Below are 115,343 nucleotides of genomic sequence, written 5' to 3'. Positions count from 1 at the left end.
TCGGATTAGGATTGGAACGTACCGTGGCATGGATTAGTGGAGCAGAACACGTTCGTGAAAGTATCCCATTCCCAAGACTTTTAAATCGTTTATACCCATAAGCAATAGTGCAAGATAAATTCCATTATATAAAAGTCAAAGCGCTCGTTTCGTACGGGCGCTTTCCTTAGTATTTCCATTATTGTTCAATGTGAAATGAGTATGACCTAAAGCTGAATAGCAAACGATAATTACAACACATCATGCGTATTTGATATAGAAAGGAGTCTTTAATATGAATAAAAAATATCAACGACTCCATATGTGGATAGAACAAGGAAATGTGTCAATTCCTAAACTGTTTTTTCAGCATTATAAAGCATTAAAGATCACAGATGATGAAGCTCTTCTGTTATTGCATTTATTAGCCTTTCATGCTGAGCAAAATGATTTTCCTACACCCAATGATCTTGTGAAAAGAATTTATTTTAGTGAAAACGAAATAAGCTTGAAATTACAAAGGCTTATGCAAAAAGGTTTTTTAGAAATCACCCAAGGAATTGATGGAAATGGGATTGTTTTTGAGAAATACTCCGTCTATCCATTATGGGAAAGAATCCTTGATACAATTGAAGCTTCCTCGTTACAGCAGGAATTGGAAGTAGAAAAAAATGAAGAAGGCGAAATCTTTACTATTTTTGAACAAGAATTCGGCCGCCTTTTATCACCGATGGAAATTGAAACGATTTCAATGTGGATTGATACAGACCATCATTCCCCTGCAATTATTAAGGCAGCATTAAAAGAAGCAGTGCTTGCAGGTAAAATTTCGTTGCGCTATATCGATCGAATTTTATTTGAATGGAAAAAGAAAAATATAACATCAGTAAAACAGGTCGAAAAACATACCGAGCAATTCCATAGCAAAACAACTGCTGTTGTGCCAAAAGCGAACACCATGCAAGAAAACACGAATAAAGTTTCCTTTTATAACTGGTTAGAGGAAAGAGAATAGGGGGTTAACGATGCTTACGAAAAAACAGTGGGAGCATTGTTTGGAAGTAATGGGTGATATGTTCCCGGATGCACATTGTGAGCTTGTTCACGATAACCCGTTTGAGTTAACAATCGCAACACTTTTATCAGCACAATGTACCGATGTCCTTGTTAATAAAGTTACAAAAACTTTATTTCAAAAATATAAAACACCAGAGGATTATTTGGCTGTCCCATTAGAGGAATTACAAAACGATATTCGATCAATTGGTCTTTATCGAAATAAAGCTAAAAATATACAACTCTTGTGTTCAAAATTATTAACCGAGTTTAATGGCGAAATTCCGCAAAGCCGGGAACAGCTTGTAACTCTACCAGGTGTTGGTCGTAAAACAGCAAATGTTGTTTTATCCGTTGCTTTTGATATCCCAGCTCTTGCAGTAGATACCCATGTAGAACGCGTTTCCAAACGTTTAGGCTTGTGTCGTCTAAAGGACACGGTTTTGGAAGTGGAAGAAACAATCATGAAAAAGACACCAAAAGAGAATTGGTCGAAAACTCATCACCAGCTTATCTTCTTTGGACGCTATCATTGTAAAGCTCAAAATCCGCAATGTCATATTTGTCCTCTTCTTGACGATTGCAGAGAAGGGCAGAAGCGTCTGAAAAAAGGGTTGGTGAAGCAATGATAAAGGTTAAACGAGAGTCCATTGAAAAAGAAGTAGTAGAACCTTATTTCGAACAATGGAATGAATTAAGCAGTCATATTCATAAGGCACACGATCTTCGTAATGGTGAGGCAAAATCATTAATGGATAAAGGGATTCTACTTTTCGAAAATTGTATTGTAAATTGCTCGGAAACAACTTCACAATCTATCAATGAAAGTGAAGAATACGAGGTCCTCCCTATAAACGGGATGGAGCGTTTGCAATTTATTAAAACGAGGCCAGGTCAATACGCTTGCTTTAGACAACTGGACGAACTATTTAAAGAATTAAAGAAGCGGCTAGCCCGATTACGTATAAGCGCATAAACTTAATTGGAGTTATAGCAGGGCCCAAAAGCGATAATGTATTGCTGTTGGGTCTTTTTTATTATGGCAAGGTTTGTGGATTAGTTGGCAGTTGAGGACACTTTTGGGTGGGGGGAGGGTGCCTTGCATAGGAATTGCTCTTTAAGTGGATGGAGCACTTTAAGCAGGCGATTTTCATTGGAAAAATCTTAATGGAGGAGATGTAGAACTTTTGAATTTTGTTTTTCATAGGTGAGTAAAGCAATTTTGAATTGAGAGTTTTAATTGGAGGAGTTCCTCATGAAGGAGGTTTTTGGTAGATAATTGATTTGAGATGCACTTCTTTAGGTTGCTCAAGTATTAATGTAACAATCCAATCAAGAATCACTAGCGAACTGTCGCAAAGCAAGTACTAATGTGACAATTCAAACAAAATTCACTAGTGAAGTGTCGCAAAACAAGTACTAATGAGACAAATCAAACAAAAAATACTAGCGAACTGTCGCAAAGCAAGTACTAATGTGACAATTCAAACAAGATTCACTAGTGAAGTGTCGCAAAACAAGTACTAATGAGACAAATCAAACAAAAAACACTAGCAAAGTGTCGCAAAGCAAGTACTAATGAGACAAATCAAACAAAAAACACTAGCAAAGTGTCGCAAAGCAAGTACTAATGAGACAAATCAAACAAAAAACACACTAGCAAAGTGTTGCAAAGCAAGTACTAATGTGACAATTCAAACAAGATTCACGAGTGAAGTGTCGCAAAATAAGTACTAATGAGACAAATCAAACAAAAAATACCTGCGAAGTGTCGCAAAGCAAGTACTAATGGGACAATGCAAACAAAAATCACTAGCGAATTGTCCAAAAACAAGTAGTAATCTGACAAACCGATCAAGAATCACAAGCGTAGTGTGCCAAAGCAAGCACTAAATTAGAATCGTTTGCTGTTGTGTTCTAAAAGAAGTCTGAATAAAACAGTTCGAGCAGCTTTCACCTCTGAAATATCACACTGAAAATCAGTAACAAAAATTTAATAAATTTATAATTGTTCTCACACTCAAACAAGTACTATCTCACCAAAACATAAAAAAGAGCGATGAAAAATTTAATTTTTCATCGCTCTCGTCATTCTATTAGCAGGACAGTTTAGAAATGCTCTCCGTACTAATATTATTGTTCTGTTTCAGTTGGATCGGTTGGTTCAGCAGGAGTTTCTACTTCACCTTCTTCTCCAGGTCCAAACCAATCTTCAAAATCTTGATTTTCGCCGGTATCCCCGGTGTCATTGCCGTTGTCGTTTTCGTCGTTATTGCCATTCTCGTTACCGTTGTTCTCGTTACCATTATTGCCATTTCCATTGTTTTCATTTCCATTGTTTCCATTGCCATTCCCGTTATCTTCATTGCCTTCGCCATTTTCAGGATCTTCAGGATTTTCAGGAGAGTCAATTTCTGGCTCTTCGATCTCGTCTTCGATATAAATAGAGACGGTTGCAGGCTCGCTTCGAACATCATCTGAAACCGCAACTACTGTAAACGTATAATTACGTCCAGGTTCAATGTTCGAAATTGATGCTTGAGAGTTTGGCGTAGTTGAGATGACAACTGGTTCTTCGTTATCAACAGCCATCGATAATTCAAAATTGATGTCAACATCATCTTCTTCGCTAGGGGTATATTCCCAAGATAAATCGACAAGTCCTCCATCGACACTGTAATTTGCTTGTAAGTTCGTTGGCGCATTTAATTCTTTTTGCTCATAGGTTTCAGATACTTGGGTTGGTTCTGTCCCTTTTACAAATAATTCTGTTTGTCGCAAATGATTAGGTGTATATTCACTAGCCAATCGCAGGGGACTTGTGTTGACTTCAATTGTAGCTTCGACAACTGAATTTGGTCTATCAAAGTCAGCTGTTTCCACATCTGCAGAAATCTCTGACATAATCGCACTAAATAAATGTTGCGGTAAACGTCGTTCATCCCAAGTTGTGATTGGTTCACCACGAGTTGAATATCCACTCCAAATTGCTATGGAGTAATTGGTAGTATATCCTGCAAACCAAGAATCCGGAACACTGCTTGCCGGTAAATCAAACTTGTCAAATTCATCTGCAGCATAGTTAGTTGTCCCCGTTTTACCAGCGATATCCAGACCGGAAACGGCCGCGGCTGTTCCTGAAGCGCCTGGTTTTGAACTGACAACATCACGCAAAATATCCGTAACCATATATGCTGTAGAGTCTTCCATTGCTACTTCCGGCTTACTGCTATATGACTTTTTAGAACCATCTCGATATTCCACTTCTTTTATAGCAGTAGGTTCCGTATAGATCCCCTTATTTCCAAACGCTGCATAAGCAGCAGACATTTCAATCGGGCTCATCGTGATGTCCCCGCCACCAATTGCATCTGATTCAAATACACTTTCTGTCTCAATTCCAAGCTTATTAATAAATTTCTCTGCTTCACTAATACCAACTTCCTGCAGTGTTTTAACAGCAGGTACGTTACGCGATGTATAAAGTGCTTCACGTACTGTCATATCGCCTAGATATTTATTATCCCAGTTTGTAATGACTTGTTTTGAATTTGAATAGGTCATTTCAACATCTGAAATTGTTTCACCTGTTGACCATTTTAGATTTTCGAATGCTGGGCCGTAGTCAAGTAGCGGTTTAATCGTAGATCCAGGAGAACGAGTTGTTAAATCATGGGCAAAGTTAAAGCCTCGGTCTGCACCATAATTCCTGCCTCCCCCAATTGCTACAATCTCGCCCGTTTTCGTATCCACAACAGAAACACCTGATTGAATCTCTTCGGTTGGGAAATTTTCCGGGTTGTTCATAATCGATTCAACAGCTGTTTGGGCACTTGGATCAAGAGTAGTATATACTTTGATACCTTCTGCAAGAGCTTCCCCATCACCTTTTTCTTCAAGCTCGCTTAATACAACATCCAAGAAGGCATCATATTTAGTACCGGCAACTGTTTGACGGTCTTCTTCCGCAAGAAGGCGGGAAGTGACATCAATTTCTTTTGCAGCAGCAGCTTCTTCTTCCGTAATCTTCCCATGCTGAACCATTAAGTCAAGAACTAAGTCTCTGCGTTGTTGAGCGCGTTCAGGATTTTTATATGGATTGTATCTATTGGGACTTTGTGGAATCCCGGCTAACAATGCCATTTCGTCAAGTTCCAACTCACTGGGTTCTTTCCCAAAGAAGTATTCTGAAGCGGTACCGAATCCATAAATTCGACCTGACATGAGAATTTTATTGAAATACATTTCGAATATTTCTTCTTTTTCATAATGTCTCTCAAGTTGAATGGCAAGCCATGCTTCTTGTGCTTTCCGTTTTAGCTTTTTATCGTTGCTTAAAAAAGAGTTTTTCACTACCTGTTGGGTAATTGTACTTGCACCTTGCGAGCCGAAGCCTTGTGTAATGTTTGCTACAACGGCACTTCCTAAACGCCAAATATCAATACCAAAATGGTCAAAGAAGCGAACATCCTCTGTTGCCAGTATTGCATCTACCATTTCTTCAGGTATGTCTTCATAGTTCACATATTTTCGACTTTCAACGCCAATTGAAGCAAAAATTTCGCCATTTTTATCATAGAATTCAGATGACACCGGGTCTTTTAATAGTTCTTCATCCAGTTCAGGTGCTGAGCTTGCATAAACAGCAAACAGACCTGCACCTCCTATTAATCCAACTACGCCAATAATGACTAGCGTTAGAAGTATTCGTTTTACCCAGGAGCCAACTGGTTTTTTCTGTTTTTTCTTTTGTAATTCACGCTCACGCTTTAAATCCTCGCGAGTCCGACGTTTTTCTGCCAAAATAATCTCCTCACTTTAACAAACAATTAGTTGTCGTCTGCTATCATATTTTTTATTGCGGTTATGTAGTCAATCCTTGGATTGTAACCGGGTTGGATTTCAATTGTTTTTGTTTCAAATACACTTAATGGAATTGATTTTCTACCACCATTATCCATTTCAAGCCAAGCTTCGTACAGAACGGTAAATGGGACAATAAAATAACGGTCTAAAGACGTAAACTTGACAATTGTAAAAGCAATTCCTTTTTGATTTGTCACTTCTTTCATATGATTCACTTGATGCTGGTGGACATTCTTTAATGGGAAGGAAGTTTTGCTCTCTGTTTCCTTTGCTTCAAAGTCAATATAATATCCGTTCCAGACACCGTTAAAATCCGTAGTCGAGGGTGTTCGGAAGTAAGCCTCACGAATAACTGCTGCACTTCGTGATGGATACTCTACTTTGACGATTTGCACTGGAACAGGTTTCTTATGAATAATTGCAATTTGTTGATTTAAATAATAAATATTTGTTTCGTTAATTTCCTCTTCAAGTGTTTTTCCTCGATTACTAAAGGAGAAATCTTTTTTCTTCGAAGTAGATTTCGTCTTTGCTGGCTCACTAGGTTTGTATGGTTTGCCATTAGGATAATGAATCATCGAAAAAACTCTCCTTCTTAAAATGATACCCATTTTTAATAGAACATATCGAAAATTTTGTTGTTTTAGCAACCTTTGTCTAGTTTTGACAAGTGGAGAGGGATTTGTATGGCTGCAAGGAATTATAAATCCTATAAGGAGGAATGACCATGCATCGAATTCAAATGCTTATTTCACAACTAGAGTGTATTGATCAAATAATGACAGCAAAAATTGAGAATGAAAGGTCTCACATTCACAACCAAATTTTCTCTCAATTAGGAACTACTTATCAAAAAGTAAGCTTAGCAGAAAAGCAGTTTCATGTAAAGAATGCCTGTTCCCCTATTACTAGTGTTAACAATGAAGTTTTGGTACACTTAAAAGAAGAAATATAAAAATTTAAGAGGTACTAAAATGCAGCTAATAGAATTATCAAAGCAATTATTAAACGAGTGTGATGCGTCAATTAGTCGCTTTTATAAAATGCGTGAACTTGACGCAACACCTCAATTTTATGAAGAAGTTAAACCACACGCGGATTTCTATCAATCCGTTTTAATAAATTGGCAGCAAAACGCGTTAAAATGGATTCAAGAAAATAATCCAAAATATATGCACAAATCTCAAATCCAGAATGTTGTGGATGCCATGAATCAATTTGTCGTTCAATCTTTCTATAAGGAAACAAGTAAAAAACGCTTTATTCAATCAGTTCAATCCGTGCACTACACATTATCTTTCTTTTTAAGATACTTAGAGGAGGAGAGTGAAACGGATGTTCAATAAAAAAAGGTCGATTGATGATTTGCTTTCTGAATGGCGATTTGACGAGGAGTTAAAACAAAACATATTGCATTGGCACACGTTGGAAGAAAGACCTGCCAAATATGCATCATTTCCTAATGAACTCCATCCCTCTATAAAAAAAGCTTTGGAATCAAGAGGAATCGAGCAGCTGTATACTCATCAAAGGCAAGCATTTGATTTTGCGATTGATGGGAAATCCTTCACTGCTGTAACACCGACTGCTTCAGGGAAATCACTTTGCTATCATTTGCCGGTGCTGCAAAAGATATTAGAAGATAAATCGAGCAGAGCGATCTATCTTTTTCCTACAAAAGCCCTGGCTCAAGATCAGAAATCAGATATAAATGAGTTAATAGAGGATATGGGGGAGGAAATTCTAAGCTATACGTATGATGGAGATACTGCGCCGGCCATTCGACAAAAAATTAGAAAAGCCGGGCATATTGTCATGACAAATCCGGATATGCTACATTCAGGAATTTTGCCGCATCATACAAAGTGGGTCTCACTGTTTGAAAACTTGAAGTATATTGTAATCGATGAATTGCATACATATAAGGGAGTTTTTGGAAGTCACGTTTCACATGTAATACGCAGGCTTAAAAGAATTTGTGCTTTCTATGGTAGTGATCCAATTTTCATTTGTACATCTGCTACGATTAAAAACCCAAAAGAGCTGGCAGAAAAGTTGACAAATACTCAGCATGAGCTGATTGCAAATTCTGGTGCACCGGTTGGTAAAAAGACCTTTCTTTTTTATAACCCACCCATTGTGCACCCAACTTTCGGGGTAAGACGGAGTAGTGTATTAGAGGTTCGAGATTTAGCTACACGTTTATTTGAAGCTGGAATCCAATCGATTGTTTTTGCAAAATCTCGTGTTCGAGTTGAAATGCTCGTAACCTATTTAAAAAGTCTCACAAAAAATAAAATACAAGATGAATCCATCCGAGGATATAGAGGCGGTTATTTACCAACAGAGCGGCGCAAGATTGAAAAAGGTCTTCGAGACGGAACAATCCAAATTGTGGTGAGTACAAATGCGTTGGAATTAGGTGTAGATATTGGCCAACTGCAAGCTTGCATTATGACGGGTTACCCAGGCAATATTGCGAGTGCATGGCAACAAGCAGGGCGTGCAGGAAGAAGACAAGACTCGGCATTAATTATTTATGTTGCCAATTCAACAGCGCTAGATCAATATGTAGTGAATAATCCAACCTATTTATTAGGCAGCTCACCTGAAGAAGCATTGATTAATCCAGAAAATATCCTGATCTTAATGGATCATTTAAAATGTGCCGCCTTTGAATTGCCATTTTCCACGACAGATTCTTATGGTGAATTTGTAGTACAAGAATTGCTGGAATTCCTGCAAGATGAAGGCGTATTAGTCAAAACGAGTTCAAACTGGTATTGGATGAGTGAACGGTTTCCGGCACACGAAGTGAGTTTGCGTTCCGCTTCACAAGAAAATGTGGTTATTATTGATCAGACAATTCCAGCGGGAACGAAAGTCATTGGTGAGATGGATACCTATAGTGCCATGACACTCCTGCATGAGGAGGCGATTTATCTCCACCAGGGGACGCAATTCCAAGTTGAAATGTTAGATTGGGAAGAGAAAAAAGCGTATGTACGTGAAGTGGATGTTGACTATTTTACAGATGCGAATTTAGCCGTTGAATTAAAAATTCTAAATGAAGATAAAAACGCGGCATACAATTCTGCAACCGTCAGCTATGGAGATATAAGTATTTTGGCCATTCCAACAATCTTTAAAAAAATTCGTTTCCAAACACACGAAAATATTGGCTCAGGAAAAATTCATATTCCACCACTCGAAATGCATACAAATGCTACGTGGATGTCCTTTAACTTACCTGAAAATTGGTCAGAGGAGATGCTGACTGATGCATTAACAGGCGCGGCGTATGCGATTGGTTCATTTATTCCGTTGTATATTCAGTGTGATAGAAGTGATTTATCGGTCGTTCCTCAAGTAAAATCAACACATAATGATAGACCAACACTATTTATATACGATAGTTACCCTGGTGGGATTGGTTTAGCTGAGAGAGTATATGATATTTTAGGACCCATTTTAGAAAAAACAATCGGGCATGTCCAAAATTGTCCTTGCAAAAGTGGATGTCCATCTTGTATTGGTGCACAGGATAGTTTAAACGAAAGCAAACATAAAGTCCTCAAGGTGCTTTCGATTTTATTGAATGAAATAGGGTGATTTCCCATGTCGTATGAAAATAAAATGCTGCAATTGAAACAAAAACTTGGCAAAAAGAAAGAGCAATCGATAGAAAAACCTAAATTTAAGCGACCAGAGAAGCCATTTTACATTAAGGAATGGGAAAGTGCAGGGTTATCATTAATAGAGAACGATTTTGGAGTATTATTTAAACGTGAAGTGACTTATCCACTCGATTTCCAGCATGGATCCTACCAACTTGGATTGTTGTATGATGCAATTGAAAAATGGGAACAAACATCAATTCAGCACCCATATGCTATGAATTTTGATGAATCGATTGTTTTTTTCGATACCGAAACAACAGGCTTAAAAGGTGTTGGAACCAATATCTTTTTAATAGGCTTATTAGATGCATTGGATGATCAATTTGTTTTAACCCAATATGTATTAGCGGATCCAGCAAATGAAGCGGCCTTCTTATTTGAATCTAAGTTCTGGCAACATGAAAGAACGGTTATTACCTATAATGGAAAAAGCTTTGATTGGCCGCAACTGGAAACAAGATGGACATTAAATCAACAAATTTTACCGAAGTTACGTACACAAAAACAAATTGACTTGTTACATAGTTCAAAGCGAATATGGAAAAATAATTTGGAAAGAATGAAATTAACAAAGGTAGAAGAGGAAAAGCTCGGGTTTAAGAGACAGGGTGATATTCCAGGGTTTTTGGCGCCAATTATCTATACGGATGCCATTAAAAGTGGAAATGCCGAAGCTTTAATGAAAGTACTATATCATAACGAATGGGATCTCCTTTCGTTAGTGACGCTCTATATTCATTCTACCAATTTATTGCTTGAGCGTGAGCTAAACGAAGCAGCAACAACGTATACAAACATTGGAAAATGGTTTGGAGATCTAAAGCAGGATGATCAAAGTGAACAAGTGTTAACAACTGTTGCAAACAATTATGACAATGCTAATGCAGGGTTAGCAAACTATTATTTAGCATTTCAGCAAAAAAGAAATGGATTATATGCCGAAGCGGCAAACTCTTTCGAAAAAGCCTTATTATTTATTGGCGATAGAGAAAAACTGAAAGCATTAGAGCAGCTGGCAATGGTTTATGAACATCATTTACAAAATTATGATAAGGCAATAAACTTTACGAACCAAGGTTTAACCATGATAGATGCCATTCAATTTATGAAGAAGGAACAAACTGATAAGTTACATGGTAAGTGGTTAAAAAGACTTCAAAGGATTGAAATGAAACTAATTAAGAGATAAATTTGTGATTATAATCTTTCTAGGAAATGATTATTTCCAGAATATTTAAAAATTAATTTCCCGGGCAAGTACAGGATTTGACATCGAAATGTAATTTTGTCGATTGAAGTCAAAGGAAATAAAATAGCTGCAGCAACTTAAAATCCATTTTTATCTAAACAATGATTATTAACAGCCTAGCTAATAAAGCTTGTGATTGGCTAAGTTTTCTTAAATTAGTTACTTTCAATCCCTTTTGCAACATTCATATGATATAATTGAAATATGTACTGTATGGGATGGAAGGGCGATGTGAATGGAAATTAAATTAAATTCAAAAATCATTTTAGAAAAAGAATTTAAAAAGGCGATGAAAGGTTACAGTGTTGACCAAGTCGATCAATTTTTAGATCAAATTATGGAAGATTACGATACATTCGAGAAAATTGTCGAAGAATTACGTGCTGAGAATAAGCAATTAAAAGAAGAACTTGAAAATAATACAACAAGACGACCACAAGTATCCCCTCCAACTGTAGGAAATACTAATTTTGATATTTTAAAGCGTCTTTCTAATTTAGAAAAACACGTCTTTGGAAGTAAACTGTTCGAATAACGTTAAAAGAGTAAAAAGTACGTTCTCTAAATTATGGCCAATTTATGCTAAATGTTAATGGATGTTGTAATTTAGATGATTTTTTAGTATAGTAATATTTATCATAGATAAATTCGAGTAATCGCTGCAATTTTATTGTAGAGGAAAGTCCATGCTCACACGGTTCTGAGATGATCGTAGTGTTCGTGCTTACTGAAAAAATAAGGTAAGGCAAGGCTCTCGCCTTGACGGCGGAAGGAAAACCTAAGTCGTTTACGATATGGTTGACACTTCCTGAAAGTGCCACAGTGACGGAGCTTTATAGGAAACTATAAAGGTGGAACGAGGTAAACCCCACGAGTGAGAAACCCAAATTATGGTAGGGGCACTCTCCAAAAGGAATTGAACGGATGGAGGGACGAGAAGTTGCTTCTCGTAGATAGATGATTACTACCCGATACGTACGAGGCTTTTGCCGTTTGAGTACCCGGGAACAAAACATGGCTTATGAATTTCTATGATCATAATTTATATTACTCATAAAAGAATATTAACTACCTATTTAAAGTAGTTCGATATTCTTTAAATAACAAATAGTAAATCATGTGGATTCAATTGAATTTACGATAGTCACATAAGAGGCTCTCCATACAAATTGGAGAGCTTTTCTTTTAGTGAGTGAGAGCCAATATGAGGGAAAAATTTAATAACTTCCAATTAAACCAATATAATGGTAATTTACTTCATACAACTAATTTATTTTTAACAGTATTGGGAAACATAAATGAAGGCATTATGGTAACAGATGACAAAATGAAAATTTTGTTTGTTAATAGTGCTTTTGAAACTGTTAAGGGGAAAATTAGGGGAAATTTATCCCGAATGGCTATCGATTATTGAAATCAAAGATGATTACGGCAACTTGACCACTTATTGTGGAATCTTCACAGATTATCTGAACGAAAAAGAGTGGAAAAACAATTAGAAAAAAGGGCACTAACAGACTCATTAACAAATGTAAATAATCGTTTTAGCTATCTGGAAAAAATGGATATGCTCTTCAAGGCAAGCTCTGGAATGGAAAATTCACAGCATGCAATTCTCTTCTTAGACTTAGACCGCTTTAAACAAGTGAATGATACCTTAGGTCATGAATTTGGAGATTTACTGTTAGTGGAAGTCGCCAACCGTCTAAAAGAATTATTGAGTTCAAAAGATATCGTTGCCAGGTACGGTGGTGATGAATTTGTATTGACACTAACGGACATTCGACATCCGCGTGAAGCTGCCAAGTTTGCTGAGGATATCATAAAAGTGATCGAAAAACCAATTAAAGTAAATAATCAAGAAATTTTCGTCTCTACAAGTATAGGAATAAGTATTTATCCGCATGATGGGAATACAACAGAAGATCTTTTAAACAGGGCGGATAAAGCAATGTATTATGTTAAACAGTCAGGAAAAAGCAGGTTTTCTTTTTATTTTGACGAACTAAATACAGATGCGAATCGTCTCATTCTATTAGATTCTGAATTGAGAAAAGCAATTGATAACCGGGATTTTGTATTGTATTTCCAACCTAAAGTAAATGTAAAAATTAAAAAAGTTATTGGATTTGAAGCATTAGTCAGATGGGAAAAATGAGAAATTAGGGTTCGTTTCCCCTGCGAATTTATCCCTTACGCTGAAGAAACTGGGCTGATAATTCCTATCAGCGAAATTAATTTTGAAAAAGCCTGTGAGGAATTGTTGAATTTAAGAAAAGCAGGATATTCAAAATTATCGATCTCAATTAATATTTCGAGTATACACTTCCAACAATCGAATTTTTTTGAATTGATTCAAAAAATACTAGAGAGAAATAATGCATCTGCTCATAATTTTGAGATTGAACTAACAGAAAGAACGGTCATGAATAATGATACAGATACAATAAGCAAGCTTGTTCGATTAAAGCAATTGGGTTTTAAAATATCGATTGATGACTTTGGAACAGGATATTCATCTTTAAGCTATTTGGCGCGATTTCCTGTAGACTATTTAAAAATAGATAAAAGTTTTATTCAACATATTGCAAGCCTTGCTCATAAGCAAGCGGTTGTAGATGCAATTATTAAAATGGCTCATCGGTTAAATGTGCAGGTCATTTCAGAAGGAGTAGAGAGTTTACAGCAACTTAACTACCTAGATGGAATGGGTTGCGATTTTATCCAATGTTATTATTATAGTAAACCAGTTCCGATGGAGGAACTAATCGAATTCCTTCAATTTTGGGAATATGAACATCAAGGAGAAATTGAATCATGACAAAATTTAAATTAGTGGCGACAGCAGCAATGGGACTAGAATCAATTGTTGCGCAGGAAGTACAAGAATTAGGATATGAAACACGTGTGGAAAATGGCAAAGTATTTTTCGAAGGCGACGAAACTGCCATTGCTAGATGTAATCTTTGGCTACGTGTGGCGGATCGCGTAAAAATCGTCGTAGCAGAATTTCCCACACATACTTTTGACCAATTATTCGAAAGTACAAAGGCAATTGAATGGGAAAGATATCTATCAGTAGATGCAGCATTCCCGGTATCTGGAAAATCAGTGAAATCGAAATTATATAGTGTTCCGGATTGTCAAGCAATCGTAAAAAAAGCAATCGTTGAGCGTCTGAAGAGTCACTACAAGCGCCTAGGATTTTTGGATGAATCTGGTGCAACTTATAAAGTTGAAGTTTCAATTTTAAAAGATGTGGCAACTTTAACAATTGACACTTCCGGTGCTGGCCTGCATAAGCGTGGATACCGTCAGACTCAAGGGGAAGCCCCATTAAAAGAAACATTAGCAGCTGCTCTTGTGAAAATCTCGAAGTGGAGTCCAAGCAGACCATTTGTTGACGTATTCTGTGGTTCTGGAACAATCCCACTAGAAGCTGCAATGATTGGACAAAATATTGCACCAGGCTATAATCGTGAATTTATATCGGAAGAATGGTCATGGATGAAGGCGAAAATTTGGGAAGACGCTCGTAATGAAGCAGATGATATAGCAAAGTATGATCAAGCGCTTGAAATTATTGGCTCAGATATTGATCATCGCATGATTTCAATCTCTCAAGAGAATGCTCTAGAAGCTGGTTTTGGCGATATAATTACTTTTAAGCAAATGCAAGCAACTGACTTTACAACGAGACTGACAGATGGTGTAATTATCTCAAACCCTCCTTATGGAGAACGAATTGGTGAGAAAGAAGCGATTGAAAGAGTAATAAGTGATTTTGGACAAGTCATGAAGGATTATCCTACATGGTCTGTTTACATGCTTTCTTCAATGGAAAATTTTGAAGAATTATATGGCAACAAAGCAACGAAGAAGCGTAAACTATTTAATGGCTTTATCCGCACAGATCTTTATCAATACTGGGGTCAAAAGTCAAATCGCGAGAATTAATTTACAAAGTTTAACGGAAGGGGGAATACTCCTTCCGTTTCAATGTCTTATCTACATAAGACAAATTTTTTTATATTATATGAAAGTATAAATTACGAACAGTGTCTAGCTGGAGGTGCCAGCTCCTCGCGCAACTTGAATCGACTGCAAGGATAGAAAACTTGGCTGATTGCAAATGCTTTTAACAATCAGTCTAGTTGTACTTATGCAGACTAGGAAAATTTTCATTTTCTTCGTCTGCCAAAAAGAGTCCTTTTGTCGAGGCAGAGGTTTGCGCAAGCACCTTGCGCTTTTCATGAAGGAGATTAAAAGAATGAGACAGTCTTTACCGTTTGAACTTTCGAAAGATCGTTCCTTTTTCGATTCACTTGGTGATTGGATGGGCGATGTATTATATGATGAACTACCTGAAAAGGGATTTGAATGCCGAGACGAACAAATCTTTATGGCATACCAAATAGAACAGGCATTAAAAGAGAAAAATGTATTATTTGCTGAAGCAGGTGTAGGAACTGGTAAAACAATTGCCTATCTCTTACCTGCAATTTCTTATGCACGCTATACAGGACGCCCTGCTCTTATAGCCTGTGCAGATGAGACGTTAATCGACCAGCTTGTTAAAGAGGGCGGCGATATTTATAAATTAACAGAGCATCTCGGTTTAACGATTGATGTACGATTAGCAAAATCAAGAAATCAATATTTATGTTTAAAGCGCTTTGAAGAAACTGAAAAAGTGGTGACAGAAGAATGGATTGACGACATTGCGATGTCCATTCCAGATGGCGTTTATGCCCAAGGGTCAATGCTTACAGTAAGTCCTTATGGAGCTAGAAGCGATTATTCTGCTATTAGCGATGAAGATTGGCAAGCAGTGAATTACAATGCCATTATGCAATGCTCTGTTTGTGATATGCGGAATCGTTGTAGTCAGACACTTCATCGTTCCCACTATCGTGGTTCTTCTGACTTAATCATTTGCTCACAGGATTTCTTAATGGAGCATCTAGCAACAAAAGAATCCCGCGAGCGAGAAGGACAATTACCTTTATTGCCAGAAGTATCGATGATTGTTCTTGATGAAGGGCATCTATTGGAATATGCAGCACAGAATGCAATGACAGTAAAGGTTCAAAGCTATACAATTGTTAACTTATTGGAACGATTAATGGTTGACGGTGTTCGAGAAAAAACATTATATGCAATGGAGACATTGCAGGATCATCATGAACTGTTCTTTGATCAATTACGTGATGATGTTGTCCCTTCGGAAGAGGAAAGAAAGACGATTAAGAAATCAGATCGACTTCTTGCCATTGGGAAACAATTACTTGTTGATGTAGAACGATTATTGGAAGAGTTTGTTTTCGAATCTGAATTATATATGATTCCAGAATACGAATTAAATATGGCCGAAGAGTTTCTAGAACAATATCAAGCTGCTATTCGTATTTTTATTGCCCAAGGAGACGCGGTTGATTGGCTTGAAGAAACAGACGGTGAAGAAACACTGGTCATTATGCCCCGATTAATTACGGATGTGTTGGAGGAAAAACTATTCTCCAAGAAAATTCCGATTGTCTTCTCATCGGCAACCCTATCAGTGGGTAAAGACTTCTCTTATATTGCTTATAGTTTAGGAATTAAAAAGTATCAGTCCTTTAGTGTACCATCGCCATTCGATTATGAAGAGGTAATGAAAGTACACTTGCATGAATTGAAACAAGAAGAAAAAACTTCAACAGTAGAAAAATTGTTAAAAGAAGGGCAGCAACAAACTTTAATTCTATTTAAATCTAAGCAATCCATGCTAACATTTAAATCAAAATTATCGATGATGTCTAAATTGACAATGGCTTTTGAAGGGGATCGTGAATTATCGGCAATCGTACGTGATTTCCAAGATGGGGCAGTAAAAACTCTATGTTCATATCACTTATGGGAAGGGTTGGACTTACCGGAAGAAGCATTAACACGTGTCATCATTTATGATTTACCGTTCCCTCCACAGGATCCATTATTCGATGCGAAAAGAGCATTCTCTGAAAATCCTTTTGAAGAAGTGGAGTTGCCATTTATGCAGCTTAGACTTCAGCAAGGGATCGGAAGACTCATTCGTACTTCGAATGATCATGGAGATATTCATATCTTCTTAAATGAAAACGAAGTTCAATATAAATCTGAATTTGTAAATATTTTACCCGTTCAGCCTATATAAAATATTAAAGCAAAAGCCCTATTTTTCGGTCTTTTGCTTTTTTTTTGGGATGTTTTATTTTTTTATACAACTAAAATAAAGCTAGTAAGTTGGCGAGGCAGCTATCCCGTTCATTATTATTATGACATAAGATGTAGTTCTACTTCATTCCCGCAATTATGTGTTGAGGTAGTAAAACTTCTCTCATAAACAAATTAAATATTTATCAGGCCGATGTTATAAGGTAAAATATCTTAAATAGTTAACCTTTTTTCTGCTTTTATGTCATATTATTCTAGTGTATGTAAATGATATCTCTTGGGGAGGGAGACAGCAAATTGCAAAATATTCTCTTGTCAAAGCTTATTCCGCCAGATCCATCTATTTACTACTTGAGAAGAAGTAAATTATTAAAAAAACTTTCCAAAAGTGAGACTATGAGATTAACAATCGTTCATAGTGGTGCAGGCTTTGGGAAAACCTCTGCACTTGCCCAATTGATGGCGGACAGTCAGCATTTGTTTTCGTGGTACCAAGTCACGGAAGAGGACGATGATACATTACCCTTCTTTAGACATTTATTTTATAGTATTCAACGTATTCATCCACAGTTTGGTCAGGAAATTGTCGGATGGGACAATTTTTCAAGCTTCTTGAATCTTGAAGAACTAAATAAACTTTCGCTAATTTTTATAAACGAATTCTATAAAATTAATAAAGATTTATTTGTCGTGATTGATGATTTTCATGTTGTACACCATGTTTTTCAAATAAATTATATCTTAAATAAGATTATTGAAAATCTTCCACCAAAAATACATGTCATAGTAGCCTCGAGGATCTATCCGAATTGGAATTGTCTATTACCACTTCGTATGAATGGCATGTTGGTCGAATGTAAAGAGGAAGACTTTATATTTACAATGGAAGAAGTCCAAGTATTATTTGGAGATAACTATAATAGAAGTTTGACGCAAGAGGAGACAGAGGCAGTGCTTGAGGTGACTGAAGGTTGGGCAATTGCTGTATGTCTGTTGGCATTTCAGTCAAATGAATCATTACTCCCTATAAAGGAAATTACGAATCTTTCTTTACACGATTTTTTTGCCTATCTTTCGGAGGAAGTATTTGAGAATTTACAGGAAGCTGAAAAAGATGCTTTATTAAGATGTAGTATTTTTCAATCATTTACACTTGAACAAATTAGAGCTCTATACAATGAAGAGGTCACTTCAAAAGTAAAGTCAATTGTTAAGCAGCAATCTTTTATACAACCATTAATGGGATATGAAGAGTTTCGTTTTCATGCACTTTTCCATCAATTTTTAGAAATGAAACTCATTGAAAGAGACAAAAATGAATATCGAGAGTTGCACAAAAAAGCAGCCATTTACTTTACAGAAGAAAATAATGCAGTGAAAGCTTTATATCATAGCATTAAATCAAAAGATAATCAGTTATTTACGGAAAGTTTAGTTCATTTTGCCAGTTACTTTATTGAAGCAGGTCAGTTTGATTTCTTTTTGGAGAGACTAAAAGAGTTGTCGCTTGAAACAAAGGAAAGTCGTTATCTATTGTATTTTTACGAGGGTGAATGTCAACGTTATCGAGCTCAATATGAAAAAGCAAAAAGGGCTTATGAAGAGTGTTTGAGAATAGCAGAGCAAAAGCTAGATTCATTAGCGATGTTAAAAGCGAATGCAGGAATAGCTCATATTTATTTAGACACGATTCAGCCAGCATTGGCAGAGACTTATTTAATCGAAGCGTTGTCGCTTTCAGAAATTGTAAAGCTGGAAGAAGAGGAAATGTATTTATTAGAACGCCAATATGCTGAAAACCTAGTGAACCTAGGAAGAGCTGGAGAAGCAGAAGAACGGGTCAAACTCCAGGGTTTACCTGAACATATTTTAATAAAAGGAAATTTAGATGTTCGGATGCTTCTCAGACAAGGGAAACTAATGGAAGCAAAGCGCATTTTTCAACTGAGGGATGGACGGGAAATTGTGACATTGGATGCTCATCGTGAATCAGATGTTTTACATGCGCTGATTTTAACGCTGACCGGCAATACAGAGGAAGCCTTTGAGTCGGCTCTGAAGGGTATTCGAAATAGTGAAAAGGATCATGCCAAGTATGCTGAAGCTGTTGCTTATTTACGTAAAGGACATGCAATGATGCTGCTATCGCCTAAATTCTTGAAAGAGGCAGAGAACTGCTATTTAAAAACAAATGATTTAATGGATGGAATTCATGTTACAAGAGCAAAGGCCGAAAGTTATATGGGATTAGCACTTGTAAAATCAAGGCAAGGATACCTGCAAGAAGCAATATTCTTTGCGAATCAGGGGCTTTATGAAACTGAGAGAGTGCAGGATCAGTGGGTTTCCGCACTATTATTAACAGCATTTACGATTATTTATGTTGAAAATAATGATTTTGAAAAGGCAAAGGAATGTGCTCTAAAAGCAAATCACCTTTATCAAAAAAGCCCTGACCATTATGGGGAAATGGTGACAAATTTTTGGCTAGCTTATATTGACTACAGACAAGAAAATGAATCTGATTTCAATCAATATTTTCTTCGATTTCTAGCCCTGTGTCATAAGCATCATTATTATTTTTTCTTGCAAAAAACTACTTTACTGGGGCCGAAGTTAAATATATTTTTGGAACTAGCAACAGAATGGGTAAATCAAAATGAAAATGAAGAAAGCCATTCTATTATTCATGTATTGCAAGTTAAAAAAGGGTCTCCAGTCCCCAAACATACTTTTGAGCTAATATTATTTGGTCCCTTCACAATGATGCGAGATAGGGAAGAAATCGTCGATAAAGAATGGAAGAGGGAGAAAGCGAAGGAGTTATTTCTATATTTATATCTCAATCGACACCGTTACGTTTCAAAAGAGGAAATCATGAATACACTGTGGCCAAATAGCGATGAACAATCGACGAATCGAGATTTTAAAGTAGCTTATAATGCTTGCCTAAAAGTAATCGAACCTAATCGCTCACCACGAGATGACAGTGCCTATATTGCGAGAAAGCAATCCATGTACCAATTACATCAAACCGTTGCATTCTTAAGTGATATAGATGTTTTTAGGAAATGTGCACAAAGAGGCTTGGAAGAAAAGGATCCAGCTATCGCATTGGAATGGCTGCTGCAAGCTGCCTCACTTTATAAGGGGGATTTACTGGAGGATTTATCATCGGTTGAGTGGCTGTCGCAGCAAAGAGAGGAATTAAGACGGCTTCATATCGTGGTCATTGAACGAATCGCACAAAATTTTACGAGATTGAAAGAGTTTCAAAAGGCGATTGAGTGGGGAGAAAAGTTGGTACAGCTTGATGAAACCTGGGAAGAGGGTTACCGACTTTTGATGCTTGCCTACTATTACCAAGATAATCGTCCACAAGCAGTAAAATGGTACGAAAAATGTACAAAAATTCTGGGTGATGAATTAAGTATTGAACCAATGGAAACAACAACTCAAATATTTGAAATGATTTCACGCTAATTGTTTACAAGAGGAATCTTGTATTCAGTTGGCTTTTTTTATTGGTAAGGAAATTATAAAATTTTGCATTGTGCACAAGTACTATATCGCAAAGAAATTTATTTATCAAAAGGTGTAAGGGGATAATTATCTGAAAACATCAAAAGAAGCAAAGCCTTATTTCGACGTTTCAAGAAACTGCTCTAAACGGTAGCAAAGCGAACCGCAGTACGATATTCAAAAAGAAATTAGTCTGATGCTTTACAAAAGAATATTGTTAATAGCGTTCGCCTCACCCAAAAACATCACCTCAAAAATATTCCATCCACTCCTACCCCTCATACTTTGTGAATATTTCGCTTTTTATTTATATATTGTATATCCTTTTCATCTTTGTAACTGATTTGTAACTCGGTTCGTTTATTTTGAACATGAAGCAAATAATGTAAGCGCTTTAAATAAATAGGGGGGGTACAAAATGAAAAGGTTTTGGTCTTTATTTTTAGTTATGGGATTTGTTCTATTATTCATGGTCGCCTGTAGTGAGGATAATACGAAAGAAGATGAGACACAAACAGAAGAAGGGACAACATCGGAAGATACAACAGAAGGTGCTGAATCTTCAGGGACAATAAAAGTTGGGGTGCTTGCTTCTTTAACAGGTGCATTGGAATCCTACGGTAAACAAACTCAGAAAGGGTTCGAACTAGGATTGGAATATGCTACAAACGGAACAATGGAAGTTGCGGGTAAAAAAATTGAGGTTGTTTGGGAAGACACAGAAACGAAGCCAGAGGTTGCCGTGCAAAAAGCAACAAAACTTTTAGAAGATGACGGAGTAGATTTCTTAGTAGGATCTTCAAGCTCAGGTGACACGTTGGCCGTTCTGCCTCTTGCCGAGGAGTATGAAAAGATTATGATTGTTGAACCTGCTGTTGCAGATAGTATTACAGGATCGGAATTTAACCCTTATATTTTCCGCACTGCTCGAAATTCATCTCAAGATGCCTATGCTGCAGCTGCTGCTATTGCAGGTGAAGGGGTGAAAATTGCGACATTTGCACCTGATTATTCATTTGGCTGGGATGGTGTAACAGCATTTAAAGAAGCAGCAGAAGAATTAGGTGCTGAAATCGTAGCTGAAGAATATGCTGATCCAGCAGCGACGGATTTTACTTCAAACCTGCAAAAGATTGTTGAAGCAAAACCAGATTATTTATTTGTTGTGTGGGCTGGTGCCAACTCTCCATGGAATCAAATTGCGGATTTAAAACTTCAGGAAAAAGGAATTAAAATTTCTACCGGAGCACCTGATATTGTTGCGCTAGGAATGATGGGTCCTTTAGTTGGGATGGAAGGTTTCTCTGTTTATTATCACACGTTACCAAACAATGAAGTGAATGATTGGTTAGTAGAGGAGCATAAGGCACGTTTTAACGGTGAAGTGCCAGACTTATTTACACCAGGTGGATTCTCTGCAGCAGTGGCAATCGTAACGGCATTAGAAAAATCAGGCGGGGATGCGGATGGTAATACATTAATACCGCTTATGGAAGGGATGTCCTTTGAAACCCCCAAAGGTACAATGACATTCCGGGAAGAAGATCATCAAGCATTACAAACAATGTATTCGGTACGTTTAGAGACTGTAGATGGCTTTGATTATCCTGTGCCTGTACTAATTCGTGAATTAAGCCCGGAGGAAACTGAGCCGCCAATTATGAACTAGGTAAATTATGAATCGAACAGACCAACGTGTTTGGTCTGTTTCTCTTAAAATCATTTAGACCTGGTGGGTGTGGAGAGATAGAAACTTGGGGGTGTCCAATAATTCGGGAAAACTGGCCAATAAAAACCGATTGCCCAATAAACTCATAAAATGCCAGATCTCTAAGGGTTTCAAGAGAAACAGAAAGGAGAATAAAGATGGAACCGATTATACGTACAAAAGATTTGTCCATACAATTCGGCGGACATAAAGCGGTGGATCGCGTGAATTTTGAAATGCCCGAAAAGCACTTCAAGTCGATTATTGGTCCCAATGGTGCCGGCAAAACGACTTTCTTTAACCTGCTTAGTGGAGAGCTAAAGCCGACTGAAGGGGATATATTTTTTAAGGGTGAATCTTTAGCAAAATACTCTTCCGTAGAAAGGACTCGTAAAGGTCTCGGCAGATCATTTCAAATTACAAACGTTTTCCCTAATCTAACGGTACTCGAAAATGTTCGATTAGCCGTACAGTCAAAGGGAAAAGTAAGGTTTCATTTTATTAAATCCTATCGGAGTTACAAAAAAATAACAGAGGATGCACTTTTGATACTAGATCAAGTGCTGCTACTTAATAAGAGCGAAGCAATTGCTAGTCAATTATCGCATGGTGAGAAAAGAAAACTTGAAATTGCGATGCTTCTTGCACTGGACACAGAAGTTTTACTGTTAGACGAACCAACAGCCGGAATGTCTTTAGAAGAAGTACCGACTATACTAGATGTCATTCGCTCGATTAAGCAGCATGGCAATAAAACCATTTTATTAATAGAACACAAGATGGATATGATTTTAGATTTATCGGATTCGATAATGGTGCTATTTAATGGAAAATTACTTGCAGACGGGACACCGGCTGAAATTATGAATAATGAAACCGTGCAAAATGCATATCTAGGAGGGCTTTATGATGAAGAGCTTGTTGAAACTTCATAATATCCAAACCCATATTGAGCAATTTCATATTTTGCAGTGCATTCAATTTGAAGCTAGAGAAGGTGAAGTTTCCGTACTATTAGGCCGAAATGGAGCCGGGAAAACAACTACATTAAAAACCATTATGGGGTTAACGCCAGCTTCAAGTGGGTCACTAACTTTTTTGAATCAAGAAATATCGAAAAAGCCCACCCATGAGATCGCCAATATCGGTATTGGCTATGTACCGGAGGATCAAGGTATTTTTTCGCAGCTAACCGTGGAGGAGAACATTAAGGTTGCCATGCGTAAAGAGACAGATGAAGCACTTGAAAGGCAAGAGTATGTGTTGACTCTATTTCCTGACCTAAAAAAGTTCTGGAAAAAAGCAGGGGGAAATTTATCCGGCGGACAAAAACAGATGCTGGCAATGGCAAGAGCATTTGTCAATGACAGCAAGCTTTTATTGATTGACGAACCATCCAAAGGCTTAGCTCCAATCGTTGTTGAGAAGGTAATGGAAGCAATTATGGAGATGAAAAAAAGAACAACCATTGTCCTTGTGGAACAGAACTTTATTATGGCAAGTCGCATTGGAGACACGTTCACTTTAATTGATGATGGTCGAACGGTCCATTCAGGTGCCATGAATGAATTGATTGCGGATGATGAATTAAAGCATAAGTATCTAGGCATTGGGTAGAGGGGGGAATCATGTGGATTTACTTATAAGCTTGATAATAAATGGGTTGGCAACAGGGATGCTGATCTTCCTGCTTGCCTCGGGGCTTACTCTAATTTTTGGATTAATGGATGTCCTGAATTTTGCCCATGGCGGACTCTTTGTTTGGGGAGCTTTTACCGGTGTATTCACCTATATCTATACAGAGAGTTTCATAGTCGGAATATTAGTTGCCATCTTAACGGGAGTGATATTGGGCTTCATCATGGAAAAGTTGATCATCACACCTGTTTATGGAAATCATGTACAGCAAATTTTAATTACTCTTGGGTTTATGCTGGTATTGCAAGAAATGATTAAAGTGGTGTTTGGACCGAACGCGATTCCTGTTAAAGTGCCGGATTATTTAGCAGGCAGCTGGGAAATGGGAGAAGTCATTATTATTAAATATCGGATTTTCATTATCGTCGTCGGCTTTATCGTTTTCGGTGTATTCCATTATATTTTAACACGTACAAAGATTGGGCTGATTGTTCGTGCAGGTGTAATGAATAAAGAAATGGTTCAAGCACTTGGAATTAATATAAAGAAAGTATTTTTATTCGTCTTTATGACAGGGGCTGCCCTGGCATCTATTGGTGGCATGTTGATGGCACCTTATTCAGGATCGATTTATGCAGAAATGGGAATGGAGTTTGCTATTTTAGGATTTATAGTTGTGGTGATCGGAGGGATGGGAAGTTTTTCCGGCTCCTTGCTTGCGGCAATTTTAGTAGGGTTGGCAGGTAGCTTTATGGCTTATTATGTTCCGTTTTTATCATTGGCAGTGAATATGATTTTGATGGCTATTGTATTAATCTTCCGACCTCAAGGCTTATTTAGGATTGCAAAGGAGTGAGTATTGTGAAAACAACTAACCTAGTTTCAAAATATAATATTTTATTTTTTGTTATTTTAATCTTCCTAACTGCATTTCCTTTTGTAGCTGATTCGAGAACATTAACGATTTTGCTTACGCAAATATTCATTTTTTCCATTTTGGCAATGAGTTATGATATTTTGCTGGGATTTACGGGGATTGTATCTTTTGGTCATGCTATGTTTTTCGGTATCGGTGCATATGGAACAGCCATATTGCTGAATACCTTTGAACCGACAGTCGGAGTGTTTATTGGGTCCATTGCAGTCGGAATTGTACTTTCCGGACTCGTCAGTTTTTTTGTTGGTCTCTTAACCTTGAGATTGAAAAGTCATTTTTTCGCGATGCTAACCTTGGCGATCTCTGGATTGTTATTGGTTGTAGCGGAAAAGTGGAGAACTGTTACAAAAGGAAATGATGGTTTCACTTTTAGAGCACCAGATATTTTCAAGGACCGTATTGTCTTTTACTTTTGCGTACTTGCCTGCTTAGTGATTGTCTTTTTGCTTTTAAGACGTTTTGTTCAATCTCCCCTTGGAAGAGTGCTGATTGCTGTTCGTGAAAATGAACAACGCACACGTTCATTAGGCTTCAAGACATTGCATTATAAAGTGATTTCTTCGGTTGTTGCAGGTGTCGTGGCGAGTTTGGCAGGATCTTTATATGCTGTTTCACTAAGATTTGTGAATACGAGTGTGATGGCAATGGATATTACGCTTGATGCCCTTCTTATGACAATCATAGGGGGCGTTGGAACCTTGGTAGGTCCTATCGTTGGTTCGGTAGTAATTGAATTTGCACAGCACTATCTATCAGGTCTTGCAAGAGATTTCCCGATTTTTGAACGTTGGATTATTTTCTTTGGGATTATTTATATCCTAGCCGTTGTCTTTTTCCCAAAAGGAATTGTAGGATCGATACTTCATTCGATTTCTAAATGGAAATCGAAACGCGAAGAAAGTAAAACTTTCGCTTTACAAAAAGACAAGGAGCGATCGTCATGAATGTAGGAATTATAGGAATCGGAGTCTTCTTACCAACTGAAAGGATGACGGCAGAAGACATCGCAGAAAAAGCAAACCTGCCAATTGAGGTAGTCAAGATAAAAATGGGCATTACAGAAAAACCAATTGCGGGTGACAATGATCATACAGTTCAGATGGCAATACGAGCCGCCGAGAAGGCACTAGAACATGCAACAATTGATGCAAAAGACATTGATGTGATTATCTATTTTGGTGAAGAACATAAAGAATACCCCTTATGGACGGCAGGAATCAAGATACAGGAAGAACTTGGTGCGACAAATGCATGGGCCTTCGACATTCAACTGAGGTGCGGTACGGCGATTTTGGCAATGAAACTAGCAAAAAGTCTAATGATTTCCGATGACAATATTCGAACAGTATTACTTGCGGGAGGTTACCGTAATCACGATTTGATTGATTATCAGAATGAACGAACACGTTTTATGTTCAATTTAGGAGCGGGCGGAGGCGCATTAGTCCTTAAACGCGATGTTCTAGAAAATCTAATCTATGAATCTGCAATTATTACGGATGGTTCTTTTTCTGAGGATGTAATTGTTCCGTTCGGAGGAACAAAGCAGCCTCTAACACCGGAACTCCTCCTGCAGGGGTTGTATCGTCTAGATGTGACAGACCCACAAGGGATGAAAACGAGGCTAGAACAAAGGTCGCTTGATAACTTTATTAAGGTCATACGCAATTCTTTAAGCAAAAGTGGATTTGATGAAAAAAATCTAGCTTACATTGGGATGCTCCATATGAAAAAATCGGCTCACGAATTTGTATTAAAGTCATTTCATTTAAAAGAGGAAAACTCGATTTATTTATCGAACTACGGACATATTGGTCAAATTGATCAAATATTATCATTACAGCTCGCCTTAAAGGAAAAAAAAATACAGGATGGCGATGTCATTACTTTGGTCAGCGCGGGAATTGGATACGCTTGGGGAGCAATAACAATTCAATGGGGAAAACAAAGGGGGGGAAGAGATGACAGTCTCTGATAAATTAAAGGTAGTGAACTTGCCAAATGGGGAAACACTTTCCTATCGTGTACGATCTGGAGGAGAAAAGCTTCTGCTTTTAATTCATGGCAATATGACATCTTCAAAGCATTGGGATGTGCTTATGGAATCATTAAGTCCGGAATATACCATTATTGCACCGGATTTAAGGGGGTTTGGAAACTCTACTTATCACAAAAGAGTTCAGCATATAAGAGATTTTAGTGCTGATATTAAGAGCTTTATTGATTTACTTAGCTTAAAAGATTTCAGCATGGCTGGCTGGTCGACAGGTGGTGCAATAGCGATGCAGTTTTGCATTGATTATCCGGAATACTGCAACAAAATAATTCTGCTTGCCTCGGCTTCAACACGCGGCTATCCATTTTATAAAACAAAGGATGATGGATCAGTCGATTTATCACACAGGTTTACCACTATCGAGGAAATAGAAGCAGACAAAGGAAGGACACTTCCAATGCAAGCTCTCTATGATTCGAAAAATAGAGAAGGCTTAAGGGCGGTATGGAACGCAGCGATTTATACCCATAATCAGCCTGAAGAAAATCGATATGAAGACTATATAGATGATATGTTGACGCAGCGTAATCTTGCAGACATTTATCATGTACTAAACACATTTAACATAAGCCATTTGGATAATGAGGCTGCGAAAGGGACTGGAGAAGTAGATAAAATAAATGTTCCAGTACTAATCCTTTATGGAGAGCGGGATTATGTCGTACCTCTTCAAATGACGAATGAAATTATAGAAGATTTTGGTGGGAGGGCAAAAGCCGTTAAGTTGGTGAATTGTGGACATTCTCCCCTCATAGATGATTTAAAACAATTAACGGATCATATTGAAACGTTCTTACAGGAAGGAAGCGATAATCGTGCGTTTACAGGATAAGGTAGCCATTATAACGGGTGGAGCAAATGGAATAGGTAAAGCTGCATGTGAAGCCTTTTTAAACCAAGGGGCAAAAGTTGTGATTGCAGATTTTGATGAGGAGCGTGGAAAGGAACTAGAACAGCACCTTCGGAATCAAGGAAAAGACGTACTATTTATAGGGGTAGATGTTGCAAATCAAGAAAGTGTCAAAAATATGGTAGCCCAAGTACTAGTGAATTATGAGAAGATTGATATTTTGATAAATAACGCAGGAATCACAAAGGATGCCATGCTCGTAAAAATGACGGAACAGGATTTTGACCGGGTACTTGATGTGAATTTAAAGGGTGTTTTTAACTGCACACAAGCAATTGTTCCCCATATGGTGGAAAAAGGCTATGGCAAGATTATTAATACTTCTTCGGTAAGTGGCATTTATGGAAATATAGGACAAACAAATTATGCTGCAACCAAAGCAGCTGTAGTCGGAATGACAAAAACATGGGCAAAAGAATTGGGCAGAAAAGGAATTAATGTCAATGCAGTTGCTCCCGGGTTTACAAAGACAGCGATGGTTGAAAAAATGCCGGAAAAAGTGATACAACATATGGAATCTATCGTGAGCCTTCAGAGATTAGGAGAAGCAGAAGATATCGCAAACGCCTATGTCTTCCTTGCATCAAATGAATCAAGCTATATTACCGGTCATGTATTACACGTAGATGGCGGAATTATGATGTGATGTGGGAGGGAAACCCGTTGCAAAATGAACAAGCTTGGATATTGAATAGAGCGAGATTAACCCCTTCCAAACTTGCGCTTATTGATATCCAATCAAATCGAAAATGGAGCTATGAAGAATTATCAAATGAAGCTCTAAAATGGTTAAGCTATTTAAAAAATGAAGGCATAAAGGAAGGGGAACGGGTCGCTTTACTTGCAGAAAATAGTATTGATTTATTTCCGATTCTATTCGCCTGCGGTTTAGGTGGATTTATCTATGTTCCGCTAAATTGGCGATTAAGTAAGAATGAGCTTATTTCTATTGTAAAAGATTGTACACCATCCATTCTGATCACAGATGAGAAGTACTTTTGTTTAGGGGAAGAGATTTTCGGTAATAACCTCGTTCAAATTGCATACGTCTTAAAAATTGATCCCATGGAATATGAGCTTAATCACCAGTGGGAGTCAACAAATCCATGGTTAATGATTTATACAGGGGGAACGATGGGAAACCCAAAAGGCGTTTTATTATCATTTGACGCCGTGAATTGGAATGCCATCAATACAATTATTAGTTGGAATTTAAACTGCGAGGATTGCACGATTAATTATATGCCGCTTTTCCACACGGGTGGACTAAATGCTTTATCCATCCCCATCTTGATGTGTGGCGGGACGGTAGTGGTTGGCAATAAGTTTGACGCAGAAGAAGCCATTCGAGCAGTGGATGATTACCAATCAACCATATCTTTATTTGTACCGACCATGTACCAAGCCATAATCGAAACGGATTATTTCAAAAAGGCTACTTTTCCGACAGTGAAGGTATTTTTATCAGGAGGAGCTCCTTGCCCTAAAACTATTTACAGTCACTTTATAAACAAAGGTCTAAAATTTAAAGAAGGGTATGGTTTAACGGAAGCTGGGCCAAATAATTTTTATATTGAGCCTGAAAATGCGGCAAAAAAACCAGGATCTGTCGGAAAAAGTATGCTGTTTAATTCAATTCAAATTAAAAATGAAAACGGGAATCTATGTAAAGGAGGAGAAGTAGGAGAGTTATATATAAAGGGAAAGCACATGTTCACGAGTTATTGGAATAATCCGGAAGAGACAAAAAAGGCAATAATAAATGGGTGGCTGAAAACAGGTGACCTTGCCAAAGTAGATAGAGATGGTGATGTTTTCATTGTCGGCCGAAGAAAAGACATGATTATTACAGGTGGGGAAAATGTCTACCCCATAGAAGTTGAGCAATGTATTATCAGCCATCCTAAAGTAAAAGAAGTGGCTGTTATTGGAATAAGCGATGCAAGATGGGGAGAAGTTGTGACAGCATTCATCGTCTGTGTCGGTGCAGGAGAAGGCTTTGATATAGAAATTCAAAATTATTGCCGTAAACAACTTGGAGCTTATAAAGTTCCGAAGAAAGTAATTTTTGTTGATGAATTACCAAAAACCCATGTGGGGAAAATAGATAAAAAGCAGTTGGTGGAGTTACAGAGTGAAAAAAATTAATAATGAAACTATAAGAACCTCTCCCGCAAAAATAGGGGAGAGGTTGATTTCCTCCTAAACAATCTGGGTAGCCAAGTCACACAAGCCGTGTATTTAGAAACAGTAAAAAACACGCCAATTATTATATTAGCGTGTTACTAAGATTGAATTGATATTTCCACTTCTACAATTGTATGTACGCAAAATTATTATAAAATTATGTATTCGATGATTATTCTGCATCAATCGTGAATAGAATTGTAAGGGTTCCAACCTCTTCAATACTTGTCGGTAGTTTGAAGGCTTTTTCAAATCCAAAGAGTTTTGTGTTTCCCACCATGACTGTTGGTGGAGTAATGTCTACATTTAGACCTTGTTGACCTACATGCGTACATAGGTTACCGGCAAACATATTTCCTAACTCGCCCGTAAATGATTCTAACATCTCTCCTTCAAGTGGCATGCCGAACATTTTCGAGCCAATGGCACTAAAAGATGAAGATGTACTATCGATAATGATTCTTCCTTTTATGTCACCGATCAGACCGATTAAAACCCCCATTTCTTGTTGAATGAAGGGCTCCGTTAAAACTGAAGGGGATTGTATATTCAAATCCATGGGTAGAATGCTTTTTAACGAAGTGATTGAGCCATTTAAAATGGTTTGTATATGTTGAGAATTATTCATAGAATGACCCCTTTTTCGACTTTTTTCCATCTTACCATGAGTATAGTACATTAGTACATGTAAAATAGTTCCAACCTATACCAATATACCCGTTTGTATGAAATTTGTACGTTTATTGGATTTTCATTATAATAGATGAAAATGATTCTCATTAACATAGGAGGAGTCGAATGGTTTATTTATTTGTTGGTGCAACTGTTGTTATTTACGCTTGTATTGGTACGTATGTAGTAAAGAGAACGACTAAATCTTAATAAACTGCTTCTTCCTTTCCAAATTGTTCAAAAATCCTCCAAAGCTGTGCTTCAATAATCTTTCCACTTCATATTAAAAAAATTTCCCTTTCATTCTTTCTTTTTCTTCGATTTTATTATTTAATCATAATAGTATATAATTGTGACAATAATGAGGCAAAGGGGTATTTATCTGCATGAGTTCTTTTGAAGAAAAATTACAGGAATTATTACAGCAATCTGCGATACAATACATAATTTATCAAAACAATGAAGATACAGAACGAATGGAGAAGCTTCATTTATTTGCTCGAAAACTATTGCAAAAAGAATATGTAATCGGATTTGCAGGTCATTTTTCTGCAGGTAAGTCCAGCATGATTAATGCATTATCCGGGGAGGACATTTTAGCAGCTAGTCCTATCCCGACGAGTGCTAACATTGTGAAAGTGCATAAGTCTGAGGAAGATTATGCAATCGTTTATATGCATCATGAAAAGCCAGTAAAGTTTGAAGCAGGCTATGATTTTAAAACAGTGAAGGAATTAAGCAAAAATGGTGATCTTGTGTCTCAAATTGAAATTGGACACAGTGGATCCTCACTTCCATTGGGTGTAACTGTTATGGATACACCTGGGGTTGACTCGACAGATGATGCCCACGCAATGTCCACTGAATCCGCACTTCATATAGCGGATGTCGTATTTTATACAATGGATTACAACCATGTTCAATCTGAATTAAACTTTCAATTCACAAAGCAACTGATGAAATATAATCAGAATGTTTACTTAATTGTTAATCAAATTGATAAGCATAAAGAAAATGAACTTTCATTTGATGCGTTTAAACAATCCGTACAGCAATCCTTTTCAGCGTGGGGAGTTGAACCAAAGGGCATCTTTTTCACGTCGCTTAGAGAATTCGATCACCCGCATAATGACTTTGACACAGTAAAGAAAATTGTCATGGATTCAATGGAAGATTGGCAAAAGCAGCTTGTTTCGACAGCTGAAAATACTTTGCGAAAGCTGCAAAATGAACATCTTGCTTATTTAGAGGAAGAAAAACAATCTTTACTTTCGGACTATGAAAATGTTCTAAGTACCGACGAGTGGGAAAATCGCCACGATTTATTGGAACAGTATGATAAGTTAAACCTCCAAACAGAACTTTTTTCCAATGAAAATTGGAATGAAACGTTTAAAGATCGACGCAAGGAGTTATTAGAAAACGCAGCGATTATTCCTGCTGATTTCCGTGAAAAATTACGTGCGTATTTGGAAAGTACGCAAGAAGGCTTTAAAGTGGGCGGATTATTCTCTGCTAAAAAGAAAACGGAAGAAGAAAAGAAACGCCGTATTGAAGACGTTTATGAACAATATAAGGTGATATTGCAATCACAAATTATAGGTCATTTAAGAAATCTAATGAAGCAATCCCTAAAAGAGGTCGGGGTTTTAACAGACGATCGAGCAGGACAAATTGATGCTCTTCAATTCGATGTACCTTTCTCATTAATCGAAGGTCAAATAAAACAAGGGTCACTTCTTACAGGGGATGCTTTATTAAATTTTGCAAATCGTGTTGCAGAAGCTACGAAACGTTATTTTATTGAAGCAACAGATGAATGGAAGGATCAACAGGAGACTGTATTAAAGGACGCATCTCAAAACTTATCCACTCCAGTTCAAGCTAAGATAAAAGTACTAAAGGAAAAAGTGGATGCTATCCATTCGATTGAAAAATTGAATCATTATAAGCTAAGCGCTGAAAAAGAAATTGTGACAGCAACAAAAGATACACGTTCAGGTGCGAAGCGACAGTTCGATAACTGGCACGATGCTTTTGAGCAGGCTCTTAAAGAAATACGTCCTTTTGATCCGGCCATGCTAGCGAAAAAGGAAGTTAAAGTGGAAGAAGAATCTAGCCAAATTCAGGCAGCATCAATCCACAATCAAAAAGGTGAAGAAGTAATTGAAGCGGCTATTCGCACTGCAAATGCAGTTAAGAAAATTGATGGATTTGAAGAAGTAGCACAGTTTTTACAGAAAAAAGTAGAACGACTACAGCAAAAGGATTTTACAATCGCATTATTCGGGGCATTTAGTGCAGGGAAATCAAGTTTTTCCAATGCCTTAATGGGATCACAGGTGTTACCGGTTTCACCAAATCCAACTACTGCTGCCATTAATAAAATTCGACCTGTTACAAAAGACCATCCACACGAGACAGCAGATGTTCACTTAAAAACAAAGGAACAATTGTTAGAGGATATTAAAGGTTCGTATGAAGAGATCGGCCTTACAGTTCAATCATTACAAGAGGCTTATGATCGTGCTGATGAAGGACTGGCTGTACCATTAAAAGATGAGCGGTTAAATGTTCATAAATCCTTTATTAGAGCGTTTAGTCAAGGATTTAAAACATATGAATCACAGCTGGGGCAAACAATCCGAGTAGAGCGTTCAGAGTTTGAACGATTCGTAGCACAAGAAAATCGATCATGTTTTGTCGATAATATTGATTTCTATTTTGATAGTCCATTAACAAGAATGGGTGTAACGCTGGTAGATACACCAGGGGCTGACTCGATTAATGCCCGTCACACTGGAGTTGCCTTCGATTATATTCGAAATGCAGATGCGATTTTATTTATTACGTATTATAATCATGCATTTGCCAAAGCAGACCGCGAATTCTTGATTCAATTAGGTCGTGTGAAGGATGCTTTCGAGCTTGATAAGATGTTCTTCATTGTAAATGCTATTGATTTAGCATCTACACCAGATGAAGAAGAGGATGTTAAAAACTATGTGAAAACTGAGTTGCAACGTTTTGGTATCCGTTTCCCTAAATTATTTGGTGTTTCAAGTTTGCTGGCTCTTCGTGAAAAAGTTGAATCCAATTCATTCAATTCGGGTATGGCGCCGTTTGAGCAATCGTTCCATCACTTCTTAAATGAAGAACTAGCTGCTATTGCCGTACAAGCGTTACATGAAGAGGTTGAGAAAACTCAAGCACGCCTGGCAGATTTGATAACACAAACTGAAGACAACCTAAAACGAAAAGATGAGCGCCTCGAAGAGCTTGCACAGCTGGAACACTATGTACAAAAAAGATATAGCAGTTTATCAACTAACATATTAAAGAGTGATATGAAGCAGGAATTAGATGAACTCCTCTATTATGTAATGCAACGGGTTTATTATCGTTATCCTGATTTCTTTAGAGAAAGCTATAATCCATCTACTTTCTCATCTATGCCGGTTCAAACAGCATTAGAGCAGGCATTAAAGGAAACAATCAGTGCGTTAAGGTTTGACTTTGCACAAGAACTGCGTGTAACAAATTTCCGTTTAGCACAGTTTATTCAAAAGAAAATAATTGAACGCTTTAAAGAAGAGGTTCGTTCCTTAAAAGAATTAAATCCGAGCTTCTCTTTCATTACTTTCGAGTCGGAAGAGCCAAAAATATTAGACTTTAAAGGTCCTTTTGCAGATGAAAAGAAGTATGCTTCGGTTAAATCATATTTCAAAAATACAAAGACATTCTTTGAAAAAAATGAAAAAGAAAATCTGAAAATGGCATTAGAAGAATTAACTAAACCGGATGCACAAATTTATGTCGATACAGAAAAAGAGAAAATCTCTCATTGGGCAACTGATTTAATTGAACACGAATCGGAAAACTTGAATAACTATTTACTAAAACAGGCGTTAAAACAAATTGAGACTGAAAAATTACTTCTTGAAGAGGTAAATCGCTTAGAGATGTGGAAATCTATCTTTTATGATTTACAAAAATCGGAGGTAAAGTAAATGGGAAAAGTGTTCGTTGCTGCTCGCGACGTAAAGGCTGGTCGCTTTATTGATGCTCGTTTTAATCTTCAGGATCGAGATTGGGGAAAACAAGCCTTTCATAGTGGACATATACAAGGTGCGATATACTGGGATTTAGAACTAGATCTATCTGATATGACAAAAAGTGAAGGCCGTCATCCAATGCCTTCAAAAGAACAGCTCCAGCATTTATTTGAACAATCGGGTTTAAATTATGATGACAGTATATATATTTATGACCAAGGCGGGGCACCCTTTGCAGCTCGCGCCTGGTGGATGTTAAAGTATGCAAATTTCCCAAATGTTTATATCGTGAATGGCGGCATTGAGGCGTTGAAGGAAGCTGGAATATCTTTAACAGTGGAAGAGTCAAAGTATGACGTTACCGATTTGGTTCTAGATTGGAATGATGCAATCTATTCAAATTCAGCAGATGTGAAAAATATTGTCGATGGAGTTCAAAAAGCCCTATTATTAGATGCTCGTTCAAATGAAAGATACATTGGGAAAAACGAGCCAATTGATAAAGTGGCAGGCCATATACCTACGGCGGAAAATTTCGACTGGGAGCAATTGAAACAGGGCTCTGAACTGCACGCCAATGAACAGCTTCTCGAAAAATTTAATCGAGATGAAGAAATTGTCGTATATTGTGGTTCAGGTGTAACGGCATCACCTTTATATGCGATACTAGCAGATTCAGGGTATGAAAATTTGAAGCTTTATGTAGGAAGCTATAGTGACTGGATTACACAATATGAGGTTGAAACAGGGGAAAATAAGTAAATGAATGATAAAACGTATAATGTAAAAGTTATACGTTTTATTCTTATTAAAGAATGAATGAATAGTCATTCAATAATTGACGTTTTTAAAAAGGGGATGGAAAAATGCTATTGAAGAAATCCATTGATTTTGGAAGCCATCAAAATGTAATCTATGCAAATGGGAAGGTTACTTTGGGCAAGATTTCTCTTAATGTTTATTGTTTTATGATAGATGGTGTTTTAATTGATACAGGTTCCAGGTCTCTGAGTAAACATTTTGAACCGTTTCTATTGGAATCGGATATTGAACAAGTTGTATTAACCCACATACATGAGGATCATTGTGGATGCGCATCCATCTTGGAACAAAAACGAAATGTACCAATATATATACATGAAATGTCTGTACAAGTTTGTGGAAGGAATCCCGAGTATCCACTTTACAGAAAGGTTTTCTGGGGGAAGCGAAAACCATTTAAAGCCAAGGCTATTGGAAGCAGATTTTCATCACGTACAGCCGATTTGATTGTTTTAAAACACCTGGTCATGCAAAGGATCATCTTGCATTTCTAAATAAAGAAACGGGACAACTTTTTACAGGGGACCTCTATGTCCAAACTAAAACGAAAGTAGTACTAAGAGAAGAGAGCATACCTACAATCATACAATCAATAGAGCATCTTTTAACTTATGACTTTAGTGAGGTGTACTGCAGCCATGCAGGGTTTATAAAGGATGGTAGAAAGAGCTTAAAGAATAAGAGAGATTATTTATTTAATATACAGCAGCAAGTAATCGAGCAGTATCAGGAGGGGCTTTCTTCTAAGCAAATTCATGATAGTCTATTTAAACGTAAATACCCAATCACGAAGCTCTCTGGCGGGGAATGGGATTCAATGCATATTGTCACATCAATCATAGAGGATATGAAACAAGCGATTAGTTAAATTTTAATAATGTTTCAACTACTTTGTAACTTTTCCATATGTTGTCCGACTAATGAATTGAAAAGAAAAAAAGAGGAGAGAGCAAATGAAAAAATATGCGCCTATACTTATATCTTCAGCTTTGATCAGCAGTTTATTATTGCTTCCAACAGTGTCTGCTGAGGGTACTGAAAATCCAGCTGTGGAAGAAGTTCAACAAAGTAAGAGTAATTTTTTAAAGGTTACAGGAGAAATCGTTTCAATTGAAGCAGATCCAAAAGGGAATAACTATGCAACTGTTAAAACAGGCGAGAAAGAATTTGGTCTGTACTATGATGATACTACCCTAGTTTTGAATAATGCCGGAGAAAAGGTAGAATTGATAGAAGGAGCAGAGATTACGACTTTTATAGATTCCAGAAAACCCATGATTATGATTTATCCTCCTAGGTATTCACCTGAAGTGATCATTGTTCAATCAAAAGATCCGAGCACAGTTGAGCTACAGAAATTTAATAAACAGCTTTTAAACGAAAAAGAAGATTTAGTGATTAATCTAACTGATGAAACTGAAATACATGATTTATCCGGAAGAAAAATGTCGAAGGATGCAATAGCGGAGAAAGATGTTCTTATTTTCTATAATTATGTGTTAGAGAGTTATCCAGCACAAACAGCACCATTTAAGATAATCGTTTTAGAAAAAGAGCCATCAAAAATCGACAAAGCGCTGGCTATTGCAGATGAGGATTATTACGAAGTGAATGGTGTAACGATGATTCCGCTTAGACTAGTAGCGGAACAACTAGGTTTCCAAGTGGAATCAAAAGGAAAAGTAATTATCGTTTCTAAAGGCAATGTTTCATTTACAATAACTGTAGGGTCAAAACACTACGGATACAACAAAGCACTTGGCTATTTTCAGGAAGAACCTACAATACTTGAAAAAGGTAAGACATATGTACCATATGAATTGCTGGAACAATTGATTGAATTAACAGAGTAGAAATAAAATTCAAATCCGAATTAGAAAATGCTATGTACATTTTTAATATGTATGTAGCATTTTTTATTGACAAAAATGTGAAAAAATAATAAAGAATGTGAAGAAATGAGCAAAAGACTTTGTGAAATATTTCATATTACACTCAATAAAGCAATACGTGTAGACCTTCACATAAAGAATGTTATATAAATTGGAAATTCAAATTATAAAAACGTTTTCACATATTATTTCAGTAAAATAATATTTGCTAAAAAATACTATCATACTAAATTTGATATACACTGTATTTTATCAAATTATCGTTTTTTAGCAGCATATTTACGTATTTTTGAGAATATTTTTGTTGACTTCATCCAAATAAAGCACTATGATACGAAAATATAAAGTTTTTAAAAATAAAACAAACGGGGTGGCTAAAATGGATTTAATGAAAAAATCGATTGAAATGCATGGACAATATAAGGGGAAATTAGAAATTAATTCAAAAGTACCGGTAGAAGACTCATATGATTTGAGTTTAGCTTATTCGCCAGGAGTAGCTGCACCCTGTCTTGAAATTGAAAAAGACCGTTCACTTGTTTATGACTATACGATTAAGGGGAATCTGGTTGCGGTTGTTACAGATGGTACAGCAGTATTAGGTTTGGGTGATATCGGACCAGAAGCAGCACTTCCTGTAATGGAGGGGAAGGCTTTACTATTAAAGCGATTTAGTAATGTGGATGCAGTCCCAATCTGTTTAGATACTAAAGATGTAGATGAAATCGTTCGAACAGTAAAGCTCATTTCTCCAACATTCGGTGCTATCAATCTAGAGGATATCTCTGCACCGCGATGTTTTGAAATAGAAGATCGGTTACGTAAAGAGTGTAATATCCCTGTGTTTCATGATGATCAGCATGGGACGGCGATTGTTGTTGGAGCAGGATTGAAAAACGCGTTAAAAATCGTAAAAAAAGACAAAGAAGATTTAAAAATTGTCATTAATGGGGCTGGGGCAGCGGGAATTGCCATTCTTCGTATATTACTTCATCAGGGCTATCAAAATATTGTAGTTTGTGATTCAACGGGTATCATCTACAATGGCAGAGAAATAGGAATGAATTCAATTAAAGAAAATATTGCTCATTTAACAAATCCTAAAAACTTAACCGGCAGTCTTGATGAAGCACTTGTTGGAGCGGATGTGTTTATCGGTGTATCTGTAGCAAACTTGCTGACAAAAGAGCATATTGAATCAATGAGCAATGATCCAATTGTCTTTGCACTTGCAAATCCAAATCCTGAAATCACTTATGACAATGCGAGAAGCTGGGGTGTTCGTATAATTGGGACAGGCCGTTCAGATTATCCAAACCAGGTGAACAATGTATTAGCCTTCCCGGGGATTTTTAAAGGTGCACTGGATGTAAGGGCAACAGATGTGAATGAAGATATGAAACTTGCAGCAGTGGAAGCAATCGCATCTCTAGTAACAGATGAAGAACTTTCCGAAGAATACATTATTCCAAAAGCATTGGATGAAAGAGTGGCACTGGCAGTCGCTAAAGCAGTGGGGGAAGCAGCTATTCAATCTGGAGTATCTGAATTGTATCCGAAGGTGTTAAAAGATAGCGTTGTAATTTAATATTTTGAGAGTTTAAGCTGCGTCAAGATATTATTTAGGGATCTTCACATTCGACTACATGCCTTGCGTTTTCAAGGCTAGGTTCCGATATTGTTTACAATTAACTATAAAAGCTAAGGTGTCTCAATCAAGTCGAGACACCTCTGTTTTTTATGGATTATACATTTTCAACCGCAATTTCTTCTGAAAGCATTTCTAACTGGTCTATTAAAGAACCGATATAAGCAATCGTATCTTTTAATGGCTGATCTGTTGTAATATCTACACCTGCCATTTTAGATAATTCTACAGGTGATTTTGTTCCCCCTGCTTTTAGAACTTTAAGCCAATCTTGTACAGCTGGCTCGCCTTCATTTAGAATGCGTTGTGATACTTGAGTGGCGATTGTTAGACCTGCTGAGTACGTATATGGATATAAGCCCATGTAATAGTGTGGCTGGCGCATCCAAGTCAATTCAGCACCCTCAGTGATTTCAACTGTATCGCACCAGAAATCTTCTAAAACTTCGCGCTTTAATTTATTCAAAATCGAAGCATTAACACTACCGCCATCATCTATGATTTCATAGACTTTACGTTGATAAGCCGCTTCTAATAAATGTGTTACAAAGTTGTGATAGTAAGTACGTGTGACAATTGTTGAGATTACCCAACGTTTGAAACGAGCATCATTTGAATTTGACAACAGATGGTTTGCCATTAACATCTCATTCATTGTAGATGGTGCTTCAATAAAGTATAAAGAAGGTCTTGAGTTGAAGATATTTTGCTCTTTGTGTGTTAAATAGAAATGACCTGCATGGCCTAATTCATGGGCAAGAACAAATACTTCATTCATGCGGCTTGTCCAAGAGATTAGGATATATGGATGTTTTCCATACGGACTTGAACAGAAGGCACCTGTCGATTTTCCTTCATTTTGTGCAAAATCAATCCAACGTTCATCAAAAGAGCGATCTAGCATGTTTTGGTAATCTTCACCCAAGATTGACAAACCATCGTTCATATATTGACGGGATTCTTCGATGGAAATTTTCGGTTCATATGTTGGATCTAATGAGATCTTTAAATCGGCAAATGTCATTTTTTCCAATCCATGCTCTTTTTGTAATAGCTTTGCATAACGACGCATATGAGGAGCTAATTCTGTTGTGATTAGATCAATTTGACGATTATAAAGCTCGCGGTCTACTTCTTGGTCAAAGAGAAGGGCATCGAATATTGTCTCATAGCCACGTAAATCAGCATCCGTTTTTTCAATTTTCAGATGAGTATCATATGTTTTAGCTGTTGTATGCTGATAGTCGCGTAATTTTTTTGAGAATGATGAGAATGCTGTACGGCGAATTTCGGTATCGCTTTCTAATTCCCAATCACCTTCGAAGGAATTATAACTTAGAGGATAACTTTGACCGTTTACTTCGAAATTATCAAACTTTAAATCTACTAATTTTGTTGTGTTATATAGTTGATAAGGTGCATCGAAAGTTGTACCGAACGCAGCTAAAGCTTTTTCTGCTTCAGGATGCAATTGATATGGCTTTTTGCGGATCAGGTTATCAATATAACGTTCAAATTGTGGTGCCAAGCCTTTTGCCTCTATTAGAACAGATTCATCTAATAATAGTAACTCACTTGTAATAAAAGAAAGCTGTGCACCAATTTTTGAATAGTTTTGACCAACTTTTGCCGAACGCATTTGTGCCTCATCATTTGTTTGATCTTCACTTAGTGAAAGGCTTGCATACGTACCAATAGGAACTAGTGATTCATATAAATTTTGGTATGCAGCAATCACATTTACTGCATCTTGTGCACTCACAATTTTCCCTTTGAATTCATTTTCAATCTCGCTTGATTGTGTTAAGACAGCTTCTATTGCTTCTTCAAAAAGCTGCTCTGTTTCAAATAGGGGAGTTAAATCCCACGTTTCTTCAAGTTTAACTTCGTTTCTTTTAAGCATTCCATTCCCTCCCGTATTCCGGTATTCGAAATAAATTGTATCACATTTATCTGCAATTGAACATCTATTGATAGAAAATTCCAAACTTTGTAGTTGATTTTGAAATTTTTATGGATTGTTAGGGGAGAAATAGAAAAGGAGAGCATATCGTCTTGAATGCTCTCCCGAATTTCTACTATAAAAATACTAAATTAATATACGCCTTCAGTAATCATACCGTCTGCAACTTTAACAAACCCTGCAATATTCGAACCGACTACTAAATTTCCTGCACTACCGTACTTATGAGCGGCTTCTTTACTTTCCGCATAAATAGATCTCATAATTTCACGTAATTTTTCATCTACTTCTTTGAAAGTCCAATAGTTACGCCCGGAATTTTGTGCCATTTCCAAAGCTGAGGTTGCTACACCACCTGCATTTGCAGCTTTTGCGGGTCCAAATAGGATACCGTTTTCTAAAAATACGTTAATCGCTTCTAAATTGGAAGGCATATTTGCACCTTCCGCAACCACTTTTACTCCGTTTGCAAAGAGGATATGTGCAGAGTCCCCATCAATTTCATTTTGAGTTGCACAAGGTAATGCAATATCGCATGGAATGGACCAAATACCGTGGAAATCTTCCGTATAAGTTGCATTTGGACGGTAATCTACATACGTTTTAATGCGTTCAGCTTTAACTTCTTTAATTTCTTTCACGATGTTTAAGTCAATACCATCAGGGTCAAAAATATAACCGTCCGAATCTGAACATGCTACAACCTTTGCACCTAAATCCTGAGCTTTTTCTATAGCATAAATTGCTACATTACCAGATCCGGATACAACCACAGTTTTATTAAAAAATGTTTCGTTCATATCTCGCAACATTTCTTCTACGAAATAAATTAACCCGTACCCTGTTGCTTCTTTACGCACTAACGATCCACCATAGCCTGGTGTTTTCCCTGTTAACACGCCAGCTTCATGTGCACTACGGATACGTTTGTATTGTCCGAACAGGTAACCAATTTCTCTTGCTCCTACTCCCATATCTCCAGCAGGAACATCGACATCCGGACCGATATGGCGGTATAATTCTGTCATGAAAGCTTGGCAAAAACGCATGATTTCTCCATTTGATTTTCCTCTTGGATTGAAATCAGAGCCACCCTTTGCACCCCCAATAGGTTGCCCTGTTAAAGCGTTTTTGAAAATTTGTTCAAATGCTAAAAATTTCATGATGGATTCATTAACGGATGGATGGAAACGCAATCCACCTTTATATGGTCCTACAACATTGTTGAATTGTACACGGTAACCACGGTTTACCTGTACTTGATTTTGATCGTCCTGCCAAGTAACACGGAATGAAATTATTCTGTCAGGTTCTGTAATTCGTGAAAGAATATTATGTTGGATATATTCGGGATGCTGCTCGAATACAGGTACCAATGATAAAAAAATTTCTTCCACAGCTTGTAAAAATTCAGGTTGGTGTGCGTTCTTTGCTATTAATTGTTCGAATACAGCATGAATGTAGCTTTCAGCCGGTGTTTTAGTTCCCAAAGTATGTGTCGCCATTATGTCATCTCCTAATTTTGTTATTGAGTGTATATTAGTATGATTTTTCTAACAATTCAATCAGTTTTTTTAATTACATGTCCATGGGAGTTTGCTAAATTGATGAAAAAAGATTTTTTAGAATAATAAATAAGGATGATTTTATTTAGGAGGAGAGTAACCATTTTACAATTATTAATCGATGCAGATGCGTGTCCAGTTATTGATTTAGCGCTGTCTATATCATCTCGATATGAGATGAAAACTATCTTGTTTTGCGATACTTCCCATCGTATAGAAAGAGAGAATGCAATAACAATAATGGTCCCTAAAGGTGCAGATTCAGTAGATTTTAAGCTAGTTAATGCCATAAATAAGTACGATATTGTTATTACTCAAGATTATGGATTAGCCGCAATGTGTTTAGCAAAAGGGGCATTTGTTGTTGACCAAAATGGGAGAGAGATGACATCGGACAACATTGACCAATTGTTAGCTTTTCGATATGAAAGTGCGAAAATCAGAAGATCAGGTGGACGCACAAAAGGACCAAAAAAACGAACAGAAAAAAATAATATTTCCTTTGCAAATAAATTTCAACAAATTTGTGAACAAGCAATTTCGACAAAAAAAGAGGGGGAATAAAATAGCCATGTTTGAAAAACAAAAAGTAAATAATTTAATAAATAAGTATCCATTAATAGGTGACATAATTACGTCAAATACTGTTTTTTGGTTGAATGAAAAAAAGGAAAATCAAGTACAGGAAGAGCAATTTAGTTTTGACGAGGTACTGGAAGCTCAACAAAGGCTAAATCGATTTGCACCTTATATAAAATCAGCCTTTCCCGATACAATGAATCTGGAAGGAATCATCGAATCTGAAATTAAAGAAATTCCATACATGAAATTATGGGTGGATGAAAAAAGCGGTAGTGGGTTATCTGGAAAGTTGTTGCTGAAATGTGATCATGCTTTACCCATTTCGGGTTCCATTAAAGCGCGTGGAGGAATCTATGAAGTGCTCAAATATGCTGAGGAGCTTGCTATTGCAAATAATTTAATCGGCTATAATGATGATTATTCCAGATTTAACGATGATGCATTTTATCAATTTTTTAACGGATATAAGATAGCAGTAGGCTCTACAGGAAATTTAGGGCTAAGTATTGGAATCATGGGTGCTCAGCTAGGCTTTCAAGTAACTGTACATATGTCTAGTGATGCAAAAGAATGGAAAAAACAGTTGCTTCGTGAAAAAGGGGTTGAAGTAATCGAATACTCATCTGACTATAGTAAAGCAGTAGAAGAAGGTAGAAAACAGGCGGAAATGGATCCTAAGTGTTATTTTGTAGATGATGAAAATTCGAAGGCCCTTTTTGCCGGATATGCAGTTGCAGCTCTTAGACTTGAAAAACAATTACATGATGCAAATATAAATGTTGACGCTGCTCATCCCTTATTCGTCTATTTACCATGTGGTGTAGGGGGAGGTCCAGGTGGGATTGCTTATGGATTAAAGAAAATCTATGGTGACAATGTGCATCTGTTCTTTGGAGAACCAACACAATCACCTTGTATGCTCTTAGGGATGATGACTGGCCTCCATGATGACATTACAGTGACTGATATAGGGTTAACAAATCAAACGGAAGCTGACGGTCTAGCGGTAGGGAGAGCTTCGAAATTTGTTGGCAAATTGATGGAGCCTATTTTAAGTGGCTGTTACACAGTGGAGGATTCTTTTTTGTTTAGCAGCATAAAAGAAATGTGGGAGCGTGAGCATATTTTTATGGAACCATCTGCACATGCTGCTATGTATGGGCCTATCTCGCTATTCAATGAAGGAAAGTCCTATATAGAACAAAATAATTTGCAACTGGATAATGCAACTCATTTAATTTGGTCAACAGGTGGTAATATGGTACCAGAAGAACAAAGACAAGAATTTTTAAAGAATATCCTGTGAGGAAAAATTACTAGTCATCTCGTAGAATCCAATTATATAATGATAGAAAATTGATTTTATTGGTTTGGAGATAAAAATGGGTAATGAGTTATTGTTTTATAGACTATTAATAATCATTGCAGGAGTTTTAAGTTTAACTTTATCGCTATTTTCATATTTAAAACTAAAAAATGCTCCAGGAGCCAGACAATATATGTTTGTCACACTATTGTCGGCGATATTCACCTTTTTATATGCTTTTGAATTGTCTGCCGCTACTTTAAAAGAGATTAAATTTTGGTTAGGTCTAGAATATATCGTTATGCCTTTTATACCTGCGTTTATCTTATTGATGTGTCTGGAGTATATAGGAATAAAACTTAGACAACGGTATTTGTTTCTGCTATTTAGTCTCCCTTTGGTAACAGTCTTTATGCACCACACTAACGAACTGCATCATCTTTATTATTCGGCAGTTGGCTTACGGGCAGATGCTCCTTTTCCGATTGTTAGTCTTGAGTATGGACCCTTTTTCTATGTACATTCCTTTTATTTATTCTTATGCCTTTCAACTAGTATAATCATTCTGCTTTTGCAGTTGAAAAAATCGATTTTCCGATTTCGGGTGCAGTTGATCATAATGGTTGCAGGATTATTTGCACCCATAGTAGCAAATTCCTTTTATTTAAACGATTTAAGCCCATACGGAATTGATTTAGGACCGGTTTCTATGAGTATATCCTTTATCCTTCATGGAGTTGCACTTTTTTCTCTTCAGATGTTTAATGTACTGCCTATCGCAAGGGAAAGGGTGTTTGATAACATGCTTGAAGGGGTTATCGTTTTAAACGAAAAAGGAGTAATCGTCGATTTTAATAAGGCAATTCTCCGTGTAATGCCTGTGTTGGGGACTCTTTCAATTGGTAAGGGGATTGCCATAGTGCTTACTGGGAATGAAAAACTAGTAGAGCTTATTACACGGGGTGAGGAATGTGAATATGAGTGTGTCGAAGGGATTCGAAATGAACACTATCAAGTTCGATTTTCACAAGTGGTAAATAAGAGGGGTGCCAGTATAGGTACAATTGTAACTTTTGCGAATATTACTGAAAGGATAGAGATGCAGCAAAAGCTAAGTGAGCTTGCAAACTTCGATGGGTTAACAAAAGTTTGCAATAGAAGATATTTTATGGATCAAACTGTTGCCATCCTAGAATCTATCCTACATAAGGAAATAGATGCAACTTTGATTATGTTTGATATTGATCATTTTAAAATGATTAATGATACGTACGGACATGAAGCGGGGGATGTCGTTTTAAGCAAAGTTGCACATGTGGCTAAGACTAGCTTAAGATCACAAGATTTAATTGGGCGATATGGTGGAGAGGAATTCATTATCTTAATGCCAGCATTCAATGTGGAAGAAGCAGTAAATTTAGCTGACACAATCAGAAAAGCAATTTCAGAAAGTCTTACTTATTTTCATAATGATCACATAATGGTAACGGCTAGCTTTGGCATTTCATCTATTCAAATTACCCCTTTAAATCAAGAGGAGGCATTTAAACAAGCCCTAAGAAATGCTGACCAAGCTCTTTACGCCGCGAAAGATAATGGAAGAAATAATATCCAAATATATACAGAACAGTTTCAAGCAGTCTAGCATGCTTATTAAACTAGTTATTTAGAAAAACATACGAAAAAAAGAAATGGAGGTGTCTCATTGAAGCTTGAGACATCTCCATTTCTGCTAGTCAGCTTGAATTTCCTCAACCGTTTTTTCAACTTCTTCTCGAGACATCTTTTCTTTACCTTCTTTTAAGGATTTTAATGTCTTATGTGCCAGTGCAAGAGGGAGTCGACAAAATAATAATATGGAACGTTTGTGAATATCCTTTATATAAAGGTCACCCTTTTCTAGATTTTCCTCCGCATATAGGAACAAGTCATTTCTTGTCCAACCTTCAGGAACAAAACTAACGCCACGCTCTCGGTAATCTTCTTCTTGGTTGCGTAAAATATTTACTAATTGCAGACCTCGACCATAGCCAATTGCTAGTTCTCGATCTGTCTTGACACCGGCATTCCATTCCCAAAGCTCTGATAACATAACGCCAACTAATCCTGCTACATAGTATGTATATTCGTCTAAGTCATCTTTTGTACGAACGCGGAAGTCATTCTTAGCCCATTTCCCCATACCTTCTGCCATTTCGCTTGTGGCATCTTTTACAATTTTCTCTGAACCTGTTGGTAGAAGAGCAATCCAATCAGCAAGACGTAATGTCACTTCTGGCATATATTCCTGTACGGGTTTGATAATTTCAAAATATTTTTGTTCATTAAAATCCAGCTCTTTTAAAAGGCTGCTTACTTCCATTAATATAGTATGTTTTAAATCACTTGTCACAAGTGGATGTTCACTATCTTCAATTTCATCAATTGCTCGCATCATTAAATAGGCAGTTGCCACTGCGGTTTTTAACTCTTTTTGCAAGAATGTAATCGGAATATAAAACGTACGGCTTGTTTCTTTTAATACTCTCATTGCATCTTTAAGGAGTTCTTTGTCAGACATTTCGAATTTTCCTTTCGTTCATAAAATACATCTATATAATGGTACATTAATTTTCTTGAAATGAAAAATAGATAATCCAATTTTTTTGTAAACGTATCTCTTTTCCTATGATTCAATGATTTGAGCAATTCCTGCTTGAGAATCACGCCATATTCTATTATTTATGAGTGATATAATGTGATTTTTGACATAGATGTGTCATTATTTTTCTCTTTCGTTACAATAAAGTTAACAGATTGTAAATTTTTATAGATTAACATTTACAATTGAAAGGTTCGAGACTTCTTAGATTTTACAAAAAGGCAGGGTGAAACCTGTTCGAAGAGTTAGGGTGGAATGATGGTGCGTAAATATACTTACATATTTGTCGATGTAGAAGCTACATTGATACGTGGTAAACAGAATATTATTGAAATCGGAGCAATCAAGTGGTTGCCAGATGGAACAATTGAAGAATTTTCGCAACTTATTCAACCGCATAAATTTCGAAAATTAAATGCTCATATTCAAAAACTGACAGGAATTTCAACAGAAGAAATATTACGAGCTCCTTCAATAAAAGATGTCATGCCAAAATTTATGAAGTGGTGTGAAGGCGATACAATTTTAGTTGCCTTTGGTGAATTTGACCGCAAAGTGCTTGAAGAAGAATTACTGCGCCATAAGATGGATTTAAGCTTCCTGTATCCTTTCGTAGATTTTCAGCAAAAGTATATGATAGAAAACCAACTAAAGGAGCAGCCAAGTCTTTCGAAATTATTAGAAATCTATGAGATTGTATCAAACATCCAACATCGGGGACTAGCAGACGCTATTAGTTTATATAATATTTTTAAAGAGGCGAACGGGGCGGAGTTAATAGAAAAGCAGCGAACAAACGAATTTGGTTTCGTGCTAAGTGAATTCAAGCAGCAGGAAGATGAGTGTGATTTATATTTGACCTATATTGACGGAAGTATCTCCTCATCAGGATCAGTTGATATTCATTCAATTAAGACAATAAATAAATTATTGCTTTGTGAAACCAAGGTAGAACAACGTGAAATAGCAGAGGGTGTAACTGAAAAGGTAGAAAGAACAATTATTCACCCTAACGATGAAGTTGAAACATTTCTAAGGGATATTATTTCAGATATGCATCATAAAGTGTTAATCACACGAAGTGGATTAAAACAGCTGTCGAAGATTAATCGACTGCATCAGGCAGTTTTTCCAAAAATGGAAACCATTACATTACAACAAATCTTGAATTCCGAAGAAGCTGTAAATGAATTCACGCTAAATGGCCTTACAATCCCGCAGTACGAAAGAAAACTATCTGGTTTGCTTAATAAATATGAAAAAAACATCTTAGGTGAATTTGAAAAAAGACATCTATTTAATAAAGAAGAAGTTCATATCTAATCCTCTCAAGAGACTTTTTTAGCTTAGGATTTTTAAGTTTATTAATCTTTTGGTATTTTGTAAATGAATATTAAGGTAAAATAATTGCAGGATAAATCAAAGAAAGTTAAAGTTTAGTGAGAGAGATATCAAGTGAGCTTTCAGCTTATGGGGAATTTTCACTTCCCCTTTGGTTGTTAGTTGAACCAATCGGGCAGTAAATCAAGTGGTTGATTTTACTGCATGTTAAGCGGTTGTAAAAGGAGAACGGTTATGCAAAATGTAATAGGTATTGATGCAGGGGGAACATTAACGAAAATTGCTTTTATAAATGAGCAAGATGAAATGGATTTTGTAGTATTTCCTTCAAATGATTTTTCACAAGTGAAAGCTTGGATTGAAGATCATCCACACATAGAAGAAATCGGATTAACAGGCGGCAGAACAAAACAGCTTTTAGATGTGTTAAAAACAATGAAATCGATTCAATATTTAGTTGAATTTGAGGCGACGCTTAAAGGTGTAAAGTATCTGATGGAGAAAAATGGCCATACAGTTGAAAATGCCATTATTACGAATATCGGTACAGGAACTTCGATTCATCATATGGATGACTTTGGTCATGTTCGAGTTGGGGGAACAGGTGTCGGTGGAGGCACATTAACTGGCCTTGCAACAATTATGACAGGAATCTCAGATTTCGAACAAATTACTTTAAATGCTGGAATTGGAAGCCGTGAAGGCATTGATTTATTCGTAAAGGATATTTTTAAGGGCATGGAGCCCCCGATTGAGGGTCATTTAACTGCAAGTAATTTTGGAAACGTTAACATATTAGATAAAGTTAAACACGATACGAATGACCTATTAGCAACAATTCAAGGATTAGTAGGAGAAGTTATTACAACATTAAGTATTCAATTTGCTGAAGAAAAAAGATGCGAAAGTATTATCTATATCGGTTCAACTTTAACAAATAATGAGCATTTAAAACAGGTCATTGCGAACTATACAACCTTGAAAAAACATAATCCACTATTTTTAAATGACTGTGGATTTACTGGAGCAATTGGTGCTTTATTGTATAAGGTTGAACTTTCAAAAACAATCGAATCTTGAATAATGATGGAATGTCTAAAGAGATAGCCTAAGACATTCCTATTTGTTTTGCCTTATACAAATTACTGGGTTCAGCATAGAATATACCAATAAAACATTTTGACATTCTTATATAATCACCGGTTATTTTCCTTTTAATATAGCCTCTCTTGCAAGAGCATCCGCTGCTTTATTTTGGCTATCAGGAATCCATTTGATAAAAAACATATCTATAGATTCGATAAGCTGCACTGCTTGTTCCAAGTAAGGTTTAAATTCTTCGTTTTTCACATACTGTTTTTCTATAGAGGCTACAACTATTTTTGAATCAGATCGGACGGAGACAAGGGAAGAGCCAATTTTTTTTACTTCCTCCAATGCACGATTCAATGCAATGAATTCAGCAATATGATTGTTTGTCTCACCGATAAATTCACTAATTTTAATATGATGACCTTCACCTTTTATAAATATGCCAATCCCGCTTGGACCCGGATTACCAGCACTTGCACCATCAATATAAACTTCTAACAATAAGATCCCCACTTTTTCGAATGAATTATTTCATTTTAACCATATTATATCTTATTAAATAAAAAATAAGTATTGCAAGGGGTAATGCAGCCATTTTGACAAATAAAAAACGGAAGTAGTAAAATAGGGGAATGCTCGAGTAAAGGGGGAGTATTGTGAATAAAAATACAGTAATTAAAGATATTGACGAATTAACAGATACTTATTGCAACGACTGTCCTATTAAAGGGGATTTGCGCAAAAAACGCGGTAAAACGGGTGCGCATAAATTTTGTATTGATCAATGTACTGTTGGGGAACAGTTACAGTTTTTAGGGCAGGAATTGTTGAAAATATATGAAAAACGATAAAACTTATAGTACTCAAACTAATCGAGTAAATTTAATTTGTTATGAATAATTTGTCCCATAAGGATAATGATATACATTTATTTAAATAGTTATATTTTTAATTACCGCCTCTGTATATAGAAGGCGGTTGTTTTTTTAGTCAAGGGTTTTAGGTTCCGTCAAAAATAAACCTAAAAAAACCCTCTCAGCTAAATGCTTGAGAGGATTTTAATGTTGTATTTTTATACTAAAACTGCATTATATTCTAACAGTTCTTGATAATACTTGTTTAAAGAAGAAGAGGAAACTCCAAAGTTTTCAGCGATTTCTTTAATTGTGAAAGTAGTCCCTTCCAATAGGCCTCTTTCTTGAGCAAAACGAATTGCACCGGCAGCAATAGCGGCTGGTTTTCTCGCTTTAGGTTTATTCTCGACCAAATAATCTTCCAGTAATACTAGTAATTGAGGAGCTTCAATATTCTTTTCTTCTAAAAATTGCTTTGCAAGATCCACAACTTCAATCTCGAAGGAAGTATATTCTTCGCCACTATAACCAGAATCTACTAGGCTAACCCAGAAATTTAAGTGATTATCTTGTGAAAACTGTTCAACTGAGTTGATTGAACCATCGAACTGACTAGCAAAGTTTTCAAATGCTTGTTTGTAGGTTGTTGGGAAGAAAATCAGTGTAGATACAGCCAAGTAATGATTTTCTTCTTCAGAGCCATCAGGAAGCAGGAAAGAAAATACTTGCATACCTTCAGGAATTACTCGATTTGATTCGCGGCGAATATAAAGTTCTTCCTTTGTTAAACCATGAATGGCTTTAAAATACTTTTCCTCTATTGCAACAACTTCACCGATAAACATAGTTGGGTGGTTCCAGCAATTTAATAGGTCAACCATTTTTGGACGAATCATTTTTTTCATTGTTCGTTTTAAATAACTTGTCCAAATATCTGGACGTTTATGGAAGAAAAAGTCGTCCAAAGCCACTGCTTCAATCAATTCACGCTGTAAATGTGTTTCAAGCTTAGGTGACCATTCTTTTACTATATTAATATAATCATTAATATCTTTCTTTTCAGGGTATACATTATAAAATGTTTGAAGTACGTGTTCGATTTCATCTAAAAACACTTTTTCAGTCGTAACTTGTTGTTTTCCTTCACAACACTTTTTGTATTTTTTTCCACTTCCACATAGGCAAGGGTCATTTCGTCCTACCATGAACAACACTTCCTTTTCAATAATTCTAGTTGAAAATATTAATAGAATAAGCACATTTCGATATTACTATCCAATTATAATAATAACGACTTTGCTATCCGATGAAAAATAATAGTTTATTTAAAACTATTAGAAATATCGGACATATATTTAATTATATGTTTTGAAAATCAGAAATAGACTTAAAAACTGCAATTTAATAGATTTGTTTTTATTCTGTTGTTGAAAAGTGCCATATTCCTTAGAATTCAATCGTTATATCTTTTATCCCCATCTCTATTTTTTAATCATATTAATAACTTTATTGGTAATTCTTAATATATAATGGAGATAATGAAAATATCGATAAAAAATAGGTGATTACGGTGAATACATTAAAAGGCAAAAAGGTTTTAATAACAAGTGGTGGTACATTGGAAAAATGGGATAATGTGCGAGGGCATACTAATTTGTCCAAAGGAGCCATGGGGTGCTTTCTTGCAGAAGCTGCATTGGCAGCAGGGGCAGAAGTGATTTATTTACATGGTTACTTTGCCAAGCTTCCCGAACATGCATCAAAAATGCGCTTAACGCTATTCGAAGGAATAGAAGATTTGGCTAGGAAAATAGAATCCATCGTACAGAATGAATTTGTTGACTTCATCATTATGGCGGCAGCTGGGTCTGATTGGATCATTGATAAGATATTTGACCAATCGGGTAATTTAATGGAGGAACAAGGGAAAATGCCTTCAGACGTGCCGCCAATCATTCATTTTAAAAAAGCGCCGAAAGTTTTAGGGCAAATTAAAGGATGGTCTCCTGAATCAACTCTAATTGGATTCAAATTAGAATCAACTGATGATGTTGATTATTTAATTAGCCGAGCTAAATTACGAATGGAATCATCAAATGCAGAGTTTATGGTAGCCAATAGCTCTAAATCCCTGTACGGGATGGACGAGCCGCATTTCATTGTAGTTCAAAATGGAGAAGTTGTGAGGGTAGACGGAAAAGAAAAAACCGCCAATAAGTTAGTTGAAATTTTAGCAAACAGATAATGTTGAAAAGACTGGATTCTTCTAGTCTTTTTTTTTATGTTGAAAAGCATCATTTTTATAATTCACCGAATATTCCATGTATAATGTATTGTAAATCGAATTGAAAGGGTTTGGAATTTATGTCGTTGCAAAGTGTAAAAGAACATCTGAAGAAATTTAATCGTGAACAAGATATATTAGAATATGAACAAATTAGTGCTACCGTTGAACAAGCTGCAAATGCACTGCAGGTAACTCCTGCAAAAATCGCAAAAACTTTGTCATTTAAAGATAAAGAAGGAAATGCAATATTGGTAGTAACAGCTGGAGATGCAAAAATAGATAATAAAAAATTTCGCTCTCAATTTGATATTAAAGCGAAAATGTTAAGCGCCCAGGAAGTAGTAGAACAAACAGGACATGTCATCGGAGGGGTTTGTCCCTTTGGTTTAGCAAATGATATAAAAGTATATTTAGATATTTCAATGAAACGATTTAATACGGTATTTCCAGCCTGTGGAAGCATAAATTCTGCTATTGAAGTAACATGCGATGAATTACAACAATATTCAAGGGCTGTTGAATGGGTTGATGTCAGCAAAGAATGGAATACCGAGTTAATAGAAGGAAAAATGAATACGAACATAATAGATTGAAAATTGTAGGAGGAAATGCTGTGTATTTACTAGATCATCTTGTACATTTCGTGGAAAAACCTGAGCGGCTAATTGAATCTGCGAGTGAACTTGGGCTACATACTGTTAAAGGTGGAAAACATGAGATGTGGGGAACCTATAACTCATTATGTTATTTTGACTTATCTTATATTGAGTTTATCGGTATCTATGATAAGAATTTATTTGAAAAATCAGCTAGCGAACCGTACACATTACATGAAACATATAAAAAGATGAAATATCAAAATGGCGTAGTTCGAATCGCTTTGCGAACAAATTTTATCGACAAGGCTGCAGAAAATCTAGAATTATTAGGCTATGAGGTTTATGGCCCTGATGAATTTTCTAGAACACGCCCAGATGGTTCTGTTTTAAAATGGAAGCTTCTTCATTTTGGTAAAAAGGGACAAATCCTTGATTTCCCATTCATTATTCAATGGGAAGGGGAAGATAATGATCGTTTTAAAGACCTGGTTGAGTCAGGAACAATTAAGCCTCATCAGCTTGGTCATGTTCAAATTAAAGAAATCCAGTTTGAAGTGGAGGACTTATCAACTGCAACTGAGTGGGGAAAAGTATTTGAATTTGAAGTTGAAGATGCACACTCTTCCAAAACAGTAAAAATGCCGAATTGTTTATTAAAGTTTAAAAAAATCGAAGATGACAATAAAATAGCTCAAATTACCATCTCTGGTGCAGTAGAGGAAAAAGAAGTAACCTTGGAAGGAACAAAATATCTCTTCAAAAAGGAATAGATTTTATTTAATGGCGGGTATATAGGAGTCATTTGATATATCACTAAAAAACGCAATAAGCATGAAAAAATTCGAGGGTTAATTACTCCCTTATAAGCACTCTAATTTATATTTAAGAACATGTTTTGATTATTATCATTGCATGTTCTTTTTAATTAATTAAAAAATGATCAATATAATTCTTGAGTTTGAGAACGAATGTTCGTATAATTAATTTCAGATTAAAGAGAATTGGGAAGGGAGTGTGCTGCATGGATTTAACGAAAGAAATAAAATCAATAATCCACCTGTATGTCATATTAGAATTAGCGATAAAGTCGGTTAAACACGATCAGAAATTATTTGAATCATTTAAGGTGAAGCGACCTTATCTATCTTTCTGTACCCAGCAATTAGAAATGTTGAAAGAGGAGTTTAATAAAGTATCAAAATCCTTGTACAAAAAGGGTGTTACCTATGAAAAGTATCAATGCTTCAATCAAAACGAATGTATCTATAGCTTTAATTATCGCGGTAAAATTATACCCTTCCAATACCATGGTGAAGTATTGAAGGAGCAAGTTGAGCGAAAGATTGAGCTGATATTAAAGGATGTAAAAGGGGAAGTATCATGATGAATGAGCATAAAAAACGATTCTGCCTAACTGAAGATGAACGAAAACAGTTGATGGCAGAAATAAACCCCATCCTCGAAAAAAAATCGCTGGAAGAAATTAAACTTGCTTTACAGCTAATCAATATAAAAAATATGAAGCAAACATAGACCATCCCGGAACAAGGCGTAACTTTTTTTAATGTATAATAGAAATCTAAGTCCTAACCATGTCAACAACAATAGTTGCTATAAAGTATGTAACAATCGAAATAATTGCACCCATTAACCCGAACAGCAAAAAGGCTAAAATGAATATAAAGATATTTATTATAAAAATGGATTCTCCCACGGAATAGGAAGTTCTACTGGAAATCAGAATTGCTAATATGTCTGTCCCATCCAATGCGCCACCATTTCGAATGACAATACCGATGCCCAATCCAAGTAATATAGCGCCGATGAAGATCAATAAAACGGAACTTCCAAAAAGAAAAGGAGGAAATACTTCCAAAAAGCCAGTTGACACTGTTAAAGACACAATCCCTAACATCGTAGAAAAAGCGAAACGCTTTCCTAGATGAATATAGCCTAAAAAAATAAAAGGGATATTCAGCAGGAAAAGCAGTGCACTTAAAGATAGACCCAGTTTATCTGAAAGCATCATTGATATTCCTGTAATTCCACCATCAATTAACCCATTCGGAATAAGAATCACTTCTAAACTAATAGCTGCCATAAAAGCACCAATGATAATCCATGGAATTCTTGAGATTACTTCCAAAACATATATCTTAAAGAGCTGTTTTGTTCGCAAATAAGTTCTCCTCATATGTTTAGTAGGCTAGCACATACACGTTTGTAAATTGCCTATACCATAATTATGAGTTTGTAAGAAAGAAGATACGTATTCTATCAAAATATTTCATGCCAAGTCGCTGTTTTAAAATATGAATCGTATTCTTAAGCAATATATTATTATTGTAAACTAAAGGACTTCACCTCCTCTAAATCGAAGTTAGAAGAAGGGGGTTTTTCATTTGGAAAATAAATCAGTGTTTGACCGAATATTTATGACGAGTTTCCTATTTATTTGTATTGCTTTTGTTACAGGTATTGCGGTGTTATACTGCCTACTAATGGGGAAAATTCATTACATAGGGCTTTTAATTGTGATTGCAGTTATACTTTTTTTACTATTCGTTTTTAAGATATATCAACTTCTTAAAAATAAAAAAAGAAAAATAGTTTTTTTCACGATTGCCATATTTGCAGTAGGACTAGCATCTATCCCTCCGATATATAAAGGGTATTCAAATCAATTGGCGACAGTAAATGGTGATGTAGATATTTATGAATACATGCCCTTTTCAAACAATTCGAAAATAGCTAGTTTGAGCGAGACACCTTCGCTGGCAATAAAGGACAGTTTACCTAAAATCGATGGAGCAACTGCTCTGTATCCACTGTATTCAGCTATTGTTCAAGCTACCTATCCCGAGAAAAATTATGACTTGCATAATAGTGAAGTAATGGTAAGTACAACGCCGGATGCCTACACGAAATTATTCGAAGGAGAAGTCGACATGATCTTTGTTGCCGCTCCATCCAAATCGCAGTTAAAACGTGCAGAACTGCTTGGATTAGAATTACAACTTACCCCAGTTGGAAGAGAAGCCTTTGTATTTTTTGTCAATAACAAGAATAATATTGATGGATTATCAACTGAGCAGCTTAAAGGCATTTATTCTGGAGAAATTACCAATTGGAAAGATGTTGGAGGAGAAAATGATGCAATTCGTGCTTTCCAACGTCCAGAGGATAGCGGTTCGCAGTCTGCATTACAGTCATTTATGGGAGAAAAACAAGTCATGGAAGCACCGACAGAAAATATTGCCTCAGGAATGGGTGGTATCATTAGCCAAGTGGCACAATATAAAAACTTTAAAAATGCCATTGGTTATACTTTTCGCTTTTATTCAACCGAAATGGTCCAAAATAAGAAAATTAAATTACTCGAGATTGAAGGGGTAGCTCCCACAAAAGAAAATATACGTAACGATAGTTATCCAATCGCCTCGGTAATCTATATCGTTACAGCCGGTACAGAAAATCCCAACGTAGAAAAACTAATCAACTGGGTATTATCCTCACAGGGACAAGAACTTGTTGAGAAGGCTGGTTATGTTCCGGTTGAAGAGTAATGAAGCACAATTCAGCCTAAAATGACTTCGTTCATGGTACATCTTTTACGAGACTCTCTTTAAGCTAATTTTTTCCTATCCCCACAGTAAAAAATGAAGTATCCATCTTTCGATACTTCATTTCTTTGAACAATACGAAAAGAAACTATTAGACAATAAAAAAACCAGTCTTACATGTATGTCTGACTGGCACCAACTTATAGTTTAACAACATTTGAGGCTTGCGGACCGCGATTTCCTTCAACAATATCAAATGATACGGGTTGTCCTTCATCTAACGTTCGAAATCCTTCTTCTTGTATGCCAGTGAAGTGAACGAAAACGTCTTCACCATCATTGCATTCAATGAAACCATAGCCCTTTTCATTATTGAACCATTTCACTTTTCCTTGGTGCATAGAGGCGTTCTCCTCCTATTTCGTTAGTATGGCATTTATTAATATCGAGCTATTACGAATTAAAATATACATTATTGTGTTAATAGTGTCAACATTTTGACATTTTATTGGAACAGCTGATCTTTTGTTTGTCAGAAAAAATTTATGATTTTTGTCTGCTTGTTTAATTCCTTCGATAATCTAAGGCGCTGACCCTCGCCAGCCGGTAACGTTGTCAGTGATTGTCCCCATGCTTTTAATTATGGTATTAAACAACTATTTTTACTACTGAATGGATAAGTTGATGCGGGGAAACAGTGATTATTGTAGAACATAATAGTGATATCATCCGAGAATTTGATTGGGTAATAGCCCTTGGTCCGGAAGGTAGAAGTGCGGATAAAAATATAGGACACCAGAACATATTGCGGCCTAGAAAGAAACTTATAGCGGGGTATTTAAATTTAAAAAATTAATATGAAATTAGGAGCTGTAAAAAAATGAACAAGCAAAATAATAGTGTCAAACCATTTTTATCTTTGATTTTTTCTATCGGCATTCCGAAAGCAGCACTTGCTTTTGGGTTAATCTTCAGCTTAATTACGACAATTGTAGGACTTACAATTCCTATGCTGACAAGAGAATTTGTCGACGGGTTTTCTCTATCAATAATCAGTACAACTTTAATTATTCTCATTGTAGGAGTGTTTATCTTACAAGCAGTAATTGATGGCATTTCAACTTATTTACTTGCCTATGTTGGCCAAAAAGTAGTATCTAATATGCGAGAAAAAATGTGGCTAAAAATGATACGCTTGCCAGTTTCGTATTTTGATGTACAACAAAGCGGGGAATCCGTCAGTCGAATTGTCAACGATACGGGAATCGTAAAAGATTTAATCTCCCAGCATTTCCCACAATTTATCTCAGGTCTTATTTCGATTATCGGGGCAGTTATAATACTGTTTGTTATGGATTGGAAGATGACTTTAATTATGTTGATCTCTGTACCGGTAACAGTAGTTATTATGGTTCCCCTGGGATCAAAAATGGCGAAAATTTCGAAAGGACTACAGGATAAAACGGCCACTTTTTCAGGGAATATTCAGCAAACTATAAGTGAAATTCGCTTGATGAAATCTTCTAATGCTGAAAATTATGAGGAGCAAAAGGGAAAAACGGGAATTAATGCGCTATTGAAATATGGTTTGAAGGAAGCAAAGATCTTTGCCCTAATCGGTCCATTTATGTATACCGTTGTCATGTTTGTAATCGTAATGATCATTGGGTATGGAGGGGTGCGTGTAGCAGAAGGAACGATGTCAACCGGTTCTCTTGTTGCCTTCCTGTTATACCTTTTCCAAATTATTTTCCCTATAACATCCTTTGCCATGTTCTTTACACAGCTACAAAAAGCAAAGGGTGCAACGGAGCGAATTGTTGATATCCTTGAAATGCCTCTAGAAGAAGGGCAAGAAGGATTTGAAATGGATTTAAAAAATGAACCGATTGAAGTTAACAATGTGTCATATGCATATAATGAGGACGAGCCTGTTATTAAAGGGATTTCATTTAAAGCAAATCCAGGAGAGATGATCGCATTTGCCGGACCAAGTGGTGGAGGTAAATCAACTTTATTTGCAATGCTGGAACGTTATTATATTCCTGCATCTGGAATGATTAAGGTTGGTGAAACACCTATTAATGAAATTTCATTAGTTTCCTGGAGAAGTCAAATTGGCTATGTTTCACAAGAAAATGCCATGATGTCTGGTACAATTCGAGATAATCTTTGCTATGGGCTAAGTGAAGAAGCTTCAGATGAACGTCTTTGGGAAGTAGCGAAAATGGCCTATGCCGATGAATTCATCCGTTCTTTCGCCAATGGTCTCGACACTGAAGTAGGTGAGCGCGGTGTTAAATTATCTGGTGGTCAAAAACAGAGAATTGCAATCGCACGAGCTTTTTTACGGAATCCCAAAATCTTGCTAATGGATGAAGCAACCGCAAGTTTAGACAGTCAATCAGAGAGTGTTGTCCAACAAGCGCTATCCAGACTAATGGAGGGCCGTACAACCTTTGTTATTGCTCACCGACTCTCGACCATTGTTGATGCGGACAAAATTATATTTATCGAAAAAGGTCAGATAACAGGAATAGGTACTCATTCAGAATTAACAGAAACGCATGAGTTATACCGGCAATATGCAGAACAGCAACTAACTTAATATTTGAAACCTATCTGTCTCAAAAGGATGCTTCGCAACTTTTGAGGCTTTTTTTATTGATTATTTTAGATTTGATTGTATGGATAATTAGCAGGTCTTGGAAAATTTGATTAACTTTAGTTCCCTTTTCTTATTTTTAATATCCGTACATACGCTAGACATAAATTATAGAAAGAATCCAATGCTCTTGTAACTTTATTGCCATTTTTCTGTCAAATTTGTAAAGGGGGAATACACCATGAAAATAAAACTGCTGATTGTTTTTCTTTTAATGTTTCCTTTCTTAGTCAATTTTTCAACCACTTCGAGTTTTGCTTGTTCCTGTGTAGTGCCAGGTACGACACAGGAGGAACTGGATAAAAGTGATTTCGTCTACTCAGGTAAGGTAATAGAAATTTACGACCTAAATGCAAGAGCAATCGTCAAGTCATCCATAGATTTGCTAGAAGTAAAATTTGAAGTTTTAGATACATGGAAGGGTGTAAACGAATCGGAAGTGCTTGTATATACAGAGCGTGACTCAGCTAGCTGTGGAGTCAATTTTACAATAAATGAGGAATATTTAGTTTATGGCAATGAACATGACGGTAGGAAATCGGTTAATCTTTGCTCAAATACTGCTTTATTAACAGAAGCAACCGATGATTTAGAAGCGCTAGGAGAGGGACAAAAGCCTACAAAGGAGGTGGACCTAGGCAAGGATACCGAAGCCTCGATGGATATTCCTATTATAATATTTGCTTGCATTTCCATATTAATTATCCTTGTAAGTACTATGTTAGTAAAAAAGGTTAATAGAAAATAAGTTGAAAAGGTAGCTCCTTCTAATTTGGGCTACCTTTAATTGCGTATATCGAGTTTACTACTGATGACATGGAGATTTTTCTAAGCACTTTTATGATGCTGCTTTGTACTCAATAGCCAAATCAGTTTGTAAGATATTGACTTTAAAACAAATTTGTGAAATTATGATGAAAATTAAATTTAAGTATAGCTTAATTGATTAATATGTGACATACTATAAAAAGTTTAATTGAGCTTACCTTTAATAGTAAGACATTATTGCCTTTTAATGGTTATGTGAATAGGTTATTAGATAACTGGCATTAAGATTCATGTATACAAAAGGATCCAATCATTAAGATTGTGGAACCGATTACATAGTTGGTTTAAAACATTGTGTAACCGATACCACATTAACATTTAACTATTTTGAAAGTGAGAAAACGATGGCTACAATTAGTGACGTTGCAAAATTAGCTGAAGTATCTGTTGCTACTGTATCTAGATATATAAATGATAGTGGTTATGTAGGGAAGAAATCACGAGAGTCAATCGAATCTGCCATACAAGAACTAAATTTTGTTCCTAGTGAAGTGGCACGATCTCTTTCAACAAAACAGTCGGATATTATCGGATTAATTATTCCTGATATCAAGAATCCGTTTTTTCCTGAGTTAGCTAGAGCTGTAGAAGATACCGCCTTTGAATATGGTTATACCGTTATTCTTTGTAATTCAGATGAAAATGCGACCAAAGAAAAACATTACTTACAAAAGCTCACAAATAAATATGTGGCAGGGATTATTATAACTTCGATTATTGAACAAGAAAATCATTGGCACAATGTAAGATTGCCAATTGTTGCATTAGATCGGCCAATTAATTCGAAAGTTCCCACTGTCACAACAAATAATGAAAAAGGTGCGAAGATTGCAACCAATTATTTAATTGAATGCGGAGCAACAAACCTTCTATGCATTAGTGGCCCTAAAACTTTTGTCTCCTCTCAAACAAGGATTGAAGGTTTTAAATTGGCTGGCAATCAAAAAAATATAAGCACACATATTATAGAAAGTCCTTATGATTTTGAAATAGCTGAAAAAATTCTATATGGCTATTTAAAGAATAACCCTGCCATTGATGGCATTTTTGCATGCAGTGATGCATCGGCTATAGGGGCCTTGAAAGCAGCACATCGATTGGGTATTCGCATTCCTGAGGACATGCAGATAGTAGGGTTTGATGGCATACAAGTTGGAAATGTTGTCACACCTGGTTTGACGACAGTTGCTCAAAATATTTATCAGTTAGGGCAAGCGGCAGCTAAGCTGCTAATCGAACAAATTGAAGGCGATAAAATAACGCAGGAATCTGTTTGTATTGATCCACAGCTTATTATTAGAGAAACAACAAGAAAGGAACGATTAGAATGATTACTGTAATTGGCAGTATTAATATGGATATAGCGATTCAGACGGATATTTTCCCGAAACAAGGGGAAACCGTGCTTGGTAACTTGTTCACAACAATTCCAGGTGGGAAAGGAGCAAATCAAGCTGTAGCAGCAGCAAGACTTGGCAGCCAGGTACAAATGGTTGGTGCTGTTGGGCAAGATGCTTTTGGAACCGAGTTGTATACTAATTTAACAAATGAAAATGTCCATGTAGGGGGAGTCGTGAAATCAAGCAATTCTACAGGGATTGCTAATATTCTTCTAAATGATAATGACAATCGCATTATTGTTGTACCGGGTGCTAACTTTGATGTAGACAGACAAATGATTGATCGGAATATCGACCTAATAAAGAAAAGTACTCTAGTAATGCTACAATTAGAAATTCCAGTCGAAACAATAGAGTATGTTCTTGAAGTCTGTGAGAAATTATCGATTCCTGTATTATTAAATCCGGCTCCTGCAGGTAATTACAAACCTGAATGGATTGAAAAAGTGACATACTTAACACCAAATGAAACGGAATGTGAAGTCATCTTTGGAACTGATTACGAAACGGTCTTAAAACAATATCCAAATAAAATCATCGTGACGCTTGGCGGGGATGGGGCAGCTTACAATGATGGCACGAAAATTGTAAAAGTTCCAGGCTTTACAACAAAGGCAGTCGATACTACTGGAGCTGGGGATACTTTTAACGGAGCATTTGCCCATGCGATTACAATGGGGAAATCCATTGAAGAGTGTGTTCAATTTGCTAATATTGCAGCTTCACTATCAGTTGAGAAATTTGGTGCTCAAGGTGGCATGCCGCAAATTGAAAAAGTGATGGAACGTTTGGAGGGCCTGAAATGAAAAAACAGGGCATCTTAAATCGAGAATTAGCAGGACGTTTTGCCAAATTAGGTCATACTGATCAAATCGTTATTGCAGATTGTGGTTTACCGATACCAGATGGAGTTCCATGCATTGACCTTGCATACAAGCTTGGGGAACCATCATTTCTTTCCATCTTAGAAGTAGTTTTAGAAGATTTAGTTGTAGAAGCTGCTGTAGCAGCAAAAGAAGTTGAAACAAAGAATGAGAAAATAGCTGCTAAGTTAAAAGGCAGTTTATCAAATCTCTCATATGTATCACATGAGGAATTTAAAATACTTACAAAACAAGCAAAGTTAATTATTCGCACCGGTGAAACGACACCATACGCGAATGTGATTTTACAAAGTGGTGTCATTTTTTAAAAATTTAAAAGTAGGTGAAGTTGCATGATTCAAATGTCAGGCATATCTAAAGCATTTAATGGAAACGTCGTATTAGAAAATGTTCAGTTTGAATTAGCGAATGGCGAAATCCATGCCCTAATGGGTGAAAATGGTGCAGGTAAATCTACGATGATGAAAATATTAAGCGGTATCTATACAAAGGATGCTGGAGAAATCAAAGTGGATGGACATGCAGTACAATTTAAATCTCCAAAGGATGCAGAAAAACTTGGTATTGTAGTGATTCATCAAGAACTAAATATGCTGCCAGATCTAACAGTCGCACAAAATCTATTTCTTGGTAAAGAACTAACATATGGAAAGACAGGCATCTTAAAAAATCGCCAAATGGAAAAGGAAGCATCTGAGCTGCTATCAAAATTAGGGCTGGATATTAACCCCCGTACACGCACAGGCGATTTATCGGTAGGGAAACAGCAAATTATCGAGATTGCCAAAGCAATTGCTAGTGATGCGAAATATATTGTCATGGATGAACCTACAGCTGCATTAACGGATCGAGAAATCGAAACATTATTTAAAACCATTCATGAGCTAAAAGCAAAAGGCATTTCATTTGTTTATATTTCCCACCGTATGGAAGAAATCTTTGCAATTTGTGATCGAATTACGATTTTACGTGATGGTCAATATGTGGGCGTACGAAACATACCGGATACGAATTTTGATGAAATCGTCGCGATGATGGTCGGTCGTGAGCTAGGAGAACGGTTCCCGGATAGAAATTGTGCAATTGGCGATACAAAATTAGAAGTACGAAACCTTACAGTTAATGGGTTATTTCAGGACGTTTCCTTCACGGTTAAAAAAGGAGAAGTTCTTGGAGTAGCTGGATTAATGGGGGCAGGACGTACAGAAGTTGCTCAAGCGATCTTTGGCTATCGAAAAGCAAGTAAAGGTGAAATTTTTATTGATGGACAAAAAGTTAGCGTTAAGTCACCAATTGATGCCATGAAGCATGGCATTGGTTTTGTTACGGAAGATCGAAAAACGGAAGGCTTAGTGCTTGATTTCTCCATTAAAGACAATATCGCATTAGCCAACCTTGAAAAGTGTTCGTCTTCAGGAATTGTGAAGGCTGAAAAAGAAAACGTCATGGTTGCAAAATATATTGAGGATTTAAAAATCCGGACTTCCGGTCCAGATCAAAGCGCAAAATCGCTAAGTGGCGGGAATCAGCAAAAAGTCGTTATCGCCAAATGGCTCGGTACAGATCCAGAAATTCTTATTCTGGATGAACCTACGCGCGGAGTAGATATCGGTGCCAAAAAAGAAATCTATCATATTATCAACCAACTAGCAGAAGCTGGTGTGGCCATTTTGATGATATCCTCTGAACTGCCGGAAGTAATTGGAATGGCAGATCGTGTCATCGTTATGCAAGAAGGCAATTTAACAGGTGAAGTAAACAAAGAAAATATGACACAAGAAGTCATTATGCAATACGCAACAGGAGGAGAAAAAGTTGTCCAATTATAAATCAAAAGAATTAGTCTCTAAACTTGGACCACTATTTGGTTTAATTTTATTAATTATTGTTGTCTCAATCTTAAATCCAAGTTTCTTATCAATCGCAAATATATTCAATGTGTTACGTCAAGTGTCAATCAGTGCAATTATTGCGTTCGGTATGACTTTTGTTATACTTACAGGCGGAATTGATTTGTCAGTCGGTTCAACCTTGGCATTAACTGGCGCAATAGCAGCTAGTTTACTTTCAAGTGGGATGGATCCATTTTTAACAATGGGGATTGCTTTAATCATCGGCTTAATTTTAGGGGCAATTAATGGTGTAGTTATTACAAAAGGTAAGGTAGCGCCATTTATCGCTACACTTGCAACAATGACGATCTATCGTGGTTTAACTCTCGTTTATACAGACGGTCGACCGATTTCCGATCTTGGTGATCACTATTCATTCCAATTATTTGGGAAAGGATATTTCTTAGGATTCCCAGTACCGGTTGTAACGATGGTTATTGCGTTTATCGTTCTTTATTTCATACTACAAAAAACAACATTTGGCCGCCGAGTATATGCAGTTGGTGGAAATGAAGAAGCTGCGAAACTTTCAGGTATTAATGCAGACCGTGTTAAGATAGCAGTGTATGCGATTACAGGATTATTGGCATCACTTGCTGCTTTAATTTTAACTTCCCGTTTAAATTCAGCTCAACCTACAGCAGGAGAGTCCTATGAGTTGGATGCAATTGCAGCCGTTGTTTTAGGTGGTACAAGCCTAAACGGTGGTAAAGGCTGGATTTTTGGAACATTAATTGGTGCTTTAATTATTGGTGTGTTAAATAACGGTATGAACTTAATCGGCGTTTCTTCCTTCTGGCAACAGGTAGTAAAAGGGATCGTTATATTAATCGCTGTCTTAATGGACCGCAAAAAAACTGCTTAAGGAGAACAGACACATGAAAAAGCTAACTTTATTATTTGTAGCACTTGTCACAATAGTTCTTTCTGCATGTTCGATGGAGTCTCCATTTTTAGAGAATGCAAAAGAGGATACTGCAGGTGGAAATGCTTCATTTAAAATTGGTTTCTCTATTTCAACTTTAAATAACCCTTTCTTTGTTACATTAAGCGAAGGAGCAAAAGCAAATGCACAAGAACAAGGTGCAGAGATTTCCATAGTAGATGCGCAGGATGATGCATCCAAACAGGCTTCAGACGTAGAGGATTTAATTCAACAAGGTGTCGATATGATTCTAATCAACCCAGTGGATTCTGCAGCAGTTGGCTCGGCAGTTGAATCAGCAAATGCAGCAGGGATTCCGGTAATTACGGTTGACCGCTCAGCTGAAAGTGGTGAAGTCGTTTCACATATTGCGTCTGATAACGTAGCAGGCGGTGTTTTAGCTGGAGAATACTTGCTTGAATTAGTAGGCGAAGGGGCAAAAGTTGCAATGCTTGAAGGGACTGCCGGTTCGTCGGCAGCACGCGATCGTGGAGAAGGATTCCTTACGGCTGTAGAAGGCAAAGTAGATTTAGTTTCCAGCTTAACAGCCAACTTTGACCGCGGTGAAGGCTTGACAGTTATGGAAAATATGCTTCAAGCAAATCCAGAAATACAAGCGGTCTTTGCACAAAATGACGAGATGGCTTTAGGTGCCCTAGAAGCAATTGAAGCGAGCGGCAAGGATATTAAAGTCATTGGTTTTGATGCAACAGACGATGCAGTGGCGAAAGTAGAAGAAGGAAAGCTAGCAGCAACAGTTGCTCAAAAGCCGGAAGAAATCGGGAAAGCAGCGATCGAAACAGCTGTTGCCTATTTAAATGGTGAAACAGTAGAGGAATTTGTTCCTGTTGACTTAGAGTTAGTAAAATAATAAAAATCTGCAGTTTTAATTGTGCCATACAATTAGAGCTGCAGTTTTTTAATTTAGTTTCGGAATTGTATTTTTCCTTTCGGATTTTTATTTTTTTCTGCAAATAGTTGATCCAGTGACATTAGATTACTTCCTGAGAAGAGCAGGTACATGGCCATTGCAATAAGTGCTACATTAAATTCGAAACCATTCAAAAAACCTTGCTCAAATTTCACGAAAATGATTGCACCGGCCATCACTGCTATAAGAAGAAAAGATATAAAACGAACAGAAAAACCGATGATTAGAAAGAAGCCACCAATTACTTCAATTCCGGCCACCCCAAATCCAGCAATTTCTGCATATGGAATACCGTACCCATCAAACATGGAAATCGTTTCAGAAATCCCATCCTTAAACTTCACGATGCCGTGCAGAAGAAAAATGCCCCCTAAAACAAGCCTCAGAACAAACCCGCCAACTTCATTCTTACGCATAAATGAAACTCCCCTCCAAAACTTCTTTTTACTATCATATTGTGGCTCGTCCCAATATAATACTGTTCAGGTGAAATAGTTTTGCTAGTAGGGTGGGGATATTCTTTAAAAGAAGTAATTCGTTTTAGTCTTGTAGGGCGAGTAGCTTGTAAGAGGGAATTTCGCGAGTAAAGAGGAGATTCGCCGGTAAAATAGAAAAAGTCGCACGTAAAGATGGGGAAGTAGCCCGTAAAATAGTGAAAGTCGCTCGTAAAGAAGAAGCTAGCACATTCCCTTTATTCTATCTATAATAGAAACATTAGGAGTGATCAATATGATAAATCAACTACAAGAAGCTGTTAAAGAAATCTATAACCAATTTGATGCGAGTCATGATTTTCAGCATATCGAGAGGGTCCTTCAAAATGCGGAAAGCATTCTTGCGACAGAACCCCAAGCAGATCGTGATATTGTCCAAATTGCGGTACTTCTGCATGATGTTAGTGATAAGAAATATACTGACTCTAAAGAAAATGAAGATGCACTACTAAACTCGCTGAATCTTTCAAGTGATCAAAAGCTACATATCAAAGAAATCATAGAAAGTGTTTCATTTAACGGTGGGAATGAAGTTGCGGCAAAATCAATCGAGGCTAAAATAGTGCGAGATGCGGATCGTTTGGATGCTATCGGTGCAGTTGGAATTGCCCGTACATTTGCCTATGGTGGGGCGAAGGGCCGAAAATTGTATGATGATGCAGAAGAAGTGAGATTCGAGATGTCTGAGGAAGATTACCGATCGAAAAGTACAGCTTCTGTTACACATTTCTATGAAAAGCTTCTCTTATTAAAAGATTTAATGACAACAGAAAAAGGAATGCAAATGGCTGAAGAACGCCATGCATTTATGGAGAGTTTTTTGAATCAGTTGAATGCTGAAAGAGAAGGAAGGGCTTAGGATATTGAGTTTTACTCAACTCCTTTTTCAAGAATAAATTAAATAAATATAAAACCGTTAATAAGATTTTTTTAAAAGCATAAAAACCCTAAAGTTGAGTAAGTTACATCCGCCACTTTAGGGTTTTATTGTTTTATTTTTTTAATTTAAAATTAACATAACGATGTGATGTTCAGAGAAATCTAGAGATTCATTTTGTATAATTTACTAGGGCGACCTTTTGCTCTAGTCACATTATTTGCAATAGGTGAAGCGTAATTAAATTCCTCTAGACGTTTTAATATCCGGCTTGCTGTACGAACCGAAATAGACATGTGAATACTCAAGTCTTCAGCTGTTAAAGATTCTTTATTTAGTTTGTATATTAATCCGTAAATTTTTTGTAAATGAAGCAACGAGATATTTGTGTTATTGGAAATTTCCTCAAGTTTATCAATATCAGAATCTTTCATGGCAATTGATGTCTTGCCATCTAATGGTCCGATTAGATGATTTTCTTTCGTTAAAATATAAGATTCTGTTAGCGAACCTGTACAATAGGTTGCGGCTTTCTCAGCTTGGATTCTTGCCTCCTGCAATGTTTTGCCGATGCCCCATCCGATTTTTACTTTGAAAGAAAGTTGTTCCCGTAAAAAATCAACTAAAGAGCAATTTTGTTGATTATTTGTAATCATGGAAAAGTCACTATAATTTGTAAGCAGTTCATAGTGAATTGCACTTCTATATGTAATTAACGATATTCCTAATTTTCGATTAAAATCCAGAATCGATTTATAGAGGGCAATTTGACGGTATTCAATTTCCGTCGGATCATTTTGGGACATGGAAAATTCCAGATATCCTGCTACAACTTGACTATTCATTAGATTAACTACTTCAATTTCTTTCAGTATCTCTAAAATAGTTATCTTCATACTGTCGAATGTAGGGGTAACAAGAATTGGCTGGATATTTTCATTTTCAAAATACGTATATAAATTTGTCAACCTTGTAAGTGAAAAGCGGATTCTTTTTTCCTCCCATAGTTTTGCATGGGCTTCATATACAACTTCATAAGCATTTGGTTGGCCAAAAACTTCAATACTATCACTAAGATGATAGGGAAGATCTTCAGGCAATACTATGTCTTTTAAACTCAAATAATTGTTCTCTTTGAAAAGAAAATCAATCATGGAATGCTTGAAGGAAAATTCGGGATACTTATATTGTATCTCCGCTATTTTATAGTAAAAATCCCGTTCGGTAATATCAAAAAAAGCACAAGGTATAGTTGAAAAGTATTCATTTAAATATTTTTGAATATGTAAGTATGGAATTTGCCCACTGAGAATAACCCCATCATAATTTTTCACCTTCTCAAGAAACAGTTTCTCTAAATGACTTAAATCATCATAAATATAAATTTGCAAATTGACATTATTGATTTTAATACTTTCACATTTTTTTACCCATCGATATGAATATTTAGTTGAAAAGACGCATATATTATACATTTAAAACCCTCCTTATTTACTATTGTGGAAATTTTCGAACTTTTTTAATATTTATTTTAAGACATTGTAATAAATAGTCCAAAAATAAAAAGGGGGAAAAATAGAATATGAAAGATAATACAGAAATCAAAGTTGATAACAATGGTGCTTTCAACAAATTCCTGAATGCTGTCGAAAAAATCGGTAATAAGTTGCCGCATCCATTTATGCTCTTCTTGTATCTTACACTTATTCTAGTAGTAATTTCATTTATTTTAGGAACGATGCATGCTTCTGTTATCCATCCTAATACAGGTGAGACAGTAACTGTTAATAATTTGCTGTCAAAAGAAGGGATTCGTTATATTTTAGAAAATACTTTGACAAACTTTACTGGTTTTGCACCACTGGGTTTAGTATTAACAATGATGCTTGGTATAGGTCTATCTGAGCGAGTAGGACTGTTTTCTGCATTGATGACAAAAGCAATTATTAAAACACCAAAACGAATCGTTACATTCATGGTCGTTTTCATTGGTATTTTGGGTAATATTGCATCGGATGCAGCATTTGTAGTAATCCCTCCTTTAGCCGCATTGGTATTTTTATCTTTGGGAAGACATCCGCTAGCCGGTTTAGCTGCCGGGCTTGCCGGTGTTGGTATTGGATTTACAGCAAATATTTTAATTGCAGGTACGGATGCATTATTGTCTGGTATTTCAACGGAAATCGCCAAAACAATTGATCCGGATATGGTAGTGTCAGCATTAGATAACTGGTTCTTTATGAGTGCTTCAACGTTTTTACTAGCCTTTTTAGGGGCAGTTGTTACTGATAAAATCGTAGAACCACGTTTAGGGCCATATAATGGTGAAAAGAAAGCAGATTTACACGAACTGACGCCACTAGAAAATCGAGCATTACGCAATACTGGAATTGCAATCTTACTCTATGTTGGCTTGTTAATCGTTTTGATGGTTATTCCAGATTCTCCATTATTAAATGACGACGGTACAATTTTACGTTCGCCATTTTTATCCGGTATAATACCGATTCTAGTTGCTTTCTTCTTATTGGCAGGTATTACATATGGTGTGTCGGTTAAAAAGATTACTAAGGTAGCTGACGTTCCAATTATTATGGCTGAGGCAATCCGGGATTTGTCTGGTTATATCGTATTGATCTTTATTATAGGTCAATTTATTGGATACTTTAACTGGACAAACATCGCTACGTGGATGGCTGTACATTTAGCCGATATCTTAACTGCAATAAAATTAACAAATGTCTTTGCAGTTGTTTTATTTACTTTACTGGTAGCTGTTCTGAGCTTATTTATCATTAGTGGATCTGCTCTTTGGTCACTTGTTGCACCTATTTTTGTTCCGACATTTATGCTGCTGGGTTACCATCCTGCTTTTATTCAATTGGCATATCGTATCGGGGAATCGTCTACAAACATGGTAACACCACTCAATCAATATTTCGCTATAATTTTAGGGTTCATGTTAACCTACAACAAAAAAGCCGGTATTGGAACTCTGATGTCATTAATGATTCCGTACACAATCGTATTTTTAATTGCATGGATCCTATTGATGCTGGTGTTTGTAATATTTAATATTCCGATTGGTCCAGGGGTTCACTACTTATTAAAATAGGAGATGATTTAGATGAACTTTTTAACAGTAGAAAAGAATTATTTACAAGTTTTATCAGCATGGAGAAGGGACTTCCACCAATTTCCAGAACCTGGTTGGCTGGAATTTCGGACTTCTGCTATTATAGCCGAAAAACTTGAAGCTTTGGGTTATGACGTTTATGTAGGAAAAGAGATTGTAAACGGGGTCTCTCTAGGAGTGCCTGGTAAAGAGTTAGCGGAAGTTTTTTATAATAAAGCATTGGATAATAATGTCTCATCCAAATGGCTAGAAAAAATGGAAGCAGGAAAAACAGGGGTAATTGGAATTTTCGATACAGGTATTGAAGGCCCTACTATTGGTTATCGAGTTGATATCGATGCATTGCCGATTTTGGAATCATCGGATGAAAAACATGTACCCCAAAAATTTAATTTCCGTTCCCAAAACGAAGGATTCATGCATGCATGTGGTCATGACAGCCATGCTACAATCGGATTAGGGTTAGCTGATCAATTAATGAAAGTTAAGGATAAGCTCTGTGGAAAAATAGTACTTATTTTCCAACCAGCCGAAGAAGGAGTAAGGGGAGGAAGTGCAATTGTTTCATCACCTTTATTGGATAACATAGATTATCTATGTGCACTTCACATTGGAACAGGTGTACCTAAAGGAACCTTTGTTGCCGGAGTAGATGGATTTTTGGCAACTTCAAAATTCGATGTAACAATTAGAGGAGTTGCGGCTCATTCTGGGGTTAATGCGGAAAAAGGGAAAAATGCATTATTGGCAAGTGCGCAAGCGGTTCTTGCATTGCATAGCCTGCCTCCGCATAGTGAAGGAGTAGCTCGTGTAAATGTAGGAACTTTAGAAGCGGGCAGTGGTCGAAATATTATCCCTTCAATTGCAAAAATGCAATTGGAAATCCGTGGCGAAACTACTGCCATCAATGATTTCTATGAAGAACGCGTACATCAAATATTCAATGGCATCGCCGCAATGTATGATGTTCAAGTTAAACTAGATAAGGTTGGATATGCTTTAAGTATTCCTTCAGATCAACAGTTGGCTCGAATCTTGAACGATACAGCAAAACTTCAACAATCCCTTAATGAAGTAATTGAATATAAAAACTTTAAAGCTGGCTCCGAGGATGCCACTTTCCTAATGCAAAAAGTACAACAACAAGGTGGTTTAGCATGCTATTCCATTATTGGGACGAATTTAGCTGCAGGTCATCATCATGAAGAGTTTGATATCGAGGAAGAGGATATGCTTTTTGCTCTTGAAATCTGGTTAAATGTACCTTTCAAGATTTATGAGGAGTTGAAGGTTAATGCCTAGTAAGCTAGAAGAGATTGAGAGTTTATATCAACTGTATGAAAAGGATATTATAAAACTTTCCGATAGAATCTGGGAGATTCCTGAAACAAGATTTAAAGAATTTGAGTCTGTAAAGATTCTGACAGCATACTTGGAAGCAATCGGATTTGAAATTGAAATGGGTATAGGCGGCATCGATACTGCGTTTGTCGCTAAGTACGGAAATAAAGGTCCGGTAATAGGTATTTTAGGAGAATATGATGCACTTCCAGGGCTAAGTCAAAAAGCCGGAAGTGAAGTTCGAGAAGCTTTAGTTGATGGAGGCAATGGTCATGGATGTGGTCATAATCTATTAGGGACAGCAGGAATAGGGGCTGTTGCCCTTCTAAAAGATTTGATTGCCAAAGGTGAACTGGAGGGTAGAATCCATTATTATGGCTGTCCTGCAGAAGAAGGTGGATCAGGTAAGACATTTATGGTGCGTGAAGGAGTATTTGAGGAAGTGGATGTTGCATTAACATGGCACCCAAATTCATTCACAAGTGTATTCAATTATTCTTCCCTAGCAAACTATCAAGTTTACTTCGAGTTTGAAGGAATTGCCTCACATGCAGCCAATTCTCCCCATTTGGGAAGAAGTGCGCTGGATGCCGTTGAACTGATGAATGTAGGAGTCAATTATTTACGCGAGCATATTTCCAGTAGTGCCAGAGTCCATTATGCAGTGACGAATTCAGGGGGAATATCACCTAATGTCGTACAAGCCGAGGCAGAAGTTTTATATTTAATCAGAGCCAATACAATTAAAGAAGTCGATAACATCTTTAAACGTATTGTTAAAATTGCAGATGGTGCGGCATTGATGACTGAAACAAAAGTAAAAGTAAAATTTGATAAAGCATGTTCGAACTATATACCTAACGATACCATTAACAAAATTATTTACGATAAATTACAGTTAGTAGGTATACCTACTTATAATGAGGAAGAGCTCCAATATGCGAAAAAGATGGCAAAAACTCTTACGCCAGAAGAGTATTCAAGTGCCCTACAGGAAATTAAATCGATTTTCGAGGATAGCCAGTTAGATTACTTAAATGAAACAGGCTACCCGTTTTATCCGGAAGTAGTTTCCTATCAAAAATCTTCACTTACGATGGCAGGATCTACTGATGTGGCAGATGTAAGCTGGGTTGTGCCGACTTCACAATTCTTCACTACTTGTTTTATACTAGGCACGCCGCTCCATAGCTGGCAGCTTGTTTCGCAGGGAAAAACAGGATTAGCGCATAAGGGCATGATCTATGCTAGTAAAGTTTTAGCTTTAACTGCTATCGAATTATTACAAAATCCGGATTTGATTGATAAAGCAAAAAATGAGTTACGGGCACAAACAAAAGGTGAATACGTTAACCCAATACCAAAAGAAATAGTACCAAATATGTATGGTTAATTTATAACTATATCACGTAAAGTAATTCAAACTTATCTTAATTAGCTAACTCAACTTCTAGTAAAGAAGTCTGTATTTTAAAGCCGTTTAAACAAAAGGCAATTGAAAGTTCGTCGAAAGACATACTTTCAATTGCTTTTTATTTTAAGCATCCGGAATAATCGTAATGGCAATTGTACGACCTGGTAAATCTTTTTCGTTATCTTGATGATGGTAATATTTTTTCATTAATTCATTCAAATCATTTTGAAATTGAGAAAAGTGTTCATCATTAATTTTTAGTTCCACTAATGAAAAGGTAGCACCGTCTTCCTGAAGATTTTGTTCCTCCAGACCTTTTAAATAACTTTGATATTGTGTCAAAAGAGATAATTGATAATATGAAACATAATTAAGCTTTTCCTCATTAGATATCTTTTTCCACTCATTCCCAACTAGTTTTGCTTCTACTTCATTCAAAGCATAATACTTCTCCGAAACCGATTTAACTTTTTTTTCATTAATCACGTGGATGATGCTTGAATCTACCAATATTTGGATATGTCGGTATAGAGTCGCTTGTGGCACATCTTTTATGATTTTAACCATTTCTAATGGAGTTAGCCCATTTTCCTTGTTTCTCATTAATGCCTGGCATATTTTCATTCTCACTGGATGCATTAAAATGTCAACTTTATTTGTCATTCCATCACCTATTAACTAATTATAATTTTAATCTCATTATAAAAAATGAGAATAGCAATTGCAAATATTCAACATTTTAGTTATCATTATCAATAATGATAATGAAAGAGGTGTTGAAGTTGCAATTACATTATGGATTAGATGAACTAAAAAACATTGATATTATGGAATTTATTCCTGTCATACTCCCATTTATTGCAATAGGTTCGTTGTTAGTACTCCTTGCCTTACTTGATTTATACCGACATAGAAAAACAAGGCAAAATGTGCTCTTATGGACGTTTGTTATTCTTTTTGTTAATACACTTGGACCTATTCTTTACTTCGTTATAGGTAGAAAGGAAAGTGAGAGATCTTGAAATTAGAAATAAGAAATGTGACGAAATCATACAAAAACAAAAATGTCGTCAACAATTTCACTATGGAAATAAAAACGGGTGAATGTGTCGGCTTAATAGGACCGAATGGGGCAGGGAAATCAACATTAATAAAAATGATTGCAGATATCATCAAACCTGAAGAAGGCGAGATTTTACTAAATGGAAATAAAATTACCAAGATGAAAAGAGAAATTGGCTATTTGCCACAATATCCAAACTTTTTTAATTGGATGACAGCGAAGGAAACGCTAATGTTTATGGGTCAACTTTCCGGCGTGCAAAAAAAAGATTTAATCAATCAAATTCCAGAGATTCTAAGAAAGGTAGGGTTACAGGGTGCAGAAAACTCGAAAGTCGGAACATTCTCTGGGGGAATGAAGCAAAGACTCGGAATTGCACAAGCACTATTGCATAAACCCTCACTGATCATCATGGATGAACCAGTATCAGCGTTAGATCCAATTGGTCGAAGGGAGGTTTTAAATATAATACAAGAAATAAAAAAAGAAACTACCATTCTATTATCGACCCATATCCTAAATGACGCTGAAGAAATATGTGAAAGATTTATCATTATTAAAGATGGACTTAAATTAGAAGATACGACCCTATTAAAGCTTCTACATCATAACAGAGATAATCAGTTAGCTGTAGAACTAGTCAACATTGACCTAGAGTGGATAAACGTGGTAAGAAAATTGCCTTATGTGGAGGAAATGAAGGTAATAGGAAACACACTCGAAATAAAGGTTGAAAACATCTATAACAATAAAAAACTTTTACTTAAAAGTGCAATTGAACATAATGTGGATTTCGTAAAATTTGAAATCCGTAGAGAGACATTAGAAGAAATTTTCCTGAAATTGGTGGTGAGGTAATGAATACTAGTTTACTACTTATAAGAAAAGAATTTGTTCAAATGGTTCGCGATTATAAAATGATTTGGCTGCCAATCGTCTTTGTCTTTTTAGGATGTACACAACCGATTGTGACTTATTATTTGCCTAACATTTTGGAGGCATTAGGCGGCGGTCAAGGAATTACAATAGATTCGAGCTTAATCAGCCAAAAAGGTGGGGAAGTACTCGCGAGTACATTAGGCTCCCAGTTTGATCAGCTTGGAATTATTATTCTTGTGATCACGTTCATGGGGATTATTCAATCAGATAAATCAAATGGCATGTTGGCCTTTATTTTAACAAGACCAGTCACTATTATTTCCTATTTAAATGGTAAAGTCGTATCAAATTATTTAATCGCGGTTTTGAGTGTATCAATTGGATTCTTTGTTTCTTATCTATATGTAAATTATTTATTTACAGAGGTCGCGTTTTATCACATGATGATTGCACTTCTACTATATCTCTTATGGGTGCTATTTATAGTTTCTTTTACAATGATGGTAAGTGCAATTTTTCGGAGTCAGGGAATGATCGCATTGATTTCGATTATTTTTCTTATAGGTTGCAGAATCATTGTTAATTTAATTCCCAAAATTGATTTTATTAATCCGGCTAGTTTAAGTAAACATGCCATGGAAGTGCTGGTTACAGGAACTATTCATACAAGTGTAATAAGTACCGTACTAGTGGAGTTTATTTGGATTTTATTAATATTTTGTATCACGAATTATTGGATTTCACATAGAAAGGATTATCACGATTGACCTTAGAATTCATAAGCCCATTTGAATTAATCGTCTCAATTTAATGCTAATCAATGCACTATTTTGTGAAAATCAATTATAATGATTAAATAAAAGTAGACGTTTATGGGTTTATATAAAATTAGCGATAATCTTGTAAAGTATCAATTTTACACGAGCTAAAAGGAAGAGAAGGAATTTTATGAGTCATTTAATCGTATCAAATTTAACAAAAACCGTTGGCGATAAAACGCTATTTGAGAATATTGAGTTTACTATTTATGAGGGAGAACGTGCTGGGTTAATCGGTATCAATGGGACAGGGAAATCTACATTACTATCCATTTTAGCAGGGCAGCAGGATGCCGATACGGTTGAACTCGATCACCCGAATAAATATCGTATTTCCCATTTATCACAAGATCCTCAATTTGATGAAGGGGAGACTGTATTACAAGCAGTATTCTCTGGAGATTCACCGATTCTACAATTAAACAGACAATATGAAGAAACATTAACAACGCTATCGAAAAATCCAGAATCTGAAGAATTACAAAATCAGTTGTTCCGCCTGCAGCAGCAAATGGACAATGACAAAGCGTGGGATGTAAATGCTCTTGCAAAACAGGCTCTAACAAAATTAGGCATTGATATGTATGATCGACAAGTAACGACTCTTTCAGGTGGGCAACAAAAACGAGTTGCTTTGGCTAAGGTTCTAATTGAGCCAGCAGACCTTTACTTACTCGATGAACCGACGAACCATTTGGATGTTCAATCAACGGAATGGTTACAGGAAATGGTCATGCGCTTAAAAGGGGCAGTAATATTCATCACCCATGATCGTTACTTTTTAGACGAAATCTCAACACATATTTATGAGCTTGCCAATCAAACATTGTATCGACATACAGGAAATTACGCCGATTATTTAGAGTCTCGTGCAATACGCGAGGAAATGGATGCAGCAACTCAAGACAAATTACAAAATCGTTATCGTTCCGAGCTGAAATGGATTCGCCGTGGGGCTAAAGCACGAACGACGAAACAAAAAGCAAGAATTCAACGTTTTGAAGAATTAGATACTAAAATAGAGCGTGGTTCAAATGATGCTAACCTAGAATTGTCCCTAGCGACGTCGCGCCTAGGAAAAAAGGTAATCGAAGGTGAGCAGCTGTCAAAAACTTTTGGCGAGCGTGTCATACTGAAAGATTTTATTTTTTTATTACAGCAAGGGGATCGTATAGGGATAATCGGAGCTAATGGTTACGGTAAATCTACATTATTAAATATATTAGCTGGAGAGATAGAACCAGATGCAGGAGAGGTTGTTATCGGTTCCACAGTAAAAAGAGCACATTTTAAACAAGTGATCCCTGCCATGAATGAAAATGAACGCATGATTGAATATATTCGTGAAGCCTCAAATGACATAACAGATGCGGAAGGGGTTCGATATTCTGCTGCCCAGATGCTCGAAAGATTTTTATTCCCCCTACATACACATGGTACACCGATAGGAAAATTATCTGGTGGGGAGCGAAAACGACTTCATTTACTGCGATTATTGATGGAACAGCCGAATGTATTATTATTGGATGAGCCAACAAATGATTTAGATATCGAAACTTTAGGGGTTCTTGAGGATTTTATCGAGCATTTCCCTGGCGTTATTTTAACAATTTCCCATGACCGATTCTTCCTGGATCGCATCGCGAAAAAGCTTTGGATTTTAGACGGACAAGGAAATGTTGAAGAAACTCTGGATGTATATAGTGACTACCTCGAGAAACAACAGAAAACTCAAAAAGAGGAAGCGAAAGAAGTAAAGGTTGAAAAAGCAAAACCGCAAAAAGTGAAAAGTGAAAAGAAGAAGCTTTCCTTTAAAGAGCAAAAAGAATGGGAAACCATTTCAGACACGATTGCAAAAGTGGAAGAAGAGATTGAAGCAACTGAAGAGGGAATTGCATCTGCTGGAGCTGATTATACAAAGCTTCAACAATTAACAGAAAAACTGGATAATCTAAATAAAGAATATGAACGACTTATTGAAAGATGGACGTATTTAGACGACATCGTGAATGGATAGGAGAGGATAGTATGAAAATCGTAACAATCGAACCAACACCAAGTCCGAATTCGATGAAAGTTGTGGTAGACGAAGAACTTCCATTTGGAAAAGCCTTCAATTACACAAAGGAAAATGCTGAAGGTGCACCTGAACAAATTCAAGAGATTTTAGAGATTGAAGGGGTAAAAGGGGTCTACCATGTTGCTGACTTTTTGGCAGTGGAACGAAATGCCAAATTTCAATGGGAACCAATTTTAGCTAGTGTAGGAGCAGCATTAGGTGAAAACGGTGAGGCGACTACTCAAGAAGTCCAAGCGGACGACCATTTTGGAGAAGTGTTTGTTCACGTTCAAATGTTTAGAGGTCTTCCACTACAAGTAAAAGTATTTGATTCAGCGATCGAACATCGTGTTTCTGCAGGAGAACGTTACGTTCATGCCTTCCAATCAATAGAAGTCGACAAATTCGATGATAATTATCTCCTTGAACGCAAATGGGTTGATTTCGGTGTACGATATGGTGAAAAAGAAGAGATTGCAAAAGAAATAATTGAAGAAATTAATGCAACATATCCGGAAGAACGTATAGCTCAAATTATCGAAGCAGCAAGTAAGAAAAATACAGTTGCTTTAGAAAGAGAAAAAGTAACATTAGAGCAATTCCTAGCAGCGGAAGACTGGCAAAAACGTTATCAATTATTAGATCAACTGCCTGACCCGGAGGTTGAGGATCTGCCATTGTTTGAAAGAGCGTTGGAAGACGACCAAATGTCAATCCGCCGTTTAGCAACAGTTTACTTAGGAATGATTGAAGATGTAGCAGTAGTACCATATTTAGCCCGTGCATTAAAAGACAAAAGCTCAGCAGTTCGCCGTACAGCAGGCGATTGCATGAGTGATTTAGGATTAGTAGAATTTGAACCGTATATGATTGAAGCATTAAAAGATAAAAATAAACTTGTCCGCTGGCGTGCGGCAATGTACTTGTTCGAGACAGGAACGGAAAACTGTCTTCCGGCATTACACGAAGCAGAAGATGACAAAGAATTTGAAGTTAAACTTCAAGTGAAAATGGCCATTGCCCGTATCGAACAAGGTGAAGAAGCAAAAGGCTCGGTTTGGAAGCAAATGACAGAGAGATAATATGATGAACAGATGAGGAAAGGAGACTTTTCTTCATCTGTTTTTTTGTGGGGATAGTGTTGGGATCAAGTGTGTATTGATATTAATGGTTTAGTGAATAGACCGCCTTTGTTTTTTGTATAGGAGTAGATGGGGATAAGTTTTATTTTGTGAAAATTCTTTTTTGTAAGAATGAAGCACTTTCCGAGAAACTATAATTGGGAAGCTTTTCATTGCGGGGATGAAAAACTTTATGATGATTAATTTGTTATAAAAAGTACATCTATGCTGGTATGAGGCATTTCTTGAGATGAGGCTTTCATAAGAGAAATGCTTATAGGACAAATCAAAAAAAATCGATTAGAATCTCCTAAAGCAGTTTTGATAGTGATAAATCATATGGACGAGAAACTAGAACTGTCACAAGACATGTGTGATTGAGACAAATCATATGGTCGAGAAACGAGAAGTGTCACAAAATATGTGTGATAGTGACAAATCATATAGACGAGAAACTAGAACTGTCACAAAACATGTGTGATTGAGACAAATCATATGGACGAGAAACTAGAACTGTCACAAAATAAGTGTGATTGAGACAAATCAGATGACGAAGGAATTAGAAGTGTCACAATACATCTCCTAATGAGACAAATCAATGGAAAAGAAAATAGAACCATCCCAAAGCAGTACAGATAAAAACTACTAGATGTCAGAATCTGCAGCGAAAATAACCCCTGATTAAAACAAATTTAAAAAGAAACTAATCTGTTAAGTAGTCCATCAGTGCTAGTCATATAGATAGGCTGGCACAACAAGATAAGCAATCAACGGGATGCAACAAAATACCCTTCATATAGATGAAGGGCATTTAATTCATAAACCATGCTAACTTTCTATCTGTTTTCGGGGTCTCACTGTATAAAAAATGCTGCCAAATATTAAGAAGATACCTAGTGCTTGTAATAAAGTTGGACTAAATGACAAAAGTACGATATCCAATAAGATTGCAACAACAGGATCAACAAAAGTAAGAACAGATACTAGGAATGTTGGGAGGCTGCGAATGCTATCGAAGAACAAATAATAAACAAAACCAGTATGTATCAAACCTGTACCAATGATAAAAATCCAATTGGAAGTGGATAGCCCATTAAACACCGTAAAATCGCAAAATGGCAAAAGCATGATGATCCCGATTGTGGTTTGGATAAATGTCATCGAGTACGGAGACAAGTTTTGAATCGTTTTACTTGTTATCATTGTCAGGGCATAACAAAATGCAGAGAGTAAAGCCCAGATAAAACCGGAGTTCATCAATTGGTTGATCGATTGGAAGTTATCGATTCCGACAATCAAAATACTGCCCAAAAAACAAACAATAGTAGCAAGAAGTCCTTGAACCGTCATTTTTTCTTTTAAGAACAGTGCTCCTAAGATCAATACTATGATGGGTGCTAAATTATAGATTGAAATAGTGACGGAAATGGACATTTCTTCGAAAGCTTTAAATAAAAAAACCCAATTCAAAACAAGAAATATTCCGCAAAGACAGGTCTGTAAAACCTCTTTTTTGCTCCAGGCTTCGATTTTATGTCCACTTGTAATGAACCACATTCCGCATAAAAAAATAGTAGCAAAAATACATCGTACAAACACAAGTTCAACTGCCGGTATTCCGGTATGAATGGTAAAAAAACCGATTGAACCAAAAATGGCCATTGCGATTGAGAGTTTGGCAATAGCTGCAACATTCATAGAGTTTCCTACTTTCACATTATTATCTTATTAAAATATATCAAACTTTCACATGAATTTTAAGAAAATAAAAAAGTTACCTAAAAAAGCAAATGCCTTTTGAGGTAACAATTGTTTAGTTAGATGCAATTAACTTTAGCATGTTATTGCGTTGTTCTTCCGTTTGCTGCTTCCCATCGAGAAGCAATACCCCCATTGTATATCCTTTTTGATCATCTTCCACTACAAATTGTAGATTTAAATCACTTTTTTGATTTTCAACTTCACATGTCCCTTTGAACTCAACAACATTCTGATTTTTTTGTGTTTTAAAATAAACCCATTTACTATCTGTACAATTAGTAGCAAAAGAGTTTTCGAATGAAATGTTGGATTCATCCACAGATGCTTCTTTTATGTATGTAATATACTCATTATCTGTAATTTCATCTTTTGGGCCATAGAAATACCAAAAAATTGCAATAATTGCGATTGGAACAATCCATAAGATTGTTCGCTTGGATACATTTTGCACGACAAACCTCCTTATATCTCTATAATTATTATAGCAATCTATGTATAATATTTCTACAAAGGGTTTGAAAATTCTTTTTCAAGTTATTTTTTTATATTATTCAGTTCTATAAGTATATTCTTAATGAGTTATTTTGAAATAATTACTTGCAAAATATAATACTTTGTATTAATATAATATTACAGCACCATGGTAAATGATGATAAACAAGAAGTCTTTTGCGAACACCCACTTTGGGGAGTGGTGGTTAAAAACTTTCTATAATGAATACGGCAACACGGCTTCATATAAGATTTACATTTACCTTTAAATCTGTCTGAAGTTATTTTGGAATAATTACTTGCAAAATATAATACTTTGTGTTAATATAATATTACAGCTGCGTTGTACGTAGAATATTAAGTTTTAACCTTTAAGCTGTAAAAGGGAGTTTTAGATCGAGGATGGAATGGCGAGCATCACACAACGGTGAATGATGATACACAGAAAATCTTTTGCGAACACCCACTTTGAGGAGTGGTGGTTAAAAACTTTCTAATAATTACGGCAAGGCGGCTTCTAACGAGTATTGAAATTATTTTAGGATAATTACTTGCAAATCCTAATACATTACATTAATATAATATTAACAGCTGCGTTGTACGTAGAATATTAAGTTTTAACCTTTAAGCTGTAAAAGGGAGTTTTAGATCGAGGATGGAATGGCGCACATCACACCAAGGTGAATGATGATATACAGGAAATCTTTTGCGAACACCCACTTTGAGGAGTGGTGGTTAAAAACTTTCTATAATCATTACGGCAAGGCGGCTTCTCTTACATAAGTTCAATATTAATCTAATAACATAGAGTGTAAACAAAGTCATTATGATTTTGTTTACACTCTTTTTTTGTTTACAATTCAGGCAAGGTTTTTGGGAATATTTGTAGAATTAAACTGTATATTAATCAAAATTTTCTTAATTAAGGGGAGATTTAGTTTTGTGGGAACAGCTATTTATTGAAACGGATAGAGGAACTTTTGAAGTTTTTAAATGTGGAAATGGAGAACCTATTTGCATTACACATTTATATAGTGAATATGATAGCAGGGGCAATCTGTTCGCAAATCTCTTCACAGATCACTACACGGTTTATTTAGTAAATTTAAGAGGCTGTGGTAACTCGACAGATGATCTAACAATTTATAATTACAGTATGGAGCATAGTGTGGAAGATTTAGAAGCTATTCGTCGTACACTTGGGATTGAAAAGTGGTTATTTGCAGGTCATTCTACCGGTGGAATGTTGGCATTGAAATATGCAATCATGCATCCGAATTCATTGGCTCACATTGTGGCTGGTGGTCTATGTGCATCCAATGAATATATGCACCATCCTGATAGTATTTACTGTCCAGAGAATGCGAACAACAAACGCATAAAAGAAATTATCGCATTCTTAAGGAATCCAGATTCGACTTTGAAAGAACGACGAGCCGCTAATAAAGAATGGACGATGATGTCTTTGTATAACGAGGAAAACTATGAGAAGATGATTAGTCGCCCGAACAGTGGGAAAACAGTTTCGAAGCGCTTAGATTATTTCTCTAATGAAGAGCTTCCAACCTATGATTTGCGCTCCCAACTAGAACAAACACGGACAAAAGCTTTTATCTATTGTGGACAGTATGATGCCCAATGTCCGTATTCATACTCCGTAGAAGCTGCTTCTCTGATGCCAAACGCATCATTATATACCTTTAAAGAAAGTAATCACTTTCCATTTGTTGAAGAAGAAATGACATTTAAAAAGTTTATTCAAAATACTCTATCACAATAGAAAAAAGCTAACTCTGGAGGAAGCGTAGGAATACATAAATAATATTACAAATGCTTATTCTAAATTAACCAATGGAATAAGCTTTTATGCTTTTTCTGAAAACGGGACATATGTCCTTTTTTATTTGAATTCCAAATGGTGTAATAAGAGTATATTTACATCGAGAAGAGGATTTAACTAATGGGAATTATTTTGGCCATACTTTCAGGATATTTTATATCATTGCAAAATGTAACGAACGCAACGATTGGTTCAGAAGTCAGCACATGGACAACTGCAATGATTACTCAGGCTGTTGGGGCAACAGGTGCATTTATCATTTACTTATTCTCAAAGAAAGAACGTACATTGGGGCATAAAAAAGTAAAACCATTGTATTTATTCGGGGGTTCGTTTGGTGCTATTGTGGTTGCTTCTAGTGTAATTGCGGTATCATATGTGGGAGCTACTATCTCAAATTCGTTAATACTACTGGCTCAATTGGGGATTGTAATCGTAATTGAAGCGTTGGGTCTATTCGATATTAGAAAACAGCAAATTGCCGGTAAACAATGGGCCGGTCTTGCGTTGATGATGCTTGGAGCTGTATTGATCAGCTTATAGGAGTGATTTATTCTTGCAAAACTATATAGAGAAATTTTCATTAGATCGCGTTTTAAATGAGGAATTAATCCGAGGGCTTGCCATTAATCGCTATAGCAAGGGCGATTTAATCATTCAGCAAGGTGAAAATCCTCAATATGTATTTTTTTTAGTAAAGGGGAAAATTAAAACCTATAAAACTTCTGATGAAGGAAAAAGATTGATTTTAGCTTTTAAAGAAAAATTCGATATTCTGGGTGACATTGAATTTGTACAGGAAGCCCCCTATATTAATACGGTAGAAGCAATAACAGATGTACAAATCCTCACGATACCAATACATATTGCCCAAAGCTATGGCATGAATCATTTACCATTTGTCCATTTTGTATTGCAAAGAATTACGGAAAAGCTTTATGTCAATTCCAATGCATTAGCTTTTAATTTAATGTATCCAGTGGAAGTGCGATTGTGCAGTTATCTATTATCCGTCTCAATCGATGATAGAACAGTTTTAAACCGAGACTTAAAAGACGCAGCAGATTTAATTGGGACAAGCAAACGACATATGAATCGGGTGCTTGTGGATTTATGTAATCAAAAAATAATCGAGCGAACAAAAGATTTAATTTTGATTCTCAATCACGAACATCTGGTTGAATTAGCAAAACATAACATATACGAGGAGGGAATTCGTTGATTTTAGGTATATTTTTAGCAATAGTAGCAGGATCTTTTGTTGGATTACAAAATATTTTCAATCGTCATCTAAATGAACATGTGAGCTCATGGTTCGCAACTACTTTTGTGCTATTAACAGGAAGTATTGCTGCTTTTCTTATCGGACTCTTACTTCAAGGAGCGGATATTTTTGATGTAAGTGGAATGAAAACAAGCTATTGGTTCTTTGGATTAGTAGGAGTTGGTGTAATCTACTCGATGATTCAAGCGATGAAAATACTAGGCCCAACGAAAACAGTTCTTATAAGTATTATTGCACAATTAACTTTTTCACTTATATTTGATGTAACAGGTTTTTTATCTTTACCAAAAGTAGATTTAAAATGGGAAGATCTTGCGGGTGTGGTTTTAATTATTGTCGGAGTAGTAATCTTTAATGTAGGAAAGAAAGTCCAAGTGGAACAAGTGAATTAAGTTGAGGAGTGTTTATCAACAGATAAATGCTCCTTTTTATAACCTATCAATCAGGAGAGTAACAAATGTACTGGAATTTCTGAAGGAGAGAAAGTGTTAATGTAATATTAAAGCATAGTAAGTAAAAATTAAACTTATATTCTAATTTTGAAAAAATGTAAAAAGGAGAGTTGCAAAGATAGTAGAATATTATTATTTAAGTGGAAAGGGGGAAAACTAGTGTCTAGTATTCAATTCTTAGCATCTTCAAAACCGTTTATAATGCCTAGAGAAATTGAAGATTACAACAATGGCGGTGTTTATGAAACTGGTATGTGTTTTTCGGTATACGAAACAGTTCAAGAGTGGCGGGAGATTGTTAAACCAGTATTGACAATGCCATACATTTACGAAGTGCGGGGACTTGGCAGTTACTATTTTTTCCTCTATTTGGAGAAATATATGGATGTTGGAGATGTGATTGAACTTTATGAAATTCCTGTTCAAAATTGGTATGAAAAATATATTCAAACTGTTCTTACTAAACCAGAGCCAATTACAATCAATGTTGGGAATTATACATACCAAAATCAATATGGGATGTACCAGCTTAATCCAAGGTCATGGTTAGAGGAACTAAGTCATCGAACATTATTAACTGAGCATGGGGGAACGACAATAATAAAGTATTGAGTCTGTCACATTGAACTCTAGTGTTTATCTGGGAAACAAGATTGTACATGAAGACTTGTCACACACAATCATCTCCATGTTCTTCGTAAAATAACAAAAGACCATTTGATAACAATTTTTCTTTTCCTTGCACCTCTAGTCTGTTTTGTAAATTTATTGGTAGCATATAAGTTATTTTTCCCATCGGTAGTAATGCTTTCCTGTTTCGTATCCCCTGAGATTTCTTCGCCAATTAGGTCAAAATTATAGGGAGAAGCTTTTACAAGCCTAATTTATTAATTTGAAATGAGGACAAACGTTACTTACATATACATGTAAAAGTAAAGAAAAAGGAGGGGGCATGATGGCTAATCCGATAGTTGCTCGTTCATTATATGAAATACAATTTTGGGCCAGAATAATGAAAGAGCATGCTTTATTTTTAAGCCTAGGTTTCACTTATGAGCAGAAACAATTGATTGATGAAGCAAACCAGTTTATTACGGTTTTTGAAAGAATTGAGGAAAAGTTAAGTCGGTTTACAAATGACTCTGAATTACGTGTTATACAATCATTTAATAATGAGGTTTATCAGTCTGCAGTTGCCATATGGGCTTATAAGCGAAAAGTATTAGGTTTAACCCTGCGTTGTGAAATTAGGTCTAATAATTATCCACTATTAATTGATCATATTAGCAGGGAAGCCGCTTATTTTGCTAACCGCTTACAGGAACTAAATCAAGGAATCCTCACGCCAAAAGCGGATGATATCATTAAAGAGAATGTGTTCTTTCTCAAAATAATGGCAGATCATGCAAAATTTATAGGGCATCTTTTAGATCCTTCTGAAAGAAAACTAGTAGAACAAGCCAGAGAATTTAGCCATGATTTTGACCAGTTACTTTTTCAGGCAATTGATTTAGAATATATGCGACCACAGTCTGAAACGAAACCAATATTAACTCAATTTTTAGATCAAAATCGGGTATCAGTTACCTCTTTAAGAGATTTTAAGAAAACAGCACGTGATTTAATCGAGGCTTGTAGAATTAAAAGTAACATTCACCCTCTATTAGCTGACCATACATTTAGAGAAGCGGAGAGGTTTTTAGAAATCATTGATTTATATGAAGCAAGCTTGGTAAATGGAAATTATTAGAGCTGTAGGAATAAAAAAACTCGCCATATACTTAGGCGAGTTTTTTCTGTTAGGGATTATAATAATTAGTGGTACCTAAATGTAACGTCAAACCACTCTATTATTAAGCTGTCTAATCTATTCGTTTCTCGCTCATAAGCTCGCTAACAGTACCCAATGTATATCCTTTTCCTTTAATTCCTTTTATCATGGTTTCCATCCCTTCAGCGACAGGCTGTGTTGGATGCATCAGAATCATTGAACCGTTTTCTACTTTAGACATAACGCGATTTACCATTTCAGCGGCCGCGGGTTTTTTCCAGTCCACTGTATCGACTGTCCATAGAATGGTTTTCATGTCCAATTGCTCAGCAACTTGAACTGTTGTCTCATTAAAACTGCCACTTGGTGGGGCAAACCATTTCGGCTTTATATCAAGGGTGTCTTCAATTACCTGATTCGTTTTTACTAATTCCACTTTTGTTTCTTCCATCGAGCGTTGTTGGAGGTCCGGGTGACTATACGCGTGATTACCTATTTCGTGTCCTGCAGCCTTTATTTGTTTAGCTACATCAGGGTTCTTTTTCACCCAACTACCATCGAAGAAAAATGTAGCTTTTGTATTATGTTTCTCTAGAGCTTCAAGAATTCCCGGGATATATTCGTTTCCCCAGGCCACATTAATTAAGAAGCCAACCATTGGCTTCTGTGGGTTACCTCTATAGATGGGTTGGTTAGCTAAATCCTCTAAATGGATTTTAGGTGAGATTTCCTTATAAACAATTTTCTTTTCATCAAAATTATCTTTGGACTTCATTTTCTTATAACTAGCTTCAATGTCTACAGTACGTCCATTGTAGCCTGGTATTGCTTTCCAGACAGAATCGATTTTAGCATCAATCGGCTCACGATTATTTTCCTCGCTGTATTTTTCAATTGCTCTAAAAAGTTCATCTTTCGTCATTTTGGCTAATGAGGATGCTGCAAATAATCCGAACGTCAACAATATACTTGAAAACAGTAAAAGGTATTTAAAATAGCTACTCTTCATTTTTTCTCCTTAAGAAATTTCAATAGATTTTTTTGATGAGTTTAATTTTCCCCACTCATTAAAAAATTATGTTTTTTGAAAAGAAAATTACTTGACCAAAACAAAGTTTTAATGGATTTTTTGTCATGTAAGGCAGTAAATCGTAAGAAAATATGTATTGCCTATGTTATATTTTAAATATCTAATCTTATTGTATAAAAAGGAAGGGATAAATTGGATAGTACAACTTTATATGAATTTAAAATAATCGTGCAAGAGGATCAAAACGCTGAGTTACCTTATCGTGTCTATGTAGATTATTTAGGTGACTTGGACTTTTATGAAAAACTTATCGAGATTGCAGGTAGGGATCATGTTTTATTTACTGGTCGACCAGCACCCATTACGATGAAATGGATTTTTAAAACGAATTATTTATATTACTTGGAGCAAAAAACAGATAAACAATTAAACCCAAAATACCTTTCCTGGAATTTAGAAGATATTTTAAGAAAAAAGGATAATCTAATACACTTTAAAGACAAAGCAGTGGTAATTGAATTTCGAAAAGCACTTTTAAATTTCTTAAATGAATTTGCACAACAAATTAAACAAGGAAAGCTCTGAGTTATTTATAGAAGAATTTTTGAAGACCTAATTCTAATAAGGTCTTTTTTAGTTTGAAAGAGTGATAAGAAAAGAGTAGATACTTAGCAAGTATATATGCTTCTTGCAATAAGAGAAGTAAGAAAAAGCATAATAATAGGTTTTCAGAGAGGTAGAAGCACATGGTAAATTATGATGTTATAGTAGTTGGTGCTGGTTCTATGGGAATGGCGGCAGGATATTATTTATCTTTAACTGGGAAAAAGGTACTTTTACTAGATTCGCATAATCCTCCTCATGATAAGGGAAGTCACCATGGGGAAACAAGAATCATCAGACATGCTTATGGCGAAGGAGAAGAGTATGTACCTCTAGCACTAAAGGCGCAAGAGTTATGGTATGAGTTAGAAAAGGAAACAGGAAAACAGCTTTTTTTTAATACAGGGGTTTTAAATGTAGGAAAAGAATCTTCAAGTTCTATTAAAAATATAATTTCTAGCTCCAAACGCTTTTCTCTTCCAATAGAAATAATGAGTGCAGCTGAAATTAAAGACCGTTGGCCAGGTATTACAGTGCCGAGTGACTTCATTGGTTGCCATGAACCAGCTTCAGGTGTACTTCGATGCGAAGAGTGTATTGATGCATATCGTGAACTAGCCAAATTAAAAGGAGTCACTATATTAACAAACAGTAGAGTTACATCCATAAAGGCTGAAGCAGGGAGTGTCGAGGTCTCAACAGATTCTGTTTCATTTACTGCGCACTCATTAATTTTGACTGCTGGTGCCTGGTCAAATCAATTGTTATCCATGCTTGACTTGGAGTTGCCCCTTAATCCCGTGAGAAAGACCTTTGCGTGGTTTGATGTAGAAGAGGGGATATACGGAGAGAATGTTTTTCCTGCTTTCGCGTTTGATACACCTAATGGCCAATACTATGGATTTCCTAGCATTCAAAAAGCGGGCTTGAAAGTTGGCAGGCATGATGAAGGAACTACGATAAATCCAGATGAAGCTATGAAACCATTTGGTGAGGAGGTAGCAGATCAAGAAGACTTGACACAGTTCTTAACAAGTTTCATGCCTTCTGCCGGGAACTTATTATATGGAAAAACATGTACATACACACTAACACCTGATGAGGATTTTGTTGTAGATTTACATCCGAAACATCCAAATATAGCCATAGCAGCAGGATTTTCGGGACACGGTTTTAAATTTAGCAGTGTAATAGGAAAGATTCTTAGCGAGTTAATAATAAACAGACGAACAAATGAAAATATTGACCTTTTTGCTATCGAGCGATTTAAGTAGGAATGTAAAGAAACCCTTCAATTAAGAGGGTTTTTTTGTTTCTTATAAAAAACAAGCACTTTACATATTGGTGTTACTCCTTGACTGTAAACATCCAACCATAAGTCCCAACTCGTAATAAGAATCTGCATTTAATAACTTCGTAGAGAATCAATTGGATTTTAGGTGAAAAAACTATCCACTACAATTTCATACCAATCTCACAAAGATGGTAGCGGTCCATGATTAGTTTTTTCTTATGAACATAATTTAATTAGCATTTCCCCAAATTCAACAAACATACGCTAATAAGTAAATGAACCAATGGTTCAAGTCATACTTCGTCAATCTGTATCATTGAATTGATTTCTAAAATTACCCACAAATACAATAATTAACTATTTTTAATAATTGTTTACAATTCCTATAAATCTAGTATAGAATGTATTTATTGAATTTTTGAAATTAAAAGAAAATAAAGGGTGGTTAATAATGACGGAAATTAAAAATGATTATTTAGTAATTGGCGATTTGAGTGCCCCTGTGAAAATTGAAGTGTTTTTAAATTATGCATGTCCATATTGTGCAACATTTTATGAATTAGTGGATAATACGCTTCCAAAGTATTTTCAAGAAAAGAAAGTAGCTTTAATAGTAAAACATTACGATAAACCACGTGAAATGTTATTGCCTGGAACATTAATTAATGCAAATTTAGATTACTCTAATCCAGAAAGAACATTAGAAATCATAAGTGAATTATTTAAAAATCAAGCAACGTGGGATAAATATTCGAGTTTTGAAATAAAGAAATACATTGAAGAGAAATATGACTTAAAAGAAGAATTTTCAAATATCGATCGTAGCTTACTGATAACAGCTGAGGCAATTGAGCGTAATGTGAAAATGGTACCAACCGTATTTATCAATGAATTGGAATTCCAATATCCGCGTGAGATATTTGCGGATGAATTAGTGGAAGTTATAGAAAAAGAACTAGACAAGGTAGGAGTTTAAATGAATAGTTTAAAAAAATTATCTATTTTATTTTTTATCAGCACATTGTTTTTATTGTTAACTGCTTGTGGTGATGAAAATGAGGCTGTTTCAAAGACAGAGGCAGCAAATGCTGATGATGCAAAAAAAGAGGTTTTAGTTGTAGGTTCATCAGGGATATACCCTCCATTTATTTCTGTTGATGAAGACGGAAAGGCACAAGGCTATGATGTAGAAGTATTAGAAAAGGTTGGCGAAGCATTGGGTTATGAAATTAAATGGGAGTTCGCTGAGTTTTCAGGGATTTTTGGAATGCTTGATGCAGGGAAAATTGATACTGTTTCCAATTTAATTGCCATGACAGAAGAGCGTCGTGCGAAATATGATTTTTCAACCCCTTATGCTTATTCAGGTGCTACTCTAGTTGTACATGAAGATAATAATACTATTAATAGCATTGAAGACTTAAAAGGTAAAAAGGTTGGTGTTTTATTAGGAAATAACTTGCATCAATTTTTAGAGAAATGGAATGAAGAAAATGGTAACGAAATAATCATTACGCCTTATCAAGATGTAAGTGGAACATATAATGAAGTAGCATCAGGTCGATTAGATGCATTTATTGATGTGAAAATTACCGCAGCATCTCGTATACGTGATGAAGGTCTACCATTAAAACTATACGGTGAAGATTATTTAATCAACTTTGATTACGGCTTCCCATTTGTACGTTCTGAAGAAAATGAAGAATTTTTAAAAGCATTTAGTGCAGAGATTCAAAAGCTACAGGACAATGGCACATTAAAAGAGCTTTCAGACAAATGGAGTGCAATTGACGTTACTATTCCACATAATCAATAGTTAATGATGGGCTGTCCAGAGTGATCTCTGAACAGCCTTCTGATTTCTAAAAGTTTTTAAATTACAGTATAAGGTTAGTTCGATAGAAAAGAGGGGTATTGTGAATTTTGATTTTGGTTATATGATTGAGATCTTTCCTAGAATCATAGAGTATTTACCAATTGTTTTGTACATGGGTACACTTTCTTTTATATTAGCGGTCATTGTTGGTCTAATATTTGCAGTAATTATTAATTTAAAGGTTCCTGTTCTTTATCAAATTTTATTGATTATTATTTCTTATTTCCGTGGGGTTCCAACGTTGATTCAGATTTTTATTTTTTATTTTGGATTGCCACAACTATTTCCCAGCTTTAGTACATTAGATGCTATAACAGCTGTGATTTTTGCGCTAAGTGTAAAAAATGCAGCATATTTATCAGAAGTATTTCGTTCAGCATTTCTAGCAGTGGATAAAGGTCAGTTTGAAGCATGTGATGCAGTAAACATGACAAAGTGGCAAGGGCTGCGCACGGTTATATTACCACAGGTTTTACGTGTTGCAATTCCGTCATCCGGCAACTATTACATTATGATAATCAAAGAAACTTCATTAGCTTTTACGATTGGTGTTGTAGACATGCTTGCAAGGGCAAAACTTGAATCAGCCGTAACTTATAAATTTTTAGAAGCTTATTTAACAGTTGGCTTAATATATTGGGCAATTACGGTGATTTTATCTTACTTACAGTCAAGACTTGAAAATTATGTTGAGCGTCCGTACCGAAAGGAGGCAACGAAATGATTAAAATTCAAAATTTGCATAAAAGCTACGGGAATACTGCTATCTTAAAAGGACTTGATGTTGAGATAAAAGAAGGAGAGGTACTGGCTATTATCGGTCCTTCCGGATCAGGGAAATCCACATTTTTACGTTGTTTAAATTTTCTGGAAAAGGCAGAAAAGGGCATTATTCAAATTGATGGTGAAGAAGTGAATTTAGAGAATTTCCATAAAGCCCAAGTAGTTAAATTGCGTGGGAAAACAGGGATGGTATTCCAGAACTATAATTTATTCAAAAACAAAACAGCCTTACATAATGTATCCGAGCCATTGCGTTTAACCAAAAATATTTCCAAGAAACAGGCTGAACAAATAGCATTCGACATGCTAGCTGAAGTCGGATTAAAAGGGAAAGAATTCAATTTTCCTGTAGCACTTTCGGGTGGACAACAGCAACGAGTTGGCATAGCACGAGCACTTGCACTAAATCCATATGTAATCTTGTTCGATGAGCCAACCTCTTCACTTGATCCAGAGCTTGTAGAAGAAGTATTAAATGTAATGAAGTCGGTTATTAAACAAGGTCGTACAATGATTGTTGTGACGCATGAAATGGAATTTGCAAAAGATGTTGCCGATCGTGTGATTTTTATGGCGAATGGACATATTGTTGAAGAGGGAACGCCAAAAGAGCTATTTGAAAATCCACAAAATGAACGAACAAAACGTTTTTTAAAAAATTATTTAACACTCCATAATTTCGCAGGAGATGGGATTTGAATTTATATTTATTTAATAATCGGCAACAGATGACTTTTCAACTATGACATTGGTAAATTAAAATCCAATCTCAAAGCACCAATGATTATTTAAATCTGCTGGTTTATCGAAACTTGGCCATTAATCAAAACTGTTTCAATTTAAACGAGAAAGCTAAATAAACCTGTTGAAGGTACCTTTGTAACATAACTGAGATATCAAATCACTTTGGAGCTTTCCATATTCCAATTGGGTCCGATTGAAAAGCAAGAAGTAAAAAGAAGATATCTATTATTCACAAATAATAGGTATCTTCTTTTATTTTTATCAATATAGGATTCAAATCTTCTCATAACAATCGTAATTTAAGCTGTAAAGCCATCACAAGTATAAGCTAATATTATAGTTTTTTAGTTTTATTTAGGAAAGTTTTGCCAGGGATGTTTCTATGGCTTGTTTTACATCAGATGGCTCAAGTTCATAAGTATAACCTAATAATTTTTCACCGTTGAAGAATATCGTTGGCACAATTGTTATTTCTCGTTCAATCGCTTCCGCCGTAATCGCCAGGCTAATCTCCACGTTTTCTAGTCGTTCTTCTTCTTGCAAGTTGTATTTGTCGACAAGTAATCGTTTTAACTCTTTATTGGATAAATCATGCCATTCCGCTTGTGTTTCAAGTAGTTGTCCAATTACATACAATGCTTCCTCTGGATTCGAATTGTCTAATTTCCAGTGAATCAATGGGCCATGCAGAAGTTCTTCACGCGGTTTATCGTATAGCTTTACGATTACCTCAACTTGATTGTTTTCGAGATATGGGGGCAGAACTTCTTTTGCTAATTTGTATATTCGTGCGGTCCCTGGGCACGCCAAATTAATAAAAGCTTCTATTTTTAATGGTGCATCCGGACTGCCAAACTTCAAATGATCATTTTTTATTGTTGCCATATTCAATCTCCCCTTCAAGCTTAATATTATACAATATAATATATACAATTTTTATAGGAATTGTAAACATTAACATGGTAAGACTTTGAAAAACAATTTCTTAATTTCTCAGATTAGTATACTACTTGTAAAATTAAAATATTATTTACAATACCTATAAGTTTAGTTATATTTATCACTATGAATATTTGAAAAATTTTGTTTTTAAGTAGAATATTTATTTTCAGATACCTAAATTCCCATTTTAACTAAGGCAGGAGGTGTAATAGTGTTATCAATAAAACACTTACATTTATCGTTTAATCATAATGAAATTCTTAAAGGCATTGATTTAACAGTCAATAAAGGCGACGTAGTAACATTGATTGGTCCAAGTGGAACAGGTAAAACCACATTGCTTCGCTGCATGAATTGTCTTGAAAAACCATCCACAGGTGAAATTACTCTTTCTGATTTGCACTTTAACTACGAAACCATCAGCAAGAAAGACATCTTAAAACTCAGAAGAAAAACAGCGATGGTATTTCAGCAATTTAATCTTTTTAAAAATAAAACGGTTTTGGAAAATGTTATGGAAGCCCAAATCGTGGTACAGGGAAAGCAAAAGAAAGATGCTCACGAAAAAAGCATTCAGGAATTGGAAAAAGTTGGGCTGCTCGATAAGCTTCACTCATATCCCTCCGAACTGTCGGGTGGGCAGCAGCAACGAGTCAGCATTGCACGTGCCTTGGCTTTGGAACCGGAAGTTATTTTATTTGATGAACCTACTTCCGCACTTGATCCAGAGTTGGTGGGTGAAGTTTTGAAAGTAATCGAAGATGTTGCGCGTTCAGGTGTGACGATTGTGTTGGTAACGCACGAAATGTCGTTTGCCAAGAGAATTTCTACTAAAGTAGTCTTTATGGATAAAGGCGTCATCGTGGAAGAGGGGACGCCAAAATATATCTTTGAAGAATCCGAAAATGTGCGTACCAAGGCTTTTTTAAATCACTTTAAATCAAGTCAATCAGTGGAAGTTTAACTTTATTGAGCAATTTAAGAAAAGAGGGAGATTTTATATGTTCAAGAAAAAAAATTTGTTATACCCGGTATCATTATTTGCATTGATTTTAGCTGGATGCGGCGGAAGTGAAGGGGAGAATAGTGCTTCCGGTGGATCGGAAGAGGCTTCGGGAAGAGAAATTACGGTAGCGGTACCGCCTTCAGCAAAACCGTTAAGTTATACAGATGAAAACGGGGAACTTACAGGATATGAAGTGAAAATCCTGAAGTTGGTCGATGAAAAATTGGAAGATTACTCATTTGATATTGTTGGAGTTGCAGATAGTGCAGCAGAAATCGGCCTGGACACAGGTAAATATGACATGATTGCACAAGGCTTGTTCAAGAGTGAAGCTCGCGAAGAAAAATACTTGATTCCCACGGAAAGCAACGGCGCAAGCTTAATGCGTGTCTACAGCAACAAAGACGTGGGAACAATCGATTCTTTCGAGGACTTGATAGGCAAGAATATTACTCCTCTTTCACCAAGTGGAGGGGTATTCAATTTATTGACGGATTATAATAATGAAAATCCGAATAATCCAATCGAGTTCCCAACATCCGACCACGGATTCACGGTTGCTGAACGATTACAGGCAGTAGAATCCGGAAAATATGATGTGCTTGTACAACCTTCCAACTTAGGCCAAAAAGAAATTATTGAAGCGCAAAACTTGGATATCGTCGTGTCGGAGCCTCTTAAAGTATTCCCAACGTATTTCTTGATTCATAATTCCGAAGAAAACAAGGCTTTGACGGAAGAGGTTAGCAATGCTCTGAAAGAATTAAAAGACGAAGGAACGTTATCTGAATTATCATTGGAATATTACGGAGAAGATGTTTTCCAATATGAATAGAAACATGTAGTTTTTCATCAGGAGGTGGTCAAATGGATATAGGATATATGGTAGAAATTTTCCCGAAATTGATTGCCATGTTGCCCATAACTTTATCGATTATCGTAACTTCCGCCATTTTGGGTTTATTGCTTAGTATTGCCATAACGGCTCTAAGAATAAAAAAAATAAAGTTTTTGTCGCCCATTTTGGAAGCCTATATTTCTTTCATGCGAAGTGTTCCTATTCTATTACTGCTATTCATCGTGTATTACGGATTACCCGTATTCTTTTCACTATTTAATCTGGATATCAATGATTTGAGCGGCATCGTTGCAGCAATAATTACACTTATTATCTTTAATGGTGCCTATCTATCTGAGATTCTAAGACCTGCTTACTTGTCGATAGACAAGGGGCAGCATGAAGCCGCTAATAGTTTAGGATATACACCCTTTGCCAAGTTTCGGAAGATTGTGATTCCGCAGATGGCCCCAATAGCCTTGCCTGGTTTGGGAAATGCCATCATATATCTGATTCATGATACCTCCTTGGTGTTTACGATAGGTGTAGTAGACATACTGGGTAAAGCCAATTTAATTTTGGCAAGTTCGTATGGGGAAAACAAGGTAGAAGTTTACTTTACAATTGCCTTGATTTATTGGGCACTTTGCTTATTGTCGGATCGGATGGTTAAGTTATTCGAGAACCATACGTATTTAAGCAAAATAGAAAAAAGAAGAATGTTTGGTTCCAAAAATACAATGCAATACCATAAGTTTGGAAAAGGGAACATTCAATCTCACTCGGATTGAAGGAGGGGTAAATTTTGTTTGATTTAAGGGTTTTGCTGGAAAGTATCATAGACATAGCAACGGTTGTTCCTAAAACACTCGCTTTAGCGCTCGTTATCCTTCTCTTATCCTTGCTTGTGGGGGCTGTAATAGCTTTAATACAAAAGTTTAAGGTACCCGTGTTCTCTCAAATTATTAAAGTGCTGCAATCTTTTTTAAGAGGAACACCCAATGTCGTTATATTATTACTGATGTACTATGCTTTACCGGAAATTTTAACCTTCTTTACGGGTATTCTCGGGATTGAATTTGATGCCAACTCCTTGAATCCGATCATAACGGTAATAGTTACTTTTACAATCAGTTATTCCGTGTTTCAATCGGAAATTATCAGGGGATCGATTTTGTCGATTGACAAAGGGCAAATCGAAGCGGCCCAATCATTGGGGTTCAGTTCCTGGCAGACATTTAGAAGAGTCATCGTACCTCAAGCGTTGGTGGAAGCTTTCCCGGATATTATCAATTCTTTGATGATCATCATAAAATCACTTTCACTTGCTTATTTGATTACCGTTGTAGATATTCTGGGTCAGGCCAAAATGGTAGGTGCTCTGAATTATAGATACTTGGAAGCTTTTATTGGCGCAGCATTGATCTATTGGGTCATTGGCATGGTGCTAACTTTGATTGCCAATAGATTTGAATTGAAATTAAGACGAGGTTTTCATTAATTCCATTCAGAAGAAGTCTCACACATTTATAACCGGTGAGATGCCTTCACAAGGGAAATCAATTCAGAGAGGGTTTTAACTCAGATTGTGAATGGAGTTAAAGCCTCCAGCAGATGTCATAGATTTTTTAAGGGCAATTTATAGAGGAAGTTAGCCTAAAACCGTTGCATCCTGCGACAACGGCTAACTGACCTGCATCGTGCAGGACTAAGCTCAATAAAATCTGGTCACAAATGCGCCTAGGCGCATGTGATTATCTGCCATGTAAGTTATTAAGGAAGTTAAGCCAGTTGGAAATTAATTAAATGTACATAACTAAAACTTTTTAGGGAGTGTAACTTGTGTCACAAAAATTACTTATTAAAACAAAAATCCAAAGTGAATGGCTGGAGAAACTGTTGCCGTTAAAAGAGGCATTTCGCAGTCATTCAAGAGAAATCGATGAACAGTCCAAGTTCCCTAGTGAAAATATTCAATCACTTGTCGACCTCGGCTATACAAAACTAACGTTGCCCAAAGAGTATGGCGGTGAGGGAATCAGCGTAACGGAAATGATTTTCCTTCAAGAAACCATTGCGAGTTTCGACGGTACAACAGGATTGACAATTGGCTGGCATCAAGGTGTTGTCGGTGAGTTGTACGAGAATAAACTATGGGAAAATACGATGTTAAATGCTTTTGCGGAAGACGTGTTGAACGGTGCTTTAGTAAACAGGGTCGCCAGTGAAGTTCAAACCGGCAGTCCAACGCGCGGCGGCCGTCCTGGTACAACGGCGGTCAAAAAAGATGGCAAATGGCTGATCTCTGGAACGAAAAGCTATGCAACCATGATTCCAGCATTAACTCATATCCTTGTTACGGCTTGGGTAGAGGAAAAGGAAAAAATTTGCGTATTCTTGGTTGAGAAAAAGTCGGATGGCGTTTCTATTCGAGAAAATTGGGAAGTTATGTCCATGAGAGGAACAGCCAGCCATGATCTAATCTTGAACAATGTGGAAGTACCTGAGGAAAATTTAGTGGAAATCCAGGATGGACCACGAGGCAATGGTATAAATGGCTGGATTCTACATATTCCTGCTTGTTATCTAGGCATTGCGCAAGCTGCCCGTGACTATGCAGTTGAGTTTGCAACACAACATTCACCAAATAGTTTGAATGGGCCAATCAGCCAATTGCCGAATGTCCAAAAATTAATTGGGGAAATTGACATGGAATTGATGAAAGCCCGACACTTTATTTATAGTGTGGCAGAAGCTTACGATGATGAGTCCCGTCGTGAAATATTGACGAACGAACTAGGTGCGGCAAAACATATTGTCACTAATTCTGCGATTACTATTGTGGATAAAGCCATGAGATTGGTTGGTGCCAAGAGTCTTCAATTATCCAACCCATTGCAAAGATATTATCGTGATGTAAGAGCCGGTCTTCATAATCCGCCAATGGACGATATGACAATTTCCAAATTAGCTCAAACCGCTATAAAAGAAATGCAAAATCGATAGTACGTTGTAAAGATGGAGCTGAAACTTATTTAAAGCTTCTCCTTGATCTTCGAGCGAAAATTTTTAAGTCACTATCTAGTAGTGAGATCTGAAGTCGTACTCAGCTTCGGAAGTATAAAAAAAATGGATATAACAAGAAGACCACTCAATGAACAGAGTGGTCTTTTTGATTCTCAGAAACTGTAATATGGTCTTCAAAATTCCCAACATGATCAAGCAACCCTATCATAAGATGTTTTTCAGATTCATTCCACACAGATATTAATTTCGATGTTCTACAAAAATGAAATCTCCATATTAATAAAAATACCGTAATATAAATTGAGAGAGTTAATATATTGGGAAACATAAATAACTAAACAAAAACATTATGGGGGCTATGAAAATGAATTCTATCATTAAACGTCCAACATACAATGAAACCGAACTATATTGGAAAAAATATCAAAGATTTTTTCCGGTGGAACTGCGTATTAATGAGAATAACCTACCGACTGAAGAATGGTGGGAATGGAATGATTGTCTGATCCATCTAGATCGAATGCCTGTTCCTGAATCAAAAGTCAAAATTATTATGATTCATGGTGCAGGTGGAAACGGTAGACTCTTAGCACCTTACGCACGAATGCTGCATTTACATGGATATGAGGTTGTGTCACCAGATCTCCCTCCATATGGTCTCAGTCACGCCAATAAGATAAAGTTAAACGATTACCAGCAATGGATTCAAATCATTACGGATTTAATCGAAAGAGAGATTGAACGAGACGGTAAACCAATTGTTTTACTAGGAGCAAGTATTGGAGGTATGCTAGCGTATCATACGGCCAATATAAGTAAACAAGTTAAAGGGTTAATTGTTACTACTTTTGTCGACACGGGTAATCCGAAAGTTCGTGATCAAATTGCTCCGAATAAAGTAATCAGCCGTTTAGGTAAATTCACAATGGATACTGTCCCATATCTGCTGGATTCTTTTCAGGTTTCTGTAAAGATGGTATCGAGAATGAAATTAATCTCAAATAACTCTGAACTGACTCGATTAATAATCAATGATCCTTTAGCGGCAGGAACAAAAATTCCTATTCGTTTTCTAAGAACCTTTTTAAATATGAAACCAAAGGTAGAACCCGAGCATTTTGATTATTGCCCTATATTATTAATACATCCTGAAATAGATCCAATGACACCTTTTAACTTAAGTAAACCATTTTATATCCGTTTAAACTGTAAGAAAAGATGTGTAATTTTGGAAGGAGCAGGCCATTTTCCTATAGAACAACCAGGATTGGACCAGATGAAAACAGCAACTCTCTCATTTATCAAAGAGATAGAAATTGCTATTGAGAACATGGATTAATCCATTCACGATTATTTTTCGTTTGTTAATCATATTCAGAAGTTCATTGTAAGACTAGATCTGTCCATTTAATAAAGTATTTTCTAAGGATATTAGTATCTGATTGCAAGCAATAAATTCATAAACTGCCAAACAATAACCTCCTAAATTTGACTTCTATCACCCCCCTGAGCCTATTTTATATTATGATTAATAGAAAGGGGGGATCTGCTAATGAAAGCATTGCTGATCGCAGAAAAGCCGTCTCTCATGCGTGATATTCAAAAAGTTTATAAAAAGATGCAGCTGCCATATGAAATAGAATTCACATCTTTTGTAGGTCATGTCGTGGAATTAAAGGAACCACATGAATATAAGGCGGAATGGAAAAAATGGGATCTGAATCTATTACCGATGATTCCTGAACGTTATGAATTTCGAGTGAAAAAATCAGCTTATAAAGTGTATAAGGAGATCGAACAAGTATTAAAGACGAATCGCTATGACTTTATTATTAATGCCTGTGATGCTGGGATGGAAGGGGAGAATATCTTTTACTCTTTCTATAAACGTGTTGGGTGCAAACTGCCGGTGAAACGTTTTTGGACATCTCAAACCACAGACAGTGCTATTTACAAAGCTTTATTAAATCTTATAGATGAACAGGATCTATTAATTCGAAACTTGCGTAATGCAGCGATGTATCGGACTATCTTTGATTGGCTAATCGGGTTGAATTTAACACGAGCCGCTACTGTCAAGGGTGGACGAATCATTAAAGTTGGGCGAGTGATGACACCGACACTAGCCATTGTTGTCAAAAGAGAATTAGAGATTCGACAATTTAAGCCAGAGCCATATTTTCAAATCGAACTGGACTTAGGTCAATTCAAAGCTCTATGGTTTAACCCGCAAAATAATGAAAACAAGCTTAAAACAGCGGAGGAATCCCAAGTAATCCTTTCAAAAATTGGACGTACTGCCATTATTCGGGATATCAAAACGGAACGAAAAACGATGAGTGCACCACCATTGCATTCACTTCTTGAATTGCAAAAGGAAGCAAATAAATTTTTTGGCTTTACATCCTCCGAGACTTTAAAAATAGCTCAAAGTTTATATGAGAAAAAGCTTATTACATATCCTCGAACAGAGTCCAAGCATTTGCCGACAAGCTTTGCTCAAAATATCAAGATGCATTTGCAAACTCTGGCATCTTTAAATGAATATGGCTCTATTGTTCAAGAGATCATGGAAGTTCCAGATACGATACAAAGAACAATTCGTTCCAAAAAATATGTGGACGATAAGAAATTAACGGATCACCATGCCATCACAGTGACAGAAGTTCCGATTGGAAGGAAAAAGTTAACACCTCAAGAGTTGAAAGTTTATCACCTGATTGCAAGAAGACTGTTAGCGATTTTTATGCCTGCCTATGTCATTGATAAGACTGCTGTTGTTTTACGGTCAAATGAATCGTTTTTTAAAGCAAATGGCAATATGGTAATTGATAAGGGCTACACTGTTCTATATGATACTTTCAAAAAGAAACAAGAGATTCCCTTGCCATCTCTTCAATTGAATATGGAATTATCTATTAAAGAGGCGAAAATTTTATCTAAGATGACGGAACCACCTGCGCGGTATACAGATAGTACTCTACTAGATGCGATGTTCCATGCAGGGCGTTTTGTAGAAGATAAAGAGCTGCAGAAAATCCTGAAAGATGCAGAGGGAATTGGTACGTCCGCTACTAGAGCTGAAATCATTGAAAAGTTAATTTCCATTGGTATGATGGCCCGTGAAGGGAAATCTTTTAAAGCAACCCAGTTTGGAATTGATGTCATTCAAAGTATTGGTGACCATGATATTGTTTCGCCTGAATTAACGGCGATTTGGAGTAAAAAGCTAAAGGATATTGTTGATGGACATTTAAGTTCAAGTCAATTCTACAAAGAGATGTTGGCTTATGTGAAACAAATGACGGATGGTTTTGTATCACTGAATCTAAATGTGGCAGAGAAGCAAGTTGTCGTTGTAGGAAAGTGTCTTCAATGCGGACAAGCCGTTGTGGAAGGATTTAAAGGGTATTCCTGTTCCAATAAAGCCTGTAAATTTTTTATTAGTAAATCCATCATGAAGGGTAAAATCACCCCAACAGATGCAAAAAAACTACTAAATGGTAAAGAAACGCGAGAAATTCGTTTTACATGGAAAAGTGGAAAAAAGGGAAAAGCAAAATTGAAATTAGTAAATGAAAAACTAGAATTTGTTTTCCCTGCCCCGTCTAAAGAAAAATAGTTCTATCATATGTTTTTGCCTCCCTTGGGTTAGTGAAGTTTGCATATATTGAGTGCAGATTCTCAAATCTAGAAGGGAGGTTTTATTATGAAAAGGAAAACGAGAATGGAAAGAAACCGCGCTAAACGCAATCAACAAAGAAATAACGATCATGATTACTTTGATAGATTCCATCATAACTTTGTAAACGATGGTTTCGATCACCATGTTAAGCACCATTGCGACTGTGGATGCGGTCACCAACATGACCACCATCACGACTGCGGATGTGGTCACCAACATGATCACCATAACGACTGCGGATGTGGTCGTCATCATGATCACCATAACGACTGCGGATGCGGTCGTCATCATGATCACCATAACGACTGCGGATGTGGTCACCAAAATGACCACCATAACGATTGTGGATGTGGTCACCAACATGATCACCATAACGACTGCGGATGTGGTCACCGACACGATCACCATGACGATTGCGGATGTGGTCACCAACATGATCACCATCGCGACTGCGGATGCCGTCACCATCATGACTGCAACTGCGACTGCAAACACAATGCAAAGCGTAACCATGACTGTGGATGCGATCACCATGAAGAGCACCGTCATGACTGTGGATGCAATCATCATCAAGAGCACCATCATAACTGCAAATGCAGTCGACGACCTAGGAAAAACCATTATGTTCTATTCGAGTGTGATAGCTGTAATAAGCATCACGACTTTTCTCAACGTCACAACCGTTGTGATTGCAGATGTCATTTATGCCTAAACTTGGCACGCTTAGACGATAATTTGAATTTTAAGCTGTTGAGAAACAAACGCCGTCCGTTGGAAATGGTAACAGTTGGGAACAGACGTTTTATAGGGAAAACGAAGCATGTAGGCATTGACTATGTAGATATTAAAGGGAACAACGGAAAATTGACAACAATTTTAAAGGATAAAATTGAGTATATTGATTGGAAAAAAGAGAGAAAGAACAACCGAGAAAAAGAGTGGTAAATCCCTCTAGGTAATTTTTATCAGTAAAATTCGATTCCAAAAACGAAGGCAATGAATAACATAGATAGTAGAAAAGGAGATAAGGAAGATGTTTCTGAAAATTTCCCGGTTTACTATCTATTGTTTATTTATTGCTTTTCTTTTTGTTTCGATGGGTAAACAAGTTGATGCTCATGTCTTTGTTGTAGAGGAGTCTCCAGCTTCCAATAGTGTATCGGAAGAGTCGCCTAGTGAAGTTTCAATCCAATTTAGCGGTGAGGTAGATAAAAGTTTTTCAATGAAGGTGTTTACCCAAAATAATCAGGAAATCGTCACGAATTCCCCTTCAATTAGCGAAGATCGAAAAAAAATTTCCATTCAAATACCAGCGCTTCCCAATGGACATTACAAGGTACAGTATTATGTGATTTCATCGAATGATGGACATACGATTGAAGGTTCTTATCTGTTTCAAGTGAAATGGAAACATCAACCGCTCATTAATGAAGAGTATATGAAAGAGGATACAGCTGGTGGAGCCGTAAATAAAGATGAGTCAGGGAATGAAATAAATACAATTACGAACCAAGAAGATAAAGGCGTTGCTGATTATTCTAACGTATTTAATTATAGTGCAAAAGCTATCTATTACCTTGGATTATTATTGCTCGTTGGTTGGTTAATGATTTGGCAAATCATAAAGTCATTTTCTTTTGAACTTCGAAAGAAATTTCTATTCTATGGAATGATTTTTCAATTTCTTCATTTGATAGGACTAGTTGCCTTTTTATTAGTCCAAATGAACACTTTCACCGCTAATGGTATAAGCTTTGAATTTGATTTTCCACTGGATACGAATTTTGGCAAGCTATGGATTGTTTCTCTCGTATTATCATTTACTGGTTTTTTAACCTTATTTAAAAATCAATGGTTTGATTATCTATGGATTCTATTGATTGGCATTGCGAAAAGCCTTAGTGGGCATACACAAGAGTTCGAGCCTTCTTCACTATTAGTGGTTTTAAATAGTATCCATATTATTGCTGCCGCTTTTTGGGTGGGTGGGTTAATTTTTATCCTGGTATTTTGGCGTAAGCAACAGCTCTATGTTAAATCTTTTCTACCGATTTTTTCAAGGGGCGCGTTGATTAGTATTATTTTGTTGAGTGTCTCTGGAAGCTTGATTGCCTATTTGTATTTACCAAATCGAGAGGCTTTGTTAACGGATTGGGGAATCGTGTTATTATCGAAAATTGCCATTGTACTCGGAGTCCTTATTATGGGTGCAAGAATTCGTAAGAGAATGAGAAGAGGAAGATTAGCGGATTTAAAATCACCTATAATGGTAGATTTTATTTTTATGATTTTGCTGATAATTATCGTTGCGATTTTAACATCTTTAAATCCGCTGCCTTAAGCTAAGACCTAATGGAAAAACACAATAATCCAAACATTGCGTAAACAAGCAAAGAACAAAAAGTGACAAGAGTAAGATCGGCAACAACGCCAATCATCGGACCCATAACGCCAGCCATTAACCCACTCGTAACACCAGAAAGCAACGTTTGGTAATCGACTAAAGCGCCAAAAACGGCACCAATAATCATCGCCAGTATCGTGGCAATAATAGTAACAAGTGAATAATGTGATGGGAATGCATAACCTAGAAGTGTTCCAACGGCTATTCCCATCACCCCACTACTCGTCATAGCCAAGTTCATCCCTAAATGATAACTAATTAAATACTGCAACTTCTTTAAATATAAATAAGTGAAGCTACATACAAACAAATAACTAATGAAAACAAACAGTATTAATAAACTCATGTCTAATCTCCTCCTTGCAGTTAGTATATGAAAACGATAAGTGCCCTGGTTACTTGTAAAACATCGAAGGGATGATTGGGCTTTTATGTACGAAAATGATTACCCGGAATTAAAAAAAGAAGACAGATATACTTCACCAGCAAGTTCCAAGCCATTACATGAATTGAAGATGCTGCAAGAGTATATTCATAGTGTGAACTTGCAAAATTTAGGTACTACATTACCTCATTACAAACAACAAATGATTCTCTTGAAATTTTTAAAATCGAAAAAAAATCAGCTGGTTGAAATCTACTCTAGAAGTAAAGATGAGGTCATTCATACCGTGGGGAAAGTATCGGTAGTGGGGAGAGATTTCGTCATGATTCGGACACTCCTTACGAGAATTTGGATACCATACAGAGCGATTCATACAGCAAAATCCCCCTTTGGTCTTCCTGATATGCCCGGTTCTCATCAAAATGTATTGATAGACGAAGAATTAAGAAGAAAATTACTTACGAATTTTGGTGTAACCGTTGCGGAAAAACAAACGCTTAGACAACAATTTTTTGAGGAATTGCTGCAAACTAATTTGAAAAGCTGGATTGGCACGAAATTTATTATTTATACCGATACACCCATTAGTGGCAAACTGCGTGGTGTAACAAAAGGAAAGTTAAATTTTAAAGAAAAAGAATTAGCTATCAGCAAGATTACTTATATGAAGCAAGGCAGAATTCTTTCATTTTTTGAAAAAATCTTTACGAAGTTGAAAATAACAAAATCGAAAAATAGTTAGTAAGAATGTCTCAATGATGAGTAATCCTTCTTTAGCTTTTGAGACATTCTTATTTAGAGTCATTCGATTTTTAAGTTGATTGTGTTTTTGTTTAAGTCTTTAACTTTTTTTTCCATAGAATAAGCGAAGAAAAAGTATTTTTTTTGAGGAGGAGGAAAGGTAGATGAAAGAACCCAATGATGATGTATTTGGTGATCAGTTGTTTAGGGAAGTGCTGGGAAAGTCCATCTTGCTTGTGACAGAAAGTAAGCAACTTAATATTTTAGGTCAAACTTTTCGACCGATATTCACTGGGGTTGTTACAACCGTAGGTAATGGTTTCATTACCTTGGATCCAGTAATTATTAAAATGCATAATGCACCATTTTTTAAATTTCCTACACCGTTAAGTTTTCCAATAGAGCATATTGCGATATTTACTGAATTTGATATGGATAGAAGAATTCCACTAATCTAATTGTTAATAAAATACAAAGAAAGGGTGAAAGGGATGGAAAATAACTCCAGGGATGGATTCTACAATAACCAATTGGATATTAACGCTATTCGTGAAGCAGGCGTAACAGAAGAATTTAGGCAAAATATAGGAATGAGAGCCTTAATTTTAATTGCTCCATTTCCATTTTTAATAATTGGCAGAATCGAAGATGTTGTAACCGATTATCTGATCATTTGTGCGGAGGTTACGAATGTAAATGAGCTAGATGGTGAAGAATTCAGGATCCATATTGATGATATTGAAGTGTTTTATATAGAAAAGGATAATAGACGCCCGATTCCTGATATAAGGAATGGTACTCATGCTTAGAAAGTACCATGTTGTAGCAATCCCGATCAGAATTGTGGTGAACCGATTTGGAGATCATGATCCAGACGGCATGATGTATGTGTTGAAAGAAAATGAAAGTCTTGTAAAAAAACAAGTCGATTTAAATCCCTATTCAACAGTAGATTTAGTAGAGCCCTTAGTAATACGTGCAAACGTTGGAGATGAAATTGAAATTCTTTTCGAGAATCAACTGCCATTTAATACAGGGATGCATATCCAGAATGCCGAGTATGATGTCTTTACATCGGACGGGGCCTTTGTCGGAATTAATCCAGACACTACAGTCCCTAAAGGGAAAACCATTCTTTATAAATGGAAGGTAGATCATGAAGGAGTTCATTTCTTTTCAGATTTAGGAAATCCATTATCAAGTGAAAAGGGCAGTAATGTTCACGGTTTATTTGGTGCGCTTTTTGTGGAACCAAGGGGCTCATGGTGGACAGATCAAGTTACAGGTAAATCGATAAACAGTGGATTATATGCCGATGTTCATAATCCCTTGTTACCTTCTTTTCGGGAATATGGGTGGTTTTTCCATGATGAAATGGAAGTTGATGATCTAACAGGTCAAGCACCAATCAGCCCGCATACACTTCAGCCAGAAGCTACACACCTTGTAAATTACCGGTCTGAACCAATGAGAAATCGATTGCGCCTCATACAGGAAGGTGTAGTATGTCCGGATTGCGAAGGAGAAGAGGTTCACCATGATTCCTGGGTATTTGGTGACCCAGATACACCGATTCTACGTGCATATATCGGGGATCCTGTTAAGCTCAGACTTGTACATGGAGGAGTTCAAGAAACCCATTCATTCCATTACCATGTGCATCAATGGTTATTTGATCAGAATGATATGGATTCAGCTATTCTAGATGTTCAACCAATCTCACCTCAGGCTCAATATACTGTAAGTCCAGGATATGGTGCAGGAAGTTTACACGGTGCCTTTGGGGACGCAATCATTCACTGTCACCTTTACCCACACTTTGGAGAGGGGATGTGGGGGATGCAGAGGATATTTGATACGTTGCAAGATGGCAGCATGTGTTATCCAAACGGTGTACAAATCAAGGCACTGCAGCCTCTGCCAAACAGACCATGTCCACCAAAACCTACTCCTGAAAAACCAGGTTTTCCAAACTTTATCCCTGGTATTCCAGGGTTTAAAGCACCAAGACCACCTCTTGGAATAGAGGGTGGCAGAGAATCAACTAAATTAGAAGAAAATCACTTTGCTAAAAACGCTGTACCCGGCGCAGTATTTGTTAATCCTGCAAAGAAGGACTCCCCAATCCGAGAATTCAATATTGCTTTAATCCAAATGCCGATTGTCTATAACAAGGAAGGTTGGTATGACCCCGAAGGAAGGCTTTATGTTTTGGAAGAAGATGAAGAAGATATCAGGTGCGGTAGAAAACAACCGGAACCGCTCGTAATCCGAGCGAATGCAGGTGAAGCAATTCGTTTCAGATTTACAAATAAGTTACCTGAAATAATCGGTGGAAATGCATTCCAATTAGTAAATAGAACTTATGAAGCGGGTATGCATGTACATTTCGTGAAATTTGATGTTCTTGTATCAGATGGGGCTAACGTAGGCTGGAACTATGATTCTTCTGTATTACCGGGTGAGACTATCAGATATCAGTGGTTTGCAGATGTGGAACTAAAATCAACCTTCTGGCATGACCATCTATTCGCAAATGAACATCAACAACACGGGGTATTTGCAGGGATTAATATTGAACCAAGAGGCTCTATATACCTCAATCCAAATACAGGTGAATTCATGAATGCTGGAACACAAAGCATGATTGTCAATCCAATCATTCCAGATTTTAGAGAAATTAACTTATTTGTTCATGACTTTGCCTTGTTGTTTGATAAAGATGGAAATCCACTAAATCCACCACCTTTTCCAGGTTCACCTGATGATCCTGGTGTTATGGGTGTGAATTATCGTAACGAACCTTTGCAATTCCGATTAAAAGAGCCTGATTGTGATCCAGCCTATGTCTTTAGCTCTTGGATGCATGGGGATCCGGTAACGCCATTACTTGAAACATATAACGGAGACCCTGTCCGAGTCCGTTTGATACAAGGTGCTCATGAGGAGTCGCATAGTTTTAATCTTCATAGGCAAAGGTGGCACCGCGAACGGGGAGATTTAGATTCCGAACTAGATCAACAACGACATCTTGTCATTGCCGAATCATTTACATTGGAATTTAGTATCGAAGGAAAAGGCGACTTCGATATGCTCTACCATTATGGATCGATTGATGATATTTGGCTTGGCAACTGGGGAATTTTCCGTACCTTTGAAAAACGTGTAAAGCATTTGAAACCTTTACCTGACCGTTCAGATATCCCGTGGAGAGAAGAACCGTTGCCGCAAAAAACGGGTAAAAGACCGCTACCAGCCATAGTAGAAAATTTTAAATACCCAAAATGTGCCAATGTGCGAAAGTATCATGTTGCAGCACTGAATACAAATATTGAATATAACGATGATGGCGATCATGACCCATTTGGTATTGTCTTTGCCTTATTGGAAGATGTAGATGATATTTTATGCGGGAGATTAAATCCAGAACCACTAATCCTTCGAGCAAATGTTGGAGAATTCGTGGAGGTAACAGTTACGAATCTATTAACCGGAGAAGATCATCACAATGGCAGACACGGCTATCCAGAGGTGCCTGTAGATGCATTCTTCCCGCCATCAAGTCGCATTTCTTTACATGCGCAGTTGGCTGAATATGATGTAAGGCATTCGGATGGCGCAACGGTTGGATTTAATTATGACCAAACGATTGGCCAAGGGGAGAGCAGAACGTATTATTGGTATATTGATCAACGCTTTGGTGCTGCAAACCTTTGGGATATGGCCGATATCCGAAATCATCGACATCATGGAGCATTCGGTATGTTAATAGCAGAATCAAGAGGTGCAAGCTATCTGGATGCCAAAACAAGAGAAGAAGCAGATCAAGGCAGCCAATTGATTATCTCCACTCCAATCCTGCCAGAATTTAGAGAATTTTGCCTTCAAATGCATGATGGGGTGAGATTGTTGGATAAGAATGACAATTTAATCATCGATCCTCAAGTACTGTTTGATGATGATGAGGATGAAGAGCGGCCAGATTTTGAAGACCAAGGCTCACGAGGATTCAACTATCGAAATGAACGCTTCAGTAATCGTATTAAAAAATTCAGGGATATCCACAAGGTGTTTAGTTCTAAGAAGTTTGGAGATCCAAGTACCCCAATTTTTTTAGCCTACCCTGGAGACCCTATTATCATGAGGTTAACGTTCCCTGCTGACCGTGCGAGAGCCCATTCCTTTGCGATTCATGGTCATAAATTCCTTAGTAGTGAAAGGGATATGGATTCAGCTATTGTGTCTGTAGTGGACCATAACACAGTTGGGTCAAATGATAACCTTCAACTATTCTATGGTGCAGGTGGATTTTTGAATCGACCAGGGGATTATATGTATCGTTCAGGCAACATTCGTTGGGATATTGAGCTCGGCTTATGGGGGATTATGCGTGTGTTAAAAAGAAGGCATAAAGATTTGGCCCCATTAAAGAAAATTAAAGTTAGAGCAGGCAAAAGTCTTAGCGTTGATGCAATTCCAGAAAAAAGCAAAGAATTAAAGAATACGAGACGTACTATAAAAGGCAGAGTAAAAAGGAAGAATATTCAAACAGAAAAATCATTAGAGAATGAAGGTACACCTTTATGGAAAGATGTATAAATTGTCTTAGTTCACCATGCAGATGCCATCAGCCTAAGGATTTGTTTGGTTCTCCTTTTCATTGCCAGAGGCGGATCCGAACAAGAAAGTTTGCTTCACCAAATAGTCCGTTAGATCAAGAAGAGTTGGATTTCTTTCAATCATGTATAGAAGCAGCCAATGATTTACTGCGTTCGTTGGGTTCCAGGAGCGATGAAGAAAATACAAGACAGCTGCAGCTTCACTTTTTGGAAATGAGGGGGGAAATTGTTACAGCCAATATTCTTTGCGAATGTGGAAGATTAAGGATTGATGCTGAAGAATCCCCTAATTTACCAAAAAACGATAGTGCGATAGAAACAATTTGTTTGGACGGAAAAATTGCAACAGCAGGCAGAGATTTTTTACAAATAAATCAAAACGGTTCAGCAGTTTTTATTCTGTACAAGAATCTCCTTTCGATAAAAATGAAAGATTGTATAGAAGAATTTGATTTAGAACCCGAATTTATTGATGCAGATAAAAATCTCAGAAGAAAGTTGGCTTTCAACTTTGGTGAATTTGTTTCAAAAGATCCAAACTTTATCAATCTGTTTTTTGGCATCCCTTTGTTCTTTATGCTGAAGCAGTTCTGTGGTAAAGATATATGTATTTTTACAACTGAAGGAATGGTTAAAGGGACATTGAGCGCGATTGATATGGATCATGTAAAGCTTCTAAATAATAGAGGAGAAATGAATATCGATTTTGACGAGGTTTGTTATCTAAAAGTTATCAATCTTAAATAATCTGTATACAAATTACAATTATTGTGTCTTGCGAAACAGTCAAGATGTTATATAATAAATTGACGTATTAAATTATTGATACAGGTAAACGTATTAATAATCAATCGTGTGCATCGTGTGCAAACGATGCGCACGCTTTTCTTTTCTTTGAGATGTTCTGCTTTTGTTGTTTAAATGTTTGCTTTTCTATAGTTTTAGGCAATTATGCTTTCTTCATTTTAGATGTTACATATAATATACTGAATAATTTAAATTACACGTATCTATATGACATAGTAGCTTCCTTTGTTCCTAGGCCCACTATATGATACAAATATACTCATTTTCTATAAATAGGGTTGACGACAGAGTGCAAAATTTGTACACTGTGAACAATCAAATGTTTTTTCGGGAAATACAATTTTGAATAGTAAGGATTTGGTGAAATGATTGTATGTAAATTTGGTGGTACATCCGTTGCTAATGCTGAACAAATTAAAAAAGTAGCAAATATTGTAAAATCCAATCCTGCAAGAAAGATTATTGCAGTGTCAGCTCCAGGTAAACGTTTCGGCGACGACATTAAAGTAACGGATCTGTTAATCGAATTGGCTGATGCAGTACTTAATAATGGCAATGTAACTCACAAGTTACAGATTGTTGTGAATCGATTCAAAGAAATTGCAGATGAACTTGGTCTCGACGATACAATTTGCGAAGTGATTGCACAGGATATGCTGGAACGTATCGCATGCGATAAATCAAATGAATTTTTATTCATAGATAATATAAAAGCTAGTGGAGAAGACAATAACGCGAAACTAATTGCAGAATATTTTAACTCTATCGGGTTACCTGCAAAATATGTAAGTCCTAAAGAAGGATTAGTGTTAAATGATTTTCCTGAACGTACGTATGCGCTTCCTGAAACGTATGAGAATCTGAAGGATTTAGGAAGTGGCGATGAAATCGTTGTATTCCCAGGATTCTTTGGTTACACGAAGGACGGTACTTTGCGTACATTCGATCGTGGTGGGTCTGATATTACAGGTTCCATTTTAGCGGCTAGCGTAAAAGCAGATCTTTATGAAAACTTTACAGATGTTGACTGTGTTTTCTCGGCTAATCCTAAAGTTGTAAATGATCCTGTAGGTATTGCAGAAATCACTTATCGTGAAATGCGTGAATTATCTTATTCAGGATTTTCTGTATTCCATGACGAAGCATTAATGCCTGTTTATAAATTAGGTATTCCTGTTAACGTGAAAAATACAAACAACCCATCCGCACCGGGAACTAAAATACTTCCAACTCGTACTTTAACAGGTCGACCAGTGACTGGTATCTCTGCAGATAGTGGTTTTTCGATTTTATATGTTTCAAAATATCTTATGAATCGAGAAATCGGTTTCGGACGTAAGCTTCTACAAATTATCGAAGAAGAACGCATCTCTTATGAGCATACACCATCAGGTTTGGACGATATCTCTGTCATTATTCGTTCAAATCAATTAACGGAAGAAAAGGAAAAACGAATTGTTAGTCGTGTAAAAGAAGAGTTACATGCAGATGATGTTTATTTCCGTCATGGTATTTCGATGATCGTGATTGTTGGCGAGAGTATGCGTAATAATACTGGTCTTGCAGCTCGTGCTGCAGCAGCGATTTCTAGAACTGGTGCCAATATTGAAATGATTAACCAGGGTTCTTCAGAAGTGAGCTTAGTATTTGGTGTTCTTTCCAAAACTGAAAATCAAATTTTACGTGCTCTTTATGACGAATTTTTTGCGCCCATAACAGTTGGCTAGGGATTGCATCCTAGTCACGTCAAAGGTTGGGACAAAACCTAATACCATTTTCCTCGAGTAGGAAAATGGTGTTTTTTTGATGTAGCTAAAATTGATTTCCGTATGAAGGGATGCGTATCCACGGGTCCGATCTTATAGTCTCTCACTTGAGTGCGTTCCCCCAGGAAGCTTTGCTTGTAGCGAAAGACAAAGCCGACAGCTACACTCGCCCCGGAACGACAATCAATCCATAAAGGTTCAATTCCTTAATGTGGATTCTTCTGTCGATCAAAGAGTTTTCTACTTCTATCCTAGCCTCTCTTTATTTTAATTTGCGAGTTTAAGAGTAATCATTAAGGTTATTTTTGAATTATGGGTTGTTTAAACTTTCAAAATTTCAAAATTTCCACTACTATTATTAGTGATAAATATTAATTTGGTGGAGAAAGAATGAAAACATATACATATAATCATCCGGAAGCAATTGAATATACAGGGGACGTTCCTATTTTAGATGCAGATGGGCAAGTAATTGCCATTTCAAGACGCATCTACGATAATTTCTTAAAAAAGTCTTTTGATAAAATGTTTGATTTTCGCTATTTTTTAAAATATGATGTGTTAGCTAATAATGGCGAAAATCTTTTTACTATAAAGAAAATTAGTAGAAGAGGAAAGCTTTGGTTCGAAGGAATCGAAGTAGCCACCCAGAAAAAATATATCATATCATACGAGAATTGGCGTATTGGAATTCCAACTCTCTATATTACGGATAAGAAGATTAAAATCCAACTTGAGAAAGAATTAGAAGGTTGGTCAAGCTTTATACTTAATCAAGAGGAAATAGCAAGATGGAGAGCTGACTATCGAGGTAATGAGGGTGAATTTCATATGACTCTCCAAATCAATGAGAGCAGCCCGATTCAACACCCGCAGTTTTTTATAGCAATATGCCAAGCAACGTTATTTGTTGGGGCGTAATGAAGGAGAGATGTAGCTATGAATGTGATTTTTGTTATAACAGCAACTGGAGAAGAAGTGTTGGAAATGGTATCAAATGATGTTGCAGGTTTACTGGCTGCAGTTCAAGGAGAGAATGTAACATTCCCATTCGGTAACTTTAAGTATGATTTCCATACTTTAGATCACTATCTAGAGGATTCTGTTTATCGTCAAGAGCTAGTCATTTACTTAAAGGCAGATAGCAATGGGATCACATCGTTGTAATAGTTGCAACGTTATTTGCTTGATTGTGTTCGAAAGTGAGAGGGTAAACTGTGATTCAGCTTTTTTTCATTGGCATACTTCTTTATGCCATCTTATTTTTATTGGTGAAATTAAATATCTTTAAAGGAATCCATCGTGTATTATCAGTGGTGAACACTGTAGTAATTATAGTTTTTGGTATATTTATTCTAGTAAAAACAGGGCTGCTCCGCATGATTGCGACTTCAATAAGCTTTCTGTTGATTCGTTTATCTGAATTAATTGCATCGTTATTTTGATAAACTTTATTAGGCAATACTGACCGTCTCATTATGGAATGAGACGGTTATTTCGTGCGCCCGGCATGCACATGAACTATAGGGTGCGAGTCCCGAACCCCGAAGACAGAAGTAGAGGTTAGCCAAGAGCAAGGGTGTCCGTGGTGACGCGGAAT

The 115,343-nt window shown here is 36.4% G+C and carries 106 protein-coding genes, 3 other RNA genes and 1 pseudogene (1 of these 110 running past the window's edge); 92 read left to right on the top strand and 18 right to left on the bottom strand.

Features of this window, described 5'->3' with window-relative positions; genetic code table 11:
- The 4 genes from asnS to ACFQU5_RS03865 all read left to right on the top strand — a co-directional run.
- Positions 1-101: the 3' portion of an asparagine--tRNA ligase gene (gene asnS / locus ACFQU5_RS03880; RefSeq protein WP_390284939.1), read on the top strand. Its footprint begins 1,195 nt before the window's first position; 101 of the gene's 1,296 nt are visible here — the last part of the coding sequence; its start codon lies beyond the left edge, outside the window; its stop codon occupies positions 99-101.
- 173 nt (positions 102-274) lie between these two features.
- Positions 275-994 (top strand): DnaD domain protein, encoded by a 720-nt coding sequence (locus ACFQU5_RS03875; protein ID WP_390284937.1) that lies wholly within the window; start codon positions 275-277, stop codon positions 992-994.
- Positions 995-1,004: 10 nt separating this feature from the next.
- On the top strand, positions 1,005-1,664 hold the full coding sequence (nth, locus tag ACFQU5_RS03870; RefSeq protein WP_390284935.1) for an endonuclease III: 660 nt from the start codon (positions 1,005-1,007) through the stop codon (positions 1,662-1,664).
- Positions 1,661-2,011, top strand: coding sequence for a YpoC family protein (locus ACFQU5_RS03865; RefSeq protein ID WP_390284933.1), 351 nt, complete (start codon positions 1,661-1,663; stop codon positions 2,009-2,011). The genes nth and ACFQU5_RS03865 overlap by 4 nt, the downstream gene beginning before the upstream one ends.
- A 1,157-nt stretch (positions 2,012-3,168) precedes the next feature.
- Here ACFQU5_RS03865 and ACFQU5_RS03860 read toward each other — a convergent pair.
- Positions 3,169-5,838, bottom strand: coding sequence for a PBP1A family penicillin-binding protein (locus ACFQU5_RS03860; RefSeq protein WP_390284931.1), 2,670 nt, complete (start codon positions 5,836-5,838; stop codon positions 3,169-3,171).
- 26 nt (positions 5,839-5,864) lie between these two features.
- Positions 5,865-6,479, bottom strand: coding sequence for a Holliday junction resolvase RecU (gene recU / locus ACFQU5_RS03855; protein ID WP_390284929.1), 615 nt, complete (start codon positions 6,477-6,479; stop codon positions 5,865-5,867).
- Positions 6,480-6,628: 149 nt separating this feature from the next.
- Here recU and ACFQU5_RS03850 point away from each other — a divergent pair, with 149 nt between their 5' ends.
- The 20 genes and pseudogenes from ACFQU5_RS03850 to ACFQU5_RS03755 all read left to right on the top strand — a co-directional run bounded on the left by ACFQU5_RS03850 (position 6,629) and on the right by ACFQU5_RS03755 (position 29,944).
- Entirely contained in the window at positions 6,629-6,856 is a 228-nt protein-coding gene (locus ACFQU5_RS03850; RefSeq protein ID WP_390284927.1) for a molecular chaperone, read from the top strand.
- 19 nt (positions 6,857-6,875) lie between these two features.
- Entirely contained in the window at positions 6,876-7,247 is a 372-nt protein-coding gene (locus ACFQU5_RS03845) for a YppE family protein (RefSeq protein ID WP_390284925.1), read from the top strand.
- On the top strand, positions 7,237-9,513 hold the full coding sequence (locus ACFQU5_RS03840; RefSeq protein WP_390284923.1) for a DEAD/DEAH box helicase: 2,277 nt from the start codon (positions 7,237-7,239) through the stop codon (positions 9,511-9,513). Before ACFQU5_RS03845 ends, ACFQU5_RS03840 begins: the two co-directional genes overlap by 11 nt.
- A 6-nt stretch (positions 9,514-9,519) precedes the next feature.
- The gene (locus tag ACFQU5_RS03835; RefSeq protein WP_390284921.1) at positions 9,520-10,770 is read left to right on the top strand and encodes a ribonuclease H-like domain-containing protein; all 1,251 of its coding nucleotides are present in this window, start codon (positions 9,520-9,522) and stop codon (positions 10,768-10,770) included.
- A 295-nt stretch (positions 10,771-11,065) separates the two neighbouring features.
- On the top strand, positions 11,066-11,365 hold the full coding sequence (gpsB, locus tag ACFQU5_RS03830; RefSeq protein WP_301138159.1) for a cell division regulator GpsB: 300 nt from the start codon (positions 11,066-11,068) through the stop codon (positions 11,363-11,365).
- 109 nt (positions 11,366-11,474) lie between these two features.
- An RNA gene (gene rnpB / locus ACFQU5_RS03825) (RNase P RNA component class B) lies at positions 11,475-11,856 on the top strand.
- 178 nt (positions 11,857-12,034) lie between these two features.
- Complete coding sequence (locus ACFQU5_RS03820) at positions 12,035-12,244, top strand: PAS domain-containing protein (RefSeq protein ID WP_390284919.1); 210 nt, start codon at positions 12,035-12,037, stop codon at positions 12,242-12,244.
- 69 nt (positions 12,245-12,313) lie between these two features.
- Positions 12,314-13,651: pseudogene (locus tag ACFQU5_RS03815) on the top strand (putative bifunctional diguanylate cyclase/phosphodiesterase).
- Complete coding sequence (locus ACFQU5_RS03810) at positions 13,648-14,787, top strand: THUMP domain-containing class I SAM-dependent RNA methyltransferase (RefSeq protein ID WP_390284917.1); 1,140 nt, start codon at positions 13,648-13,650, stop codon at positions 14,785-14,787. Before ACFQU5_RS03815 ends, ACFQU5_RS03810 begins: the two are co-directional and overlap by 4 nt.
- A 313-nt stretch (positions 14,788-15,100) precedes the next feature.
- Positions 15,101-17,005: an ATP-dependent DNA helicase gene (locus tag ACFQU5_RS03805; protein ID WP_390284915.1), complete on the top strand. Its 1,905-nt coding sequence runs from the start codon at positions 15,101-15,103 to the stop codon at positions 17,003-17,005.
- A gap of 317 nt (positions 17,006-17,322) precedes the next feature.
- Positions 17,323-20,508: an AfsR/SARP family transcriptional regulator gene (locus ACFQU5_RS03800; protein ID WP_390284913.1), complete on the top strand. Its 3,186-nt coding sequence runs from the start codon at positions 17,323-17,325 to the stop codon at positions 20,506-20,508.
- A gap of 457 nt (positions 20,509-20,965) precedes the next feature.
- Entirely contained in the window at positions 20,966-22,216 is a 1,251-nt protein-coding gene (locus ACFQU5_RS03795; RefSeq protein ID WP_390284911.1) for a substrate-binding domain-containing protein, read from the top strand.
- A 197-nt stretch (positions 22,217-22,413) separates the two neighbouring features.
- Positions 22,414-23,190, top strand: a complete 777-nt coding sequence (locus ACFQU5_RS03790) for an ABC transporter ATP-binding protein (protein WP_390284909.1) — start codon at positions 22,414-22,416, stop codon at positions 23,188-23,190.
- On the top strand, positions 23,165-23,872 hold the full coding sequence (locus tag ACFQU5_RS03785) for an ABC transporter ATP-binding protein (protein ID WP_390286493.1): 708 nt from the start codon (positions 23,165-23,167) through the stop codon (positions 23,870-23,872). Before ACFQU5_RS03790 ends, ACFQU5_RS03785 begins: the two co-directional genes overlap by 26 nt.
- Positions 23,873-23,885: 13 nt before the next feature.
- Positions 23,886-24,749, top strand: a complete 864-nt coding sequence (locus ACFQU5_RS03780; RefSeq protein WP_390284907.1) for a branched-chain amino acid ABC transporter permease — start codon at positions 23,886-23,888, stop codon at positions 24,747-24,749.
- Positions 24,750-24,754: 5 nt separating this feature from the next.
- Positions 24,755-25,774, top strand: a complete 1,020-nt coding sequence (locus ACFQU5_RS03775; protein ID WP_390284905.1) for a branched-chain amino acid ABC transporter permease — start codon at positions 24,755-24,757, stop codon at positions 25,772-25,774.
- Complete coding sequence (locus tag ACFQU5_RS03770) at positions 25,771-26,805, top strand: 3-oxoacyl-ACP synthase (RefSeq protein WP_390284903.1); 1,035 nt, start codon at positions 25,771-25,773, stop codon at positions 26,803-26,805. The genes ACFQU5_RS03775 and ACFQU5_RS03770 overlap by 4 nt, the downstream gene beginning before the upstream one ends.
- Positions 26,792-27,718 carry an intracellular short-chain-length polyhydroxyalkanoate depolymerase gene (phaZ, locus tag ACFQU5_RS03765; protein ID WP_390284901.1) on the top strand — a complete coding sequence of 309 codons (927 nt, stop codon included), beginning with the start codon at positions 26,792-26,794 and terminating at the stop codon, positions 27,716-27,718. Before ACFQU5_RS03770 ends, phaZ begins: the two co-directional genes overlap by 14 nt.
- Entirely contained in the window at positions 27,702-28,442 is a 741-nt protein-coding gene (gene fabG / locus ACFQU5_RS03760) for a 3-oxoacyl-ACP reductase FabG (protein WP_390284899.1), read from the top strand. Before phaZ ends, fabG begins: the two co-directional genes overlap by 17 nt.
- A 17-nt stretch (positions 28,443-28,459) precedes the next feature.
- A complete protein-coding gene (locus tag ACFQU5_RS03755; protein WP_390284897.1) occupies positions 28,460-29,944 on the top strand; it encodes a class I adenylate-forming enzyme family protein in 1,485 nt (494 codons plus the stop codon).
- Positions 29,945-30,155: 211 nt separating this feature from the next.
- Here the strand turns inward: ACFQU5_RS03755 and ACFQU5_RS03750 are convergent, their stop codons facing one another.
- On the bottom strand, positions 30,156-30,611 hold the full coding sequence (locus ACFQU5_RS03750) for a chemotaxis protein CheX (RefSeq protein WP_390284895.1): 456 nt from the start codon (positions 30,609-30,611) through the stop codon (positions 30,156-30,158).
- Between the two features lie 430 nt (positions 30,612-31,041).
- On the opposite strand from ACFQU5_RS03750, the gene ACFQU5_RS03745 reads away from it, so the two are divergent.
- The 6 genes from ACFQU5_RS03745 (at position 31,042) to ACFQU5_RS03720 (ending at position 39,012) form a co-directional block, all read left to right on the top strand.
- The gene (locus tag ACFQU5_RS03745) at positions 31,042-34,665 is read left to right on the top strand and encodes a dynamin family protein (protein ID WP_390284893.1); all 3,624 of its coding nucleotides are present in this window, start codon (positions 31,042-31,044) and stop codon (positions 34,663-34,665) included.
- Positions 34,666-35,472, top strand: a complete 807-nt coding sequence (locus ACFQU5_RS03740) for a sulfurtransferase (RefSeq protein ID WP_390284891.1) — start codon at positions 34,666-34,668, stop codon at positions 35,470-35,472.
- A 104-nt stretch (positions 35,473-35,576) separates the two neighbouring features.
- The gene (locus tag ACFQU5_RS03735) at positions 35,577-36,026 is read left to right on the top strand and encodes an MBL fold metallo-hydrolase (protein WP_390284889.1); all 450 of its coding nucleotides are present in this window, start codon (positions 35,577-35,579) and stop codon (positions 36,024-36,026) included.
- Between the two features lie 131 nt (positions 36,027-36,157).
- A complete protein-coding gene (locus ACFQU5_RS03730; RefSeq protein WP_390284887.1) occupies positions 36,158-36,400 on the top strand; it encodes a hypothetical protein in 243 nt (80 codons plus the stop codon).
- An 85-nt stretch (positions 36,401-36,485) separates the two neighbouring features.
- On the top strand, positions 36,486-37,385 hold the full coding sequence (locus ACFQU5_RS03725; protein ID WP_390284885.1) for a stalk domain-containing protein: 900 nt from the start codon (positions 36,486-36,488) through the stop codon (positions 37,383-37,385).
- Between the two features lie 418 nt (positions 37,386-37,803).
- On the top strand, positions 37,804-39,012 hold the full coding sequence (locus ACFQU5_RS03720) for an NAD(P)-dependent malic enzyme (RefSeq protein ID WP_390284883.1): 1,209 nt from the start codon (positions 37,804-37,806) through the stop codon (positions 39,010-39,012).
- A 157-nt stretch (positions 39,013-39,169) separates the two neighbouring features.
- On the opposite strand, the gene pepF is transcribed toward ACFQU5_RS03720, so the two are convergent.
- Entirely contained in the window at positions 39,170-40,975 is a 1,806-nt protein-coding gene (gene pepF, locus ACFQU5_RS03715) for an oligoendopeptidase F (protein ID WP_390284881.1), read from the bottom strand.
- Positions 40,976-41,166: 191 nt separating this feature from the next.
- Complete coding sequence (gene gdhA, locus ACFQU5_RS03710; protein WP_390284879.1) at positions 41,167-42,540, bottom strand: NADP-specific glutamate dehydrogenase; 1,374 nt, start codon at positions 42,538-42,540, stop codon at positions 41,167-41,169.
- A 135-nt stretch (positions 42,541-42,675) separates the two neighbouring features.
- Here gdhA and ACFQU5_RS03705 point away from each other — a divergent pair, with 135 nt between their 5' ends.
- The 3 genes from ACFQU5_RS03705 (at position 42,676) to ACFQU5_RS03695 (ending at position 46,133) form a co-directional block, all read left to right on the top strand.
- Entirely contained in the window at positions 42,676-43,164 is a 489-nt protein-coding gene (locus ACFQU5_RS03705; protein ID WP_390284877.1) for a YaiI/YqxD family protein, read from the top strand.
- Positions 43,165-43,171: 7 nt separating this feature from the next.
- The gene (dsdA, locus tag ACFQU5_RS03700; RefSeq protein WP_390284875.1) at positions 43,172-44,488 is read left to right on the top strand and encodes a D-serine ammonia-lyase; all 1,317 of its coding nucleotides are present in this window, start codon (positions 43,172-43,174) and stop codon (positions 44,486-44,488) included.
- A 76-nt stretch (positions 44,489-44,564) separates the two neighbouring features.
- Positions 44,565-46,133: a histidine kinase N-terminal 7TM domain-containing diguanylate cyclase gene (locus tag ACFQU5_RS03695; protein ID WP_390284873.1), complete on the top strand. Its 1,569-nt coding sequence runs from the start codon at positions 44,565-44,567 to the stop codon at positions 46,131-46,133.
- Between the two features lie 87 nt (positions 46,134-46,220).
- On the opposite strand, the gene ACFQU5_RS03690 is transcribed toward ACFQU5_RS03695, so the two are convergent.
- Complete coding sequence (locus ACFQU5_RS03690; protein ID WP_390284871.1) at positions 46,221-47,048, bottom strand: squalene/phytoene synthase family protein; 828 nt, start codon at positions 47,046-47,048, stop codon at positions 46,221-46,223.
- A 336-nt stretch (positions 47,049-47,384) separates the two neighbouring features.
- Between ACFQU5_RS03690 and ACFQU5_RS03685 the strand changes: the two genes are divergently transcribed.
- Together ACFQU5_RS03685 and coaW are read left to right on the top strand one after the other, a co-directional pair.
- Positions 47,385-48,452: a 3'-5' exonuclease gene (locus tag ACFQU5_RS03685; RefSeq protein ID WP_390284869.1), complete on the top strand. Its 1,068-nt coding sequence runs from the start codon at positions 47,385-47,387 to the stop codon at positions 48,450-48,452.
- A 252-nt stretch (positions 48,453-48,704) separates the two neighbouring features.
- A complete protein-coding gene (gene coaW, locus ACFQU5_RS03680) occupies positions 48,705-49,550 on the top strand; it encodes a type II pantothenate kinase (protein WP_390284867.1) in 846 nt (281 codons plus the stop codon).
- 123 nt (positions 49,551-49,673) lie between these two features.
- Here coaW and ACFQU5_RS03675 read toward each other — a convergent pair whose 3' ends face one another.
- Positions 49,674-50,063: a reverse transcriptase-like protein gene (locus ACFQU5_RS03675; RefSeq protein ID WP_390284865.1), complete on the bottom strand. Its 390-nt coding sequence runs from the start codon at positions 50,061-50,063 to the stop codon at positions 49,674-49,676.
- A gap of 155 nt (positions 50,064-50,218) precedes the next feature.
- On the opposite strand from ACFQU5_RS03675, the gene ACFQU5_RS03670 reads away from it, so the two are divergent.
- Positions 50,219-50,413, top strand: a complete 195-nt coding sequence (locus ACFQU5_RS03670) for a zinc-finger domain-containing protein (protein ID WP_390284863.1) — start codon at positions 50,219-50,221, stop codon at positions 50,411-50,413.
- Between the two features lie 221 nt (positions 50,414-50,634).
- Here ACFQU5_RS03670 and ACFQU5_RS03665 read toward each other — a convergent pair whose 3' ends face one another.
- On the bottom strand, positions 50,635-51,621 hold the full coding sequence (locus tag ACFQU5_RS03665; protein WP_390284861.1) for an SEC-C metal-binding domain-containing protein: 987 nt from the start codon (positions 51,619-51,621) through the stop codon (positions 50,635-50,637).
- Positions 51,622-51,986: 365 nt separating this feature from the next.
- Between ACFQU5_RS03665 and ACFQU5_RS03660 the strand changes: the two genes are divergently transcribed.
- The 5 genes from ACFQU5_RS03660 to ACFQU5_RS03640 all read left to right on the top strand — a co-directional run bounded on the left by ACFQU5_RS03660 (position 51,987) and on the right by ACFQU5_RS03640 (position 54,835).
- Positions 51,987-52,661 (top strand): phosphopantothenoylcysteine decarboxylase domain-containing protein, encoded by a 675-nt coding sequence (locus ACFQU5_RS03660; protein ID WP_390284859.1) that lies wholly within the window; start codon positions 51,987-51,989, stop codon positions 52,659-52,661.
- A gap of 119 nt (positions 52,662-52,780) precedes the next feature.
- On the top strand, positions 52,781-53,296 hold the full coding sequence (locus tag ACFQU5_RS03655) for a YbaK/EbsC family protein (protein WP_390284857.1): 516 nt from the start codon (positions 52,781-52,783) through the stop codon (positions 53,294-53,296).
- Positions 53,297-53,316: 20 nt separating this feature from the next.
- Positions 53,317-54,072 (top strand): VOC family protein, encoded by a 756-nt coding sequence (locus ACFQU5_RS03650; protein ID WP_390284855.1) that lies wholly within the window; start codon positions 53,317-53,319, stop codon positions 54,070-54,072.
- Between the two features lie 251 nt (positions 54,073-54,323).
- The gene (locus tag ACFQU5_RS03645; protein ID WP_390284853.1) at positions 54,324-54,686 is read left to right on the top strand and encodes a YhjD family protein; all 363 of its coding nucleotides are present in this window, start codon (positions 54,324-54,326) and stop codon (positions 54,684-54,686) included.
- Positions 54,683-54,835: a hypothetical protein gene (locus ACFQU5_RS03640; RefSeq protein ID WP_390284851.1), complete on the top strand. Its 153-nt coding sequence runs from the start codon at positions 54,683-54,685 to the stop codon at positions 54,833-54,835. The genes ACFQU5_RS03645 and ACFQU5_RS03640 overlap by 4 nt, the downstream gene beginning before the upstream one ends.
- 46 nt (positions 54,836-54,881) lie before the next feature.
- Here the strand turns inward: ACFQU5_RS03640 and ACFQU5_RS03635 are convergent, their stop codons facing one another.
- A complete protein-coding gene (locus ACFQU5_RS03635) occupies positions 54,882-55,481 on the bottom strand; it encodes a YitT family protein (protein WP_390284849.1) in 600 nt (199 codons plus the stop codon).
- Between the two features lie 223 nt (positions 55,482-55,704).
- Between ACFQU5_RS03635 and ACFQU5_RS03630 the strand changes: the two genes are divergently transcribed.
- Positions 55,705-56,868 (top strand): PstS family phosphate ABC transporter substrate-binding protein, encoded by a 1,164-nt coding sequence (locus ACFQU5_RS03630; protein ID WP_390284847.1) that lies wholly within the window; start codon positions 55,705-55,707, stop codon positions 56,866-56,868.
- Positions 56,869-57,065: 197 nt separating this feature from the next.
- Here the strand turns inward: ACFQU5_RS03630 and ACFQU5_RS03625 are convergent, their stop codons facing one another.
- Positions 57,066-57,266 carry a cold-shock protein gene (locus ACFQU5_RS03625; RefSeq protein ID WP_036203795.1) on the bottom strand — a complete coding sequence of 67 codons (201 nt, stop codon included), beginning with the start codon at positions 57,264-57,266 and terminating at the stop codon, positions 57,066-57,068.
- A 479-nt stretch (positions 57,267-57,745) separates the two neighbouring features.
- Between ACFQU5_RS03625 and ACFQU5_RS03620 the strand changes: the two genes are divergently transcribed.
- The 8 genes from ACFQU5_RS03620 to rbsB all read left to right on the top strand — a co-directional run bounded on the left by ACFQU5_RS03620 (position 57,746) and on the right by rbsB (position 66,330).
- Positions 57,746-59,473 (top strand): ABC transporter ATP-binding protein, encoded by a 1,728-nt coding sequence (locus ACFQU5_RS03620; RefSeq protein WP_390284845.1) that lies wholly within the window; start codon positions 57,746-57,748, stop codon positions 59,471-59,473.
- 238 nt (positions 59,474-59,711) lie between these two features.
- Positions 59,712-60,278, top strand: a complete 567-nt coding sequence (locus ACFQU5_RS03615; protein ID WP_390284843.1) for a hypothetical protein — start codon at positions 59,712-59,714, stop codon at positions 60,276-60,278.
- A 424-nt stretch (positions 60,279-60,702) separates the two neighbouring features.
- Complete coding sequence (locus tag ACFQU5_RS03610) at positions 60,703-61,689, top strand: LacI family DNA-binding transcriptional regulator (RefSeq protein WP_390284842.1); 987 nt, start codon at positions 60,703-60,705, stop codon at positions 61,687-61,689.
- On the top strand, positions 61,686-62,564 hold the full coding sequence (rbsK, locus tag ACFQU5_RS03605) for a ribokinase (protein ID WP_390284840.1): 879 nt from the start codon (positions 61,686-61,688) through the stop codon (positions 62,562-62,564). Before ACFQU5_RS03610 ends, rbsK begins: the two co-directional genes overlap by 4 nt.
- Positions 62,561-62,950: a D-ribose pyranase gene (rbsD, locus tag ACFQU5_RS03600; RefSeq protein ID WP_390284838.1), complete on the top strand. Its 390-nt coding sequence runs from the start codon at positions 62,561-62,563 to the stop codon at positions 62,948-62,950. Before rbsK ends, rbsD begins: the two co-directional genes overlap by 4 nt.
- Positions 62,951-62,974: 24 nt before the next feature.
- Positions 62,975-64,471, top strand: coding sequence for a sugar ABC transporter ATP-binding protein (locus ACFQU5_RS03595; protein ID WP_390284836.1), 1,497 nt, complete (start codon positions 62,975-62,977; stop codon positions 64,469-64,471).
- A complete protein-coding gene (gene rbsC / locus ACFQU5_RS03590) occupies positions 64,458-65,399 on the top strand; it encodes a ribose ABC transporter permease (RefSeq protein ID WP_390284834.1) in 942 nt (313 codons plus the stop codon). Before ACFQU5_RS03595 ends, rbsC begins: the two co-directional genes overlap by 14 nt.
- A 13-nt stretch (positions 65,400-65,412) precedes the next feature.
- Positions 65,413-66,330 carry a ribose ABC transporter substrate-binding protein RbsB gene (gene rbsB / locus ACFQU5_RS03585; protein ID WP_390284832.1) on the top strand — a complete coding sequence of 306 codons (918 nt, stop codon included), beginning with the start codon at positions 65,413-65,415 and terminating at the stop codon, positions 66,328-66,330.
- Positions 66,331-66,383: 53 nt separating this feature from the next.
- On the opposite strand, the gene ACFQU5_RS03580 is transcribed toward rbsB, so the two are convergent.
- The gene (locus ACFQU5_RS03580) at positions 66,384-66,806 is read right to left on the bottom strand and encodes a DoxX family protein (RefSeq protein ID WP_390284830.1); all 423 of its coding nucleotides are present in this window, start codon (positions 66,804-66,806) and stop codon (positions 66,384-66,386) included.
- Positions 66,807-67,119: 313 nt separating this feature from the next.
- Here ACFQU5_RS03580 and ACFQU5_RS03575 point away from each other — a divergent pair, with 313 nt between their 5' ends.
- Positions 67,120-67,743, top strand: a complete 624-nt coding sequence (locus ACFQU5_RS03575) for an HD domain-containing protein (protein WP_390284828.1) — start codon at positions 67,120-67,122, stop codon at positions 67,741-67,743.
- A gap of 182 nt (positions 67,744-67,925) precedes the next feature.
- Here ACFQU5_RS03575 and ACFQU5_RS03570 read toward each other — a convergent pair whose 3' ends face one another.
- On the bottom strand, positions 67,926-69,236 hold the full coding sequence (locus ACFQU5_RS03570; RefSeq protein ID WP_390284826.1) for a hypothetical protein: 1,311 nt from the start codon (positions 69,234-69,236) through the stop codon (positions 67,926-67,928).
- Positions 69,237-69,343: 107 nt separating this feature from the next.
- Between ACFQU5_RS03570 and ACFQU5_RS03565 the strand changes: the two genes are divergently transcribed.
- Genes ACFQU5_RS03565 through ACFQU5_RS03555 form a run of 3 tightly spaced genes read left to right on the top strand, consistent with a single transcriptional unit; the run spans position 69,344 to position 73,631 of the window.
- Positions 69,344-70,876 carry an AbgT family transporter gene (locus ACFQU5_RS03565; RefSeq protein WP_390284824.1) on the top strand — a complete coding sequence of 511 codons (1,533 nt, stop codon included), beginning with the start codon at positions 69,344-69,346 and terminating at the stop codon, positions 70,874-70,876.
- A 12-nt stretch (positions 70,877-70,888) separates the two neighbouring features.
- Positions 70,889-72,199 (top strand): amidohydrolase, encoded by a 1,311-nt coding sequence (locus ACFQU5_RS03560; RefSeq protein WP_390284822.1) that lies wholly within the window; start codon positions 70,889-70,891, stop codon positions 72,197-72,199.
- A complete protein-coding gene (locus ACFQU5_RS03555; protein ID WP_390284820.1) occupies positions 72,192-73,631 on the top strand; it encodes a M20 family metallopeptidase in 1,440 nt (479 codons plus the stop codon). The genes ACFQU5_RS03560 and ACFQU5_RS03555 overlap by 8 nt, the downstream gene beginning before the upstream one ends.
- 144 nt (positions 73,632-73,775) lie before the next feature.
- On the opposite strand, the gene ACFQU5_RS03550 is transcribed toward ACFQU5_RS03555, so the two are convergent.
- Positions 73,776-74,315 carry a transcriptional regulator gene (locus ACFQU5_RS03550; RefSeq protein ID WP_390284818.1) on the bottom strand — a complete coding sequence of 180 codons (540 nt, stop codon included), beginning with the start codon at positions 74,313-74,315 and terminating at the stop codon, positions 73,776-73,778.
- A 119-nt stretch (positions 74,316-74,434) separates the two neighbouring features.
- Between ACFQU5_RS03550 and ACFQU5_RS03545 the strand changes: the two genes are divergently transcribed.
- From ACFQU5_RS03545 to ACFQU5_RS03525, 5 genes are all read left to right on the top strand, one after another.
- Positions 74,435-74,674: a PLD nuclease N-terminal domain-containing protein gene (locus ACFQU5_RS03545; protein WP_390284816.1), complete on the top strand. Its 240-nt coding sequence runs from the start codon at positions 74,435-74,437 to the stop codon at positions 74,672-74,674.
- Positions 74,671-75,573 carry an ABC transporter ATP-binding protein gene (locus ACFQU5_RS03540; RefSeq protein ID WP_390284814.1) on the top strand — a complete coding sequence of 301 codons (903 nt, stop codon included), beginning with the start codon at positions 74,671-74,673 and terminating at the stop codon, positions 75,571-75,573. Before ACFQU5_RS03545 ends, ACFQU5_RS03540 begins: the two co-directional genes overlap by 4 nt.
- Complete coding sequence (locus ACFQU5_RS03535; RefSeq protein WP_390284812.1) at positions 75,573-76,361, top strand: ABC transporter permease subunit; 789 nt, start codon at positions 75,573-75,575, stop codon at positions 76,359-76,361. The genes ACFQU5_RS03540 and ACFQU5_RS03535 overlap by 1 nt, the downstream gene beginning before the upstream one ends.
- A 181-nt stretch (positions 76,362-76,542) precedes the next feature.
- Positions 76,543-78,429: an ABC-F family ATP-binding cassette domain-containing protein gene (locus ACFQU5_RS03530; protein WP_390284810.1), complete on the top strand. Its 1,887-nt coding sequence runs from the start codon at positions 76,543-76,545 to the stop codon at positions 78,427-78,429.
- A gap of 11 nt (positions 78,430-78,440) precedes the next feature.
- Positions 78,441-79,553, top strand: coding sequence for a virulence factor (locus tag ACFQU5_RS03525; RefSeq protein WP_390284808.1), 1,113 nt, complete (start codon positions 78,441-78,443; stop codon positions 79,551-79,553).
- An 867-nt stretch (positions 79,554-80,420) separates the two neighbouring features.
- Here ACFQU5_RS03525 and ACFQU5_RS03520 read toward each other — a convergent pair.
- Both ACFQU5_RS03520 and ACFQU5_RS03515 read right to left on the bottom strand, forming a co-directional pair.
- Positions 80,421-81,290, bottom strand: a complete 870-nt coding sequence (locus ACFQU5_RS03520) for a DMT family transporter (protein WP_390284806.1) — start codon at positions 81,288-81,290, stop codon at positions 80,421-80,423.
- A 115-nt stretch (positions 81,291-81,405) separates the two neighbouring features.
- Complete coding sequence (locus ACFQU5_RS03515) at positions 81,406-81,804, bottom strand: glucosamine 6-phosphate synthetase (RefSeq protein WP_390284804.1); 399 nt, start codon at positions 81,802-81,804, stop codon at positions 81,406-81,408.
- Between the two features lie 373 nt (positions 81,805-82,177).
- Here ACFQU5_RS03515 and ssrS (ACFQU5_RS03510) point away from each other — a divergent pair.
- From ssrS (ACFQU5_RS03510) to ACFQU5_RS03475, 8 genes are all read left to right on the top strand, one after another.
- A non-coding RNA gene (gene ssrS, locus ACFQU5_RS03510) (6S RNA) lies at positions 82,178-82,366 on the top strand.
- Between the two features lie 64 nt (positions 82,367-82,430).
- A non-coding RNA gene (gene ssrS / locus ACFQU5_RS03505) (6S RNA) lies at positions 82,431-82,621 on the top strand.
- 164 nt (positions 82,622-82,785) lie between these two features.
- Positions 82,786-83,625, top strand: a complete 840-nt coding sequence (locus tag ACFQU5_RS03500; protein ID WP_390284802.1) for an alpha/beta fold hydrolase — start codon at positions 82,786-82,788, stop codon at positions 83,623-83,625.
- 180 nt (positions 83,626-83,805) lie between these two features.
- Entirely contained in the window at positions 83,806-84,228 is a 423-nt protein-coding gene (locus ACFQU5_RS03495; protein ID WP_390284800.1) for a DMT family transporter, read from the top strand.
- 13 nt (positions 84,229-84,241) lie between these two features.
- Positions 84,242-84,907 carry a Crp/Fnr family transcriptional regulator gene (locus ACFQU5_RS03490; protein WP_390284798.1) on the top strand — a complete coding sequence of 222 codons (666 nt, stop codon included), beginning with the start codon at positions 84,242-84,244 and terminating at the stop codon, positions 84,905-84,907.
- A complete protein-coding gene (locus ACFQU5_RS03485) occupies positions 84,904-85,362 on the top strand; it encodes a DMT family transporter (RefSeq protein ID WP_390284795.1) in 459 nt (152 codons plus the stop codon). Before ACFQU5_RS03490 ends, ACFQU5_RS03485 begins: the two co-directional genes overlap by 4 nt.
- 219 nt (positions 85,363-85,581) lie before the next feature.
- Positions 85,582-86,034 (top strand): hypothetical protein, encoded by a 453-nt coding sequence (locus ACFQU5_RS03480; protein WP_390284793.1) that lies wholly within the window; start codon positions 85,582-85,584, stop codon positions 86,032-86,034.
- Positions 86,035-86,377: 343 nt separating this feature from the next.
- Positions 86,378-87,172, top strand: a complete 795-nt coding sequence (locus ACFQU5_RS03475; RefSeq protein ID WP_390284791.1) for a DUF2935 domain-containing protein — start codon at positions 86,378-86,380, stop codon at positions 87,170-87,172.
- A gap of 112 nt (positions 87,173-87,284) precedes the next feature.
- On the opposite strand, the gene ACFQU5_RS03470 is transcribed toward ACFQU5_RS03475, so the two are convergent.
- The gene (locus ACFQU5_RS03470; RefSeq protein WP_390284789.1) at positions 87,285-88,202 is read right to left on the bottom strand and encodes a polysaccharide deacetylase family protein; all 918 of its coding nucleotides are present in this window, start codon (positions 88,200-88,202) and stop codon (positions 87,285-87,287) included.
- 213 nt (positions 88,203-88,415) lie between these two features.
- Here ACFQU5_RS03470 and ACFQU5_RS03465 point away from each other — a divergent pair, with 213 nt between their 5' ends.
- The 6 genes from ACFQU5_RS03465 to ACFQU5_RS03440 all read left to right on the top strand — a co-directional run bounded on the left by ACFQU5_RS03465 (position 88,416) and on the right by ACFQU5_RS03440 (position 93,478).
- The gene (locus ACFQU5_RS03465; RefSeq protein ID WP_390284787.1) at positions 88,416-88,808 is read left to right on the top strand and encodes a hypothetical protein; all 393 of its coding nucleotides are present in this window, start codon (positions 88,416-88,418) and stop codon (positions 88,806-88,808) included.
- Positions 88,809-88,969: 161 nt separating this feature from the next.
- Positions 88,970-90,100: an N-methyl-L-tryptophan oxidase gene (gene solA, locus ACFQU5_RS03460; RefSeq protein ID WP_390284784.1), complete on the top strand. Its 1,131-nt coding sequence runs from the start codon at positions 88,970-88,972 to the stop codon at positions 90,098-90,100.
- A gap of 471 nt (positions 90,101-90,571) precedes the next feature.
- Positions 90,572-91,096, top strand: a complete 525-nt coding sequence (locus tag ACFQU5_RS03455; protein WP_390284782.1) for a thioredoxin domain-containing protein — start codon at positions 90,572-90,574, stop codon at positions 91,094-91,096.
- The gene (locus ACFQU5_RS03450; RefSeq protein WP_390284780.1) at positions 91,097-91,936 is read left to right on the top strand and encodes a transporter substrate-binding domain-containing protein; all 840 of its coding nucleotides are present in this window, start codon (positions 91,097-91,099) and stop codon (positions 91,934-91,936) included.
- A 100-nt stretch (positions 91,937-92,036) separates the two neighbouring features.
- Positions 92,037-92,720, top strand: a complete 684-nt coding sequence (locus ACFQU5_RS03445; protein WP_390284778.1) for an amino acid ABC transporter permease — start codon at positions 92,037-92,039, stop codon at positions 92,718-92,720.
- The gene (locus tag ACFQU5_RS03440) at positions 92,717-93,478 is read left to right on the top strand and encodes an amino acid ABC transporter ATP-binding protein (RefSeq protein WP_390284776.1); all 762 of its coding nucleotides are present in this window, start codon (positions 92,717-92,719) and stop codon (positions 93,476-93,478) included. The genes ACFQU5_RS03445 and ACFQU5_RS03440 overlap by 4 nt, the downstream gene beginning before the upstream one ends.
- A 399-nt stretch (positions 93,479-93,877) precedes the next feature.
- Here ACFQU5_RS03440 and ACFQU5_RS03435 read toward each other — a convergent pair whose 3' ends face one another.
- Positions 93,878-94,408 carry a thioredoxin domain-containing protein gene (locus ACFQU5_RS03435; RefSeq protein WP_390284774.1) on the bottom strand — a complete coding sequence of 177 codons (531 nt, stop codon included), beginning with the start codon at positions 94,406-94,408 and terminating at the stop codon, positions 93,878-93,880.
- A gap of 268 nt (positions 94,409-94,676) precedes the next feature.
- Here ACFQU5_RS03435 and ACFQU5_RS03430 point away from each other — a divergent pair, with 268 nt between their 5' ends.
- The 10 genes from ACFQU5_RS03430 to ACFQU5_RS03385 all read left to right on the top strand — a co-directional run bounded on the left by ACFQU5_RS03430 (position 94,677) and on the right by ACFQU5_RS03385 (position 105,362).
- Positions 94,677-95,429, top strand: a complete 753-nt coding sequence (locus ACFQU5_RS03430; protein WP_390284772.1) for an amino acid ABC transporter ATP-binding protein — start codon at positions 94,677-94,679, stop codon at positions 95,427-95,429.
- A gap of 37 nt (positions 95,430-95,466) precedes the next feature.
- The gene (locus ACFQU5_RS03425) at positions 95,467-96,306 is read left to right on the top strand and encodes a transporter substrate-binding domain-containing protein (protein ID WP_390284770.1); all 840 of its coding nucleotides are present in this window, start codon (positions 95,467-95,469) and stop codon (positions 96,304-96,306) included.
- Between the two features lie 32 nt (positions 96,307-96,338).
- Complete coding sequence (locus ACFQU5_RS03420) at positions 96,339-97,100, top strand: amino acid ABC transporter permease (RefSeq protein ID WP_390284768.1); 762 nt, start codon at positions 96,339-96,341, stop codon at positions 97,098-97,100.
- A 14-nt stretch (positions 97,101-97,114) separates the two neighbouring features.
- Positions 97,115-97,810 carry an amino acid ABC transporter permease gene (locus ACFQU5_RS03415; protein ID WP_390284766.1) on the top strand — a complete coding sequence of 232 codons (696 nt, stop codon included), beginning with the start codon at positions 97,115-97,117 and terminating at the stop codon, positions 97,808-97,810.
- A gap of 341 nt (positions 97,811-98,151) precedes the next feature.
- Entirely contained in the window at positions 98,152-99,315 is a 1,164-nt protein-coding gene (locus ACFQU5_RS03410; protein WP_390284764.1) for an acyl-CoA dehydrogenase family protein, read from the top strand.
- A 385-nt stretch (positions 99,316-99,700) separates the two neighbouring features.
- Positions 99,701-100,675, top strand: coding sequence for an alpha/beta hydrolase (locus ACFQU5_RS03405; RefSeq protein ID WP_390284762.1), 975 nt, complete (start codon positions 99,701-99,703; stop codon positions 100,673-100,675).
- 213 nt (positions 100,676-100,888) lie between these two features.
- Positions 100,889-102,958, top strand: coding sequence for a DNA topoisomerase (locus tag ACFQU5_RS03400; protein WP_390284760.1), 2,070 nt, complete (start codon positions 100,889-100,891; stop codon positions 102,956-102,958).
- A 205-nt stretch (positions 102,959-103,163) separates the two neighbouring features.
- Positions 103,164-103,733, top strand: coding sequence for a hypothetical protein (locus tag ACFQU5_RS03395; protein WP_390284758.1), 570 nt, complete (start codon positions 103,164-103,166; stop codon positions 103,731-103,733).
- A 38-nt stretch (positions 103,734-103,771) separates the two neighbouring features.
- Positions 103,772-103,966: a hypothetical protein gene (locus ACFQU5_RS03390; RefSeq protein WP_390284756.1), complete on the top strand. Its 195-nt coding sequence runs from the start codon at positions 103,772-103,774 to the stop codon at positions 103,964-103,966.
- Positions 103,967-104,054: 88 nt separating this feature from the next.
- Positions 104,055-105,362, top strand: coding sequence for a copper resistance CopC/CopD family protein (locus tag ACFQU5_RS03385; RefSeq protein ID WP_390284754.1), 1,308 nt, complete (start codon positions 104,055-104,057; stop codon positions 105,360-105,362).
- 1 nt (position 105,363) lies between these two features.
- Here the strand turns inward: ACFQU5_RS03385 and ACFQU5_RS03380 are convergent, their stop codons facing one another.
- Positions 105,364-105,771, bottom strand: coding sequence for a hypothetical protein (locus tag ACFQU5_RS03380; RefSeq protein WP_390284752.1), 408 nt, complete (start codon positions 105,769-105,771; stop codon positions 105,364-105,366).
- Between the two features lie 85 nt (positions 105,772-105,856).
- On the opposite strand from ACFQU5_RS03380, the gene ACFQU5_RS03375 reads away from it, so the two are divergent.
- The 9 genes from ACFQU5_RS03375 to ACFQU5_RS03335 all read left to right on the top strand — a co-directional run bounded on the left by ACFQU5_RS03375 (position 105,857) and on the right by ACFQU5_RS03335 (position 115,188).
- Positions 105,857-106,552 (top strand): hypothetical protein, encoded by a 696-nt coding sequence (locus ACFQU5_RS03375; RefSeq protein WP_390284750.1) that lies wholly within the window; start codon positions 105,857-105,859, stop codon positions 106,550-106,552.
- Between the two features lie 163 nt (positions 106,553-106,715).
- A complete protein-coding gene (locus tag ACFQU5_RS03370) occupies positions 106,716-107,009 on the top strand; it encodes a hypothetical protein (protein WP_390284748.1) in 294 nt (97 codons plus the stop codon).
- A 33-nt stretch (positions 107,010-107,042) separates the two neighbouring features.
- The gene (locus ACFQU5_RS03365; RefSeq protein ID WP_390284746.1) at positions 107,043-107,360 is read left to right on the top strand and encodes a hypothetical protein; all 318 of its coding nucleotides are present in this window, start codon (positions 107,043-107,045) and stop codon (positions 107,358-107,360) included.
- Positions 107,353-111,150, top strand: a complete 3,798-nt coding sequence (locus ACFQU5_RS03360) for a multicopper oxidase domain-containing protein (RefSeq protein WP_390284744.1) — start codon at positions 107,353-107,355, stop codon at positions 111,148-111,150. The genes ACFQU5_RS03365 and ACFQU5_RS03360 overlap by 8 nt, the downstream gene beginning before the upstream one ends.
- Before the next feature lie 125 nt (positions 111,151-111,275).
- A complete protein-coding gene (locus ACFQU5_RS03355; protein WP_390284742.1) occupies positions 111,276-111,917 on the top strand; it encodes a hypothetical protein in 642 nt (213 codons plus the stop codon).
- 425 nt (positions 111,918-112,342) lie between these two features.
- Complete coding sequence (locus ACFQU5_RS03350; protein WP_390284740.1) at positions 112,343-113,704, top strand: aspartate kinase; 1,362 nt, start codon at positions 112,343-112,345, stop codon at positions 113,702-113,704.
- Between the two features lie 429 nt (positions 113,705-114,133).
- Positions 114,134-114,664 carry a tubby C-terminal domain-like protein gene (locus tag ACFQU5_RS03345; RefSeq protein ID WP_390284738.1) on the top strand — a complete coding sequence of 177 codons (531 nt, stop codon included), beginning with the start codon at positions 114,134-114,136 and terminating at the stop codon, positions 114,662-114,664.
- Positions 114,665-114,682: 18 nt separating this feature from the next.
- Positions 114,683-114,910: a thymidylate synthase gene (locus ACFQU5_RS03340; RefSeq protein WP_390284736.1), complete on the top strand. Its 228-nt coding sequence runs from the start codon at positions 114,683-114,685 to the stop codon at positions 114,908-114,910.
- Positions 114,911-114,960: 50 nt separating this feature from the next.
- A complete protein-coding gene (locus tag ACFQU5_RS03335; RefSeq protein WP_390284734.1) occupies positions 114,961-115,188 on the top strand; it encodes a hypothetical protein in 228 nt (75 codons plus the stop codon).
- Positions 115,189-115,343 lie beyond the last annotated feature (155 nt).

This window comes from Ureibacillus sp. GCM10028918, assembly GCF_042666115.1.
Classification (GTDB): Bacteria; Bacillota; Bacilli; order Bacillales_A; family Planococcaceae; genus Ureibacillus.
The sequence above is the reverse complement of the archived record's forward strand: the minus strand, read 5'-3'. Positions and strand labels throughout refer to the sequence as shown.

What these genes read in the sequence shown, in the direction of transcription:
- ACFQU5_RS03875 (WP_390284937.1), top strand. Translation starts at nt 275, where the DNA reads ATGAATAAAAAATATCAACGACTCCATATGTGGATAGAACAAGGAAAT.
- nth (WP_390284935.1), top strand. Translation starts at nt 1,005, where the DNA reads ATGCTTACGAAAAAACAGTGGGAGCATTGTTTGGAAGTAATGGGTGAT.
- ACFQU5_RS03865 (WP_390284933.1), top strand. Translation starts at nt 1,661, where the DNA reads ATGATAAAGGTTAAACGAGAGTCCATTGAAAAAGAAGTAGTAGAACCT.
- recU (WP_390284929.1), bottom strand. Translation starts at nt 6,479, where the DNA reads ATGATTCATTATCCTAATGGCAAACCATACAAACCTAGTGAGCCAGCA.
- ACFQU5_RS03850 (WP_390284927.1), top strand. Translation starts at nt 6,629, where the DNA reads ATGCATCGAATTCAAATGCTTATTTCACAACTAGAGTGTATTGATCAA.
- ACFQU5_RS03845 (WP_390284925.1), top strand. Translation starts at nt 6,876, where the DNA reads ATGCAGCTAATAGAATTATCAAAGCAATTATTAAACGAGTGTGATGCG.
- ACFQU5_RS03840 (WP_390284923.1), top strand. Translation starts at nt 7,237, where the DNA reads ATGTTCAATAAAAAAAGGTCGATTGATGATTTGCTTTCTGAATGGCGA.
- ACFQU5_RS03835 (WP_390284921.1), top strand. Translation starts at nt 9,520, where the DNA reads ATGTCGTATGAAAATAAAATGCTGCAATTGAAACAAAAACTTGGCAAA.
- gpsB (WP_301138159.1), top strand. Translation starts at nt 11,066, where the DNA reads ATGGAAATTAAATTAAATTCAAAAATCATTTTAGAAAAAGAATTTAAA.
- ACFQU5_RS03820 (WP_390284919.1), top strand. Translation starts at nt 12,035, where the DNA reads ATGAGGGAAAAATTTAATAACTTCCAATTAAACCAATATAATGGTAAT.
- ACFQU5_RS03810 (WP_390284917.1), top strand. Translation starts at nt 13,648, where the DNA reads ATGACAAAATTTAAATTAGTGGCGACAGCAGCAATGGGACTAGAATCA.
- ACFQU5_RS03805 (WP_390284915.1), top strand. Translation starts at nt 15,101, where the DNA reads ATGAGACAGTCTTTACCGTTTGAACTTTCGAAAGATCGTTCCTTTTTC.
- ACFQU5_RS03795 (WP_390284911.1), top strand. Translation starts at nt 20,966, where the DNA reads ATGAAAAGGTTTTGGTCTTTATTTTTAGTTATGGGATTTGTTCTATTA.
- ACFQU5_RS03790 (WP_390284909.1), top strand. Translation starts at nt 22,414, where the DNA reads ATGGAACCGATTATACGTACAAAAGATTTGTCCATACAATTCGGCGGA.
- ACFQU5_RS03785 (WP_390286493.1), top strand. Translation starts at nt 23,165, where the DNA reads ATGAAGAGCTTGTTGAAACTTCATAATATCCAAACCCATATTGAGCAA.
- ACFQU5_RS03770 (WP_390284903.1), top strand. Translation starts at nt 25,771, where the DNA reads ATGAATGTAGGAATTATAGGAATCGGAGTCTTCTTACCAACTGAAAGG.
- phaZ (WP_390284901.1), top strand. Translation starts at nt 26,792, where the DNA reads ATGACAGTCTCTGATAAATTAAAGGTAGTGAACTTGCCAAATGGGGAA.
- ACFQU5_RS03750 (WP_390284895.1), bottom strand. Translation starts at nt 30,611, where the DNA reads ATGAATAATTCTCAACATATACAAACCATTTTAAATGGCTCAATCACT.
- ACFQU5_RS03745 (WP_390284893.1), top strand. Translation starts at nt 31,042, where the DNA reads ATGAGTTCTTTTGAAGAAAAATTACAGGAATTATTACAGCAATCTGCG.
- ACFQU5_RS03740 (WP_390284891.1), top strand. Translation starts at nt 34,666, where the DNA reads ATGGGAAAAGTGTTCGTTGCTGCTCGCGACGTAAAGGCTGGTCGCTTT.
- ACFQU5_RS03735 (WP_390284889.1), top strand. Translation starts at nt 35,577, where the DNA reads ATGCTATTGAAGAAATCCATTGATTTTGGAAGCCATCAAAATGTAATC.
- ACFQU5_RS03725 (WP_390284885.1), top strand. Translation starts at nt 36,486, where the DNA reads ATGAAAAAATATGCGCCTATACTTATATCTTCAGCTTTGATCAGCAGT.
- ACFQU5_RS03720 (WP_390284883.1), top strand. Translation starts at nt 37,804, where the DNA reads ATGGATTTAATGAAAAAATCGATTGAAATGCATGGACAATATAAGGGG.
- pepF (WP_390284881.1), bottom strand. Translation starts at nt 40,975, where the DNA reads ATGCTTAAAAGAAACGAAGTTAAACTTGAAGAAACGTGGGATTTAACT.
- gdhA (WP_390284879.1), bottom strand. Translation starts at nt 42,540, where the DNA reads ATGGCGACACATACTTTGGGAACTAAAACACCGGCTGAAAGCTACATT.
- ACFQU5_RS03705 (WP_390284877.1), top strand. Translation starts at nt 42,676, where the DNA reads ATGATTTTATTTAGGAGGAGAGTAACCATTTTACAATTATTAATCGAT.
- dsdA (WP_390284875.1), top strand. Translation starts at nt 43,172, where the DNA reads ATGTTTGAAAAACAAAAAGTAAATAATTTAATAAATAAGTATCCATTA.
- ACFQU5_RS03695 (WP_390284873.1), top strand. Translation starts at nt 44,565, where the DNA reads ATGGGTAATGAGTTATTGTTTTATAGACTATTAATAATCATTGCAGGA.
- ACFQU5_RS03690 (WP_390284871.1), bottom strand. Translation starts at nt 47,048, where the DNA reads ATGTCTGACAAAGAACTCCTTAAAGATGCAATGAGAGTATTAAAAGAA.
- ACFQU5_RS03685 (WP_390284869.1), top strand. Translation starts at nt 47,385, where the DNA reads ATGATGGTGCGTAAATATACTTACATATTTGTCGATGTAGAAGCTACA.
- coaW (WP_390284867.1), top strand. Translation starts at nt 48,705, where the DNA reads ATGCAAAATGTAATAGGTATTGATGCAGGGGGAACATTAACGAAAATT.
- ACFQU5_RS03665 (WP_390284861.1), bottom strand. Translation starts at nt 51,621, where the DNA reads ATGGTAGGACGAAATGACCCTTGCCTATGTGGAAGTGGAAAAAAATAC.
- ACFQU5_RS03655 (WP_390284857.1), top strand. Translation starts at nt 52,781, where the DNA reads ATGTCGTTGCAAAGTGTAAAAGAACATCTGAAGAAATTTAATCGTGAA.
- ACFQU5_RS03645 (WP_390284853.1), top strand. Translation starts at nt 54,324, where the DNA reads ATGGATTTAACGAAAGAAATAAAATCAATAATCCACCTGTATGTCATA.
- ACFQU5_RS03640 (WP_390284851.1), top strand. Translation starts at nt 54,683, where the DNA reads ATGATGAATGAGCATAAAAAACGATTCTGCCTAACTGAAGATGAACGA.
- ACFQU5_RS03625 (WP_036203795.1), bottom strand. Translation starts at nt 57,266, where the DNA reads ATGCACCAAGGAAAAGTGAAATGGTTCAATAATGAAAAGGGCTATGGT.
- ACFQU5_RS03620 (WP_390284845.1), top strand. Translation starts at nt 57,746, where the DNA reads ATGAACAAGCAAAATAATAGTGTCAAACCATTTTTATCTTTGATTTTT.
- ACFQU5_RS03615 (WP_390284843.1), top strand. Translation starts at nt 59,712, where the DNA reads ATGAAAATAAAACTGCTGATTGTTTTTCTTTTAATGTTTCCTTTCTTA.
- ACFQU5_RS03610 (WP_390284842.1), top strand. Translation starts at nt 60,703, where the DNA reads ATGGCTACAATTAGTGACGTTGCAAAATTAGCTGAAGTATCTGTTGCT.
- rbsK (WP_390284840.1), top strand. Translation starts at nt 61,686, where the DNA reads ATGATTACTGTAATTGGCAGTATTAATATGGATATAGCGATTCAGACG.
- rbsD (WP_390284838.1), top strand. Translation starts at nt 62,561, where the DNA reads ATGAAAAAACAGGGCATCTTAAATCGAGAATTAGCAGGACGTTTTGCC.
- ACFQU5_RS03595 (WP_390284836.1), top strand. Translation starts at nt 62,975, where the DNA reads ATGATTCAAATGTCAGGCATATCTAAAGCATTTAATGGAAACGTCGTA.
- rbsB (WP_390284832.1), top strand. Translation starts at nt 65,413, where the DNA reads ATGAAAAAGCTAACTTTATTATTTGTAGCACTTGTCACAATAGTTCTT.
- ACFQU5_RS03580 (WP_390284830.1), bottom strand. Translation starts at nt 66,806, where the DNA reads ATGCGTAAGAATGAAGTTGGCGGGTTTGTTCTGAGGCTTGTTTTAGGG.
- ACFQU5_RS03575 (WP_390284828.1), top strand. Translation starts at nt 67,120, where the DNA reads ATGATAAATCAACTACAAGAAGCTGTTAAAGAAATCTATAACCAATTT.
- ACFQU5_RS03570 (WP_390284826.1), bottom strand. Translation starts at nt 69,236, where the DNA reads ATGTATAATATATGCGTCTTTTCAACTAAATATTCATATCGATGGGTA.
- ACFQU5_RS03565 (WP_390284824.1), top strand. Translation starts at nt 69,344, where the DNA reads ATGAAAGATAATACAGAAATCAAAGTTGATAACAATGGTGCTTTCAAC.
- ACFQU5_RS03560 (WP_390284822.1), top strand. Translation starts at nt 70,889, where the DNA reads ATGAACTTTTTAACAGTAGAAAAGAATTATTTACAAGTTTTATCAGCA.
- ACFQU5_RS03555 (WP_390284820.1), top strand. Translation starts at nt 72,192, where the DNA reads ATGCCTAGTAAGCTAGAAGAGATTGAGAGTTTATATCAACTGTATGAA.
- ACFQU5_RS03550 (WP_390284818.1), bottom strand. Translation starts at nt 74,315, where the DNA reads ATGACAAATAAAGTTGACATTTTAATGCATCCAGTGAGAATGAAAATA.
- ACFQU5_RS03535 (WP_390284812.1), top strand. Translation starts at nt 75,573, where the DNA reads ATGAATACTAGTTTACTACTTATAAGAAAAGAATTTGTTCAAATGGTT.
- ACFQU5_RS03530 (WP_390284810.1), top strand. Translation starts at nt 76,543, where the DNA reads ATGAGTCATTTAATCGTATCAAATTTAACAAAAACCGTTGGCGATAAA.
- ACFQU5_RS03525 (WP_390284808.1), top strand. Translation starts at nt 78,441, where the DNA reads ATGAAAATCGTAACAATCGAACCAACACCAAGTCCGAATTCGATGAAA.
- ACFQU5_RS03520 (WP_390284806.1), bottom strand. Translation starts at nt 81,290, where the DNA reads ATGAATGTTGCAGCTATTGCCAAACTCTCAATCGCAATGGCCATTTTT.
- ACFQU5_RS03495 (WP_390284800.1), top strand. Translation starts at nt 83,806, where the DNA reads ATGGGAATTATTTTGGCCATACTTTCAGGATATTTTATATCATTGCAA.
- ACFQU5_RS03475 (WP_390284791.1), top strand. Translation starts at nt 86,378, where the DNA reads ATGGCTAATCCGATAGTTGCTCGTTCATTATATGAAATACAATTTTGG.
- ACFQU5_RS03470 (WP_390284789.1), bottom strand. Translation starts at nt 88,202, where the DNA reads ATGAAGAGTAGCTATTTTAAATACCTTTTACTGTTTTCAAGTATATTG.
- solA (WP_390284784.1), top strand. Translation starts at nt 88,970, where the DNA reads ATGGTAAATTATGATGTTATAGTAGTTGGTGCTGGTTCTATGGGAATG.
- ACFQU5_RS03455 (WP_390284782.1), top strand. Translation starts at nt 90,572, where the DNA reads ATGACGGAAATTAAAAATGATTATTTAGTAATTGGCGATTTGAGTGCC.
- ACFQU5_RS03450 (WP_390284780.1), top strand. Translation starts at nt 91,097, where the DNA reads ATGAATAGTTTAAAAAAATTATCTATTTTATTTTTTATCAGCACATTG.
- ACFQU5_RS03440 (WP_390284776.1), top strand. Translation starts at nt 92,717, where the DNA reads ATGATTAAAATTCAAAATTTGCATAAAAGCTACGGGAATACTGCTATC.
- ACFQU5_RS03435 (WP_390284774.1), bottom strand. Translation starts at nt 94,408, where the DNA reads ATGGCAACAATAAAAAATGATCATTTGAAGTTTGGCAGTCCGGATGCA.
- ACFQU5_RS03425 (WP_390284770.1), top strand. Translation starts at nt 95,467, where the DNA reads ATGTTCAAGAAAAAAAATTTGTTATACCCGGTATCATTATTTGCATTG.
- ACFQU5_RS03420 (WP_390284768.1), top strand. Translation starts at nt 96,339, where the DNA reads ATGGATATAGGATATATGGTAGAAATTTTCCCGAAATTGATTGCCATG.
- ACFQU5_RS03405 (WP_390284762.1), top strand. Translation starts at nt 99,701, where the DNA reads ATGAATTCTATCATTAAACGTCCAACATACAATGAAACCGAACTATAT.
- ACFQU5_RS03400 (WP_390284760.1), top strand. Translation starts at nt 100,889, where the DNA reads ATGAAAGCATTGCTGATCGCAGAAAAGCCGTCTCTCATGCGTGATATT.
- ACFQU5_RS03395 (WP_390284758.1), top strand. Translation starts at nt 103,164, where the DNA reads ATGTTAAGCACCATTGCGACTGTGGATGCGGTCACCAACATGACCACC.
- ACFQU5_RS03385 (WP_390284754.1), top strand. Translation starts at nt 104,055, where the DNA reads ATGTTTCTGAAAATTTCCCGGTTTACTATCTATTGTTTATTTATTGCT.
- ACFQU5_RS03380 (WP_390284752.1), bottom strand. Translation starts at nt 105,771, where the DNA reads ATGAGTTTATTAATACTGTTTGTTTTCATTAGTTATTTGTTTGTATGT.
- ACFQU5_RS03375 (WP_390284750.1), top strand. Translation starts at nt 105,857, where the DNA reads ATGTACGAAAATGATTACCCGGAATTAAAAAAAGAAGACAGATATACT.
- ACFQU5_RS03370 (WP_390284748.1), top strand. Translation starts at nt 106,716, where the DNA reads ATGAAAGAACCCAATGATGATGTATTTGGTGATCAGTTGTTTAGGGAA.
- ACFQU5_RS03365 (WP_390284746.1), top strand. Translation starts at nt 107,043, where the DNA reads ATGGAAAATAACTCCAGGGATGGATTCTACAATAACCAATTGGATATT.
- ACFQU5_RS03360 (WP_390284744.1), top strand. Translation starts at nt 107,353, where the DNA reads ATGCTTAGAAAGTACCATGTTGTAGCAATCCCGATCAGAATTGTGGTG.
- ACFQU5_RS03350 (WP_390284740.1), top strand. Translation starts at nt 112,343, where the DNA reads ATGATTGTATGTAAATTTGGTGGTACATCCGTTGCTAATGCTGAACAA.
- ACFQU5_RS03345 (WP_390284738.1), top strand. Translation starts at nt 114,134, where the DNA reads ATGAAAACATATACATATAATCATCCGGAAGCAATTGAATATACAGGG.
- ACFQU5_RS03340 (WP_390284736.1), top strand. Translation starts at nt 114,683, where the DNA reads ATGAATGTGATTTTTGTTATAACAGCAACTGGAGAAGAAGTGTTGGAA.